This window comes from Staphylococcus sp. SM3655, from assembly GCF_016917315.1.
Taxonomy (GTDB): domain Bacteria; phylum Bacillota; class Bacilli; order Staphylococcales; family Staphylococcaceae; genus Staphylococcus; species Staphylococcus aureus.
The window spans coordinates 2710555-2825897 of the sequence record NZ_CP070305.1 but is presented as its reverse complement, the minus strand read 5'-3'; the positions used below and the strand labels follow the sequence as shown (position 1 = coordinate 2825897).

142 protein-coding genes and 4 pseudogenes (1 of these 146 running past the window's edge) are annotated in these 115343 nt (G+C 32.2%); 113 read left to right on the top strand and 33 right to left on the bottom strand.

The annotated features are described in order from the left end of the window. Positions 1-71 precede the first annotated feature (71 nt). Positions 72-896 (bottom strand): annotated as a pseudogene (gene sph / locus JQN76_RS14050) (sphingomyelin phosphodiesterase); the annotation flags it as partial. 56 nt (positions 897-952) lie between these two features. Further along, positions 953-1990, bottom strand: a complete 1038-nt coding sequence (locus JQN76_RS14045) for a tyrosine-type recombinase/integrase (protein ID WP_000857176.1) — start codon at positions 1988-1990, stop codon at positions 953-955. A 107-nt stretch (positions 1991-2097) separates the two neighbouring features. Between JQN76_RS14045 and JQN76_RS14040 the strand changes: the two genes are divergently transcribed. Continuing rightward, positions 2098-2712: a hypothetical protein gene (locus JQN76_RS14040; protein WP_000191459.1), complete on the top strand. Its 615-nt coding sequence runs from the start codon at positions 2098-2100 to the stop codon at positions 2710-2712. Here JQN76_RS14040 and JQN76_RS14035 read toward each other — a convergent pair. Genes JQN76_RS14035 through JQN76_RS14020 form a run of 4 tightly spaced genes read right to left on the bottom strand, consistent with a single transcriptional unit; the run spans position 2709 to position 4703 of the window. Further along, the gene (locus JQN76_RS14035; RefSeq protein WP_001013104.1) at positions 2709-2855 is read right to left on the bottom strand and encodes a hypothetical protein; all 147 of its coding nucleotides are present in this window, start codon (positions 2853-2855) and stop codon (positions 2709-2711) included. The genes JQN76_RS14040 and JQN76_RS14035 overlap by 4 nt on opposite strands. Before the next feature lie 35 nt (positions 2856-2890). Continuing rightward, the gene (locus tag JQN76_RS14030; protein ID WP_000705243.1) at positions 2891-3073 is read right to left on the bottom strand and encodes a hypothetical protein; all 183 of its coding nucleotides are present in this window, start codon (positions 3071-3073) and stop codon (positions 2891-2893) included. A 44-nt stretch (positions 3074-3117) separates the two neighbouring features. Further along, on the bottom strand, positions 3118-3975 hold the full coding sequence (locus JQN76_RS14025) for an HIRAN domain-containing protein (RefSeq protein ID WP_000804508.1): 858 nt from the start codon (positions 3973-3975) through the stop codon (positions 3118-3120). An 11-nt stretch (positions 3976-3986) separates the two neighbouring features. Next, on the bottom strand, positions 3987-4703 hold the full coding sequence (locus JQN76_RS14020) for a LexA family transcriptional regulator (protein ID WP_001083967.1): 717 nt from the start codon (positions 4701-4703) through the stop codon (positions 3987-3989). Between the two features lie 163 nt (positions 4704-4866). Between JQN76_RS14020 and JQN76_RS14015 the strand changes: the two genes are divergently transcribed. The 3 genes from JQN76_RS14015 to JQN76_RS14005 are packed head-to-tail and all read left to right on the top strand — an operon-like array spanning position 4867 to position 6123. Further along, positions 4867-5109: a DUF739 family protein gene (locus tag JQN76_RS14015; protein WP_000639922.1), complete on the top strand. Its 243-nt coding sequence runs from the start codon at positions 4867-4869 to the stop codon at positions 5107-5109. Between the two features lie 15 nt (positions 5110-5124). After that, positions 5125-5913, top strand: a complete 789-nt coding sequence (locus tag JQN76_RS14010; protein ID WP_001148565.1) for a phage antirepressor — start codon at positions 5125-5127, stop codon at positions 5911-5913. Between the two features lie 15 nt (positions 5914-5928). Beyond that, positions 5929-6123: a hypothetical protein gene (locus JQN76_RS14005; RefSeq protein WP_001148859.1), complete on the top strand. Its 195-nt coding sequence runs from the start codon at positions 5929-5931 to the stop codon at positions 6121-6123. On the opposite strand, the gene JQN76_RS14000 is transcribed toward JQN76_RS14005, so the two are convergent. Further along, positions 6118-6474 (bottom strand): DUF2513 domain-containing protein, encoded by a 357-nt coding sequence (locus tag JQN76_RS14000; protein WP_000768245.1) that lies wholly within the window; start codon positions 6472-6474, stop codon positions 6118-6120. The two genes, JQN76_RS14005 and JQN76_RS14000, sit on opposite strands and share 6 nt — an antisense overlap. A 49-nt stretch (positions 6475-6523) precedes the next feature. Here JQN76_RS14000 and JQN76_RS13995 point away from each other — a divergent pair, with 49 nt between their 5' ends. Then, the gene (locus JQN76_RS13995) at positions 6524-6715 is read left to right on the top strand and encodes a hypothetical protein (protein WP_000389906.1); all 192 of its coding nucleotides are present in this window, start codon (positions 6524-6526) and stop codon (positions 6713-6715) included. A 1-nt stretch (position 6716) separates the two neighbouring features. Here the strand turns inward: JQN76_RS13995 and JQN76_RS13990 are convergent, their stop codons facing one another. Beyond that, positions 6717-6944, bottom strand: a complete 228-nt coding sequence (locus JQN76_RS13990) for a hypothetical protein (RefSeq protein ID WP_000801108.1) — start codon at positions 6942-6944, stop codon at positions 6717-6719. A gap of 58 nt (positions 6945-7002) precedes the next feature. On the opposite strand from JQN76_RS13990, the gene JQN76_RS13985 reads away from it, so the two are divergent. The 47 genes from JQN76_RS13985 to pepG1 all read left to right on the top strand — a co-directional run bounded on the left by JQN76_RS13985 (position 7003) and on the right by pepG1 (position 39415). Further along, complete coding sequence (locus tag JQN76_RS13985; protein ID WP_001815221.1) at positions 7003-7323, top strand: DUF771 domain-containing protein; 321 nt, start codon at positions 7003-7005, stop codon at positions 7321-7323. After that, positions 7320-7481, top strand: a complete 162-nt coding sequence (locus tag JQN76_RS13980; RefSeq protein WP_000066020.1) for a DUF1270 domain-containing protein — start codon at positions 7320-7322, stop codon at positions 7479-7481. The genes JQN76_RS13985 and JQN76_RS13980 overlap by 4 nt, the downstream gene beginning before the upstream one ends. 92 nt (positions 7482-7573) lie before the next feature. Further along, positions 7574-7834, top strand: a complete 261-nt coding sequence (locus JQN76_RS13975) for a DUF1108 family protein (RefSeq protein ID WP_000291488.1) — start codon at positions 7574-7576, stop codon at positions 7832-7834. A gap of 8 nt (positions 7835-7842) precedes the next feature. Further along, positions 7843-8106, top strand: coding sequence for a hypothetical protein (locus JQN76_RS13970; RefSeq protein WP_001205732.1), 264 nt, complete (start codon positions 7843-7845; stop codon positions 8104-8106). After that, entirely contained in the window at positions 8103-10058 is a 1956-nt protein-coding gene (locus JQN76_RS13965) for an AAA family ATPase (protein ID WP_001813910.1), read from the top strand. Before JQN76_RS13970 ends, JQN76_RS13965 begins: the two co-directional genes overlap by 4 nt. A 1-nt stretch (position 10059) precedes the next feature. Further along, positions 10060-10980 carry a recombinase RecT gene (locus tag JQN76_RS13960; protein WP_000138481.1) on the top strand — a complete coding sequence of 307 codons (921 nt, stop codon included), beginning with the start codon at positions 10060-10062 and terminating at the stop codon, positions 10978-10980. 80 nt (positions 10981-11060) lie between these two features. Next, entirely contained in the window at positions 11061-11678 is a 618-nt protein-coding gene (locus JQN76_RS13955; RefSeq protein ID WP_071621397.1) for an MBL fold metallo-hydrolase, read from the top strand. Continuing rightward, the gene (ssb, locus tag JQN76_RS13950; RefSeq protein ID WP_000934769.1) at positions 11679-12149 is read left to right on the top strand and encodes a single-stranded DNA-binding protein; all 471 of its coding nucleotides are present in this window, start codon (positions 11679-11681) and stop codon (positions 12147-12149) included. A 29-nt stretch (positions 12150-12178) separates the two neighbouring features. Then, positions 12179-13072, top strand: coding sequence for a DnaD domain-containing protein (locus JQN76_RS13945; RefSeq protein ID WP_000148329.1), 894 nt, complete (start codon positions 12179-12181; stop codon positions 13070-13072). Between the two features lie 6 nt (positions 13073-13078). Further along, on the top strand, positions 13079-13297 hold the full coding sequence (locus JQN76_RS13940; RefSeq protein ID WP_000338528.1) for a DUF3269 family protein: 219 nt from the start codon (positions 13079-13081) through the stop codon (positions 13295-13297). Between the two features lie 8 nt (positions 13298-13305). After that, complete coding sequence (locus JQN76_RS13935) at positions 13306-13710, top strand: RusA family crossover junction endodeoxyribonuclease (RefSeq protein WP_000401964.1); 405 nt, start codon at positions 13306-13308, stop codon at positions 13708-13710. A 12-nt stretch (positions 13711-13722) separates the two neighbouring features. Then, positions 13723-14091 (top strand): SA1788 family PVL leukocidin-associated protein, encoded by a 369-nt coding sequence (locus tag JQN76_RS13930; protein WP_000101270.1) that lies wholly within the window; start codon positions 13723-13725, stop codon positions 14089-14091. 3 nt (positions 14092-14094) lie between these two features. Then, positions 14095-14337 carry a phi PVL orf 51-like protein gene (locus tag JQN76_RS13925; RefSeq protein ID WP_000131377.1) on the top strand — a complete coding sequence of 81 codons (243 nt, stop codon included), beginning with the start codon at positions 14095-14097 and terminating at the stop codon, positions 14335-14337. A gap of 13 nt (positions 14338-14350) precedes the next feature. Beyond that, positions 14351-14737, top strand: coding sequence for a hypothetical protein (locus JQN76_RS13920; protein ID WP_000693615.1), 387 nt, complete (start codon positions 14351-14353; stop codon positions 14735-14737). Then, entirely contained in the window at positions 14734-14928 is a 195-nt protein-coding gene (locus JQN76_RS14235; protein WP_000983954.1) for a hypothetical protein, read from the top strand. The genes JQN76_RS13920 and JQN76_RS14235 overlap by 4 nt, the downstream gene beginning before the upstream one ends. Continuing rightward, positions 14925-15374, top strand: coding sequence for a YopX family protein (locus JQN76_RS13915; protein ID WP_000982708.1), 450 nt, complete (start codon positions 14925-14927; stop codon positions 15372-15374). The genes JQN76_RS14235 and JQN76_RS13915 overlap by 4 nt, the downstream gene beginning before the upstream one ends. After that, on the top strand, positions 15371-15655 hold the full coding sequence (locus JQN76_RS13910) for a hypothetical protein (RefSeq protein WP_001105621.1): 285 nt from the start codon (positions 15371-15373) through the stop codon (positions 15653-15655). Before JQN76_RS13915 ends, JQN76_RS13910 begins: the two co-directional genes overlap by 4 nt. Then, on the top strand, positions 15648-15896 hold the full coding sequence (gene higB, locus JQN76_RS13905; protein WP_001065083.1) for a type II toxin-antitoxin system toxin HigB: 249 nt from the start codon (positions 15648-15650) through the stop codon (positions 15894-15896). Before JQN76_RS13910 ends, higB begins: the two co-directional genes overlap by 8 nt. Next, entirely contained in the window at positions 15889-16425 is a 537-nt protein-coding gene (locus JQN76_RS13900; RefSeq protein WP_000185669.1) for a dUTP diphosphatase, read from the top strand. The genes higB and JQN76_RS13900 overlap by 8 nt, the downstream gene beginning before the upstream one ends. Before the next feature lie 36 nt (positions 16426-16461). Next, entirely contained in the window at positions 16462-16668 is a 207-nt protein-coding gene (locus JQN76_RS13895) for a DUF1381 domain-containing protein (protein WP_000195810.1), read from the top strand. Beyond that, positions 16665-16814 (top strand): transcriptional activator RinB, encoded by a 150-nt coding sequence (gene rinB, locus JQN76_RS13890; RefSeq protein ID WP_000595267.1) that lies wholly within the window; start codon positions 16665-16667, stop codon positions 16812-16814. Before JQN76_RS13895 ends, rinB begins: the two co-directional genes overlap by 4 nt. 158 nt (positions 16815-16972) lie before the next feature. After that, entirely contained in the window at positions 16973-17623 is a 651-nt protein-coding gene (locus tag JQN76_RS13885) for a hypothetical protein (protein WP_001005262.1), read from the top strand. Beyond that, positions 17623-17823, top strand: coding sequence for a DUF1514 family protein (locus tag JQN76_RS13880; RefSeq protein ID WP_000265041.1), 201 nt, complete (start codon positions 17623-17625; stop codon positions 17821-17823). Before JQN76_RS13885 ends, JQN76_RS13880 begins: the two co-directional genes overlap by 1 nt. 22 nt (positions 17824-17845) lie before the next feature. Then, positions 17846-18334 (top strand): hypothetical protein, encoded by a 489-nt coding sequence (locus JQN76_RS13875; protein ID WP_205397776.1) that lies wholly within the window; start codon positions 17846-17848, stop codon positions 18332-18334. Positions 18335-18448: 114 nt separating this feature from the next. Next, positions 18449-18901, top strand: coding sequence for a nucleoside triphosphate pyrophosphohydrolase family protein (locus JQN76_RS13870; protein ID WP_000406187.1), 453 nt, complete (start codon positions 18449-18451; stop codon positions 18899-18901). A gap of 15 nt (positions 18902-18916) precedes the next feature. Further along, positions 18917-19261, top strand: a complete 345-nt coding sequence (locus tag JQN76_RS13865) for an HNH endonuclease (protein WP_000817289.1) — start codon at positions 18917-18919, stop codon at positions 19259-19261. 129 nt (positions 19262-19390) lie between these two features. Beyond that, positions 19391-19858 carry a phage terminase small subunit P27 family gene (locus JQN76_RS13860; RefSeq protein WP_000919026.1) on the top strand — a complete coding sequence of 156 codons (468 nt, stop codon included), beginning with the start codon at positions 19391-19393 and terminating at the stop codon, positions 19856-19858. Positions 19859-19860: 2 nt separating this feature from the next. Next, positions 19861-21555 (top strand): terminase large subunit, encoded by a 1695-nt coding sequence (locus tag JQN76_RS13855; RefSeq protein ID WP_000133306.1) that lies wholly within the window; start codon positions 19861-19863, stop codon positions 21553-21555. A 13-nt stretch (positions 21556-21568) separates the two neighbouring features. Next, entirely contained in the window at positions 21569-21769 is a 201-nt protein-coding gene (locus JQN76_RS13850) for a hypothetical protein (protein ID WP_001836552.1), read from the top strand. Between the two features lie 5 nt (positions 21770-21774). After that, a complete protein-coding gene (locus JQN76_RS13845; RefSeq protein ID WP_000511068.1) occupies positions 21775-23025 on the top strand; it encodes a phage portal protein in 1251 nt (416 codons plus the stop codon). Next, positions 23018-23602, top strand: coding sequence for an HK97 family phage prohead protease (locus tag JQN76_RS13840; RefSeq protein ID WP_000032525.1), 585 nt, complete (start codon positions 23018-23020; stop codon positions 23600-23602). The genes JQN76_RS13845 and JQN76_RS13840 overlap by 8 nt, the downstream gene beginning before the upstream one ends. An 87-nt stretch (positions 23603-23689) precedes the next feature. Next, the gene (locus JQN76_RS13835) at positions 23690-24937 is read left to right on the top strand and encodes a phage major capsid protein (protein WP_000849950.1); all 1248 of its coding nucleotides are present in this window, start codon (positions 23690-23692) and stop codon (positions 24935-24937) included. Positions 24938-24972: 35 nt separating this feature from the next. Continuing rightward, the gene (locus JQN76_RS13830) at positions 24973-25131 is read left to right on the top strand and encodes a hypothetical protein (RefSeq protein WP_001252099.1); all 159 of its coding nucleotides are present in this window, start codon (positions 24973-24975) and stop codon (positions 25129-25131) included. An 8-nt stretch (positions 25132-25139) separates the two neighbouring features. Continuing rightward, a complete protein-coding gene (locus JQN76_RS13825) occupies positions 25140-25472 on the top strand; it encodes a head-tail connector protein (RefSeq protein ID WP_001177483.1) in 333 nt (110 codons plus the stop codon). Further along, the gene (locus JQN76_RS13820) at positions 25459-25794 is read left to right on the top strand and encodes a phage head completion protein (protein WP_000975314.1); all 336 of its coding nucleotides are present in this window, start codon (positions 25459-25461) and stop codon (positions 25792-25794) included. Before JQN76_RS13825 ends, JQN76_RS13820 begins: the two co-directional genes overlap by 14 nt. Next, positions 25794-26171, top strand: a complete 378-nt coding sequence (locus JQN76_RS13815; RefSeq protein WP_000501244.1) for an HK97-gp10 family putative phage morphogenesis protein — start codon at positions 25794-25796, stop codon at positions 26169-26171. Before JQN76_RS13820 ends, JQN76_RS13815 begins: the two co-directional genes overlap by 1 nt. Beyond that, the gene (locus JQN76_RS13810; RefSeq protein ID WP_000611452.1) at positions 26168-26548 is read left to right on the top strand and encodes a hypothetical protein; all 381 of its coding nucleotides are present in this window, start codon (positions 26168-26170) and stop codon (positions 26546-26548) included. Before JQN76_RS13815 ends, JQN76_RS13810 begins: the two co-directional genes overlap by 4 nt. Then, entirely contained in the window at positions 26549-27502 is a 954-nt protein-coding gene (locus tag JQN76_RS13805) for a major tail protein (RefSeq protein ID WP_000570652.1), read from the top strand. 64 nt (positions 27503-27566) lie between these two features. Next, a complete protein-coding gene (gene gpG / locus JQN76_RS13800) occupies positions 27567-28013 on the top strand; it encodes a phage tail assembly chaperone G (protein ID WP_000442601.1) in 447 nt (148 codons plus the stop codon). Between the two features lie 59 nt (positions 28014-28072). Further along, positions 28073-28195 carry a phage tail assembly chaperone GT gene (gene gpGT / locus JQN76_RS13795; protein ID WP_000570353.1) on the top strand — a complete coding sequence of 41 codons (123 nt, stop codon included), beginning with the start codon at positions 28073-28075 and terminating at the stop codon, positions 28193-28195. Positions 28196-28250: 55 nt separating this feature from the next. Then, on the top strand, positions 28251-32900 hold the full coding sequence (locus JQN76_RS13790) for a phage tail tape measure protein (protein WP_001836551.1): 4650 nt from the start codon (positions 28251-28253) through the stop codon (positions 32898-32900). After that, complete coding sequence (locus JQN76_RS13785; RefSeq protein WP_001154317.1) at positions 32900-34390, top strand: phage distal tail protein; 1491 nt, start codon at positions 32900-32902, stop codon at positions 34388-34390. Before JQN76_RS13790 ends, JQN76_RS13785 begins: the two co-directional genes overlap by 1 nt. A 15-nt stretch (positions 34391-34405) precedes the next feature. Next, a complete protein-coding gene (locus JQN76_RS13780; RefSeq protein ID WP_001836550.1) occupies positions 34406-38188 on the top strand; it encodes a phage tail spike protein in 3783 nt (1260 codons plus the stop codon). Continuing rightward, the gene (locus tag JQN76_RS13775; RefSeq protein WP_001000058.1) at positions 38181-38333 is read left to right on the top strand and encodes a hypothetical protein; all 153 of its coding nucleotides are present in this window, start codon (positions 38181-38183) and stop codon (positions 38331-38333) included. The genes JQN76_RS13780 and JQN76_RS13775 overlap by 8 nt, the downstream gene beginning before the upstream one ends. Positions 38334-38378: 45 nt before the next feature. Next, the gene (locus JQN76_RS13770) at positions 38379-38666 is read left to right on the top strand and encodes a hypothetical protein (RefSeq protein ID WP_001262620.1); all 288 of its coding nucleotides are present in this window, start codon (positions 38379-38381) and stop codon (positions 38664-38666) included. Between the two features lie 55 nt (positions 38667-38721). Continuing rightward, the gene (locus tag JQN76_RS13765; protein WP_000340977.1) at positions 38722-39096 is read left to right on the top strand and encodes a hypothetical protein; all 375 of its coding nucleotides are present in this window, start codon (positions 38722-38724) and stop codon (positions 39094-39096) included. A 184-nt stretch (positions 39097-39280) separates the two neighbouring features. Beyond that, positions 39281-39415 (top strand): type I toxin-antitoxin system toxin PepG1, encoded by a 135-nt coding sequence (pepG1, locus tag JQN76_RS13760; protein WP_000880502.1) that lies wholly within the window; start codon positions 39281-39283, stop codon positions 39413-39415. 52 nt (positions 39416-39467) lie between these two features. Here pepG1 and JQN76_RS13755 read toward each other — a convergent pair whose 3' ends face one another. Continuing rightward, the gene (locus JQN76_RS13755) at positions 39468-39575 is read right to left on the bottom strand and encodes a hypothetical protein (protein WP_001791821.1); all 108 of its coding nucleotides are present in this window, start codon (positions 39573-39575) and stop codon (positions 39468-39470) included. A 51-nt stretch (positions 39576-39626) separates the two neighbouring features. Between JQN76_RS13755 and JQN76_RS13750 the strand changes: the two genes are divergently transcribed. The 5 genes and pseudogenes from JQN76_RS13750 (at position 39627) to scn (ending at position 43177) form a co-directional block, all read left to right on the top strand. After that, on the top strand, positions 39627-39881 hold the full coding sequence (locus JQN76_RS13750) for a phage holin (protein WP_000611512.1): 255 nt from the start codon (positions 39627-39629) through the stop codon (positions 39879-39881). A gap of 11 nt (positions 39882-39892) precedes the next feature. After that, positions 39893-40648 (top strand): CHAP domain-containing protein, encoded by a 756-nt coding sequence (locus JQN76_RS13745; protein ID WP_000861038.1) that lies wholly within the window; start codon positions 39893-39895, stop codon positions 40646-40648. A gap of 190 nt (positions 40649-40838) precedes the next feature. Beyond that, entirely contained in the window at positions 40839-41330 is a 492-nt protein-coding gene (gene sak / locus JQN76_RS13740) for a staphylokinase (protein ID WP_000920041.1), read from the top strand. 648 nt (positions 41331-41978) lie between these two features. Beyond that, positions 41979-42317, top strand: a pseudogene (locus JQN76_RS13735) (SH3 domain-containing protein); the annotation flags it as partial. A 509-nt stretch (positions 42318-42826) separates the two neighbouring features. Next, positions 42827-43177 (top strand): complement inhibitor SCIN-A, encoded by a 351-nt coding sequence (scn, locus tag JQN76_RS13730; protein ID WP_000702262.1) that lies wholly within the window; start codon positions 42827-42829, stop codon positions 43175-43177. Between the two features lie 52 nt (positions 43178-43229). On the opposite strand, the gene JQN76_RS13725 is transcribed toward scn, so the two are convergent. The 4 genes from JQN76_RS13725 to JQN76_RS13715 form a co-directional block, all read right to left on the bottom strand. Continuing rightward, positions 43230-43490 carry a hypothetical protein gene (locus JQN76_RS13725; protein ID WP_001791826.1) on the bottom strand — a complete coding sequence of 87 codons (261 nt, stop codon included), beginning with the start codon at positions 43488-43490 and terminating at the stop codon, positions 43230-43232. After that, positions 43469-43777, bottom strand: a complete 309-nt coding sequence (locus tag JQN76_RS14295) for a hypothetical protein (RefSeq protein ID WP_001792927.1) — start codon at positions 43775-43777, stop codon at positions 43469-43471. Before JQN76_RS14295 ends, JQN76_RS13725 begins: the two co-directional genes overlap by 22 nt. A 23-nt stretch (positions 43778-43800) precedes the next feature. After that, a complete protein-coding gene (locus JQN76_RS13720; protein ID WP_000669789.1) occupies positions 43801-43980 on the bottom strand; it encodes a hypothetical protein in 180 nt (59 codons plus the stop codon). A 371-nt stretch (positions 43981-44351) separates the two neighbouring features. Continuing rightward, positions 44352-44549 (bottom strand): phospholipase, encoded by a 198-nt coding sequence (locus JQN76_RS13715; RefSeq protein ID WP_000239610.1) that lies wholly within the window; start codon positions 44547-44549, stop codon positions 44352-44354. Between the two features lie 388 nt (positions 44550-44937). Here JQN76_RS13715 and eap point away from each other — a divergent pair, with 388 nt between their 5' ends. Both eap and JQN76_RS13705 read left to right on the top strand, forming a co-directional pair. After that, positions 44938-47001, top strand: coding sequence for an extracellular adherence protein Eap/Map (gene eap, locus JQN76_RS13710; protein ID WP_031864371.1), 2064 nt, complete (start codon positions 44938-44940; stop codon positions 46999-47001). Between the two features lie 10 nt (positions 47002-47011). Further along, positions 47012-47302 carry an MAP domain-containing protein gene (locus tag JQN76_RS13705; protein ID WP_001792929.1) on the top strand — a complete coding sequence of 97 codons (291 nt, stop codon included), beginning with the start codon at positions 47012-47014 and terminating at the stop codon, positions 47300-47302. Between the two features lie 278 nt (positions 47303-47580). Here the strand turns inward: JQN76_RS13705 and JQN76_RS13700 are convergent, their stop codons facing one another. Next, the gene (locus JQN76_RS13700; RefSeq protein WP_001068523.1) at positions 47581-48867 is read right to left on the bottom strand and encodes an aminotransferase class I/II-fold pyridoxal phosphate-dependent enzyme; all 1287 of its coding nucleotides are present in this window, start codon (positions 48865-48867) and stop codon (positions 47581-47583) included. 199 nt (positions 48868-49066) lie between these two features. On the opposite strand from JQN76_RS13700, the gene JQN76_RS13695 reads away from it, so the two are divergent. The 7 genes from JQN76_RS13695 (at position 49067) to pmtD (ending at position 53406) form a co-directional block, all read left to right on the top strand. Next, positions 49067-49165 carry a Trp-rich small protein gene (locus JQN76_RS13695; protein ID WP_000990056.1) on the top strand — a complete coding sequence of 33 codons (99 nt, stop codon included), beginning with the start codon at positions 49067-49069 and terminating at the stop codon, positions 49163-49165. A gap of 242 nt (positions 49166-49407) precedes the next feature. Next, complete coding sequence (locus tag JQN76_RS13690; protein WP_000681968.1) at positions 49408-49584, top strand: SE1626 family protein; 177 nt, start codon at positions 49408-49410, stop codon at positions 49582-49584. Between the two features lie 258 nt (positions 49585-49842). Continuing rightward, entirely contained in the window at positions 49843-50223 is a 381-nt protein-coding gene (gene pmtR / locus JQN76_RS13685; RefSeq protein WP_000691584.1) for a PSM export ABC transporter transcriptional regulator PmtR, read from the top strand. Next, positions 50220-51116, top strand: a complete 897-nt coding sequence (gene pmtA, locus JQN76_RS13680) for a phenol-soluble modulin export ABC transporter ATP-binding protein PmtA (protein ID WP_000991303.1) — start codon at positions 50220-50222, stop codon at positions 51114-51116. Before pmtR ends, pmtA begins: the two co-directional genes overlap by 4 nt. After that, complete coding sequence (gene pmtB, locus JQN76_RS13675; RefSeq protein WP_000645725.1) at positions 51117-51797, top strand: phenol-soluble modulin export ABC transporter permease subunit PmtB; 681 nt, start codon at positions 51117-51119, stop codon at positions 51795-51797. It begins immediately after the preceding gene. Further along, positions 51794-52666 carry a phenol-soluble modulin export ABC transporter ATP-binding protein PmtC gene (gene pmtC / locus JQN76_RS13670; protein ID WP_000763048.1) on the top strand — a complete coding sequence of 291 codons (873 nt, stop codon included), beginning with the start codon at positions 51794-51796 and terminating at the stop codon, positions 52664-52666. The genes pmtB and pmtC overlap by 4 nt, the downstream gene beginning before the upstream one ends. Then, on the top strand, positions 52666-53406 hold the full coding sequence (pmtD, locus tag JQN76_RS13665; protein WP_001221651.1) for a phenol-soluble modulin export ABC transporter permease subunit PmtD: 741 nt from the start codon (positions 52666-52668) through the stop codon (positions 53404-53406). The genes pmtC and pmtD overlap by 1 nt, the downstream gene beginning before the upstream one ends. Positions 53407-53471: 65 nt before the next feature. On the opposite strand, the gene JQN76_RS13660 is transcribed toward pmtD, so the two are convergent. Then, positions 53472-54035, bottom strand: coding sequence for a thioredoxin family protein (locus tag JQN76_RS13660; RefSeq protein WP_000182842.1), 564 nt, complete (start codon positions 54033-54035; stop codon positions 53472-53474). Between the two features lie 120 nt (positions 54036-54155). On the opposite strand from JQN76_RS13660, the gene JQN76_RS13655 reads away from it, so the two are divergent. From JQN76_RS13655 to JQN76_RS13645, 3 genes are read left to right on the top strand one after another with little or no spacing between them, the layout of a single operon-like run. Then, entirely contained in the window at positions 54156-54680 is a 525-nt protein-coding gene (locus tag JQN76_RS13655) for a membrane protein (protein ID WP_000966288.1), read from the top strand. A gap of 59 nt (positions 54681-54739) precedes the next feature. After that, positions 54740-55297, top strand: coding sequence for an HAAS signaling domain-containing protein (locus JQN76_RS13650; RefSeq protein WP_001033971.1), 558 nt, complete (start codon positions 54740-54742; stop codon positions 55295-55297). Next, positions 55294-56136 carry a DUF4097 family beta strand repeat-containing protein gene (locus JQN76_RS13645; protein ID WP_000713070.1) on the top strand — a complete coding sequence of 281 codons (843 nt, stop codon included), beginning with the start codon at positions 55294-55296 and terminating at the stop codon, positions 56134-56136. The genes JQN76_RS13650 and JQN76_RS13645 overlap by 4 nt, the downstream gene beginning before the upstream one ends. Before the next feature lie 56 nt (positions 56137-56192). Here JQN76_RS13645 and JQN76_RS13640 read toward each other — a convergent pair whose 3' ends face one another. Further along, positions 56193-57233 carry a C45 family autoproteolytic acyltransferase/hydrolase gene (locus JQN76_RS13640; protein ID WP_001836821.1) on the bottom strand — a complete coding sequence of 347 codons (1041 nt, stop codon included), beginning with the start codon at positions 57231-57233 and terminating at the stop codon, positions 56193-56195. A gap of 450 nt (positions 57234-57683) precedes the next feature. Here JQN76_RS13640 and JQN76_RS13635 point away from each other — a divergent pair, with 450 nt between their 5' ends. Both JQN76_RS13635 and JQN76_RS13630 read left to right on the top strand, forming a co-directional pair. Continuing rightward, positions 57684-57857 carry a hypothetical protein gene (locus JQN76_RS13635; RefSeq protein WP_000267034.1) on the top strand — a complete coding sequence of 58 codons (174 nt, stop codon included), beginning with the start codon at positions 57684-57686 and terminating at the stop codon, positions 57855-57857. Between the two features lie 346 nt (positions 57858-58203). Then, positions 58204-58412, top strand: a pseudogene (locus JQN76_RS13630) (transposase); the annotation flags it as partial. 17 nt (positions 58413-58429) lie between these two features. Here JQN76_RS13630 and JQN76_RS13625 read toward each other — a convergent pair. After that, the gene (locus JQN76_RS13625) at positions 58430-58831 is read right to left on the bottom strand and encodes a YolD-like family protein (RefSeq protein WP_000205106.1); all 402 of its coding nucleotides are present in this window, start codon (positions 58829-58831) and stop codon (positions 58430-58432) included. A 269-nt stretch (positions 58832-59100) separates the two neighbouring features. On the opposite strand from JQN76_RS13625, the gene pglS reads away from it, so the two are divergent. Further along, on the top strand, positions 59101-60129 hold the full coding sequence (gene pglS / locus JQN76_RS13620) for a 6-phosphogluconolactonase (protein WP_000181322.1): 1029 nt from the start codon (positions 59101-59103) through the stop codon (positions 60127-60129). Between the two features lie 119 nt (positions 60130-60248). Here the strand turns inward: pglS and JQN76_RS13615 are convergent, their stop codons facing one another. Next, positions 60249-61628 carry an aldehyde dehydrogenase gene (locus JQN76_RS13615; RefSeq protein ID WP_001021216.1) on the bottom strand — a complete coding sequence of 460 codons (1380 nt, stop codon included), beginning with the start codon at positions 61626-61628 and terminating at the stop codon, positions 60249-60251. A gap of 51 nt (positions 61629-61679) precedes the next feature. Between JQN76_RS13615 and JQN76_RS13610 the strand changes: the two genes are divergently transcribed. Continuing rightward, a complete protein-coding gene (locus tag JQN76_RS13610; RefSeq protein WP_001790680.1) occupies positions 61680-61853 on the top strand; it encodes a hypothetical protein in 174 nt (57 codons plus the stop codon). A 194-nt stretch (positions 61854-62047) separates the two neighbouring features. On the opposite strand, the gene JQN76_RS13605 is transcribed toward JQN76_RS13610, so the two are convergent. Both JQN76_RS13605 and JQN76_RS13600 read right to left on the bottom strand, forming a co-directional pair. Further along, positions 62048-62977: a manganese-dependent inorganic pyrophosphatase gene (locus JQN76_RS13605; protein ID WP_001836818.1), complete on the bottom strand. Its 930-nt coding sequence runs from the start codon at positions 62975-62977 to the stop codon at positions 62048-62050. 52 nt (positions 62978-63029) lie between these two features. Then, positions 63030-63590 (bottom strand): cysteine hydrolase family protein, encoded by a 561-nt coding sequence (locus tag JQN76_RS13600; protein WP_000149686.1) that lies wholly within the window; start codon positions 63588-63590, stop codon positions 63030-63032. Between the two features lie 371 nt (positions 63591-63961). Between JQN76_RS13600 and JQN76_RS13595 the strand changes: the two genes are divergently transcribed. Next, positions 63962-65059 carry a glycosyl hydrolase family 28-related protein gene (locus JQN76_RS13595; RefSeq protein ID WP_000275706.1) on the top strand — a complete coding sequence of 366 codons (1098 nt, stop codon included), beginning with the start codon at positions 63962-63964 and terminating at the stop codon, positions 65057-65059. A gap of 204 nt (positions 65060-65263) precedes the next feature. Continuing rightward, the gene (locus JQN76_RS13590) at positions 65264-66826 is read left to right on the top strand and encodes an SLC13 family permease (RefSeq protein WP_000323164.1); all 1563 of its coding nucleotides are present in this window, start codon (positions 65264-65266) and stop codon (positions 66824-66826) included. Positions 66827-66836: 10 nt separating this feature from the next. On the opposite strand, the gene JQN76_RS13585 is transcribed toward JQN76_RS13590, so the two are convergent. From JQN76_RS13585 to JQN76_RS13575, 3 genes are all read right to left on the bottom strand, one after another. Beyond that, on the bottom strand, positions 66837-66944 hold the full coding sequence (locus tag JQN76_RS13585) for a hypothetical protein (RefSeq protein WP_001802312.1): 108 nt from the start codon (positions 66942-66944) through the stop codon (positions 66837-66839). A 71-nt stretch (positions 66945-67015) separates the two neighbouring features. Then, positions 67016-67810: a prephenate dehydratase gene (locus tag JQN76_RS13580; protein WP_001177828.1), complete on the bottom strand. Its 795-nt coding sequence runs from the start codon at positions 67808-67810 to the stop codon at positions 67016-67018. Between the two features lie 19 nt (positions 67811-67829). After that, positions 67830-68906, bottom strand: coding sequence for a nitric oxide synthase oxygenase (locus JQN76_RS13575; protein WP_001836814.1), 1077 nt, complete (start codon positions 68904-68906; stop codon positions 67830-67832). A 183-nt stretch (positions 68907-69089) separates the two neighbouring features. Between JQN76_RS13575 and JQN76_RS13570 the strand changes: the two genes are divergently transcribed. From JQN76_RS13570 to JQN76_RS13555, 4 genes are all read left to right on the top strand, one after another. Beyond that, complete coding sequence (locus tag JQN76_RS13570; RefSeq protein ID WP_000284433.1) at positions 69090-70559, top strand: nicotinate phosphoribosyltransferase; 1470 nt, start codon at positions 69090-69092, stop codon at positions 70557-70559. Next, positions 70552-71373, top strand: a complete 822-nt coding sequence (gene nadE, locus JQN76_RS13565) for an NAD(+) synthase (RefSeq protein WP_001836816.1) — start codon at positions 70552-70554, stop codon at positions 71371-71373. The genes JQN76_RS13570 and nadE overlap by 8 nt, the downstream gene beginning before the upstream one ends. 270 nt (positions 71374-71643) lie before the next feature. Further along, positions 71644-72246: a DUF2179 domain-containing protein gene (locus JQN76_RS13560; RefSeq protein WP_000011542.1), complete on the top strand. Its 603-nt coding sequence runs from the start codon at positions 71644-71646 to the stop codon at positions 72244-72246. Continuing rightward, the gene (locus JQN76_RS13555) at positions 72227-72400 is read left to right on the top strand and encodes an NETI motif-containing protein (protein ID WP_000669861.1); all 174 of its coding nucleotides are present in this window, start codon (positions 72227-72229) and stop codon (positions 72398-72400) included. Before JQN76_RS13560 ends, JQN76_RS13555 begins: the two co-directional genes overlap by 20 nt. Before the next feature lie 291 nt (positions 72401-72691). Here the strand turns inward: JQN76_RS13555 and JQN76_RS13550 are convergent, their stop codons facing one another. Together JQN76_RS13550 and scpA are read right to left on the bottom strand one after the other, a co-directional pair. Beyond that, entirely contained in the window at positions 72692-73018 is a 327-nt protein-coding gene (locus JQN76_RS13550; protein ID WP_000434934.1) for a staphostatin A, read from the bottom strand. Between the two features lie 30 nt (positions 73019-73048). After that, complete coding sequence (scpA, locus tag JQN76_RS13545; protein WP_000827750.1) at positions 73049-74215, bottom strand: cysteine protease staphopain A; 1167 nt, start codon at positions 74213-74215, stop codon at positions 73049-73051. An 859-nt stretch (positions 74216-75074) separates the two neighbouring features. Here scpA and purB point away from each other — a divergent pair. The 6 genes and pseudogenes from purB to JQN76_RS13515 all read left to right on the top strand — a co-directional run bounded on the left by purB (position 75075) and on the right by JQN76_RS13515 (position 83052). Continuing rightward, a complete protein-coding gene (purB, locus tag JQN76_RS13540) occupies positions 75075-76370 on the top strand; it encodes an adenylosuccinate lyase (protein WP_000572878.1) in 1296 nt (431 codons plus the stop codon). A 108-nt stretch (positions 76371-76478) separates the two neighbouring features. Then, on the top strand, positions 76479-76781 hold the full coding sequence (locus tag JQN76_RS13535) for a YerC/YecD family TrpR-related protein (protein ID WP_001165363.1): 303 nt from the start codon (positions 76479-76481) through the stop codon (positions 76779-76781). Between the two features lie 172 nt (positions 76782-76953). Further along, positions 76954-77644: pseudogene (gene pcrB / locus JQN76_RS13530) on the top strand (heptaprenylglyceryl phosphate synthase). Continuing rightward, positions 77641-79833, top strand: a complete 2193-nt coding sequence (gene pcrA / locus JQN76_RS13525) for a DNA helicase PcrA (RefSeq protein WP_000992921.1) — start codon at positions 77641-77643, stop codon at positions 79831-79833. The pseudogene pcrB and the gene pcrA overlap by 4 nt, the downstream one beginning before the upstream one ends. A gap of 3 nt (positions 79834-79836) precedes the next feature. After that, positions 79837-81840 (top strand): NAD-dependent DNA ligase LigA, encoded by a 2004-nt coding sequence (ligA, locus tag JQN76_RS13520; protein WP_000774565.1) that lies wholly within the window; start codon positions 79837-79839, stop codon positions 81838-81840. 12 nt (positions 81841-81852) lie between these two features. Continuing rightward, a complete protein-coding gene (locus tag JQN76_RS13515; protein ID WP_000831695.1) occupies positions 81853-83052 on the top strand; it encodes a CamS family sex pheromone protein in 1200 nt (399 codons plus the stop codon). An 88-nt stretch (positions 83053-83140) separates the two neighbouring features. Here the strand turns inward: JQN76_RS13515 and putP are convergent, their stop codons facing one another. Next, positions 83141-84679, bottom strand: a complete 1539-nt coding sequence (putP, locus tag JQN76_RS13510) for a sodium/proline symporter PutP (protein WP_000957020.1) — start codon at positions 84677-84679, stop codon at positions 83141-83143. A gap of 366 nt (positions 84680-85045) precedes the next feature. On the opposite strand from putP, the gene gatC reads away from it, so the two are divergent. From gatC to dinB, 8 genes are all read left to right on the top strand, one after another. Continuing rightward, positions 85046-85348, top strand: coding sequence for an Asp-tRNA(Asn)/Glu-tRNA(Gln) amidotransferase subunit GatC (gatC, locus tag JQN76_RS13505; RefSeq protein WP_000170162.1), 303 nt, complete (start codon positions 85046-85048; stop codon positions 85346-85348). Position 85349: 1 nt separating this feature from the next. Continuing rightward, complete coding sequence (gene gatA / locus JQN76_RS13500) at positions 85350-86807, top strand: Asp-tRNA(Asn)/Glu-tRNA(Gln) amidotransferase subunit GatA (protein ID WP_000027917.1); 1458 nt, start codon at positions 85350-85352, stop codon at positions 86805-86807. Positions 86808-86819: 12 nt separating this feature from the next. Beyond that, on the top strand, positions 86820-88247 hold the full coding sequence (gene gatB, locus JQN76_RS13495) for an Asp-tRNA(Asn)/Glu-tRNA(Gln) amidotransferase subunit GatB (RefSeq protein ID WP_000545370.1): 1428 nt from the start codon (positions 86820-86822) through the stop codon (positions 88245-88247). Between the two features lie 39 nt (positions 88248-88286). Continuing rightward, positions 88287-88433, top strand: a complete 147-nt coding sequence (locus tag JQN76_RS13490) for a hypothetical protein (protein ID WP_001789566.1) — start codon at positions 88287-88289, stop codon at positions 88431-88433. Positions 88434-88958: 525 nt separating this feature from the next. Continuing rightward, positions 88959-89906, top strand: a complete 948-nt coding sequence (locus JQN76_RS13485) for a diacylglycerol kinase (protein ID WP_001231451.1) — start codon at positions 88959-88961, stop codon at positions 89904-89906. A gap of 80 nt (positions 89907-89986) precedes the next feature. Further along, positions 89987-91348: a 23S rRNA (uracil(1939)-C(5))-methyltransferase RlmD gene (gene rlmD / locus JQN76_RS13480; protein ID WP_001147864.1), complete on the top strand. Its 1362-nt coding sequence runs from the start codon at positions 89987-89989 to the stop codon at positions 91346-91348. 169 nt (positions 91349-91517) lie between these two features. Continuing rightward, positions 91518-92048 (top strand): DUF3267 domain-containing protein, encoded by a 531-nt coding sequence (locus JQN76_RS13475; protein ID WP_000548781.1) that lies wholly within the window; start codon positions 91518-91520, stop codon positions 92046-92048. 246 nt (positions 92049-92294) lie between these two features. Beyond that, complete coding sequence (dinB, locus tag JQN76_RS13470; RefSeq protein ID WP_000140176.1) at positions 92295-93365, top strand: DNA polymerase IV; 1071 nt, start codon at positions 92295-92297, stop codon at positions 93363-93365. Between the two features lie 66 nt (positions 93366-93431). On the opposite strand, the gene JQN76_RS13465 is transcribed toward dinB, so the two are convergent. Next, positions 93432-93986, bottom strand: a complete 555-nt coding sequence (locus JQN76_RS13465; RefSeq protein ID WP_000613865.1) for a 3'-5' exonuclease — start codon at positions 93984-93986, stop codon at positions 93432-93434. Between the two features lie 216 nt (positions 93987-94202). Here JQN76_RS13465 and JQN76_RS13460 point away from each other — a divergent pair, with 216 nt between their 5' ends. After that, on the top strand, positions 94203-94295 hold the full coding sequence (locus JQN76_RS13460; RefSeq protein WP_001790679.1) for a hypothetical protein: 93 nt from the start codon (positions 94203-94205) through the stop codon (positions 94293-94295). Between the two features lie 81 nt (positions 94296-94376). On the opposite strand, the gene ftnA is transcribed toward JQN76_RS13460, so the two are convergent. Further along, positions 94377-94877 (bottom strand): H-type ferritin FtnA, encoded by a 501-nt coding sequence (ftnA, locus tag JQN76_RS13455; protein ID WP_000949467.1) that lies wholly within the window; start codon positions 94875-94877, stop codon positions 94377-94379. Positions 94878-95168: 291 nt separating this feature from the next. Here ftnA and murT point away from each other — a divergent pair, with 291 nt between their 5' ends. The 4 genes from murT (at position 95169) to JQN76_RS13435 (ending at position 97853) form a co-directional block, all read left to right on the top strand. Further along, a complete protein-coding gene (gene murT / locus JQN76_RS13450; protein WP_001250335.1) occupies positions 95169-96482 on the top strand; it encodes a lipid II isoglutaminyl synthase subunit MurT in 1314 nt (437 codons plus the stop codon). 1 nt (position 96483) lies between these two features. Further along, positions 96484-97215, top strand: coding sequence for a lipid II isoglutaminyl synthase subunit GatD (gatD, locus tag JQN76_RS13445; RefSeq protein WP_000544969.1), 732 nt, complete (start codon positions 96484-96486; stop codon positions 97213-97215). A gap of 85 nt (positions 97216-97300) precedes the next feature. Further along, positions 97301-97411, top strand: coding sequence for a hypothetical protein (locus JQN76_RS13440; protein WP_001790257.1), 111 nt, complete (start codon positions 97301-97303; stop codon positions 97409-97411). Between the two features lie 28 nt (positions 97412-97439). Further along, positions 97440-97853 (top strand): hypothetical protein, encoded by a 414-nt coding sequence (locus JQN76_RS13435; RefSeq protein ID WP_001549145.1) that lies wholly within the window; start codon positions 97440-97442, stop codon positions 97851-97853. Positions 97854-98283: 430 nt separating this feature from the next. Here JQN76_RS13435 and JQN76_RS13430 read toward each other — a convergent pair whose 3' ends face one another. Further along, positions 98284-99270 (bottom strand): FUSC family protein, encoded by a 987-nt coding sequence (locus tag JQN76_RS13430; protein ID WP_000999713.1) that lies wholly within the window; start codon positions 99268-99270, stop codon positions 98284-98286. Positions 99271-99800: 530 nt separating this feature from the next. Here JQN76_RS13430 and map point away from each other — a divergent pair. The 5 genes from map (at position 99801) to vraR (ending at position 103537) form a co-directional block, all read left to right on the top strand. Continuing rightward, complete coding sequence (gene map, locus JQN76_RS13425; protein WP_000636144.1) at positions 99801-100559, top strand: type I methionyl aminopeptidase; 759 nt, start codon at positions 99801-99803, stop codon at positions 100557-100559. A 216-nt stretch (positions 100560-100775) separates the two neighbouring features. Next, positions 100776-101162 (top strand): hypothetical protein, encoded by a 387-nt coding sequence (locus JQN76_RS13420; protein ID WP_001110179.1) that lies wholly within the window; start codon positions 100776-100778, stop codon positions 101160-101162. Positions 101163-101176: 14 nt separating this feature from the next. Next, positions 101177-101878, top strand: a complete 702-nt coding sequence (gene vraT / locus JQN76_RS13415; RefSeq protein WP_000149064.1) for a cell wall-active antibiotics response protein VraT — start codon at positions 101177-101179, stop codon at positions 101876-101878. Further along, positions 101875-102918: a sensor histidine kinase VraS gene (vraS, locus tag JQN76_RS13410; protein ID WP_001017131.1), complete on the top strand. Its 1044-nt coding sequence runs from the start codon at positions 101875-101877 to the stop codon at positions 102916-102918. The genes vraT and vraS overlap by 4 nt, the downstream gene beginning before the upstream one ends. Then, the gene (gene vraR, locus JQN76_RS13405; RefSeq protein WP_000153535.1) at positions 102908-103537 is read left to right on the top strand and encodes a response regulator transcription factor VraR; all 630 of its coding nucleotides are present in this window, start codon (positions 102908-102910) and stop codon (positions 103535-103537) included. The genes vraS and vraR overlap by 11 nt, the downstream gene beginning before the upstream one ends. A gap of 111 nt (positions 103538-103648) precedes the next feature. Here vraR and JQN76_RS13400 read toward each other — a convergent pair whose 3' ends face one another. The 3 genes from JQN76_RS13400 to JQN76_RS13390 form a co-directional block, all read right to left on the bottom strand. Then, a complete protein-coding gene (locus JQN76_RS13400) occupies positions 103649-104866 on the bottom strand; it encodes a YihY/virulence factor BrkB family protein (RefSeq protein WP_000037079.1) in 1218 nt (405 codons plus the stop codon). Positions 104867-105143: 277 nt separating this feature from the next. Further along, entirely contained in the window at positions 105144-105419 is a 276-nt protein-coding gene (locus JQN76_RS13395) for a YtxH domain-containing protein (protein WP_000428172.1), read from the bottom strand. Positions 105420-105425: 6 nt separating this feature from the next. Next, on the bottom strand, positions 105426-105890 hold the full coding sequence (locus JQN76_RS13390; protein ID WP_000228666.1) for a low molecular weight protein-tyrosine-phosphatase: 465 nt from the start codon (positions 105888-105890) through the stop codon (positions 105426-105428). A 146-nt stretch (positions 105891-106036) separates the two neighbouring features. Here JQN76_RS13390 and JQN76_RS13385 point away from each other — a divergent pair, with 146 nt between their 5' ends. The 3 genes from JQN76_RS13385 (at position 106037) to JQN76_RS13375 (ending at position 108115) form a co-directional block, all read left to right on the top strand. Further along, complete coding sequence (locus tag JQN76_RS13385) at positions 106037-106237, top strand: DUF1128 family protein (protein ID WP_000180463.1); 201 nt, start codon at positions 106037-106039, stop codon at positions 106235-106237. Between the two features lie 2 nt (positions 106238-106239). Further along, positions 106240-107496, top strand: coding sequence for an aminopeptidase (locus tag JQN76_RS13380; protein ID WP_001793428.1), 1257 nt, complete (start codon positions 106240-106242; stop codon positions 107494-107496). An 88-nt stretch (positions 107497-107584) separates the two neighbouring features. Next, positions 107585-108115: an acyl-CoA thioesterase gene (locus JQN76_RS13375; protein WP_000184384.1), complete on the top strand. Its 531-nt coding sequence runs from the start codon at positions 107585-107587 to the stop codon at positions 108113-108115. Between the two features lie 259 nt (positions 108116-108374). Here the strand turns inward: JQN76_RS13375 and yfkAB are convergent, their stop codons facing one another. Continuing rightward, a complete protein-coding gene (gene yfkAB, locus JQN76_RS13370; RefSeq protein WP_001089622.1) occupies positions 108375-109526 on the bottom strand; it encodes a radical SAM/CxCxxxxC motif protein YfkAB in 1152 nt (383 codons plus the stop codon). 223 nt (positions 109527-109749) lie between these two features. On the opposite strand from yfkAB, the gene JQN76_RS13365 reads away from it, so the two are divergent. The 7 genes from JQN76_RS13365 to JQN76_RS13335 all read left to right on the top strand — a co-directional run. Further along, positions 109750-109911, top strand: a complete 162-nt coding sequence (locus JQN76_RS13365) for an SE1561 family protein (RefSeq protein WP_001005407.1) — start codon at positions 109750-109752, stop codon at positions 109909-109911. A gap of 130 nt (positions 109912-110041) precedes the next feature. Then, positions 110042-110557, top strand: coding sequence for a type 1 glutamine amidotransferase domain-containing protein (locus JQN76_RS13360; protein WP_000163283.1), 516 nt, complete (start codon positions 110042-110044; stop codon positions 110555-110557). Between the two features lie 340 nt (positions 110558-110897). Next, entirely contained in the window at positions 110898-111707 is an 810-nt protein-coding gene (sgtB, locus tag JQN76_RS13355; protein WP_000830380.1) for a monofunctional peptidoglycan glycosyltransferase SgtB, read from the top strand. 260 nt (positions 111708-111967) lie between these two features. After that, positions 111968-112786 carry a recombination regulator RecX gene (gene recX, locus JQN76_RS13350; protein ID WP_001124419.1) on the top strand — a complete coding sequence of 273 codons (819 nt, stop codon included), beginning with the start codon at positions 111968-111970 and terminating at the stop codon, positions 112784-112786. Next, positions 112764-113078: a YfhH family protein gene (locus tag JQN76_RS13345; protein WP_000435806.1), complete on the top strand. Its 315-nt coding sequence runs from the start codon at positions 112764-112766 to the stop codon at positions 113076-113078. The genes recX and JQN76_RS13345 overlap by 23 nt, the downstream gene beginning before the upstream one ends. Before the next feature lie 14 nt (positions 113079-113092). Next, the gene (locus JQN76_RS13340; RefSeq protein WP_000535834.1) at positions 113093-114610 is read left to right on the top strand and encodes an ABC transporter ATP-binding protein; all 1518 of its coding nucleotides are present in this window, start codon (positions 113093-113095) and stop codon (positions 114608-114610) included. A gap of 8 nt (positions 114611-114618) precedes the next feature. After that, positions 114619-115343 carry the 5' portion of a membrane protein gene (locus tag JQN76_RS13335; RefSeq protein ID WP_000886468.1) on the top strand. Its footprint extends 112 nt past the window's final position, so 725 of the gene's 837 nt are visible here — the first part of the coding sequence; the start codon lies at positions 114619-114621; the stop codon falls past the right edge of the window.

The window sequence follows — 115343 nt, the reverse complement described above, 5'->3', positions numbered from 1 at the left end:
TCAATTCAAATTTTAACAATATAACTCGCTTCGACCTTTTAGAACGAAGCGAGTTATTAGTTAGTTGAGCACTATTTACTATAGGCTTTGATTGGATAATGATCTGAAAAATCATTGTAAACGTAGTAATATGGGAACGCATATACATCCCATGGCTTAGGTTTTTCAGTCACAACTTCATTGACTAATTGTTTTGGTTGTTTATGATCTTTATCTGTAAATATATAGTCTAAATGTTCTGGTTTACCATTAGGGTAATTATATTTCGCAATTGAATTTGATTGAGGGTCCCATGTGCTATTATGACCTGCATATAGAACATCATTTACATTCAAGTTTTTAAGCATATCTTTGAACTCTGGAGTGCCTTTATTAACATTAAGGTCACCACCTATATATACCGTTTCATCTTTAGGGATATTTTTCTTTTTAACAAAGTCACTGATTTCTTTCATTTGTTCAGCTCTAATTTTTCGATCATGTCCAGCACCACAACGTGAATCTTCAGATTGTGTATGTGTACCGATAACGTGAACGTTCTTACCATTTTTCTCTATTTTTGTATAAACAAAGCCTTTGTTGCTATCATTATCGAATCCACAACCGCTTTTGAAAACATGCTGGATTTTTTCTTTAATAGGATATTTACTTACAATCGCTACGCCACCATCTTCTGCAACAGTTGATGAGTAGCTACCTTCAGTTTTGTCCCACCCTGATTGAGAACGGCCGAGTACAGGTGTTTGATAAGGATATTCTTTTTTCACATTACTTAATAATTTGTCTGATGCACCATTATCAAATGCTTCATTGAATATTACGACATCATTATTTTTAATATAAGAAGATTGTCCGATTAAATCAGCGCGTTTATATTGCCCCCAGTTTGGATACATAGAAACCTTGTAACAACAGTATTTATTGGGTTTGGAGTCCCTAATGGGTCCCTAAATTACATACTTTCTAAAATTTTAGTTGTTTTTTTGTCCTCTTCATTAAATTTTTCTTCTAACAAATGAGAATACACGGATGTAGTTATTGCTATATTTTTATGACCTAATCTTTTAGAAATGTAATGTATAGATACACCTTTTGCTAGTAAATAAGAACAATGAGTGTGTCTTAATGCGTGCGATGTAATAATTGGTATATTATTGACTCTACAGGCTGATTTCAAAGCATTATTGATAGCCTGAAGGTTAATTATAGATCCGGCTTCTTTGAAAATGTAACCATCATAGCTAATTGCAAATGTACTTATGACGTCCATAATGTGTTTCATATCAGATTTAGCGATACTGATATATCTAGGGGAAGTATCGGTTTTTCGCTCGTCAATAAATATAGTGTTTTTCACTTGGTTGATATGCTCAATCTTTATATTTCTTGCACCACTGACACGACAACCCGTACAAATCATTATGAATAGCGCTAATGATGAACGAGTTCTCTTCTTTCTGACGTGATCTTTTAGTATTTCATATTCAGTTACCGAGATGAATTTTTCTTGTTCTGACTTCGTAGGTTTTCCGGCTTTATAATTAACTTTATAAGCGGGGTTTTTAAAAATAAGTCCATCATATAATGCGTCATCTAAAGCTGACCGAATAGCACCGTTTGTTTTTCTTATAGTTTCTTTTGCGTGTTCTTTTGAATAGTCGTTTATGAATTTCTGATAAACTTGTCTATTTATCTTTGATAACTCCATTTTACCTATTTTATGTTTTTGTATATGTTGTAATGCATTTCTATAATGACGGTAGGTATTTTCTTTAACAACAGGTTGTTTATATGTTTTAATCCAATTTTCGAAGTATTCTGCAAGAGTTATATAGTTATCTATATTAAAACCACTTCTTAACTCATTTAACTTGTCTAGTCCAGCAGAATTAGCTTCACGCTTTGTTCTAAAACCTTTCTTACGGTATCTTTTTCCTTCATGCTTAAATTCATATTGCCATTTTTTACCATCGTAACAACGTGTTTTCATGCGTTCCCTCCTCAAAATTGGCAAAAAATAATAAGGGTAGGCGGGCTACCCAAAATTTAGTACTAGGTACTAAATATGTTATAATAAAATAAAAAGTAGGTGATAAGATGACTCAATTTCTAGGGGCGCTTCTTCTTACAGGAGTTTTAGGTTACATACCATATAAATATCTAACAATGATAGGTTTAGTTAGTGAAAAAAACAAGATTATCAATACTCCTGTATTATTGATTTTTTCTATTGAAACATGTTTGATATGGTTTTATACTTTTATAATTTTTAATAATGTTGATTTAAAAAATTTGAGTTTACTTCAGTTGCTTACAGGTCTAAAAGCAAATATTTGGTTTCTAATTATTTTTGTTTTAACAGTGCTTGTATTTAATCCTTTAATTGTTAAATTCATTATCTGGTTAATTAATGAAACAAGAAAGTTTATGAATTTGGATTGTATAAGCTTATTAGACAAAAGAGACAAGTTGTTTAATAACAACGGTAAACCAGTATTTATAGTTATTAAAGACTTTGAAAACAGAATCATTGAAGAGGGTGAACTTAAAACCTATAATTCAGCTGGTAGCGATTTCGATTTACTAGAGGTTGAGCGACAAGATTTCAAAGTATCTGATTTACCGTCAAACGATGAATTGTATATTAAACATACACTTGTAGACCTTAAACAACAAATTAAATTGGATTTATATTTAATGAATGAATATTAATCTTTTTTCTTAGCTTTTTCTGATAAAGTGCTTTTTAAGTTTTCGCTGGCACCCGGCTTTTCAAAACTTTTGTTTATTGGGTTACTACGAGTAGCTTCTTGTTTTTTGTTTTTATCCGCCATAAAATTCTCACCACCATTCAACGTCTACACTTGTAGGCGTTTTTTGTTTAGTAAAATCATAATGAATCTTCTTTGGTTAACTTATCGCCATCTAATTTTTGTGAAATAAATTCCAAGTATTTACGCGCATTATGTGACGATAAATCTTTAGGTAACTCATAAGTGAATGGTTGATTACCACTAGTTAAAACTTCATATACTATAGTTTCTTTTTTTATTTTGCAATTAGTTATTTTCATTATAAACTTCCTTTCAAACACTGCTGAAATAGACGTCTTTTTGATTAAACTTTATATTCTACATGTATTCGTAATCCATAGTCTGATTCTTTAGTAACAATTTTCTCTTCTAAATAATCTAAAGTTTTATACTTACCACCGTTAATATATGCGTTACAAGAAACGGTGTCTTCTATATAATTGACTAACCTTGAAGCATACTCTCTAGGCACATATCCAACGTGAAATTCAGAGTATTCATTTGAAATCATAACTTTTATCGCGTTTTCATCATAAGGATTATCCGGTTCTTTTTGTAAGAATACACCAGGAATAACCTCGTAATCAGGAATTTCATACACCTTGTCTTCATAAAGCAATTCTTCTTTAAGTTCATTCCCTTTCAAATCACTATACAAGAAAAAGAAAGCGTCGTTAGTTTTCATTTTTTTGATAAGTTTCTTTAATTCTTTTCTACGACCCTCATAATTTAATCCTACGACGTCGAAAATTTCAACTTTAGTTTGTTCATCGTCATCATTAATAAGTAGATTATCATCTGGAATAATTGTTTCCCTATTCCTAGATAATTGCATATAAGTTTTTAAAATTGAGATAAATCCTGTTAAAGGAGAATTTGTTACGAAATAAAACGTTATTTTTCTATTATCGTTTAATGTTAAAGAAGCTTGGTTTTTCCAAATAGTAACAACAGTATTGTAATCTACCACGTCTGATAACGAAATTTTAAATATATAATCTTCTTCTTTCCTTATAAAACAAATTTCCTCATGTGAAATGAATATAGAACCAATTCTCCTCTTGTCTCCGTCGAATTTTATGTCACAACTGTCGCTGATTATTGGTTCAAAGTAACTGTATTGATCTGATAATATTTTTTCATCTTGCTTTCTAGGTTTCATTTTACTATCTCCTATAAAATTACTTTCCCTACTAACCTCACACTTTCATTTCTATAAAAGTGAAGGTCGCGGTATTCTTTGTTCAGTGAGACTAGAGTCAATCTATCATCTTCAACAAAAACTTTCTTAACGTAAGCTTCTTCTTCAATAATGAATATACCAATTTGGCCATTTTTTATATTATGAGTTTTCTCTACGAATATAATTTCACCGTCTTTAAACATAGGTTCCATAGAATCACCGTTTACTTTTAATGCTAAATCATGTGGTGGGATAGGTGCTTTAACCATTTCGGTAAACAATGTTTCACCGTGTAGACGTTCTCCTACACCAGCAGAGACACAACCATTGACGTTAACTGCAATTCTATCCTGTTTATATGAATTAATATCGACAATATTATCGCCTTTAGTATTCTGTTCATCTAATTGCTCGTTTGCATAGTTAAGCACATTTTTTTGTCTTGGAGGCGTGAGTTTACTGTATATGGAAGCGATGTCGTTATTTTCAATTTTTCTATTCTTAGAAATATCAAAACCCATAAGCCACGCTTCGTTAACGTTTAAAGCCTTTGCTAGTTCAAAGACTTTGTCTTGTTTCGCTTCATATTTTCCATTTAAATAATCGCTAATTGAGTTTCTGCCAATACCAGTCCTTCTTGATAGCTCTGATTGAGATATCTTCCGTTCAGACATAATTTGCTTTAATCTATCCTTAAAACTGTTCATATTTCTGAACACCTCCTAAGAATATAATACTACGTACAATGACGATTATCAATAATTTTTAACAAATGTTGTACAGAAAAATGTATTTTATGTGTTGACTTATTTAAACAAAGGTGTTTTAATTGATTTGTACAGAAAACCGAACAAGAAGGGAGGTGAGTTTATGATATACAATTTCGATTATAGTTTGCTGTACGAAAGAATGGCAGAGTATAGATATAGCCAAAGTTCTTTAGCGAACGCAATCCCTATTTCAAGGACATCTATTAATCACAAGTTGCAAGGAAAAAATTTATTCACACAATGGGAAATAAAACGAATCTGTGAATTATTAGAAATCCCACCAACAAAAGTAGGTAGATATTTTTTTGAACAAAATGTACATAAAACTGTACAAACATCTTAAAAGGAGGAACGAACAATGCAAGCATTACAAACATTTAATTTTAAAGAGCTACCAGTAAGAACAGTAGAAATTGAAAACGAACCTTATTTTGTAGGAAAAGATATTGCTGAGATTTTAGGATATGCAAGAGCAGACAATGCCATTAGAAATCATGTTGATAGCGAGGACAAGCTGACGCACCAATTTAGTGCATCAGGTCAAAACAGAAATATGATCATTATCAACGAATCAGGATTATACAGTCTAATCTTCGATGCTTCTAAACAAAGCAAAAACGAAAAAATTAGAGAAACCGCTAGAAAATTCAAACGCTGGGTAACATCAGATGTCCTACCAGCTATTCGCAAACACGGTATCTACGCAACAGACAATGTAATTGAACAAACATTAAAAGATCCAGACTACATCATTACAGTGTTGACTGAGTATAAGAAAGAAAAAGAGCAAAACTTACTTTTACAACAAGAAATCGGAGAGCTAAAACCCAAAGCAGATTATGTTGATGAAATCTTAAAATCAACTGGCACATTAGCTACAACTCAAATCGCGGCAGACTACGGTATATCAGCACAAAAGTTAAACAAACTACTACACGAAGCTAGATTACAACGAAAAGTAAATAAACAGTGGGTGCTTTACTCAGAACACATGGGCAAGAGTTACACAGAATCAGACACTATAGCAATTGTACGCTCTGACGGTAGAGAAGACACAGTTTTACAAACTAGATGGACACAAAAAGGCAGATTGAAAATACATGAAATCATGACTGAATTCGGTTATGAAGCTAACGTAACTGCTTAACAGGAGGAACGAACAATGCAAGCTCAAAACAAAAAAGTCATCTATTACTACTATGACGAAGAAGGTAATAGACGACTATTATCAATTGGGAATTTGGAACATTATTTATTAGCAGATATCAAATCAAGGTTTGATTTATATAAAAAGAAAATACCTGACTTAGATAATCTGTTCGTTCAAATAGACGGTGTTGAATTTAAATTACTATAGCCCGAGCATCTTGTTAACGACTGACGATGCGATTTGTTGAATTATAGGGATTGAAACCGAAGAAACTTTTGACGCTTTAGCTTTAGTTTCTCTCCAAACTTCGACATCTCTAACATCATCCAAAAGGTTGTGACCTGAAAAATTCATATGTTTAACAAAATAACCTTCCATATAGAATTCAGCGTCTATATAACCTGCACCGGTCAATTGTTTAACAGTGTATTCGATGTCTTCACGTGAGAAATTTTTAATTGTATTTTCTAGGTCTTCATTATCTAGAACATTATTTAATTTTAAATCACTCTCTATAACTAAAAGAACTTCACGTATGCAATCGTGTTTTAACTTCATACGAATTCACCTCCTTAATAGGAGTATAGCAGAAAGGAGCATAAACAATATGGAAGATATGAAAGAACTTTATTCTTTAAAAATCCAAAAGAAGAATTTAAATAATAAACAAAAGAATTTAATGTCTGTAATTAATCAATGTATTGAACTAGAAAAATTTTCTTACACTGAAATTAAAAAAGTTCTCTACCTAATTGATAGAGAACAAAAGTATTTAGCTAATAACCGCAGAAAAACATAAGTTAAAAATAATCTAACTCGGACTGCTGGCAATCTTCTAAATATTTTTCATACTGATTTTTAGTTCCGCCCAGAACGTATTCAGTATTGTAGTACGCTTGTCCATTATCCAAAATTTTAACTAATTTTGTACCAACATGAACGATATCCCAACCTTCTTTTAACAGATCGTTGGCTGCATCATTAGCTAAATCGTCATCGAAAGACAAAAGGTGATAGTAGTTTTTCATAATATTCACCTCCTCTCTGTAGGAGATAACAACATTATACACGAAAGGAATGATAGAAATGCCACATGTATTAAACGTAACCGTTCCAATACCTGAAACACATGTACTTATCACAAAAGATGAATATGATGAGCTAATTGGTTATACATTAGACCCTGTATGGAACATGAGTGACTTAAAGAAGAAATTAAAAATTGCATCTGATGAGACTATCAAGGACAGATTACTATTTCATCCTAGATTTGAAAAAGAACTAAGAGCGCAAGGAATTGTGCATTACCCAGATGAGAATTTTAATCGCTGGAGATTTAACGCAAGAAAGATGAATAAATTCGTCGATGAGCATTTCAATGAAATATATAAGGAGAGAATAAAATGAGCAACATTTATAAAAGCTACCTAGTAGCAGTACTGTGCTTTACAGTCTTAGCAATTGTACTTATGCCGTTTCTATACTTCACTACTGCATGGTCGATTGCGGGATTCGCAAGTATCGCAACATTCATATTTTATAAGGAATACTTTTATGAAGAATAAAAAAACTGTTACTCACGGCAATGAGTAACAGTCTAAACAATTAGAAAATTAATGCATATTCAATATAAAACGAAATAAAGGAAGTGTCAACAATGTACTACAAAATTGGCGATGTATGTCAAAAAGTAATTAATGTAGACGGATTCGATTTTAAATTAGCAGTTAAGAAACAAGATTACAGCATTCTAGTGAATGTCTTAGATTTAGAAGATAGATTTATCGACGGTATAAATATAACAGATGAGAATGATCTATACACAGCATTAGACATATTAAATCAATCTATTTATGAATGGATTGAAGAGAACACAGACGAAAGAGACAGGCTAATTAACTTAGTCATGAGATGGTAGGTATAAGCATGAGAGATACAGAAAGAAATATATTGAATATTTTTAAGACGTTATTCGACGAATATACTTTGTCAAACCAACGAGCATTATTGGAAATTGAACGTAATCATCACGGATACTTATCGATTAATTTCTTGCACTATCACGACAGTTACAAAACGAACAATAAGCTTGTACAGATACATGAAATCAATCCGGACAGCCACGAACGAATAAAAAATTTAATTATCGAGGTGTTAAGAGGTCACCGAAAGATTAAAAAAGGAGCATGATGATGGATATAAAAATAAATAAGCTAACAATATCAAACTTTGCTGGAATCAAAGAAGAAAGCTTTAACTTTGACGGTAAAGACACAAAAATATACGGCAATAATGCGACTGGTAAGACTACGACTGCAACCGCATTACAATGGCTGCTTTTCGATAAAGGTTTGGACGGATCAACCAAATCATTTAACCCTGTACCTTTAAACGAAAAAAACGAAGAAAATTATGAGTTAATTCCGACTGTTTTCGCAGAATTTGAAATCGACGGAAAAATAACGACTTTCAAAAAAGAGTCACATCCTAAATACACAATAAATCAAAAGACGAATCGCAAGGAATACTCACGAAGTAGAACAAAGAAACAATATATCAATGATGAATCAATAAAAGTAAAGGATTATAAAGCTCGTATTGATGAACTAATTGATGAAGATGTATTCAAGTTGATTACAAATCCCCAAGCATTTAATTTACTCGATTGGAAGAAACGAAGAAGTTTGTTATTTGAAATTGCAAAACCAATTAATGATGAGGATGTCATTAAAACAAATAACGACTTTAAAAAATTAAATAATATTCTTGGTGATCATGAAATTGAAACAAAGAAAAAGATTCTTACTGACAAGATAAAGCAGATTAACAAAGACATCAAAGATATTCCGATACGTATTAATCAAACACAACAAAATAAGCAGGATGTACCAGAATTCGATAACGATAGATACGCAATTATCAAACAAGAAATTGAGCAACTTGAAAATGAGCGTATAGATATTCAAAACGGTAAGGAAGAAATTAATTTGCGTAATCAATTAGCTGATAAACAATCAGAATTGAAACGCATAGAAGACAATAACAGCGCAAGTAATGAGAACAAAATTTATGCTTTAACAAATGAGTTACACGTTGAAAATGGAACGGTTGCGAACCTTAAAACGAGATTAAAGCAAAACAAACAACAAATTACGCATGAAGAAAATAGACGTAATCAATTATTGGAAAATCACAAAGGACTAAAAAGTGATTTAGAAAAATCTAAAAATCAAAAATTTGAACATCTTGATGACAATGTATGTAGCTGTTGCGGTCAACAGTTACCAACTGAACAAGTGAATGAGGCAAGAGAAAAAGCTTTACAGAAATTCAATGTAAAAAAATCGAAAGAATTAGAAACAATACAAACATCTATCAATCACATTATTTCAGAAGGAAAGAAAATAAAGCCAATCATCGAGAAGTTAGAGGATGACAACAATAATCTACAAATTAAAATCAACGAAGCAGAAGAGCGTTCAGCAAGAATACAAAACAAAATTAATAAGTTGAAAACGACTCATGTTGACGTTACACAAACTGACGAATACAAAGCAGTAATGTTAGAGATAAACGAGATTAATCAAAAACGCTCGAACATTAGGAAAACTATTCAAGATAACGTTTCAGGAATAGATGACAAAATAAGCGAACTTACTCAAGAAAAATCAGAAATTGAAGTGTCAAGATCAATCGAAAAATCAAATAAACATCTAGATGATGTTATTTCTGAATTAAGAAATGAAGAAGATAGATTATTGGATGAAAAAGAAAAGTATTCACATGACCTTTATATCTTAAAAGAATTTACAACAACAAAAGTCAAAATGCTTACTGAAAATATCAATAATGAATTTGAGATTGCTGAATTTAAGTTATTCAATACCTTAGTTAACGGCGAATTAGAAGAAACATGTTCCACAACGGTTAACGGCGTCGAATACGACAGCGGTTTAAATAACGCCTCAAGAATTAATGTTGGCTTAGATATCATCAATACACTGTCAAAACATTTTAAAGTTACAGCGCCAATATTTATTGATAATGCTGAATCAGTAACAGAGCTTATCAAAACAGAATCACAACAAATTCAATTGATAGTAAATGAACAAGATAAAAAAATAAGAATGGAGACTATATAAAATGACTGAAAATAATAAATTACAAACTATTGAACAACAATTAGTACAAGAAAAGAACGTATCTGACAACGTATTAAACAAAGTGAGAGTTTTAGAGTCACAAGGCAATTTGGAATTGCCAAATGATTATTCACCAAGTAATGCCATGAAACAAGCATGGTTACAAATCAGCCAAGATAACAAATTAATGAGTTGTAACGATACAAGCAAAGCAAATGCCTTATTAGACATGGTAACGCAAGGTTTAAATCCAGCTAAAAATCAATGCTACTTTATTCCTTACGGCAACAAAATGCAGTTACAACGTAGCTATCACGGTAATGTAATGATGTTAAAACGTGATGCAGGTGCTCAAGATGTTGTTGCTCAAGTGATTTATAAAGGCGATACATTCAAGCAAGAAATGGGAGGAACAGGACGTATCAAAGCGATTAAACACGAACAAGACTTCTTTAACATCGACAAAGAAAACATTATCGGTGCGTACTGCACAATCGTATTTAATGATGGACGAGATAACTATATTGAAGTCATGACTATTGAACAAATTAAACAAGCATGGATGCAGTCATCAATGATTAAAGATGAAAAAGCATTACAAAATTCTAAAACACATAATAATTTCAAAGAAGAAATGGCTAAAAAAACAGTTATCAATAGAGCTGCTAAACGTTATATCAACACATCAACAGATAGCAATCTTTTCAAATACGCACAAGAATCCGAACAACGTCAACGCAAAGAAGTGTTGGACGCAGAAGTTGAAGAAAATGCAAATCAAGAACAATTGGACTTTGAACAACCAGTTCTCGAAGAAGCACAATACACAGAATTAGAAAATGATAAGCCTATTGATGTATCTGACTTTGAAGAAATAAAAGAACCTGCAACAGAAAAAGAAAGCGAAGAAGAGCCATTTTAATTGAAACAATAGCAACTGGTTCAAGTGGTAACTGCTACGTCTTAAATGATGGACGTACTACGTTACTACTTGAGTCAGGTATAAAATTTGAACGTGTTCAAAAGCATTTTAAATATAAAACAAGACATATAGCAGGGTGTCTTATCACACACGAACATGGTGATCATGCAAAGTACACAAAGCAGTTTGTCGACAATGGTGTAATCAGCTATATGACTGCTGGAACACAACAAGCTATGAATTTTGAAAGTCATCGCTTATGCACGATTAAGGCAAAGCAAGAGCTGCGAATAGGCACATGGTCAATTCTACCGTTTGACATCGAACATGATGCTAACGAGCCTGTGGCTTTCTTATTACAAAGTACATTAGGTTATAAGGTTCTGTATGTTACTGATACAAAGTATTTGAAATACAAATTTAACGGCATTACGCACATGATGTTAGAAGTTAATTATATCTATGAACAAATGCAGGAAAACATAAAAAACGGCAGTGTGCACAGCACATTAGCAAACAGAATTATGGAGTCTCATTTTAGCTTAGAACATGCTATCGGAATGTTAAAAGCAAATGATTTAACTAGACTCGAAGAAATACATTTAATTCATTTAAGTAGTCAAAATTCAAATGCAAAATACATTAAAAGTGAAATACAAAAAGTGACGGGCGCGCCCGTTTATGTTGGAGGTTTATAAATGCTAAACAGAACAATATTAGTTGGTCGTTTAACTAGAGACCCAGAATTAAGAACCACTCAAAGTGGTGTAAATGTAGCATCATTCACATTAGCAGTTAACCGCACATTTACGAATGCACAAGGAGAGCGCGAGGCAGACTTTATTAATATCATCGTATTTAAAAAACAAGCAGAGAACGTTAATAAATACCTATCTAAAGGATCGTTGACGGGCGTAGATGGTAGGTTACAAACGCGGAATTATGAAAATAAGGAAGGTCAACGTGTATATGTTACGGAAGTTATTGCTGATAGTATTCAATTTTTAGAACCGAAAAACTCAAATGACACTCAACAAGATTTATACCAACAACAAGTACAACAAACACGTGGACAATCGCAATATTCAAATAACAAACCAGTAAAAGATAATCCGTTTGCGAATGCAAATGGTCCGATTGAAATAGATGACAATGATTTACCATTCTAATTTAACCGGTTTGAAAGTGAGGTGTGTATATGACTGGTTGGATAAGTATTGATCGCTCAATTCAAAATCATTGGCTATTTAAAGAAAAGAGAACATTTTCAAAGTTTGAAGCATGGATATATTTACTCATGGAAGCGAATCATTCAAAGGCAAAAGTGCCTATTGGAAACCAAATTGTAACCGTAGAAAGAGGACAAAGATTAACATCGATTTTGACCTTGTCTGACCTTTTTAACTGGTCACGATTTAAAGTGAAAACCTTCCTTGACTTACTCGAGAGTGATGGAATGTTAGAAGTCAAAACAACATCAAAATATACCCTTATAACCATTGTCAATTATGACTTTTATCAAAGTGAGCAGGGAAGGAACCAACATCAAAACGACATCAAACCAACATCAAAACAACATCAGTCAAACATCAATCCAACATCAAAACAACATCAAACCAACACAAACAATAATGATAATAAAGATAATAATGAAAAGAATGTGAATAATGAGAAGAAGAAGGCAGCTGCCTTCGACTTCTTCCAAGATAACGGATTCGGTTTCATAACTCCTTACAATTTAGACGATTTAAATTACTATCTTGATTCATTTGAAAATGATTCAGATCAAATAGTTACCGCATCACTTAAAATCGCTAAAGACAGAAATAAAGTTACTTGGGGATATGCTAAAAGCATTTTGAATACATGGCTTAATGCAAACTTGAAATCTATTGAACAAGTACGTGCATTTGAAAAGCAACAACTGGAAAGCAAAAAGCAAACTAATAAACCTTATGTTAAACCATCGAAAGAAAAAACACCCAAATGGCTCACAGACAGCACGAGAGAAACGAAAACGCCGGAAGTAGATGAAAACCTTGAGAAAGACAGAGAAGCTTTTATTAAGCGTCTAAATAGCAAATGGGAGTGATTGAAAATGGATGCATTTGATAAATACTATCTATTTGATCATGACGGCAACAAAATGTTTTCAGTTACACCACATTTTAAAGATGGTCGGCATTTAGTTGTTGGAATAAAAGAAACAAAATTTAATGGTCGTCGTTGGTATTTAGACGATTATGAATTAAATACACTTATTGATAATGAACAAATGGAGTTAGGACACCAAACAAGCTTATTTGAATATATATGAGGGATTACATGGAGATAGAAATTAAATTTAATGAAGTGTTTAATGCGCCGATGGGGTCGCCCCGTCCACGCTTTCGTAAAACAGGTAGATTTGTTCAAACTTACATGCCAACGTCTTACACAAAGCATAAAGCGTATATACAAGGGCAAATGCCTAAGTTAAATCTAGAGCGCGCACTAAAAATCGAATTAGACTTTTACTTTCCATTGCTTAAATCGTGGTCGAAGAAAAAGAAAAGCGAAATGGTTGGGCAGTATAAAGTGACTAAGCCGGATATCGACAACTTAATTAAAACGGTATTAGATGCTTGTAATGGCCATGTATGGAAAGACGATAACCAAATTACAGAAATAACTAGCTCAAAGCGTTATGGAATTGAGCCCAAAATAATCATACGAATAGAAGAAATATAAGAGGTGGATAAAATGGCGAGAAAAGCAAGAATTGTAACAATAAACGATAAACCTTATAGGTTCAGTAAATTTGAAATGGAATTAATAGAAAGTCACGGTATAACCGCTGGAATGGTTTCTAAGAGAGTAAAAGACGGTTGGGAACTACATGAAGCAATGGACGCACCAGAAGGTACGCGTTTAAGCGAGTACAGAGAAAAGAAAACAATAGAAAGACTGGAACAAGCTAGACTCGAACGCAAATTGGAAAGAAAGCAAAAGAAAGAGGCTGAGCTAAGAAGAAAGAAGCCACATTTGTTTAATGTACCACAGAAACATCCAAGAGGACGTTATGCGTGCTACCTGATGGAAAACGACATATTCGTGAAAGTTAAGAAGTAGATCATGACAGATAACGCACGCAAAGAATACCTAAATCAATTCTTTGGATCTAAGAGATATCTGTATCAGGATAACGAACGAGTGGCACATATTCATGTAGTAAACGGCACTTATTACTTTCATGGGCATATCGTACCAGGTTGGCAAGGCGTTAAAAAGATGTTTGATACAGCAGAAGAGCTCGAAACATATATAAAGCAACATGGTTTGGAATACGAGGAACAGAAGCAACTAACTTTATTTTAGAGGAGATATAAAAATGAAAATCAAATTTAAAAAAGAAATGACATTAGATGAATTAATTAAGTGGGCATGGGAGAACCCTGAATTAGTAAGAGGAGAGAAATTTTATGCGCAAGGCAAGAGTAATGAAACATATGTGTATTTCCATCTTTACGACGGAAGAAAGTGCATCTTAAGAGAATATATATCAGCCGATGACACTTTTGAAGTCGAATATGAAGAGGAAATCACGGAAGAAACTGTAATACCGAAGTTAGTAAAAATGTACAAAGACGGAAAAATGTCCGTTTACAATGACTATTCGATTAAGCGTTCTTTGCTTTATTCCCCTAAAGCATACTATATCTTAAACGACGACCTAACTATGACGTTAATCTGGAAAGATGGGGAGTTGGTAGAATGATGCAAACCTATAAAGTAAGTCTTTGTATCAAGTTCTTAGCGTCTAAATGTAATTATAAATTAAAAAAGCATTATTTTGTGCAAAGTACGAATGAGGAAGAAGCCACGAATACGGTATTAAAACTGACTCGTAAAAAGCTCCCGTTCCAAACTGCAAGCATAGAGGTCGAAAAAGTGGAGGTAGTAGTATGATGCCGAAATATCGAGTGTGGGACGAATATACAGGAAGAATACACGATGTTGTAGGATTCGACTTCATTGAGACTGAAGTTCACTATGAAAACTACGCGGAAGCAGAAGCTTTAATACATGCAAGAGATTTTAAAGATGTAGAACTTATGCAAAGTACAGGACTTAAAGACAAAAACAACAACGAAATATATGCGGGAGATATAGTTGAGTTTGAAGATGAAATATTAGAGATGCCAGACGATGAATCTGTAATAGGAACAATTAATAGAGCAGTAATATCTATTGATGTTGTAAATGGTATTCAATTAAAAGATTTTATGTTTGAGGGCGCAGTCTCCGAAAATGATTACTTTGAGTATATAGACATAAAATCCTTCCTTAGATATGACTGTGAGGTTAAAGGCAACATATTTGAATCATCACATTTATTGGAGGTAACAGAATGAACTATGAAACAGGGGTCCAACTAGGTGTAATGGACGCTAGGTTGAAGAAGATGAGAAAACAACGTGATGAGTACAAGAAGCAACGTGATGAGCTTATTGGGGATATAGGTAAGTTAAGAGAACGCAACAAAGAGCTGGAGAAGAAAGCAAGTGCATGGGATAGGTATTGCAAGAGCGTTGAAAAAGATTTAATAAACGAATTTGGCAAAGATGGTGAAAGAGTTAAATTTGGAATGGAATTAAACAATAAAACTTTTATGGAGGAAGACACTAATGAATAACCGTGAACAAATAGAACAATCCGTTATAAGTGCTAGTGCGTATAACGGCAATGACACAGAGGGATTACTAAAAGAGATTGAGGACGTATATAAGAAAGCGCAAGCGTTTGATGAAATACTTGAGGGAATGACAAATGCTATTCAACATTCAGTTAAAGAAGGTATTGAACTTGATGAAGCAGTAGGGATTATGACGGGTCAAGTTGTCTATAAATATGAGGAGGCACAGGAAAATGACTAACACATTAACAATTGATCAGTTACAAGAGTTATTACAAATACAAAAGGAGTTCGACGATAGAATACCAACGCTGAACTTACGAGATAGCAAAATAGCATATGTAGTTGAATTCTTTGAATGGTTTAATACATTGGAAACGTTTAAGAACTGGAAGAAGAAACCAGGTAAGCCGTTAGACGTACAACTTGATGAATTAGCTGACATGTTGGCGTTTGGATTGAGTATTGCGAATCAAGTAGGAGTGTCATCAGAAGAGATAAAAGAAGCGATTGAATCAAGTTTTAAAGATACAGAATTTCACAAAATGTTTAATTTTAAAGATAAAGAATTTGCTCAAGACGCAGTTGTTAGTACACCACAGATAATATTCAAAGAATTTTATCCCGACCAACAAGCAATTGTTATAGTGATAGACATAGCTTACAACTTATATTCTATCGACCAACTCATTGACGCATACAAAAAGAAAATGAAAAGGAATCATGAAAGACAAGATGGAACAGCAGACGCAGGAAAAGGATACGTGTAAAGACATATTAGATCGAGTCAAGGAGGTTTTGGGGAAGTGACACAATACCTAGTCACAACATTCAAAGATTCAACAGGACGCAAGCATACACACATAACTAAAGCTAAGAGCAATCAAAGGTTTACAGTTGTTGAGGCAGAGAGTAAAGAAGAAGCGAAAGAGAGGTACGAGGCGCAAGTTAAAAGAGGTGCAGTTATTAAAGTGGGTCAGTTGTTTGAAAATATAAGGGAGTGTGGGAAATGATTAAGCAAATACTAAGATTATTATTCCTACTAGCAATGTACGAGTTAGGTAAGTATGTAACTGAGCAAGTATATATTATGATGACGGCTAATGATGATGTAGAGGCGTCGAGTGATTACGTCTTTCGAGCGGAGGTGAGTGAATAATGAGAATATTTATTTATGATTTGATCGTTTTGCTGTTTGCTTTCTTAATATCCATATATATTATTGATGATGGAGTGATAATAAATGCATTAGGAATTTTTGGTATGTATAAAATTATAGATTCCTTTTCAGAAAATATTATAAAGAGGTAGATAAAAATGAACGAGCAAATAATAGGAAGCATATATACTTTAGCAGGAGGTGTTGTGCTTTATTCAGTTAAAGAGATTTTTAGGTATTTTACAGATTCTAACTTACAACGTAAAAAAATCAATTTAGAACAAATATATCCGATATATTTAGATTGTTTTAAAAAGGCTAAAAAGATGATTGGAGCTTATATTATTCCAACAGAACAGCATGAATTTTTAGATTTTTTTGATATTGAAGTCTTTAATAATTTAGATAAGCAAAGTAAAAAAGCGTATGAAAATGTTATTGGATTTAGACAAATGATTAATTTATCAAATAGAGTTAAGGCAATGGAAGATTTTAAGATGAGTTTCAACAATGAATTTAGTACAAATCAGATTTTTTTTAATCCTTCTTTTGTTATGGAAACAATTGCTATTATAAATGAATATCAAAAAGATATATCTTATTTAAAAAATATAATTAATAAAATGAATGAAAATAGAGCTTATAATCATATTGATAGTTTTATCACTTCAGAGTACCGACGAAAAATAAACGATTATAATCTTTATCTTGATAAATTTGAAGAACAGTTTAGTCAAAAGTTTAAAATAAACAGAACTTCGATAAAAGAAAGAATTATTATTAATTTAAACAAGAGGAGATTTAAATGATGTGGATTACTATGACTATTGTATTTGCTATATTGCTATTAGTTTGTATCAGTATTAATAGTGATCGTGCAAGAGAGATACAAGCACTCAGATATATGAATGATTATCTACTTGATGAAGTAGTTAAAACTAAAGGATACAACGGGTTAGAAGAATACAGGATTGAATTGAAGCGAATGAATAACGATATTAAAAAGTAATTTATATTATCGGAGGTATTGCATGTATAACAGGAAAGAAATACGTGAAATGATAGATAACTACAAGTGGATGAAGAACATAATAGACAGTAAAGTCTACGATAACGAAAGTACATCAATTGCACAATATGGTTATCAATCTGCGATGCCAAAAGCTAAAGGCACGACTAGCAATAAAGTGTTAGTGAAAGTTATAAACAAAAACAAAGCGCTTAGAAAGTACGATTACTTGATTAAGAAGATAGCGTTCATTGATGAATATGAAGAATACATCACGAATGAAAAAGATTATCATATTTTACAAATGTTAAAACAACGAGAAAGCCATAATAGGATTATGAGTATTCTTGATATAGGCAGAGACAATTTTTATTCTAGAGTAAAAGATATAGTAAATATACTTTATAACTTGCAACAAGAAACCGACACATCGTACACATCGGACAGTTCGGACACATCGTACAAATCGTACACATCGGACACATCGTACAAATCGTACACATCGGACTAATTTTGATGCTACATATTGTTTTTTATTATAATTGCTATGTAGCAAAACATTTATATTTATTTTGAACTCTCACATTAAGTGAGGGTTTTTATTTTTATAAACAAGAGGTGGAGAATGGAGATATCAAAGTACCAAGAGATAGCTACACGTACACACAATGATGAATTGAATTTAAATGAATCTATTACTTGTTACGGCTTAGGTTTAACTCAATCTACAGACAATGTTACAGATCTAATTAAACAGCATATGTTTTGTAATGTACCGATAGATAAAGGAATTATGATAAATGAACTTAGCGAAGCATTGTGGAATATAGCTAATCTTACTAACGTGTTAGGTATTAACTTGGATGAGATAGCTGGTCATAGTGTTAACACTATCTTGATGAATAAACCTAATCAGACTATCAATTTAGACAATGGTATAAAACAAGGAGACAAAGTATTGTTTCAAGGTAGTAAGTATCTTGTTGATGGATCGATAGGAAACTTATTGTTAATTAGCAATGATAAAGATGATAGACAAGTAACTGTGCAAGATGTTAAGAAAGTCGACAAGGAGTGATGTGCATTGTCTATTATGAAGCGATGTGGTCATCCAACATGTAATGTATTGATTAATCATAATGAAAGTTATTGTGATAAACACAAGCAATATGCAAATGAAAATTACAATGATTTGAGACGTCGAAACGATCCAGAGTATTTAAGATTTTATAAATCGAAAACGTGGCAAAACATGCGTCGAATTGTATTGTTAGAACATGATTTTATTTGTGTTTCTTGTGGCAATCAAGCGACTATGGTTGACCATATTGTACCAACAAAAATTGATTGGGCAAGAAGATTAGACAAAAGTAATTTACAGCCTTTGTGTGATGCTTGCCATAACCAAAAGACAAAAGAAGATTTGAAGAAATATTAAAAAAGATAAAAATAGGAAGTCCCCCCAAAGATGAAACGGGCGTCAATGAAAGGTTCTGGAGAACGGAGCAGAGTTTTCTTCTCAAAAAATTCCCTTTATTTAAGTTTTTTTAGTAGGAGGTGCTAATTTATGGCGGGTAGACCTAAGAAGCTTTTGTCAAATTCGAACAAGAATTATACAAAAGAAGAAATTATTGAAAAAGAGCGTCAAGAAGCTCAATTAAATAAATTTTCTAAAATCGATACTGAACCACCGCACTTTTTAGATGAAATAGCGAAACAAGAATACTTAAGAATATTACCGCACATGCAAGAATTGCCAATTTCCAACTTAGATAAAGCACAATTAGCACAATATTGTAGTTTTTATAGTGACTTTGTTAAAGCAAGTTTGATTTTAGAGCGCGAAGACTTGATTTTAGAAGACGACAAAGGAAATCAAAAGGTTAATCCGGCGTTCAACATAAAGGAAAAAGCGGGTATTCGATTGCAACAAACAGCTAATACTTTAGGATTAACTATTGATAGCCGATTGCGTATTATGGTTCCTGATGAAAAAGAAGATGATGATCCATATATGGAATTTGTGAGTGATTAGTAATGACTGATTATGTTACTAAATACGCAAAAAAGGTAGTTTCAGGAGAAATTTTGGCAAGTTTGAAGAATATTCAAGTATGTAAACGTCACCTATCTTTTATGGAGAACCCGCCGAATGGTTGCCATTGGGATAATCATTTGTCTAACAAAGCAATTAAATTTGTGGAAATGCTTCCAGACCCTAAAACAAACCAGCCCATGCCTCTTATGGAGTTTCAGAAATTCATTGTTGGGAGCTTATACGGCTGGCGTAGAGGTCAATACAGAATGTTTACTAAAGCTTATATAAGTATGGCTAGAAAACAAGGTAAGTCTCTAATCGTATCGGGAATGTCCGTTAACGAACTGTTGTTTGGACAATACCCTAAATTTAATAGACAAATTTATGTAGCTTCATCTACTTATAAGCAAGCGCAAACAATATTCAAGATGGCAAGCCAACAAGTAAACCTAATGCGAAGTAAAAGCAAGTTTATCCGTGAAAAAACAGACGTAAGAAAGACAGACATTGAAGATGTATTAAGTAGTTCAGTGTTTGCACCTCTTTCCAATAACCCAGATGCGGTTGATGGTAAAGATCCTACAGTTGTTATTTTGGACGAATTGGCAAGTATGCCTGATGATGAGATGTACTCAAGGTTTAAAACAGGTATGACATTACAAAAAAATCCTTTAACCCTACTTGTTTCAACGGCCGGAGACAATTTAAATAGTCAAATGTACCAAGAGTATAAGTATATTAAACGTATTTTAAATGAAGAAGTAAGAGCTGATAATTACTTTGTATATTGTGCTGAAATGGATTCACAAGAAGAAGTTCAAGATGAAACAAAGTGGATTAAAGCAATGCCGCTTTTAGAATCAAAAGAACATAGAAAAACTATACTTCAAAATGTAAAAGCTGATATACAAGACGAATTAGAAAAAGGGACATCATATCATAAGATTTTGATTAAAAACTTCAATTTATGGCAAGCGCAAAGAGAAGATAGCTTGCTAGATATTTCAGATTGGGAACAAGTAATAACGCCTATGCCTAATATCAATGGTAAAGATGTGTATATAGGTGTCGACTTATCGAGATTGGATGACTTAACATCTGTAGGGTTTATTTTCCCTAACGACGATAAAAAAGTGTTTTTACATAGTCATTCTTTCATTGGATTAAGAACAAACTTAGAACAAAAATCTAAGAGAGACAAAATAAATTATGAATTAGCGATTGAACGTGGCGAAGCTGAGACTACACAATCAGATAGCGGCATGATTGATTATAAACAAGTTATCGATTTTATAGTGAAATTTATAACGACGCATGACCTGAATGTACAGGCTGTTTGCTATGACCCTTGGAATGCGCAAAGTTTTATAACAACAATCGAATCAATGGCTTTAGATTGGCCACTCATTGAAGTGGGACAAAGTTTTAAGGCGTTATCACAATCTATTAAAGAATTTAGAATGTGGGTTGCAGATGAAAGAATACAGCATAACGATAATATGTTACTTACAACATCAGTTAATAATGCCGTTTTGATTCGTGACGGAGAAGACAATGTGAAAATAAATAAAAAAATGAATCGTCAAAAAATAGATCCGATTATTTCGATTATCACAGCTTTCACTGAAGCTAGAATGCACGAATTCCAAGAAAATTGGACGGAGAAATATGAAAGCGAAGAATTCGGATTTTAAAGGTGGTGACAAAATGGACTTGAATAAAATAAATGTCTTTTTTAATTTCTTGGTTGCTAATTTGGTTAGCATCCTTTTTTTATTAGGTTTGTTTGTGGTTAATGTTTCTGTGTATAAAGCATTCGGTCAAAATATAGGACTTTTATGCATTGGTATAACACTGATTGTTGTTTCGTTGATTTTAAATCATGAAAGCAATCAAGAAAGGAGTTAGTAGTTGTGGGGATTTTTTATAAAAATGAAAAACGAGACTTGCAATACAACGAAGATGATTTGCAAATGATGGTTCAAACTTTGCCAGGTTTTCAAGGAACAAAATTACGACAATATAAAGATATAGAAGCAATTAGGCATAGCGACATCTTTACTGCAGTTATGATGATTGCTTCTGATTTGGCGCGCATGCCAATTAGGGTGACAGTGAACGGCCAAATTAATTATAGTGACAGGATTGTTAATTTGTTAAATACACGTCCTAACCCAATGTATAACGGCTATATATTCAAATTAGTAGTGTTTGTTAGTGCCTTACTAACATCGCACGGCTATATTGAAATTACACGTGATAAAACAGGAGAACCTATGAATTTAACGTTCAGAAAGACATCCGAAATAGAATTGAAATCAGACGCAAGAGGTCGACTGTATTATTTTCATCAAAGGATAGACAGTAACGGAAATAATATAGAACGTAATGTTAAGTTTGAGGATATGCTAGACATCAAATTTTATTCGTTGGATGGTATAAATGGTTTGTCACTGTTAGACACATTAAGTCGCACGATAGAATCAGATAACAATGGAAAAGATTTCCTTAATAATTTCTTGCGAAATGGCACACATGCTGGTGGTATTTTGAAAATGAAAGGTGTATTAGATAATAAAAAAGCAAGAGACCGTGCCAGAGAAGAATTTCACAAAAGTTTTAGTGGAACTAAACAAGCTGGGAAAGTTGTCGTACTCGATGAATCAATGACGTTTGATCAATTAGAAGTTGATACAGAAGTTTTAAAGCTTATCAGAGAAAACAAATCATCAACAAGAGAAATAGCAGGTGTATTTGGTATTCCATTGCATAAGTTCGGCATAGAAACAGCGAACATGAGTATCACGGATGCTAATTTAGATTACTTATCAACTTTAAAACCTTATATTACATGCGTTTGTGCAGAATTGAATTTTAAGTTTAATGATGAATATGTGAATCGTGAATTTAAATTTGATACCACTGAAATACGAGTTGTTGATGAAAAAACACAAGCTGAAATTGACAAAATTAACATTGATTCTGGAAAGATGAATATCGATGAAATTAGACAACGTGATGGATTAGCGCCAATATCAGGCGGTAATGGTAGCATTCACAGAGTCGATTTAAACCATGTAAATATTGAACTTGTAGATGAGTATCAGATGAATAAATCGAGAGCTACTGATAAAAAATTGAAAGGTGGTGAGGAAAATGAGTAAGGAAACGAGAGTTGGCAACATTATTGAGGTACGCTCAAATGATAACAACGAAATGGTCATAGAGGGGTATGCGTTAAAGTTTGACACTTGGTCTGAAAATCTTGGTGGATTCAAAGAAACGATTTCACGTCGCGCTTTAGAAAACACTGATTTATCTGATGTGCGTTGTTTAGTAGATCATATCCCATCGCAAATAATTGGTAGGACAAAATCGGGTACTTTGGAGCTCGAAACTGATGATGTTGGACTTAAATATCGTTGTAAGTTACCAAACACAACATTTGCACGTGATTTATATGAGAACATGCGTGTAGGCAACATCAATCAATGTTCGTTTGGTTTTATGCTTGACGATAAAGGCGATGAAGTGCGTTTTGATGAACAAGAAAACATTTACAAACGTACTTTAACAGCAATTCGTGAACTTACAGATGTTTCTGTAGTGACTTATCCGGCTTACAAAGACACTGATGTTAAACCAGCATTACGTAGTATTGAAACCGTTAAAAAAGAACAACGTAAAAAAGAATTAGAAATAAGACTAAAGAAACACTCTATATTAAATAATATTTGGTGAAGTTGAACACCATTATCAAATACAGCCATTGGACATGCTGAATATAGCGATGTCTATTTTTTTATGCCAATTTTAGGAGGAAATTAAATGAAAACAAAAGAAGAGTTACAATCTGAGATTTCAGACATTAAAAGACAAATTGATTTAAAGGTGAAGTATGCAACGAGAGCACTTAATAACGATGAGTTAGAAAAAGCAGAAAAATTAGAACAAGAAATTACTGATTTACGTTCTCAAATCCAAGAAAAACAAGAAGAATTAGATAAGCTAAAAGAAAAAGATGGAACTTCAGAAAACAATCAACAATCAGTGGAAGTAAACGAAGCACGTACTTATCGAAACCAAGCAAACATTAATGATTTAGGTATTTCGATTCAAAACACAAAGGTAACATCACAAGAAGTTAGAGATTTTACTGAATATCTTGAAACACGCAATGATATTCAAGGTGGTTCGTTAAAAACAGACTCAGGATTTGTAGTTATTCCAGAGGAAATTGTTACAGATATTTTAAAATTAAAAGAGGTTGAGTTTAATCTTGATAAGTATGTGACGGTCAAACGTGTTACAAATGGTTCTGGTAAATATCCGGTAGTACGACAATCAGAAGTTGCAGCCCTTGAAAAAGTTGAAGAATTAGAAGAAAACCCTGAATTAGCAGTTAAACCATTCTTCCAATTAGCATATGACATTAATACACACCGTGGTTACTTCCGAATTTCACGTGAAGCAATCGAAGATGCAAAAGTGAATGTTTTGCAAGAATTGAAACTATGGATGGCGCGAACTATTGCAGCAACACGAAACAAAGCAATTATTGATGTTATCACTAAAGGATCAACGGGTTCTACAAGTTCAGGTTTTGAAAAAGAAGGCAAGAAATTAGAAGTTAAAAAAGCAAAATCTTTAGATGATATTAAAGATGCTATTAACCTGAATGTTAAGCCAAATTACGAACATAATGTTGCGATTGTTTCGCAAACTATGTTTGCAAAATTAGACAAAATGAAAGATAAGCTAGGAAACTATTTAATCCAGCCAGATGTTAAAGAAAAAACGCAACAGCGTTTATTAGGAGCTAAAATCGAAATTTTACCTGATGAAGTACTAGGGCAAAAAGGTAATAACACTTTGATTATCGGTAACTTAAAAGATGCGATTGTTTTATTTGACCGCTCTCAATACCAAGCATCATGGACTGACTACATGCATTTCGGAGAATGTTTAATGATTGCTGTACGTCAAGACTGTAGAATTCTAGATTATAAATCAGCAATTGTGATTGAATATGATGATAGTGAACGCGGTGAAGGCGATCTTGGCTTAGAAGCATAATAAGCGCTCGATACTTTATAAAGAGGTGATAAACTATGGCAATGTATGAAGTGAAGAAATCTTATACTGACTTGGAAAAAGGCCAGTATTTAAAGTCAGGTAAACGTGTTGAAATGACAGTAAAACGTGCTGAATATGTTAACAAAAAGCTGAAAGAGCATGGAGTAATACTTGAAAGAGTAAAAGAAGAATAGGTGATTGAATGCAATTAACAGCTGAGGAACTTAAGTTATTAAAAAAGCATTGCAAAATAGATCACAATTCAGAGGACGACTTATTAGAAATATATTACTCTTGGGCATTCCATGAAATAGCTAGCGCTGTTACGGATGAACCAAGTAAATATATTGATTGGTTTAAAAGTCATCCTCTATTTGCTCGTGCTATATACCCTTTAGCAAGTTACTATTTTGAAAACCGTATTGCTTATTTGGATAGGGATTTATCGCTTGCGCCACATATGGTTTTAAGTACGGTGCATAAATTGAGAGGTTCATTTGAGCAATTTTTGGAGAGTGAAAATGATGAAATTTAATTCCAATAAATTAAATGAACGTATAGATTTTTGTGAAGATGTAAGCGAGAGAGTGAACGGAAATCCGATGAAACCGAAGACGAAAATATTATACTCTTGTTTCGCTTGCATTCAAGAATCTAAAGAATCCGACACTCAAACGAATCTCAATACAGGTAGCAAATTCATTAAAACTATTATTATCAGAGATACACGAGGTGATTATAAACCAACAAATAAGCATTACGTCTTGCATGAAGGGCAAAGATTTAACATCAAATATGTAAAGCCAGATTATCAAGATAAATCTTATTTGCGTATCTATGGCGAGGTGGTCATTTAATGGGGGCAAGAATTGAAAGTAATAACATCGAACAAGGTTTGAAAAATGCAGTTTTAAAAATGAATTTAAATAGTAATGTAATTGTCAAAGCTGGGGCTATGTCATTAGTCCCGCTTTTAAAAAGTAATACACCTTTTGCGAATACTAAAAAGCATGCTCGCGATCACATAGCTGTTTCTAATGTGAAAACAGACAGACACACAAGTGAGAAAATCGTTACAATTGGTTACGCTAAAGGCGTCTCACATCGTATTCATGCAACAGAATTTGGAACAATGTACCAAAAACCACAATTGTTTATAACAAAAACAGAAAAGCAAGGGAAAAACAAAGTTTTAAAAACAATGCTTGATACTGCTAAGAGGTTGCAAAAATGATTAATGTTACCAAATTAATTAGAAACGCTATTATTGCAAATAACATTACAGATGAAGTGAATGTGTTTAACTACACTATAGATGACCATTTTCACGAAAAAACTGACAAGCCTATTATTCGTATATATCCCTTACCGTTCAATCCTGACACATACGCTGATGATAACGAGATTTCAAGAGAATACCATTACCAAATTGATGTTTGGTGGTCTCAAGATGAACCGAACGAGCAAGCAGAAAAAATTGTTGAGTTACTCAAAGTGATAAATTTTCAATGTTATTACAGAGAACCGTTATACGAGAGTGACGTCATGTCATTCAGACATATTATAAGAGCAAAAGGCTCGATTTTATCAATGAAATTGGAGGAAAATTAAATGATTGAAAAATTGAAACAAGCACCAAGATTTTTAAAATTAAACTTACAACATTTTGCAGATACAGGAGTTTCGGGTATCGCAATTGGGGTATCAAACTTTTATTATGCACCTATTTTAAAAGATACAGAAAATGAATGGGAAACTGGAGCTGGCACACGTATTCGTTTCTTAAAAGAAATTGAAGTAGACCGTCCACAAGATACCGAGGAAGATTATGGGGATGATATGGTCGCAGCAACTGCTGTATCTAATGGTAAACTAAGTGTTAAGACAACATTTGTTACTGTTCCTGCTGACGATAAGGCGTTCTTGAATGGCGCTAAAAAAGGTGTAGGTGGTTATAAATATGGAGCTAAGGATATCCCGCCAGATGTAGCGATTGTATTTGAAAGACGTAATCATGATGAGTCTTCAGAATGGGTTGGCTTGTTCAAAGGTAAATTCACTCGTTCAAGCATCAAAGGGCAAACAAAACAAGATAAAGTTGAATTCCAGAATGACGACGTAGAAGGCAATTTTATTGATCGTTTGTTTGATGAGAGCTCGCATGTTACTGGCTATGATAAAAAAGGAAGCACTACAGGGCGCGATTATGTATTCATGGAAACATTTGGTAAAACTTATGATGAATTCATGTCTAGTCGAGGAGAACAAAATATGGAACCTGTAGAAAAAGAAATGAAAAAAACAGAAAAAGTTGAAGTCACTTCTGTAAACGTCACTGATGAACAAGTTACAGTTAAAGTTGATGCTACTAAACAACTATCAGCCACAACCGAACCATCTGGACAGAAAGTAACTTATGCAGTGACTGAGGGGCAAACGTATGCTAGCGTAACATCAACTGGCCTCGTTAAAGGTTTGGCGGAAGGTAATGCGACCGTTACAGCGACTGCAGGAAAGCAAACTGATACTGTGCAAATTACAGTACAATCTAATTTAGAAATGTAAGTTTTGAGGGCTTAACGCCCTCTTTTTATTTTGGCCAAATTAAAAAGAAAGTAGGAATTTAATAATGGAACGTACATCAATTGAATTAATTACAGGATTTACAAAAACAGGAAAGCCGCAATATCAAAAGTATTTAGCGAAGCCGATTATTACTTTGTTTGAAACAATTCAAGGTTCAAAATTAGGTTTGAAACTTAACAAAGCCTTTAAGGGGGCTGATTTTAAAGATCTAACAGAAGAAGAATTTAATAACTTAAGTGTGACAGAACAGGAAGAATACAAAAACAAGCAAGAAGAATACGAAAACAACATGGCTGTACAAATGGAAGTATTAGAAGAAGTTTTGGATTTCATCGTTGAAGCTTTTGATAATCAATTTACCAGTATAGAACTTCAAAAAGGATTACCAAATGGTCAAGAAGGTATTGAAAAGATTGGACAGTTAATTGGACGAATTACAGGTGGGGAACCTAGCGATACAAAAAAGTTCGTGACAGAGAATCAGAAATAAGAAAAGAAGATTTAACACCTGAAGCTGTCTACAACAATTACAGGAAAATAGCTAAAGATTTGATAGAAAAAGGCATGGATGCAGAAAAAGTGGCTAACATGCCGATACACTTCTTTTTAGACATTGTCGAATCGAAGATTGAAACAAAGCGAACTGCGAAAAGTTTTAAAGATATTTTTTAATCAGCCTTTAAAGGTTGATTTTTTATTTACATCTTGGAAGAAAGGAGGTTTTTAAATGCCTAATCCTATAGGTAATATGGTCATAAAGGTTGATTTAGATGGTTCTGGATTCAATAGAGGTGTGACAGGTTTAAATAGGCAAATGAAAATGGTTTCGCGTGAGCTTTCGGCTAATTTATCACAATTTTCTAGATATGATAATTCATTAGAAAAGTCGAAGATAAAAGTCGAAGGTTTGAGTAAAAAACAAAAAGTTCAAGCCCAGATTACTAAAGAGCTGAAAGATAGTTATGACAAACTTAGTAAAGAAACTGGTGAAAACAGTGCAAAGACACAAGCTGCGGCTGCTAAATACAATGAAGCTTACGCTAAATTAAACCAATATGAGCGAGAGTTAAACCAAGCCACACAAGAATTAAAAGACATGCAAAGAGAGCAGAAAGCATTAAATACTGCAATGGGAAAACTTGGTACCAACTTTAATAATTTTGGTCCTAAACTTCAAGAAATTGGTAACAGTATGAAAAATGTAGGCCGTAACATGACTATGTATGTAACTGCGCCGGTGGTTGCTGGGTTTGCTGTAGCAGCTAAAAAAGGTATTGAATTCGATGACAGTATGAGAAAAGTTAAAGCAACTTCAGGTGCTACTGGGGAAGAGTTTGAAGCTTTGAAGAAAAAGGCTCGCGAAATGGGTGCAACAACAAAATTTAGTGCATCAGATTCGGCTGAAGCATTAAATTACATGGCACTTGCTGGTTGGGATTCTAAGCAAATGATGGAAGGTTTAAGCGGAGTTATGGATTTAGCGGCAGCATCTGGCGAAGAACTGGGAGCAGTAAGTGACATTGTTACAGATGGACTAACGGCATTTGGTTTAAAAGCAAAGGATAGTGGTCATTTTGCGGACGTTTTAGCACAAACTAGCTCGAAGGCAAATACGGATGTTAGAGGGCTCGGAGAAGCTTTTAAATATGTCGCTCCTGTAGCAGGTGCGTTAGGTTACACGATTGAAGATACATCTATTGCGATAGGTTTAATGAGTAATGCTGGTATCAAAGGTGAAAAAGCAGGTACAGCGTTACGAACAATGTTCACCAATCTTTCAAGTCCAACTAGAGCTATGGGGAATGAAATGGAACGCTTAGGAATATCTATTACAGATAGTAATGGGAAAATGATTCCTATGCGAAAGCTTTTAGACCAACTGAGGGAAAAATTTAAACATCTTTCAAAAGACCAACAAGCTAGTTCTGCAGCTACAATATTTGGTAAAGAAGCGATGTCAGGAGCATTAGCGATTATAAATGCTTCTGATGAAGACTATCAAAAGTTAACCAAATCTATAGATTCATCTACCGGCGCATCTAAAAGAATGGCCGATACAATGGAATCTGGTTTAGGTGGGAAATTAAGAACTTTAAGGTCGCAATTAGAAGAACTAGCCCTAACGATTTATGACAGAATAGAACTAGCACTAAAGATTATAGTAAGTGCTTTTAGCAAAGTAGTGACATGGGTTACTAAATTACCAACGTCAATTCAATTAGCGGTTGTTGGGTTTGGATTATTTGTAGCAGTTTTAGGTCCTTTAGTTTTTATGTTCGGTTTATTTATCAGCGTGATGGGGAATGCAATGACAGTTTTAGGACCCTTGTTAATAAACGTTAATAAAGCTAGTGGTTTATTCGCGTTTTTAAGAACTAAAATCGCATCACTTGTTAAACTATTTCCGATTTTAGGTGTGTCGATATCAAGTTTAACGTTGCCTATAACATTAATTGTAGGTGCATTAGTTGGTATTGGCATAGCTTTCTATCAAGCTTATAAACGTTCAGAAACTTTTAGAAATATTGTAAATCAGGCAATCTCTGGTGTAGCAAACGCATTTAAAGCAGCTAAACTAGCGTTACAAGGTTTCTTTGATTTATTCAAAGGTGATAGTAAAGGCGCGGTTACCCTAGAGAAGATATTTCCACCCGAAACTGTAGCAGGAATACAAAATGTAGTTAATACGATTAGAACAACTTTCTTTAAAGTAGTTGATGCAATCGTTGGTTTCGCCAAAGAGATAGGCGCTCAATTAGCCTCTTTCTGGAAAGAGAACGGCTCAGAAATAACACAAGCTTTGCAAAATATAGCTGGTTTCATTAAAGCAACCTTTGAATTTATTTTTAACTTTATTATTAAACCAATCATGTTTGCGATTTGGCAAGTGATGCAATTTATTTGGCCGGCGGTTAAAGCTTTGATTGTCAGCACTTGGGAAAATATCAAAGGTGTAATACAAGGGGCTATTAATATTATTTTGGGTATTATCAAAGTGTTCTCTAGTCTTTTCACAGGAAACTGGCGAGGCGTTTGGGACGGCATTGTAATGATACTGAAAGGTACTGTGCAGTTAATTTGGAATTTAATACAACTGTGGTTTATAGGTAAAATTCTAGGTGTAGTGAGATACTTTGGTGGATTACTTAAAGGTTTAATAACTATTATATGGGTTGCTATAATAGGCGTTTTCAAGAAATCATTATCGGCAATTTGGAATGCAACAAAAAGTATTTTTGGTTTCTTATTCAATAGTGTTAAATCTATTTTCACTAATATGAAAAACTGGTTATCTAGTACGTGGAATAATATCAAAAGCAATACCGTCGGCAAGGCTCATTCGTTATTTACGGGTGTAAGGTCTAAATTCACAAGTTTATGGAATGCGACGAAAGATATATTTACTAAATTAAGAAATTGGATGTCAAACATCTGGAACTCTATTAAAGATAACACTGTAGGTATAGCTGGTCGCTTATGGGATAGAGTGCGTAACATCTTTGGAAGCATGCGTGACGGTTTAAAATCTATCATTGGTAAAATTAAAGATCATATCGGTGGTATGGTAGACGCTGTTAAAAGAGGTCTTAATAAATTAATTGAAGGTTTAAACTGGGTCGGTGGTAAGTTGGGTATGGACAAAATACCGAAGTTACACACTGGTACTGAACATACGCATACTACTACAAGATTAGTTAAGAACGGTAAGATTGCGCGGGATACGTTCGCTACGGTTGGGGATAAAGGACGTGGAAATGGTCCGAATGGTTTCAGAAATGAAATGATTGAATTCCCTAATGGCAAACGGGTACTTACGCCTAATACAGATACGACAGCGTACTTACCTAAAGGTTCAAAAGTATATAACGGCGCACAAACTTATTCAATGTTAAATGGAACGCTTCCAAGATTTAGCATAGGTACTATGTGGAAAGATATTAAATCCGGTGCATCATCGGCATTTAACTGGACAAAAGATCAAATAGGTAAAGGTACAAAGTGGCTTGGCGATAAAGTTGGTGATGTCATGGACTTTATCGATAATCCAGGCAAACTTTTAAATTATGTACTTCAAGCGTTTGGAGTTGATTTCAGTTCTCTAACTAAAGGTATGGGTATTGCTGGCGATATAACAAAAGCTGCATGGTCTAAGATTAAGAAAAGTGCAATCAAGTGGCTTGAGGATGCTTTCGCAGAGTCGGGTGATGGCGGTGTATTAGATATGAATAAATTACGTTACTTATACGGTCACACTGCTGCTTATACACGAGAAACCGGACGCCCATTCCATGAAGGTCTGGATTTTGATTACATTTACGAACCTGTTCCATCAACCATTAATGGTAGAGCACAAGTTATGCCTTTTCATAATGGTGGTTATGGAAAATGGGTGAAAATTGTAAAGGGCGCCTTAGAAGTTATTTATGCACATTTATCTAAATATAAAGTTAAAACTGGTCAACAAGTTAGGGTCGGCCAGACTGTTGGTATATCGGGGAATACGGGGTTTAGTACAGGACCTCACTTACATTATGAGATGCGTTGGAATGGAAGACATAGAGACCCGTTACCGTGGTTAAGAAAGAATAATGGGGGCGGCAAAAGTACACCCGGTGGTAATGGTGCAGCTAATGCTAGACGAGCTATTAAGGCTGCTCAAAATATTTTAGGAGGAAGGTATAAGGCGAGTTGGATTACTAACGAGATGATGCGTGTTGCGAGTCGTGAATCCAATTATACAGCTAATGCAGTCAATAATTGGGATAGCAACGCAAGAGCTGGTATACCTTCAAGAGGTATGTTCCAAATGATAGATCCTTCATTTAGAGCGTACGCAAAGTCGGGTTACAATAATCCTCTCAACCCAACTCATCAAGCTATATCGGCTATGAGATATATTGTGGGTAAATGGGTACCAAGAACAGGCTCATGGAGAGCTGCGTTCAAACGCGCTGGTGATTACGCATATGCTACTGGTGGCAAAGTCTATAACGGATTGTACCACTTAGGGGAAGAAGGATATCCAGAGTGGATAATACCTACTGATCCAAGTAGAGCGAACGAAGCACACAAATTATTAGCTTTAGCTGCTAACGATATTGATAACCGCTCTAAAAATAAGCGACCAAACAACTTACCAAATCCAAGTATAAGTAATAGTGATACAAACTATATTCATACATTGGAGAATAAACTGGATGCGGTTATTAATTGTTTGGTTAGTTTGGTTGAGTCTAATCAAGTTATTGCAGATAAGGATTACGAACCAGTTATTAATAAGTATGTGTTTGAAGATGAGGTAAATAATTCTATCGATAAACGAGAGCGTCACGAATCTACAAGAGTTAGATTTAGAAGAGGAGGCACGATAATCTAATGCAAGATACAATTCAAATAGACAATAAAACCATTGAATGGTTAGTTGTACAAAGAGGGTTTGAGATACCCTCTTTTAATTTTGTTACTGAAAAAGAAAGTGTGAAAGGTAGAACAGGTTCTATTGCTAAAGCTCGTTATCTAAATGATATCGAATTTGAATTACCTCTAATAATTAGAAATGAAGTCTTGGCGCCAGGTGGACAAAAAACGCATGACGATATATTGGAAGAGTTAGTTGAATTTTTTGATATTGACAATTTAAAGCCGAAAAAACTTAAATTCAAATCTCAAAACTGGTATTGGTTTGCATACTTTGATGGACCATTAAAATTACCGAAAAACCCAAGAGGTTCAGTGAAGTTCACTATCAAAGTAGTACTAACAGACCCTTACAAATATTCAGTAACAGGAAATAAAAATACTGCGATTTCAGACCAAGTTTCAGTTGTAAATAGTGGGACTGCTGACACTCCTTTAATTGTTGAAGCCCGAGCAATTAAACCATCTAGTTACTTTATGATCACTAAAAATGATGAAGATTATTTTATGGTTGGTGATGATGAGGTAACCAAAGAAGTTAAGGATTACATGCCTCCTGTTTATCATAGTGAGTTTCGTGATTTCAAAGGTTGGACTAAGATGATTACTGAAGATATTCCAAGTAATGATTTAGGTGGTAAGGTCGGCGGTGACTTTGTGATATCCAATCTTGGCGAAGGATATAAAGCAACTAATTTTCCTGATGCAAAAGGTTGGGTTGGTGCTGGCACGAAACGAGGGCTCCCTAAAGCGATGACAGATTTTCAAATTACCTATAAATGTATTGTTGAACAAAAAGGTAAAGGTGCCGGAAGAACAGCACAACATATTTATGATAGTGATGGTAAGTTACTTGCTTCTATTGGTTATGAAAATAAATATCATGATAGAAAAATAGGACATATTGTTGTTACGTTGTATAACCAAAAAGGAGACCCCAAAAAGATATACGACTATCAGAATAAACCGATAATGTATAACTTGGACAGAATCGTTGTTTATATGCGGCTCAGAAGAGTAGGTAATAAATTTTCTATTAAAACTTGGAAATTTGATCACATTAAAGACCCAGATAGACGTAAACCTATTGATATGGATGAGAAAGAGTGGATAGATGGCGGTAAGTTTTATCAGCGTCCAGCTTCTATCATAGCTATCTATAGTGCGAAGTATAACGGTTATAAGTGGATGGAGATGAATGGATTAGGTTCATTCAATACGGAGATTCTACCGAAACCGAAAGGCGCAAGGGATGTCATTATACAAAAAGGTGATTTAGTGAAAATAGATATGCAAGCAAAAAGTGTTGTCATCAATGAGGAACCAATGTTGAGCGAGAAATCGTTTGGAAGTAATTATTTCAATGTTGATTCTGGGTACAGTGAATTAATCATACAACCTGAAAACGTCTTTGATACGACGGTTAAATGGCAAGATAGATATTTATAGAAAGGAGATGAGAGTGTGATACATGTTTTAGATTTTAACGACAAGATTATAGATTTCCTTTCTACTGATGACCCTTCCTTAGTTAGAGCGATTCATAAACGTAATGTTAATGACAATTCAGAAATGCTTGAACTGCTCATATCATCAGAAAGAGCTGAAAAGTTCCGTGAACGACATCGTGTTATTATAAGGGATTCAAACAAACAATGGCGTGAATTTATTATTAACTGGGTTCAAGATACGATGGACGGCTACACAGAGATAGAATGTATAGCGTCTTATCTTGCTGATATAACAACAGCTAAACCGTATGCACCAGGCAAATTTGAGAAAAAGATAACTTCAGAAGCATTGAAAGATGTGTTGAGTGATACAGGTTGGGAAGTTTCTGAACAAACCGAATACGATGGCTTACGTACTACGTCATGGACTTCTTATCAAACTAGATATGAAGTTTTAAAGCAATTATGTACAACCTATAAAATGGTATTGGATTTTTATATAGAGCTTAGTTCTAATACCGTCAAAGGTAGATATGTGGTACTCAAAAAGAAAAACAGCTTATTCAAAGGTAAAGAAATTGAGTATGGTAAAGATTTGGTTGGGTTAACTAGGAAGATTGATATGTCAGAAATCAAAACAGCATTAATTGCTGTGGGACCCGAAAACGACAAAGGAAAGCGTTTAGAGTTAGTTGTGACAGATGACGAAGCACAAAGTCAATTCAACTTACCTACCCGTTATATTTGGGGAATATACGAACCTCAATCAGATGATCAAAATATGAATGAAACACGGTTGCGTTCTTTAGCCAAAACAGAGTTAAATAAACGTAAGTCGGCAGTTATGTCATATGAGATTACTTCTACTGATTTGGAAGTTACGTATCCGCACGAGATTATATCAATTGGTGATACAGTCAGAGTAAAACATAGAGATTTTAACCCGCCATTGTATGTAGAGGCAGAAGTTATTGCCGAAGAATATAACATAATTTCAGAAAATAGCACATATACATTCGGTCAACCTAAAGAGTTCAAAGAATCAGAATTACGAGAAGAGTTTAACAAGCGATTGAACATAATACATCAAAAGTTAAACGATAATATTAGCAATATCAACACTATAGTAAAAGATGTTGTAGATAGTGAATTAGAATACTTTGAACGCAAAATACACAAAAGTGATACACCGCCAGAAAATCCAGTCAATGATATGCTTTGGTATGATACAAGTAACCCTGATGTTGCTGTCTTGCGTAGATATTGGAATGGTCGATGGATTGAAGAAACACCAAATGATGTTGAAAAATTAGGTGGTATAACAAGAGAGAAAGCGCTATTCAGTGAATTAAACAATATATTTATTAATTTATCTATACAACACGCTAGTCTTTTGTCAGAAGCTACAGAATTACTGAATAGCGAGTACTTAGTAGATAATGATTTGAAAGCGGACTTACAAGCAAGTTTAGACGCTGTGATTGATGTTTATAATCAAATTAAAAATAATTTAGAATCTATGACACCCGAAACTGCAACGATTGGTCGGTTGGTAGATACAAAAACTTTATTTCTTGAGTATAGAAAGAAATTACAAGATGTTTATACAGATGTAGAAGATGTCAAAATCGCCATTTCAGATAGATTTAAATTATTACAGTCACAATACACTGATGAAAAATATAAAGAAGCGTTGGAAATAATAGCAACAAAATTTGGTTTAACGGTGAATGAAGATTTGCAGTTAGTCGGAGAACCTAATGTTGTTAAATCAGCTATTGAAGCAGCTAGAGAATCCACAAAAGAACAATTACGTGACTATGTAAAAACATCGGACTATAAAACAGACAAAGACGGTATTGTTGAACGTTTAGATACTGCTGAAGCTGAGAGAACGACTTTAAAAGGTGAAATCAAAGATAAAGTTACGTTAAACGAATATCGAAACGGATTGGAAGAACAAAAACAATATACTGATGACCAGTTAAGTGATTTGTCCAATAATCCTGAGATTAAAGCAAGTATTGAACAAGCAAATCAAGAAGCGCAAGAAGCTTTAAAATCATACATTGATGCTCAAGATGATCTTAAAGAGAAGGAATCGCAAGCGTATGCTGATGGTAAAATTTCGGAAGAAGAGCAACGCGCTATACAAGATGCTCAAGCTAAACTTGAAGAGGCAAAACAAAACGCAGAACTAAAGGCTAGAAACGCTGAAAAGAAAGCTAATGCTTATACAGACAACAAGGTCAAAGAAAGCACAGATGCACAGAGGAAAACATTGACTCGCTATGGTTCTCAAATTATACAAAATGGTAAGGAAATCAAATTAAGAACTACAAAAGAAGAGTTTAATGCTTCTAAAAGAACACTATCAAGAGTGTTAGCAGACATCACTGTAAATGCTATGAAAGGCATCTATTTAAGGTATGACGAAAATGGGGCGATTACTTCACATACTATTGATAAAGATGGCGTGAAAATTAGTGGCGATAAAGTTGATATAACAGCGAATAGAGAATTTAATGTAGTCGCAAATAATATTAATAACAAAGTTGGTAAAAATGACATTGTTAATAGCCTAAACTTATCAAATGAAGGTCTTGACATCAATGTGAATAGAATTGGTATTAAAGGCGGAAATGCTAACCGTTATGTACAAGTTCAAAATGATTTTATTGAACTTGGCGGAATCGTACAACGAACTTGGAAAGGCAAACGATCAACCGATGATATATTCACACGTCTTAAAGATGGACATCTAAGGTTTAGAAATAATACCGCAGGCGGTTCACTTTATATGTCACATTTTGGTATTTCAACATATATTGATGGAGAAGGCGAAGACGGAGGTTCATCCGGTACTATTCAATGGTGGGATAAAACTTACAGTGATAGCGGTATGAATGGCATAACAATCAATTCTTATGGCGGTGTAGTCGCTTTAACATCTGACTACAACCGAATTATTATCGATTCATATGCTTCAGCTAATATTGAAAGTAGAGAAGCACCGATATATTTATCTCCGAACACCAAAAATAAACCTGGTTTAAACCGATTCGCATTCACATTATCAAACGCTGATAGTGCATACGAAACTGACGGTTATATCATGTTTGGTTCAGATGAAAACTATAAGTACGGTGCTGGATTAAGATTTTCTAAACGTAGCAATAAAGGATTGGTTCAAGTCGTTAATGGTGACTATGCTACAGGCGGAGACACTACAATTGAGTCAGGTATGGGCAAATTCAACTTAGTTAAACGAAGAGATGGAAATAGTTACGTTAGCATTCAAAGTTATGATTTATTGGCGGTAGGTTCTGATAATGCTGGCGATAGAGTCGCTTCTAATTCTATTTATAAGCGTACTTATTCAGCACCTGCTAACTTACACATTACTTCTGCTGGAACAATTGGGCGTGCTACTTCTGCCAAAAAGTATAAAATTTCAATCGAAAATCAATATATCAATGAAGACGATCAGTTCAGTCATTCAAAAGAGATTTTAAAGCTTCCAATTCGTACATGGTTTGACAAATATGAATCGGAAATAATGGCTAAAGAATTGGAAAGTGGTAAAAAGTTATCTGATGATACTTTTAAACTTAGTCGACATACTGGCTTAATAGCGGAAGAGGTTGAAGAATTAGGATTTAATGAATTTGTTATTTATGATGACAACGGAGAAATCGAAGGTATCGCATACGATAGACTTTGGGTTCATTTAATACCTATTATTAAAAACCAGCAATCAAAAATCGAAAAACTGGAGGAATTAATAAATGAATGATAGCAATCAAGGTTTACAAGCCAATCCACAATATACAATTCACTATTTATCGCAAGAAATCACAAGACTAACACAAGAAAATGCAATGTTAAAAGCATATATACAAGAACAAAATGAAAAAAGCAAAAGTGCTGAGGAAGAGTAATCCTTGGCACTATTTTTATACAAAAATTTAAGGAGGTCATTTAATATGGCAAATGAAATTATCAAAAAAACAGAGAGATTTATTTTAGTACAAATTGACAAAGAGGGAACAGAGCGCGTTTTGTATCAAGATTTTGTAGGCAGTTTTACAACGTCCGATTCAGCAAGTTATGCACAAGATTTTAAATCTGAGGAAAACGCTAAAAAGATTGCTGAAACTTTAAATCTTTTATATCAATTAACAGGCAATCAAAACGGTGTGAAAGTTGTGAAAGAAGTTGTGGATAGAACTGACTTGTCATCTGATAAATCAGTTGATAGCGAAATAATGTAACTATACTAAGTTATGAGCATTACGCTCATAGCTTTCTTAGAAAGTAGGTGTAGTTTTGGATGATATTCAGAAAATAAAAAAAGAGCTTTCTGAATTAGTTGAACGTGTTGATGATGTTGAAATACTAGCAAACGAAACAGCTGATCATGTGCTTGAACTTAGAGAGGAACATAAGCAACATCATAATGAACTAAGAGAATCTCATAAAGAACTTAAAGATAAGCAAGATAAAGTTGTAGATGAGAATTTAGAGCAAACAAAGATATTAAACAGAATTGAAGAAAGATATCAAACGCAAGTAGATGTTGCGCAAAAAAATGAAGAAAAGACACTCGCCCAAAATAAATGGCTCGTAGGTGCCATATGGGCGCTTGTAACAATTGTTATGATTGCAGTCATTACTGCATCAATTACTGCGTTATTACCTTAAGGGAGGTGGACATAATGAGTTGGGCAAGATGGTTGTCATGTTATTTGTATGGTCGTAAATGTAAATAATGTTTTTGGTCAGTGCATCGGCACTGGCTTTTTATTTATTGTTGTAATTATGGTAATATGCAGAAGTGAGCAAGTTGGATAGATGGTGGCTATCTGAGTATAAGGAGGTGGTGCCTATGTTGGCATTACTGAAATCTTTAGAAAGGAGATGCCTAATGATTACAATTAGTACCATGTTGCAGTTTGGTTTATTCCTTATTGCATTGATAGGTCTAGTAATCAAGCTTATTGAATTAAGCAATAAAAAATAACCATCGCTAACTTTGGCTGGTTTCGATGGTTAAATGGTTATTAATTTAATCTTTAATCTAAAATAGCCACCGTCTTTTTAACGGGCTCATTAGGGTAACATGTTTGCGCATGTTGCCCTTTTTCTATATATAAATTAACACACCATAATATAAATATCAAATAGACGGCTTATTAGTCGTCTTTTTATTTTGGGTAAAAGGAGATAAGAATATGATTAATTGGAAAATTAGAATGAAACAAAAATCATTTTGGGTAGCGATATTGTCAGCTATCTTTTTATTTGCTCAAAACATCGCAAAAGCTATTGGGTATGATATCCAAGTTTATACAGAGCAATTAACAGACGGTTTAAACGCTATATTAGGATTTTTAGTATTAACTGGTGTGATTCAAGACCCGACTACTAAAGGTATAGGTGATAGCCACCAAGCTTTAGAATATGAAGAACCAAGAAGAAAATACTAGGAGGTAAAATAATGAAAACATACAGTGAAGCAAGAGCAAGGTTACGTTGGTATCAAGGTAGATATATTGATTTTGACGGTTGGTATGGTTACCAATGTGCAGATTTAGCAGTTGATTACATTTATTGGTTGTTAGAAATTAGAATGTGGGGAAATGCAAAAGATGCAATCAATAACGATTTTAAAAACATGGCAACAGTATATGAAAACACACCATCGTTTGTTCCACAAATAGGTGATGTGGCTGTATTTACCAAAGGAATATATAAACAATACGGTCATATTGGTTTAGTGTTTAATGGTGGTAATACAAACCAATTTTTAATTTTGGAACAGAACTATGACGGTAACGCAAATACGCCTGCAAAGTTACGTTGGGATAATTATTACGGCTGTACTCACTTTATTAGACCTAAGTATAAAAGTGAGGGCTTAATGAATAAGATCACAAATAAAGTTAAACCACCTGCTCAAAAAGCAGTCGGTAAATCTGCAAGTAAAATAACAGTTGGAAGTAAAGCGCCTTATAACCTTAAATGGTCAAAAGGTGCTTATTTTAATGCGAAAATCGACGGCTTAGGTGCTACTTCAGCCACTAGATACGGTGATAATCGTACTAACTATAGATTCGATGTTGGACAGGCTGTATACGCGCCTGGAACATTAATATATGTGTTTGAAATTATAGATGGTTGGTGTCGCATTTATTGGAACAATCATAATGAGTGGATATGGCATGAGAGATTGATTGTGAAAGAAGTGTTTTAATTCTTAGGTTAAAATGTTAAATATTTGTTAATTATTTTTTAATGTAAGTTTAGTTTCTTTTAATATTTTATTGATTTTTAATATTTTCTCAATATAAAATGAAGTTGTTGATATTTATCATCTTAAATAAGGGTGTTAGCTATAAAAAGAGATAAATAAAAACAAATATATTATATTTGGAGGAAGCGCCATGCTCAAAAGAAGTTTATTATTTTTAACTGTTTTATTGTTATTATTCTCATTTTCTTCAATTACTAATGAGGTAAGTGCATCAAGTTCATTCGACAAAGGAAAATATAAAAAAGGCGATGACGCGAGTTATTTTGAACCAACAGGCCCGTATTTGATGGTAAATGTGACTGGAGTTGATGGTAAAGGAAATGAATTGCTATCCCCTCGTTATGTCGAGTTTCCTATTAAACCTGGGACTACACTTACAAAAGAAAAAATTGAATACTATGTCGAATGGGCATTAGATGCGACAGCATATAAAGAGTTTAGAGTAGTTGAATTAGATCCAAGCGCAAAGATCGAAGTCACTTATTATGATAAGAATAAGAAAAAAGAAGAAACGAAGTCTTTCCCTATAACAGAAAAAGGTTTTGTTGTCCCAGATTTATCAGAGCATATTAAAAACCCTGGATTCAACTTAATTACAAAGGTTGTTATAGAAAAGAAATAAAACAAAATAGTTGTTTATTATAGAAAGCAATGTCTTGCTTGAATATGTGTAGTGAAAATTATCTTTCATCAAATTCTCATTCATGCACGAATGGCTCTTCCCCACCTAATCAGATATTAGGTGACTTATGGGGAGAAATCAGTTAGGATGAAAAAGTGGATAATCCTTTTTTTAGGCAGGTACTTCGGTACTTGCCTATTTTTTTATGTTATAATCTTTCTAGACGTATTCAAAGGACGTCTTTTTAGAACGTATGTTATAGCTAGCTTTCGGGCTAGTTTTTTGCTATGATGTGTTACACATGCATCAACTATTTACATCTATCCTTGTTCACCCAAGCATGTCACTGGGTGTTTTTTTCTTATGATAGAGAGCATAGTTTTCATACTACTCCCCCGTAGTATATATGACTTTAGCATTCCCGTATAATAGTTTACGGGGTGCTTTTTATGTTATAATTAACTGTATATAGTAGGAGTGAACTATATAGCCTGTTAAGTGGCCTAGTAACCTAACACTTATCCTGCAATTGATATCCTTTTTGCCCTTCACTCGATACATATATCTCAACAACATAGAAATATTACAGTCGCTACACCGCATCTTAAATGGTGTGGTTATTTTTATTGGAAGTGTGTATCAGGTATCAGTAATGTTAAAACACCAGCTAAAAATGAAAAGAATTCACCAGTGCCAGCAGGTTATACACTCGATAAAAACAATGTACCGTATAAAAAAGAGACTGGTTATTACACAGTTGCCAATGTTAAAGATAATAACGTGAGGGATGGCTATTCAACTAATTCAAGAATTACAGGTGTATTACCCAATAACGCAACGATCAAATATGACGGCGCATATTGCATCAATGGCTATAGATGGATTACTTATATTGCTAATAGTGGACAACGTCGTTATATAGCGACAGGAGAGGTAGACAAGGCAGGTAATAGAATAAGCAGTTTTGGTAATTTTAGCGCAGTTTGAAAAAAAGTGTGTAAAGTTTTATATGAAGTTAATTAATTTATTATAGAATAGTTTAAAATTATGCTATAATCATTTTAGACACAGCAATGTGTTCAAATTTTCATCTATTCATAAGCTAGCCTTCGGGCTAGTTTTTTGTGTTATATATTTGTTTTAATTAAATAAAATTAGATAATGCAATAGTAGCCATTTTATGTTAATATTACCTTGGGCGTTTTCAAGGAGCGCCTTTCATTTTTTATGTATTGCTCCCCTTCGGGCTAGTATATTAAATTTATTTTTGCGCTTTCCAAATCAATGTATATGTGTTATATTGTTTATGGGAAGTAGGTAAGCATTTCGGTGCTTACCTTTTTTTGTTTTTCTATAAATACAATAAGGTATGTCAATTTGATAATTTATTGATTTTCATTTAATAAGAAGATCTATATAGTTAATGAATAATTAATGTACTTTTTTTTAGTTAGTCATTAAAATAAATTAGTACTAATTACTAAGGAGAATAAAAAATGAAAATTAGAAAATCTATACTTGCGGGAACTTTAGCAATCGTTTTAGCATCACCACTAGTAACTAATCTAGATAAAAATGAGGCACAAGCTAGCACAAGCTTGCCAACATCGAATGAATATCAAAACGAAAAGTTAGCTAATGAATTAAAATCGTTATTAGATGAACTAAATGTTAATGAATTAGCTACTGGAAGTTTAAACACTTATTATAAGCGAACTATAAAAATTTCAGGTCTAAAAGCAATGTATGCTCTTAAGTCAAAAGACTTTAAGAAAATGTCAGAAGCAAAATATCAACTTCAAAAGATTTATAACGAAATTGACGAAGCACTAAAAAGTAAATATTAAAAAAACCACCCTTTTACGGGTGGTTTTAATTTTCTAGATAATATAAAAGTGTTCATAAATAAAACAGTATAGGCAAACAATAAAGTATTGAAAAAAGTAAGTTTAATATGAAAATTGTTAAATGAACGACATCTTTTGTTTTTATAAATATCAAGAAAATAATCAAACTCAAAATAAATAACGTAACTGTAGTCATAGGCGTCCATACATAATCAGCATTAGTCATTAAGAATGGTGCAGCCATTATGAAAAAATTTATAATGCAGATGAAATAGACAATTAGACTATAAATTAGGTAAATAACAATACACACCCTTCATAAATAAATAATTTAAATCCTATATATTTTAACAAAAGTAAAACACAGAAGTGTAGAAAATAAAAAATATTGGTAAATAAAATCAATAAGTTTAACCAATATGTTGCTCGCTTCATACCGTATATTGCAACAAAAATTCCGATCAAGAAAAATATAGCCCCTATGATAAAACAGAAATCCGATGCTGAACTATTAAAAAATGAGGTGTTTAGAGTTAGAAAATGAGTTAATGAGTTGACTATAACTAATAAGATATTAATTATATTTGTATGGTTCTTCACATGATACCTCCAAGTAAAAAAATCTAATTAATAAAGTGAATGCTTGATGAACAAGCAGTTATTCCAAACAGAATCAATAAGAAAAGTAGAATCAACATGCTAATGCCCCATAAACAACCCTTTTCACTTTCTCTATTATTAATTTCTTGACTTCTTTTAAAGATATTATTACTTTTACATTCTTTAGTTGTTTTAAATTTCACGTTTTTATTACTTCCTTTTGTCTAAAAGTTTACAATGAATTTTTGATTATAATAATATATTCAAAATAGTACTATCTAGTTTGATATGTCAAGCAATATTATTATAAAATTGGAATTCTGAGTTGTCTACTCTAATTTATTATATTTACCTATAAAAATACACCTCAAAAAATAGATTTTTCAGTCTAGCTTTTGGGGTGTACATTCCACACAAACATGTGATTATTTTGATGTTTCTATTAAACTTGTAATTTTAAATTTAAAGTCCCTAAAAAGTCCCTAAAATTTTATTTTATATGAGGTATTATTGATAATGATAAAGTTATAAACCTTGATATTATGCTGTTTTACTTTTTGAATGATAAGTAATTTTATGTTAAAAGTCTCCAGTTTGGATACAAAACGGTCGATAACATATAAACGTTATGACTAACTAACTTCAAATCAGTATCATCTTTCTTAGATTCGGCTTTGGCACTATTGTCAGTAAGTGCACCAACTAATAATAAATTTGCTAATGCAAGTGTTGCAACTTTTTTTAGTGAATTGGATTTTGTTTTTTTCACCATCATTATCACTCCTTTTATATAGCTTACAACAAAATAGATGCAAAATTGATTAACTAAATTTAAATTAATTATTAAATCGAATTTATATTTTTAAGTAAATGTTTTTTGAGTATAAAGATGCTGTAAATATAATTGACAAATGTAATCGGAATTAAGAAATGAAGATTGTTATGACATTTAAGTTTGAAACTTGGTATAAACAAAATCAAACAACATTTTAGGTATTGTAAATTAGTTAGTTAATCAAAATTAAAAGAACTTTTAACAGTGTTAAAAAATTATTGTTAAAGATAATTTATTATTAATATTCAGTTAATTCAAAAAATAGAGAAAGTCTGGCTATAATAAAGTTGCAATCACGAATTACATAAAAAAGGAGAGATAATTTATGAAATTTAAGTCATTGATTACAACAACATTAGCATTAGGCGTTATAGCATCAACAGGAGCAAACTTTAATACTAACGAAGCATCTGCCGCAGCTAAGCCATTAGATAAATCATCAAGTACATTACACCATGGACATTCTAACATCCAGATTCCATATACAATTACTGTGAACGGCACAAGCCAAAACATTTTATCAAGCTTAACATTTAATAAGAATCAAAATATTAGTTATAAAGATATAGAGAATAAAGTTAAATCAGTTTTATACTTTAATAGAGGTATTAGTGATATCGATTTAAGACTTTCAAAGCAAGCGGAATATACGGTTCATTTTAAAAATGGAACAAAAAGAGTTATCGATTTGAAATCAGGTATCTACACAGCTGACTTAATCAATACAAGTGACATTAAAGCTATCAGTGTTAACGTAGATACTAAAAAGCAACCTAAAGATAAAGCTAAAGCAAATGTTCAAGTGCCATATACAATCACAGTGAACGGCACAAGCCAAAACATTTTATCAAACTTAACATTTAATAAGAATCAAAATATTAGTTACAAAGATTTAGAGGATAAAGTTAAATCAGTTTTAGAATCAAATAGAGGTATTACCGATGTTGATTTAAGACTTTCGAAGCAAGCGAAATATACAGTTAATTTTAAAAATGGAACGAAGAAAGTTATCGATTTGAAAGCAGGTATTTACACAGCGAATTTAATCAATTCAAGTGATATTAAAAGTATCAATATTAACGTAGATACAAAAAAACATATCGAAAATAAAGCTAAAAGAAACTATCAAGTTCCATATTCAATTAATTTAAATGGTACATCTACAAACATTTTATCGAATCTTTCATTTTCAAATAAACCTTGGACAAATTACAAAAATTTAACTAGTCAAATAAAATCAGTACTGAAGCATGATAGAGGTATTAGTGAACAAGATTTAAAATATGCTAAGAAAGCTTATTATACTGTTTATTTTAAAAATGGTGGTAAAAGAATCTTACAGTTAAATTCAAAAAATTACACAGCAAACTTAGTTCATGTGAAAGATGTTAAGAGAATTGAAATTACTGTTAAAACAGGAACTAAAGCGAAAGCAGACAGATATGTACCATACACAATTGCAGTAAATGGCACATCAACACCAATTTTATCAGATTTAAAATTTACAGGTGACCCACGTGTAGGCTACAAAGATATCACTAAAAAAGTTAAATCAGTATTGAAGCATGATAGAGGTATCGGGGAACGTGAATTAAAATATGCAAAAAAAGCAACTTACACAGTACATTTTAAAAATGGAAAGAAAAAAGTGATTAATTTAAACTCAAAAATTAGCCAACTGAATCTGCTTTATGTTCAAGATATTAAAAAGATAGATATCGATGTTAAAACAGGGTCAAAAGCGAAAGCGGATAGCTATGTACCATATACAATTGCAGTAAATGGCACATCAACACCAATTTTATCAAAGCTTAAAATTTCGAATAAACAATTAATTAGTTACAAATATTTAAATGACAAAGTGAAATCTGTATTAAAAAATGAAAGAGGTATCAGTGATCTTGACTTAAAATTTGCGAAACAAGCAAAATATACAGTATATTTCAAAAATGGAAAGAAACAAGTAGTGAATTTAAAATCAGACATCTTTACACCTAATTTATTTAGTGCCAAAGATATTAAAAAGATAGATATTGATGTTAAAACAGGGTCAAAAGCGAAAGCGGATAGCTATGTACCATATACAATTGCAGTAAATGGCACATCAACACCAATTTTATCAAAACTAAAAATTTCGAATAAACAATTAATTAGTTACAAATATTTAAATGACAAAGTGAAATCTGTATTAAAAAGTGAAAGAGGCATCAGTGATCTTGACTTAAAATTTGCGAAACAAGCAAAATATACAGTATATTTCAAAAATGGAAAGAAACAAGTAGTGAATTTAAAATCAGACATCTTTACACCTAATTTATTTAGTGCCAAAGATATTAAAAAGATTGATATTGATGTAAAACAATACACTAAATCAAAAAAAAATAAATAAATCTAATAATGTGAAATTCCCAGTAACAATAAATAAATTTGAAAACATAGTTTCAAATGAATTTGTGTTCTATAATGCAAGCAAAATTACAATTAATGATTTAAGTATAAAACTTAAATCAGCAATTGCAAATGATCAAGGGATAACTAAACATGACATAGAACTTGCTGAACGCGCAGTGTATAAAGTGTATTTTAAAAATGGTTCGTCAAAATATGTAGACTTAAAAACTGAGTATAAAGATGAAAGAGTATTTAAAGCAACTGACATTAAAAAGGTAGATATTGAACTTAAATTCTAATCTTTAATTTTATAATAAGGCATCTCACAATCGTGGGGTGCCTTTTACATTTGTAGAGATGTGATGCTTGAATGTTTGAAGTGATTTGCCAAAAGTTATATAAATTTGTACCAAATAAATTAAATTTTGTTAGGAGAGATGTATAAAACTAATTAGGTATAGTGTTTGACAAGTTGCTGAATAAAATATATCTTATGATACTTTGAAAGAAGGAATAATTTTAAAAATAAAAAACCAATAATCCGAGTCATACTCATCAGATTATTGGTTGAAATTAATTATCTTAAGTCATCAATCGCTTTAGCAATTGAATCAAATACATGTGGGATATCTTCTTTTTCTACACAGCTAAACGCAATACGAATATCTGTTGCATTAAGTGCAATAACACCAATTGAATATTTTTCAATTAAATGTTTACGAAGTTCTTCAGGGTCAACATCATGAACTTTTATTGCCATAAAGTATCCAGAGTTAAAGTCATAGGCTTGCCAATGTGAATGATATTGATCAGCATAGACAACTTCCTTAGTGACTTCATAGCGCTCTTTTAATGTTTGAATATTTTGTTCGATTTCTTTATCGAATTGTTTATTATTTTTTAATACATGCTTAACAGCGCTTTGTGTTGGAAGAGGTCCACTAGAAATGTTACTTCGTATAAGACCTTTTACTTTGGCTTCTAATACTTCTTTAGTTGTTTGATCAGACGTTCCAAATGTCATAAACCCAACACGGAATCCCCATGCGAAAAATTCTTTTGTTGCACCATCTAAACGAACAGGTAATATTGCATTTGAATTTAAATTAGATAATGCAGTAAATAATGATTGAGTATACACATCTTCATAGAATAAACCATAGTATGCGTCATCCACAACAGCTATAACTTTTGTACCTTTATCAGCTAATGCTTTAATTGCATCGACGATGGTAGTCACTTCTTTATGCGTAGGTGTGTAACCTGTCGGATTATTAGGATAATTTAAAATCATAATGACTTTATCTTTATTGTATGATTGTAAAGCTTCTACAAGTGAATCAGTAGTATAATGCCCGTCTTTATCAAAGATAGGATATGTTTGAAGGTTTGCACCATTTCTCGTATTGAAAACAAGTTTGTAATTACCCCAATTATGATCTGGTAACAAGATAGTGTCACCTTGATTTACAAATAAATCGCCAACTAAAGATAAACCATGTGTTAATGCATTCGTAACAATTGGTAGTGACATGTTGTCGATTGATAGCTCTGGATTGTCACGCAACATTTTTTGTTGCCATAAATCACGTAATTCTTCGATGCCTTGTGGTGGCGCATAAGGGAATATTTCATCTGGAGTTAAATCATTAAACATTGCATCTAAAGATGATGCAAACATTTTTCCGTCTTTGTTTGTCGCCATACCTATAGTTGCATTATATGTTGTACTCTTTGCTTCAGCAGATTGAGATAAAATGCCTTTTGGATAAAACATATTTTGACCTAAGTCAGATAACATTGCAAAGGCAGTTGCATTTGACTGTTGAAGTTGTTCATTTAAGCTTTGGGCTAAAGGATTCATTATTGCTTAACCTCTCTTTAAAAAAATTGTATGCCTATATATTATCTTCAATTATACCAAAGATAAAGTGTTGTTGGTGAATTAACGAATAATATGTAAAATCTGCTGCCAAAATACGAACATATGTTCTGTTTTTATGTTAGAATAGGTGTAGGTCATCCTTCAGTATGATACTTTAGTCGAACGGAGGTGTAGTGTAATGATGTGGTGGCAAGAAGGGATGATGACACTTATTACAGGTGGCTTACTAATTATTTTTCGACTTTGGTTAGAACTGAAATGGAAAAATAAAAAATGATCCTACACACATAAATAACCCCAAGTCTGCTGGTACCAGACTTGGGGTTGTGTAGTATAATTCTGTGGATACACTTAAATAATATCATTGAACACAATATATCGCAATCAATAATCATTTTGATTGAATGGTTTTGTTGCGCTATTTTAGTTGAAAGTGATTAGTACCTTGAACTTTTGAAATTCAATAACTTATTAAAAAAATTTATATTTGTTATAATGTCGATGTTGAGGTGAAATAAATTGAAACATCTAACAAAAATATTTGTAGTACTTGCAATTATTTTATTTATTATTGGTTATTATTTACAAGCAACTAATCATGAAAGCCAAGGTATAAAATTATTATTAGCAGCGATTATGTTTATGATTTGTGCTTTTATAAGTAGAAGTAATGATCGACGTAAAAATAGTAAATAGAATTGACTGTTTAAAACGATTGTTTATGTTGACGCTACGGTTGTCACGTAGAGATTAAAGACATTCGTTTTAGCAGTCTTTTTTATTGAAGTAGACAATGCAAGATTAAATGGTAGTGTCATTTCATTTTATTCAACTGCTAGTAATACAATACTCAGTGTTATTTCTGAAGACTGGTTGATAATGAGACATGCATATTTACAAAACTGTGTATATTGTGTATATTGTATATATACAGAAAGTGATAGGGGGACGTTGATGAAAATAATTTTAAAAAACAATAGTGATTTTCCGATTTATGAACAGATTAAGCAACAAGTAAAACAAAATATTTTAAAGGGACATGTTGCTCCTGGAGAGCATTTGCCGTCAATGAGAGAACTTGCCAAAGATCTTCAAGTAAGTTTGATTACTACCAAACGTGCTTATGAAGATTTAGAGAAAGACGGTTTTGTTACAACAATTAGAGGAAAAGGGACCTTTGTTAAGGAGCAAGATAGTTCTATTTTAAAAGAGAAACAATTTTTTACCATTGAAAATTTGGTTAAAGAATTGGTTAATGAAGCGCAAGCCATCGAAATGTCACTTGAGGAACTTCAAGATATTTTAACGTTCATTTATGAGGAGGAATCATCATGAATGCCATAGAATTAAGTAATGTTAATTATTCAAGTGATCAGTTTAATTTAAAGAATATCTCTTTCAAAGTTCCTCAAGGATTCGTCACTGGTTTTATTGGTAGAAATGGCGCTGGTAAAACCACAATAATAAGGTTAATTATGGATTTGTATCAACCACAAACTGGTGTTATTAGAGTATTAGAAGAGGATATGGCTCTCAATCCGATAGAGTTAAAGAATAGAATTGGGTTTGTTTACTCTGAAAATTATTTTAATGAGAGATGGACTACGAAGCAACTTGAAAAAATGATTGCCCCTTTTTATCGTAAATGGGACCATCAAGTATTTGAATTTTATCTTGAAAAGTTCGATTTACCAATCAATAAATCAATAAAAACATTTTCGACTGGGATGAAAATGAAATTATCACTAGCAGTTGCATTTTCACATCATGCTGAATTGTATATTTTTGATGAGCCTACTTCAGGTCTTGATCCCTTAGCTAGAAATGAGCTATTGGAGATAATTCAGCAAGAATTAATTGATGAAAATAAAACAATATTCATGTCGACACACATTATCTCAGATTTAGAAAAAATAGCTGATTATATCATTCACTTAAGTGACGGTGAAGTTATCTTAAATGGTTCAAAAGAACAACTGTTACAAAGATATCAAGTTGTGAGTGGTGCTATTGAGGACCTTGATGATGAATTAGCATCTCTACTTATTTATGAAGAACATAAGCGTACGGGATTTATAGGATTAACAGAACATGCGCAAGTATTTAAAGAAATTTTAGGTCATAAAGTGAATATCACTACACCTTCTATTGAGAACTTAATGGTTTATCTTGAAAAGAGAAAACCTAAATATCATGAAAGCATCAAATTGATGGAAGAAGGTTTTTAAATGAAGGCATTGTTAATTAGGAATTTTAAATTACGACGATATACACTTATCATCTATGTTCTATTATTAACCTTATATCCTTTTTATATAATGCTTGACTCAACAAAGTTCTTTTACCTATTGCAATCTTTTATAAGTCCAACAATATTGATTATTTGGATTTTAGATGCTGGTCACTTATTTAGACTCAATCGTAGATTAGGTGGTAATGATTCATATTATTTTTATATGAGTTTACCAGTGTCAAAAAAACAATTGCTTAATGCCAACTATATTACATGCATTGTTTTAACATTAATTGGAACGCTTGTTATTAGTTTATATGCTTATGAAGCAGATGTGATTGAACCAAATTCAATCTATTTTTCAACTGCATATGCATTTGTCATATCTAACTTCTTGTCTATACCAATTGCATTTAGTCAATTTACAGAATTGCGTAGAGTCAAAGTGCCATATGGTATATACGTGTTTACTATTATCATTTTAGTTCCATTTTTATTTTCAATTGCAATAGTGTTGATGAATTATTTTGTTCTAAGTCAATCATCATTCCCAGATCTATATTCATATATTTTAAATATTGGTTTTCTAATTATCAGCATTGTTATACTTATTGTTAATTATTTTAAACAGCTCAATAAAATAAATACTAGAAAATTTAAAGGAGGCAGTCGATGAAATTAGAACATATTACAAAAAAATACGGCTCAAATGTCGTTTTAAATGATATTGATTTTGACTTTGGCGATAGTAGAATTGTCGGATTAATAGGAAAAAACGGTGTTGGTAAAACAACCGTTATGAAAGTAATGAATGGTAATATTATTAAATTTGATGGAAAAGTAGACATTGATAATGCAGATAATATCGGTTTTTTAATTGAGCATCCTAAATTATATGATAATAAATCAGGATTGTATAACTTGAAATTATTTGCACAAGTATTAGGTAAGGGTTTTGATAAAGCATACACAGACAAAATTATAGATGCATTTGGTATGAGACCTTATATTAAAAAGAAAGTTAAGAAATATTCAATGGGGATGAAGCAAAAGTTAGCAATTGCAGTATCTTTAATGAATAAACCTAAATTTTTAATCTTGGATGAGCCTACAAATGGTATGGATCCAGATGGCTCAATTGATGTGCTGACTACAATTAAGTCTTTAGTAAATGAACTTGATATGAGAATTCTAATATCAAGTCATAAGTTAGAAGATATTGAATTAATTTGTGATAGAGCTGTATTTTTAAGAGACGGACATTTTGTTCAAGATGTAAACATGGAGGAAGGTGTTGCATCTGACACAACGATAGTTACTGTTGATCATAAAGACTTTGATAGAACTGAAAAATATCTTGCAGAGCATTTCCAATTACAAAATGTCGACAAAGCAGACGGACATTTAATGATCAATGCACAAAAAAATTATCAAGTTATACTAAAAGCATTATCTGAATTAGATATTTATCCGAAATATATTGAAACACGTAAAAGTTCATTGCGTGATACGTACTTCAATATAAATCAAAGAGGTGATAAATAATGAGAATTTTAAATTTAGTTAAGTATGATTTTTATAGTATTTTTAAAAGTCCTTTAACATATTTAGCGATACTAGTCGTATCTAGTTTGATTGCAACTCAAAGTATACTTATGGCAAATTCGATGGATAACCCGAAACATATTATTGTCTATGGATCTGTATTTGCTGCAGCAAAATGGTTATTGTTAATAATTGGTTTAATGTTTGTTGTTAAGACAATTACGCGTGATTTTTCACAAGGTACAATTCAACTATATATGAGTAAAGTTAAAACACGCGTTGGATACATTATTTCGAAAACAATTTCAATTATTTTAATTTCAATATTATTTGCATTAATTCATTATGTGATTTTGATTGTTGTGCAGGCATCTAGTAATGGAAAAAATTTGGCGTTTTCTAAATATGTAGATAATTTATGGTTCTTCCTAATCTTTTTACTATTCTTTGGCTTGTTTTTATTCTTAATCACACTTGCATCACAAAAAACAGCAATGATATTTTCATTAGGTGTATTTTTAGTACTCATTGTACCGTTTATTAAACCTTTTATTACATTTATCCCAAGATACGGTGAAAAAGTTTTAGATGCTTTTGATTATATCCCTTTTGCTTACTTAACTGATAAAATGATTAGCTCTAACTTTGATTTTAGCAATTGGCAATGGGTAATTTCATTAGGTTCTATAGTGATATTCTTCATTTTGAATATCTTATATGTCGCTAAAAAAGACATTTAATAAAAATAATTTTGAGGTTGGGAATTTTAAATTTTCCCAACCTCAAAGTTTGTCTTATTGTAAATTTATTTATTTTCTAATTTATTTAGGATGGAATTATAAACTGCTTTCCAAAATGAAGCGTCAGTTTTATAGCGGTTTGATATAACTAAGTGTGTTTCTTTTTCTAAATCTGCATAGTCTGGATGATCTTTGCTCGGTAATTTATCAGCACGAACATCAGTTACAAATTTTTGGACTTCATTTGCTCTTGGTCCCCAAACTGTTTCTTGTTCGAATTGATCATTCAAGAATACGAAGATAGGAATTGCACGTGATTTACCATTTGTTAAATATTGATCGATCAGTTTTGTATCATCATCTCTATGGAACACGCGTACTTCTAAATTTAATGCTTCACTGATGTGTTTTAGAATTGGGAGATTCATCATTGCATCTCCACACCAGTCTTCAGTAATTACTAATACTTTAGAATAATTCATCTCTTTTATTTTTTTGATGCGTGAATCATCTTCTGGTAACTCAAATGATTGATAGATACTGAGAACGGTATCTTGATTTGTCTTCATTCCATCAATGTATTCATTTAAGGGTTGGCTATTTTTGAAATAAGTTTCTAAATTTGTCATTGTAAAAACCTCCTTTAGCATTTACAACATTATACCAATTTATAGTAATAAAAGGTAATGAAATAAATTAATTGCAAATTCTTTGTTAATTTTTGTTAAGGATGAAACGGGAAGCACCTTATGCTATATTTAAATAAGTACAAAGAAAGGGTGACATCAGTGCGTATTCAAAATCGCTGGGTTGTGTTTATATTATTTTTAATCTGTTCTTTTGGTGTATTAATTGGTTTATATCAATATCGTCATACGAAAACTGTGGATTTGTCTAATCTTGAAATAAACGATATTAAATTAAATGAGAAGTTTGATAAAAAAGGCTATGAAGTAAATAAAAAAATTAAGTTTGATCGTTTTAAATTTTATAACAGTAAAGCTCACCCTGATCTTACCGTTAAAGTGAGAGAAAAGGATAACATCGTTAAGGGGATAATATTAGTAAGAGATGAAAAGATACATACTAATTTTGATGGGGGAATTGGTTCGCCGATAAATAACGCGATTGAAAATCTTGGATTCGGATATAAAAGAACAAAAGTTGGCAATGATTTCTCATCGGTAAAGTATATTGATAGAGATAACCATTTAAAATTAAACTTACTTTATCAAGATTTAGAAATTAAACGTATTGAATTTTTTAGTAAATAGCTTTAGGTCTTAAAGTTATAAAAAACGAATGAATAATTTTATTGGGATGAGTGACCTATATGAACAAGATTACTTATTTAAATGAATTAGAAACAGCACTTGATGCGCTACCTAGGCATTTAAGAGATCAAAAAATGTATGAATATGAACGTTATTTTTATGAGCAAGAACTTAATGGCGTTGATGAAGGGGAAATTTTAAAGAAGTTAAAAGACCCACAAGATGTTGCAGCTGAAACAAAAGCTAGAAGTGTTATTGATTATGCTGAATCTAAACCAACATTTGAAAATATTTCAAGAGCTGTTGCTGCTTCATTAAGTTTAGGCATTCTATCTATTTTTGTCATCCTTATACCAGTATCTATAGTTGGATTATTTGTATTAGCATTATTTTTAATATCACTTTTGCTGTTGTTTTGTCCAATTATTTTATTAGCATCAGCAATATCCAGAGGAATTGTGGACTCAATTAGTAATGTATTTTTTGCCATATCATATTCAGGATTAGGATTAGTATTTATCATTGTCATATTTAAGATTTTAGAATACATTTATCGTTTAATCTTAAAATATTTACTTTGGTATATTAAAACTGTCAAAGGAAGCGTTAGAAAATGAAGAAATTCTTTTTTATTGGGCTTTTAGTGTTTGTTGTCTTTTTTACAGCAGCAACCATTATTTGGTTCAGCTATGATAAAAACAAATATGGTACTAAACAATATGATAAAACATTCAAAGACGATGCTTTTGACAATGTATCTATAAATTTGGATAGTACAGAACTTCGTATAAAACGGGGGAATCAATTTAGAGTTAAATATGATGGTGACAATGATATATTAATTAATATAGTAGATAAGACGTTGAAGATTAGTGATAAAAGGTCTAAGACAAGAGGATATGCAATTGATATGAATCCTTTTCATGAGAATAAGAAAACGTTAACGATTGAAATGCCTGATAAAATGATTAAACGTTTAAATCTATCATCTGGAGCAGGAAGTGTTAGAATCAGTGATGTTGATTTAGAGAACACAAGTATTCAAAGCATTAACGGTGAAGTAGTTATTAAAAACTCAAATCTTGACGCACTAGATTCAAAGACAAATAATAGTTCTACTTATATTAGTAAAAGTAACATTGAAAATAGCAATATTAAAGTTGTTATTGGTACGCTACAAATCGACAAGAGTCAAATTAAACAATCCATATTTTTAAATGATCATGGTGACATTGAATTTAAAAACATGCCATCAAAAGTAGATGCAAAAGCTTCTACTAAACAAGGAGATATTCGTTTTAAGTATGATAGTAAACCTGAAGACACTATACTAAAGCTAAATCCGGGAACGGGTGATAGCGTAGTTAAAAATAAAACATTTACTAATGGTAAAGTTGGGAAAAGCGACAATGTTTTAGAATTTTATACGATTGATGGTAATATCAAAGTTGAATAAATAAAGGATGTAAGCACCGATATTAGGAAGCATAATTTCTCTAATATCGGTGTTATTTATTTGTTGGCAAAAGTTAAGTCGGTATCTATATTGCCAGTAAAGTGAGTGATATTAAGGTCTTGACCATCTAACCTTGATTTGAAATCTATTATTTCTGGTGGCGCATTTTCTCCCAATGTAAAATATGCAGTTAATGTTTCAGGGTGATACATTGATGTATGGATGGTGCCAGACCAGCTTTTGAATAGTTTACTGTAAATTTCATACTGAGGATTATTGAATAACTTAAATGCTGTAGTCATATCTAAATTATCATTAGTTTGTGAAATGGTACGCGCCAGTCTTTCTTTAGATTCTTTTGTATAATTGCGATTTTCATGTGTTAATATTTCAAAATGATTTGTACATATATTATCATAACGAACATCTATTGATCTCGGCGTCACTTCAACAATTGCATGGTTCAATGATTTGTCCATCAGTATGTAGCTAAATGAGCTTCTGTGTGGTATTTCTTTCAATAATTGGATTGCTTCTGTTACATTTCGGCAATTTTCAAGAATTAGACGACCAATCATATAACATACAAAACCATTTGCTGGTTTCTTCCGGTGCATAAAGTTATAGCCCATAGTTAATCCTGACTCATTCATACCATCCATTCTTCCAGTTACCCTTGATACAGGACCAATTTGAGCTAAACCGCTATCTGTAGGTTGATAAAGTAAGTAGCGACCATCATAAGTTGCAGGGTGGTAATCATAATTTCTAACCATGAAGTCTTTGCCTTGAAAGACCGTGCAACCACTTTCTTTTAAATCGGTAAAACGATAATGTCCAAAGTTTAAAATAATTTGGCGTGTTGGCATTTTGAGTATACTTTGTAGTCCCATTAATTCTTCCCATATTTGAGGTGCGTATGTTTGGAATATTTGATAAGTTTCATTTACATCTATATCGAAACGTGGGACACGTTTTTTCCATTCTTTTTCTCGATTTTTTAGAAGAGGTGTTTGTTGAAGCCATTTACCAGTTTTAACACCTAACTCGAAATGTGAACCTCTAAAAGTCATAATATCTGATGTCACTTGTTGCATATCATCGGCCCCTTTCTTTTTAGTTGTAATATATTGTAAATAAATAGTAATCGTATGTATATTGAATGTCATGTTAAATAAAGTTATATTTTACTAAATGAAATATAAAATTGTTTGAGGTGATTTCTCGGTGTATAAGACTTATCAATCAGTTAAAACATATTTTTATAGATGGTGGGGATATTGAGTTAAAAACTTAAAATCATCTTATCATAAATATCAATCTTAAGTTAGCATTCACGATAATAGTCATTGTTAACATTAGCATATAAGGTCATGTCACGTTGAAACAGAGGTTCCTCGGCATTTTTGAAAATAATCATTAGCTTGCTCGCTATATAATTTGATGAATATATTTCGTAAAAGTGGGTATTTATTTAATGATTATTCTATATATGATAGTATAATGAAATGTAGATAGGTATTTAATTTAACAGAGGTGAAATTGAGATGTGGAATTTTATTAAATGTGTGTTTAAATTCGTATTTAGCTTAGTTGCTATTACAACATTAGTTGCTGGTGTTGGTGTAGTAGCATTTGCTTATATCTTTAAAAAAGATTTTGAAGATATTGAAAGAAAAACTAAAGAAATTATTTCTGATATTGAAAGTAAAAATAACTAATAACATTTAGAGGCTGGGACATAAATCCCTAAAAAACAGCAGTAAGATAATTTTCAATTAGAAAATATCTTACTGCTGTTCTCTATTTATACAATACTTCGTATTGAATGGCTTCGCTTTCCTAGGGTGCCGTCTCAGCCTTGGTCTTCGACTGGCACTGCTCCCTCAGGAGTCTCGCCATTAATACTACGTATTAACATGTAATTTTACTTTGAAATACTTTTAAAAAATAAGACACTTTGCCCAACTTGCACATAAATGTAAAATTCAATAAAATGAATTTTCTGTGTTGGGTCCCTTCTTATAATTTAATAAATACCACTAAACTAAATTAACGAGGTGCCTTATGTATAAAAATTATAACATGACCCAACTACACTACCAATAGAAACTTCTGTTAGAATCCCTCAAAATGATATTTCACGATATGTTAATGAAATTGTTGAAACAATACCTGATAGCGAATTCGATGAATTCAGACATCATCGTGGCGCAACATCCTATCATCCAAAAATGATGTTAAAAATCATCTTATATGCATATACTCAATCTGTTTAATTATGTTCAAAGCATTAAGGTAACAAGACAATATCTAAGATATCAAAGATAGAAATTTTTTGACGTTGTTGCTGATTGTAAACATAACCATCAATTTCATAATTAATAGCATCAATACGATAAATGGTTAAGCGTACTGAATCTACAAAGCCATTATTATAAAATTTAACTTCTACAGGTTGGGCATATTGTAGCGCCTCGTGTAGCCGAATGTTTAGCTCAGCCAATTGATCATCTGATAATACAGGACGTGTAATTTTGTTTTGGTCGATAATGTATTGTTGAATCGTTTCGAATTGTTCGGGTAATGTTGCAAAAGGAGCCCATTTAATCATGCCTCTTCCCATAGGTATATTGTTATCTAGTAATTCTCTTGGAACGTTACGATAATCAGTTTCTTCTTCATAACTTGTCATCCTTAATTCACCCCAATCTGATAATTACATTATACGAACATGTGTTCTATTTTGCAACAAAAATTTTGTGGAAGCATAAACGCGTTAATAATTAATGCTCGTGTAAGTAAAAAAGAGGGATTAATTAAAATCGAATAATGACATATCACAGCAAATAGTTCTTTTAAAGTAGTTAAATAGTTTTAGCTTTAAGGAAATGATAAATGATTGTTAATTCTAGCTAAAATTTAATAAAATGAAAATAAGACTAACATGGAGGGGTAAAAGTAATGACAAATGGATATATTGGTTCTTACACTAAAAAGAATGGTAAAGGGATTTATCGTTTTGAATTAAACGAAAATCAGTCACGTATTGATTTATTAGAAACAGGATTTGAATTAGAAGCGTCTACATATTTGGTGCGTAATAATGAAGTTTTATATGGAATCAACAAAGAAGGAGAACAATGCGGTGTTGCAAGTTTGAAAATTGATGACAATGGTGAATTGCATTTATTAAATAAATGTTTGTCTTCAAAAGCTGGTACAGGTTGTTATGTATCGATTTCAGAAGATAAACGATATTTATTTGAAGCGGTATATGGTGCTGGCATCATACGTATGTATGAATTAAATACGCACACAGGTGAAATTATACGTCTAATTCAAGAACTTGCACATGATTTTCCAACAGGTACACATGAAAGACAAGATCATCCACACGCACATTATATTAATCAAACTCCAGATGGTAAGTACGTTGCAGTAACAGATTTAGGTGCTGATCGTATCGTTACTTATAAATTTGATGACAACGGGTTTGAATTTTATAAAGAATCTTTATTTAAAGATAGTGATGGGACAAGACATATTGAATTTCATGATAATGGAAAATTTGCTTATGTCGTACACGAATTATCAAATACTGTGAGTGTTGCAGAATATAATGACGGTAAATTTGAAGAGCTCGAGCGTCATTTAACAATTCCTGAAAACTTTGATGGAGATACTAAACTTGCAGCAGTGCGTTTATCTCATGATCAACAATTCTTATATGTATCTAATAGAGGGCATGATAGCATTGCAATTTTTAAAGTTCTTGATAATGGTCAACACTTAGAACTAGTAACAATTACTGAAAGTGGTGGTCAATTCCCAAGAGATTTTAATATTGCCTCATCAGATGACCTTTTAGTTTGTGCTCATGAGCAAGGAGATTCAGTTGTAACTGTTTTCGAAAGAAATAAAGAAACAGGTAAAATTACGCTATGTGATAACACTCGTGTAGCATCTGAAGGTGTATGTGTCATATTTTAATCTTTAATTAATCATGATAAAAAGAAAACCATGTTTCCAAAAAATTTATGTATACCTTGAAATTTATTGTGTTCAAGAACATCAAATTATGGAAGCATGGTTTATTTTTGTCTCAAAAATTAATTTTTAAAGAAAGCTTTGATGTATTTAAATTTACCTTTATATGGTGGTAAATGGACACCTGATTCTAATCGTGTAGATTTGAAAATGTAGCTTTTTTCATGTGTAAAAGTGTCGAATGAATATTTACCATGATAGCGTCCCATACCTGAGGCGCCAACACCACCAAATGGTAATTTAGGATTCGCTAGGTGCATCAATGTATCATTAATAGCGCCGCCGCCAAATGATAGCTCGTTTATTACACGTTGTGTAGCATTTTCATCTTCGCTAAATAAATATAAACTCAAAGGTTTTGGTCTTTGGTGAATAAAGGCTATTGCTTCATCCAATGACTGATACGTTAAAATCGGTAAGATAGGACCAAAAATTTCTTCTTGCATAATTGCTGAATCACTTGTAACGTGATCTAACAATGTTGGTTCTATATAACGTTCATCCTCATCACTATGACCACCAAATACAATATTCATTTGTTCACTGTTAAGTAATGAAGTCAGACGATGATAATGTTTAAGGTTTACAATGCGGCCATAATCTGGACTTTGTTGTATATTTTGACCATAAAATTCACGCAACGTTTTTGATAGGGCTGTGATTAAATCATCTTTTACAGATTCGTGTACTAAAATGTAATCTGGTGCAACACATGTTTGGCCGGCATTAGTGAATTTCCCAAAACAAATGCGCTCACTAGCAACTTTAATATTCGCTGTTTCATCAACGATGACTGGAGATTTACCGCCCATTTCTAATGTCACAGGAACTAAATTTTCGCTGGCAGCTTGATAAACGATTTTGCCTACATTTTCACTTCCTGTAAAGAAGACATAGTCAAAAGGTAAGTGAATTAACGTTTGCGTTTCTTCAATTCCTCCCTCAATAACTTCAATGTAATTTGCATCAAATGTTTCATTGATTAATCGTTTAATCACTCGTGCAACATTTGGTGTCAACTCAGATGGTTTAATAATTGCTGTATTACCTGCTGCAATAGCACCGATTAAAGGTTCGAACACTAGTTGAAAAGGATAGTTAAATGGTGCAATGATCAAAACTGTTCCATAAGGTTCTTTTTTGATATAGCTTTTTGTTGGAAATAAATATAAAGGTGTGTCTACATTTTTTGTTTTAGTCCAGTTTTTAAGTTCCTTACGGGCAATTTTGATACTTTTCAAAGTTATGCCAATTTCAGTAGCATAAGCTTCGACTTTATTTTTTCCTAAATCTGTATATAGTGCTTCTAAAATATCGCTCTCGTATGATTTAATAGCTTTGCTTAACTTCTTTAACTGCTCTTTTCTAAAACTAATATCTTTAGTTTGTTGTGTATTGAAAAAAGCTTTACTGTCATAAAATTTTTGCTCAATGATATTCATAATGAAAAGAACCTCCTTATATGATTATTTTGGAAAAAGCGATTAATTGATTTGAATGTTGTGGCCGTTAATTTTAAATGGTCTTTCGAATTATATATGTTGAAAGTTGAAAATAGAGCGATGAATCGTGTACATAATAATATTTATAACTTTAATCATAACGAAAAAGGTAGGAAGAAAACAAAAATTTATACTCAACATCGCAAATATTTTAAGAAAATGTAAAGACAAAAGGGGAATTGTATAGAAATCACTAATCTGTGGGTTAGGGTAGCTAAGGGAATAAAAACTACTATTGAAAAGGGGTTGTAAATTAGTCAAACGTAAATAAAAAACAGTTCATTGAAAGTGAAATAAATTCTACTTTAATGAACTGTTAGTTAAATACAACATGTCTATGATTAGACAGTAATATAGTATTATTTTGTTAATGCTTCAGTGATTTGAGGTACGATTTGTTTTTTTCGAGAAACAACACCAGATAAGAAGGCCATGTCATCTTCTAATTGAACATTGAATGCTTCGCCGACTTTATCTTTTTCAGCACCTACAACTAAAATTTTAGAATCACTATTAATGATGTCAGTAACAACAAGTACAAATAAGTCATATTTTTCTTGTGCACTTACAGCTAACATTTCTTTTTCTAAATCTTCTTTACGATTTAACACTTCGTCAAGGTCAACAGCATTAACTTGTGCAATACGAGTCACATAGTCACCCATAGTAAATGATTTAGCATCCATGTTTAATAAGAATTCAACTGATTTATCAGTTGTTGAAGCACCTGCTTTTAACATATCTAAGCCGTACTTTTGAATATCAACTTTAGCAATATCTTTTAATTCTTCAGCTGCTTTAACATCTTGTTGTGTACATGTTGGTGATTTGAAAAGTAAGCTATCTGAGATAATTGCTGATAACATTAAACCGGCAATTTCAGGTTTAATTTCAAAGCCACGTTCTCTAAACATTTTGTATAAAATTGTAGCTGTACAACCAACTGGTTCAGCACGATAACATAAAGGACCAGCAGTTTCGAAATTTGCAATTCTGTGATGATCAATTACATGCTTAATTGTAGCAGAGGCAATCGTATCAGAACTTTGTTGGAATTCGTTATGATCAACTAAGATAACATCTTGACCATCTAAATCATCCGTTAATAATTCCGGAGCAGGTACATTAAATGTATCTAACGCGAATTGAGTTTCTGCACTCATATCACCTAAACGGTATGCTTTGGCTCCTGAATTACCTCTAAGTTGTTCAAATTCTGCCATAATAATCGCAGATGAAATTGCATCAGTGTCTGGATTCTTATGTCCGAAAATATATGTTTTAGCCATTGTCAAATATCTCCCTTGTAAATTGTATTCTTTATAATTATTTTAGCACGATTTAAACGTGTTGTTCTACCTCTGCACCTAATGAGTTTTTGAAATGTGCAAGTGCCCATTCATGCCCTTTTTGATTAAATGAAGCCACTCCCTCAGCAGGTACTGAAATTTTATAACCTAAGTTGTATGCAGAAATTGCTGTATGTAACACGCAAATATCGGTACATACACCAACGATTTCGACTTGATTAATACTTCTTTCTCTCAATAAACTATCAAGCGGGGTACCAAAGAACGAATCATAGCGCGTTTTATCAATGAAATGTACATTAGGTTGCGCTTTAATTGTTTCGTATAATTTACCTACTTTACCGTATAATTCTCTACCACTTGTATCTACGATATTGTGTGGTGGGAATAATTTACTTTCAGGATGATGAATGTCATGTAAATAATGTAAATCCATTAAAAAGAATATATGGTCTTGATAATAATTAAAGTCATTGATACGAGAAACAATAAAATCTTCAATATTTTGTCCAGGTTTACCGCATGTTAGTAAGCCGTCGTCTGCGATAAAGTCATATGAATAGTCAACAACTAATAGTGCGCGATGTGTCATTCAACATCTCTCCTATATAATAATAAAATAAACTCCCATCTATTCATAAATGCTAGAGTAATTTTTAACCCTAATGGTTAATATATAAATATAGATTAAGTATATAGATTAATCAACTTTTTTGGAAGAGCAAATCACGCAATCAACAAATAATATAAGAAGTTTTTGCGATAGTTTTAAAATAGCTGTAATAGAATACTAAATGTGACAAACTTAGAACTAATATCAAGTGTTGATGTTTTGAATATAAAAATGCTAATAGATGGCATCACGAGATTTATGACTATCTGTTAAATCAACCTAACACGATTATAATTTGAATAATTGGTTAATATATGAGTAATTAGAAAATAGACAAAGGATGACGATTTATGTATATCAATATGAAAGATTATGGGTTAACAGGCATAAACAAAACTAAAGATACTCGAGCAATACAACATGCGTTAAATCGTGGAAGATGTAAACCAACGACAGTTTATATACCGAAAGGGACGTATGATATTTGCAAACCATTAACGATATATGGCAATACAACACTTTTGTTGGATAATGAAACTATTTTACGCCGATGTCATTCTGGTCCTTTATTAAAAAATGGTCATCGCTTTGGTTTTTATCGTGGTTATAATGGACACAGTCATATTCATATTAAAGGCGGCAAGTTTGATATGAATGGCGTATCGTATCCTTATAACAATACAGCTATGTGCATTGGGCATGCTGAAGATATTCAATTAATAGGTGTGACTATTAAGAATGTAGTGAGTGGTCATGCAATTGATGCTTGCGGGATTAATGGACTCTATATTAAAAGCTGTTCATTTGAAGGATTTATAGACTATAGTGGCGAACGCTTTTATTCTGAAGCAATACAATTAGACATTCAAGTACCTGGTGCTTTTCCAAAATTCGGAACGACAGATGGTACGATAACGAAAAATGTCGTTATCGAAGATTGTTATTTTGGACCTTCAGAATTGCCCGAAATGGGAAGTTGGAATCGTGCTATTGGCTCACATGCAAGTAGACATAATCGTTACTATGAGAATATTCATATTAGAAATAATATATTTGAAGATATACAAGGTTATGCATTAACTCCCTTGAAGTATAAAGATGCTTTCATTATTAATAATAAGTTTATTAACTGTGAGGGTGGTATTAGATATTTAGGAGTTAGAGATGGTAAAAATGCAGCAGATGTGATGACAGGAAAAGACTTAGGTTCCCAAGCAGGCATAAATATGAATATAATTGGAAATGAATTTAAAGGATCAATGTCTAAAGATGCGATACATGTACGTAATTATAATAATGTTAAACATAAAGATGTATTAATCGTTGGGAATTCATTCAATAATTCGACTCAATCAATTCATTTAGAAGATATTGATACAGTGTTTTTAAGTCCTGTTGAAGCGGGTATTCAAGTTACTACAATCAATGTAGATGAAATAAAAAAGTAAAAAGTTTCGCATGACATTAGGATTAAGAATAGCAGATAATTTTTGAAAGCGCATTCATAAAACGGTATAAATATGCTATAATAAACCCAATTATCTGATAAAAGGGGTATTTTGACGGTAATGATAATACAAGATAGACAACTTTCTATACTCTAATATAGTGAGTTGAAGTAGCTTGTCATAATCATCATGAGGGGGAAATTTATGGCTTATTTCAATCAACATCAATCAATGATATCGAAAAGGTATTTAACATTCTTTTCAAAATCAAAGAAAAAGAAACCGTTTAGTGCGGGACAACTTATTGGACTAATATTAGGTCCATTACTTTTCCTATTAACATTATTATTCTTTCATCCACAAGACTTACCTTGGAAAGGCGTCTATGTTTTAGCGATTACTTTATGGATTGCGACTTGGTGGATTACTGAAGCAATTCCTATTGCAGCAACGAGCTTATTACCAATTGTGTTATTACCATTAGGTCATATACTTACACCAGAACAAGTATCATCCGAATATGGCAATGATATTATCTTTTTGTTTTTAGGTGGATTTATTTTGGCAATTGCAATGGAAAGATGGAATTTACATACGAGGGTAGCGTTGACAATTATTAATTTGATTGGTGCAAGCACTTCAAAAATATTACTTGGATTCATGGTGGCAACAGGATTCTTATCTATGTTTGTATCGAACACTGCAGCTGTAATGATTATGATTCCGATTGGTTTAGCAATTATTAAGGAAGCACATGATTTACAAGAAGCCAATACGAATCAAACAAGTATTCAAAAGTTTGAAAAATCTCTAGTTTTAGCAATTGGCTATGCAGGTACGATTGGTGGCTTGGGTACATTAATCGGAACCCCGCCATTAATTATTTTAAAAGGACAATATATGCAACATTTTGGACATGAAATTAGTTTTGCTAAATGGATGATTGTAGGGATTCCAACGGTCATTGTTTTGTTAGGTATTACTTGGCTCTATTTAAGATATGTTGCGTTTAGACATGATTTGAAATATTTACCTGGTGGTCAGACGTTAATTAAACAAAAGTTAGACGAGCTTGGCAAAATGAAGTATGAAGAAAAGGTAGTACAAACTATCTTTGTACTTGCCAGCTTATTATGGATTACAAGAGAGTTTCTTCTGAAAAAATGGGAAGTTACGTCATCCGTTGCAGATGGTACGATTGCTATTTTTATATCAATATTATTATTTGTTATTCCAGCTAAAAATACTGAAAAACATCGCCGTATCATTGACTGGGAAGTTGCAAAAGAGCTCCCTTGGGGTGTATTAATTTTATTTGGTGGCGGTTTAGCATTAGCGAAAGGTATTTCTGAAAGTGGTTTAGCAAAATGGTTAGGCGAACAGTTGAAATCATTAAATGGTGTTAGTCCGATTCTTATTGTAATTGTCATAACAATCTTTGTCTTATTTTTAACTGAAGTGACATCTAATACTGCAACTGCAACGATGATTTTACCGATTTTAGCAACGTTGTCTGTTGCTGTTGGAGTGCATCCATTACTACTTATGGCACCTGCAGCTATGGCGGCTAACTGTGCATACATGTTACCAGTAGGGACACCACCGAATGCAATTATCTTTGGTTCAGGTAAAATATCTATCAAACAAATGGCATCAGTAGGATTCTGGGTAAACTTAATCAGTGCAATAATTATTATTTTAGTCGTGTATTATGTAATGCCTATAGTTTTAGGTATTGATATAAATCAACCACTGCCATTGAAATAGTAATTGCAGATTAGAACGAAAAATAAAAGGTTACATTAGCAATTGCTTGAACGAGTGGTAACGAAACGTATACCGCAGCATCGTGTAAAAACAATACAAACAAAAGAAAGTCAACCAAGGATGGATTCCTATTTTAATCCTTGGTTGACTCTTTATTTTATTTAAATTGTAGAACCTAGAAAATAAAGTTTAATTAAAAGCACCAATCATTTCTACTTTGAAATCTAAGGTTTCTAAAATAGCAATGACTTTCTTTATATCGGTTGTAATTGCAGAATCAGCCTGAACGAAAAATCGATACATACCTAATTGTGTTTTTAAAGGACGAGACTCAATCCAGGATAAATTAATATTAAACAAAGCAAATGTATTAAGCACACTTGCTAACAGCCCAGGTTTATCATGCATTGGTGTAATTAAAAACATCAATGATGTCGCATTTTGATCAAATTGCTGCTGATTTTTTATAACTAAAAAACGTGTCACGTTATGTGGATAGTCTTCAATATGTGTATCAATAGGTGTAAAACCATAAGCTTCGCCACTACCTAAAGGTGCAATTGCTGCAACGCCATTTTCAATTTTAGTCAAACTTTGAATTGTACTGTCGACATAATCATAGTCAAATTGATGTTGATGTATGTAATTTGTTGTTTGACTGATTGCTGGTGCAATAGAATACACTTTTTTAATATCAGAAATGGAATCTGTTCCATTACCATATAATGCAAAGTTAATATCTAAACGTATTTCACCGTGTGCAAAGACATCTTGCTGTGCAAGTGCATCTGCCACAATGTTGATTGTTCCTTCTATAGAATTTTCAATAGGGACAACACCAATCGATGTGTCATCATCTGCAACTGCCTTGATGACTTCAAATAAATTTGACTTTGGTTGAAAAGTTGCTTCATTTTCAGAAAAATACTGACGACAAGCCAAATATGAAAATGTACCTTTAGGGCCTAAATAATATAATTGCATATGCTACACCTCTACTAACTTAATGATGGAAAGGGCACTGGTTAGCATTTGATTCTTTCTTTTTATAGAAAAAGTTTGGATCTTTTACTGTATTGTCATATCCGTGATGATAATTTGACGTCAATGTTGGAGATAATGGCGGTGCTAGCCAAGACCATTTTCCGGTAACTTGACGACCTTGTTGTGCTTCGTTACGTTCGAATAGTTCGAATTGCTTTGCAGCGGTCAAATGATCGACAATTGATACGCCTTCTTTTTTAAAGGAATGATACACAGCATAGTTCAATTCAACAAGTGCTCGATCTTTATTAAATGAATTATTTTTAAGTGTATCAAATTCAAACGCATCTGCAATTTTTTCTAGTAAATTGTAACGGTAATCATCAATAAAGTTACGTACGCCAATTTCAGTTACCATATACCAACCGTTAAAGGGTGCAGTTGGATATACAATGCCACCGATTTTTAAGTCCATATTGGAAATGATAGGGACTGCATACCATTTTAAGTTCAATTTTCTTAATTTTGGATAATGATTATGTTCAATAGGTACTTCTTTAATTAATGAAGTAGGATATTCGTAAAATTTAACTGACTCATTAGGTAATTGGTAAATCAGTGGTAACACGTCAAAATTAGTACCTTTTCCTTTCCAACCTAAGTGATTTGCTAAGCGTGTAACTTCTTTTTCAGCAGGATCACCACAATTGTCATAGCCAGCATAGCGAATTAATTGATTGTTGAAAATTTTAGGTCCATCCTTTGGAGCATATATAGTAATATACGGCTTTAATTTACCTTCATTTGTAGCCTGTGTAATATGATAAGTAATTGATGATAAGAACGATGCTTCGTCAGTAACATCTCTTGCATCAATGACATTTAACGAATCCCAAAATAAACGACCAATGCAACGATTTGAATTACGCCAAGCCATTTTAGCACCATAAATAAGTTCTTCTTCTGTATGTGTATATGTCCCAGTTTCTTTTATTTCTAGTTCAATGTCATGTAAACGTTTATTGATAATTTGCGTTTCATAATGACACTCTTTATACATGTTTTCTATGAAAGCTTGAGCCTCTTTAAATAACATTAACAACACCTCGCTTTATATTATAGTCTACATTATTAAAATACTCTTAAAAATTATGTATATGTCATTAAATTGTTGGTTGATTTTAATTAAAAGTATGGAAATTAAGGGGCTCTTATGTATATAAAAAAATGAATTATGATAAAATGTAAGAAAATATTTAGGTCGATTGGAGAGATACAAGTGTACCAATTAGAAGACGACAGTTTAATGTTACATAATGACTTATATCAAATAAATATGGCTGAAAGTTATTGGAATGATAATATTCATGAAAAAATGGCTGTATTTGATTTGTATTTTAGAAAAATGCCATTTAATAGTGGCTATGCTGTTTTTAATGGTTTAAAACGCGTCATTGATTTTATAGAACATTTTGGATTTTCAGAATCTGATTTGGAATATTTAAAGTCTATTGGCTACAAGGATGATTTCTTATCATATTTAAAAGATTTAAAATTCACAGGAAGCATCCGTTCGATGCAAGAAGGCGAGTTATGCTTTGGTAACGAACCATTGTTACGCGTAGAAGCACCATTGATTCAAGCGCAATTAATAGAAACAATTTTATTAAACATTGTAAATTTCCATACACTAATTACAACAAAGGCTAGCAGAATTCGTCAAATTGCATCAAATGATAAATTAATGGAGTTTGGTACACGTCGTGCGCAAGAAATTGATGCAGCATTGTGGGGCGCTAGAGCTGCTTACATCGGGGGCTTTGATTCTACAAGTAATGTTAGGGCAGGGAAATTATTTGGTATACCTGTGTCTGGTACACATGCACATGCATTTGTCCAAACTTATGGAGACGAATATGTTGCCTTCAAAAAATATGCTGAAAGACATAAAAATTGTGTGTTCCTAGTAGATACATTCCATACTTTAAAATCTGGCGTGCCAAATGCAATAAAAGTTGCAAAAGAATTAGGTGACAAAATTAACTTTGTAGGTATTCGATTAGATTCTGGAGATATCGCTTATTTATCTAAAGAGGCAAGACGTATGCTTGATGAAGCAGGATTTACTGAAACTAAAATTATCGCGTCTAATGATTTGGATGAAGAAACGATTACGAGTTTGAAAGCACAAGGTGCAAAAGTAGATTCTTGGGGCGTTGGTACAAAGCTGATTACAGGATACGATCAACCAGCATTAGGTGCAGTATATAAACTTGTAGCTATTGAAAATGAAGATGGTTCATATAGTGATCGTATTAAATTATCAAATAACGCTGAAAAGGTTACGACGCCAGGTAAGAAAAATGTATATCGCATTATAAACAAGAAAACAGGTAAAGCAGAAGGCGATTATATTACTTTGGAAAATGAAAATCCATACGATGAACAACCTTTAAAATTATTCCATCCAGTGCATACTTATAAAATGAAATTTATAAAATCTTTCGAAGCCATTGATTTGCATCATAATATTTATGAAAATGGTAAATTAGTATATCAAATGCCAACAGAAGATGAATCACGTGAATATTTAGCACAAGGATTACAATCTATTTGGGATGAAAATAAGCGTTTCCTTAATCCACAAGAATATCCAGTCGATTTAAGCAAGGCATGTTGGGATAATAAACATAAACGTATTTTTGAAGTTGCGGAACACGTTAAGGAGATGGAAGAAGATAATGAGTAAATTACAAGACGTTATTGTACAAAAAATGAAAGTGAAAAAGCGTATCGATAGTGCTGAAGAAATTATGGAATTAAAGCAATTTATAAAAAATTATGTACAATCACATTCATTTATAAAATCTTTAGTGTTAGGTATTTCAGGAGGACAAGATTCTACATTAGTTGGAAAATTAGTACAAATGTCTGTTAACGAATTACGTGAAGAAGGCATTGATTGTACGTTTATTGCAGTTAAATTACCTTATGGAGTTCAAAAAGATGCTGATGAAGTTGACCAAGCTTTGCGATTCATTGAACCAGATGAAATAGTAACAGTCAATATTAAGCCTGCAGTTGATCAAAGTGTGCAATCATTAAAAGAAGCCGGTATTGTTCTTACAGATTTCCAAAAAGGAAATGAAAAAGCGCGTGAACGTATGAAAGTACAATTTTCAATTGCTTCAAACCGACAAGGTATTGTAGTAGGAACAGATCATTCAGCTGAAAATATAACTGGTTTTTATACGAAGTACGGTGATGGTGCTGCAGATATCGCACCTATATTTGGTTTGAATAAACGACAAGGTCGTCAATTATTAGCGTATCTTGGTGCGCCAAAGGAATTATATGAAAAAACGCCAACTGCTGATTTAGAAGATGATAAACCACAGCTTCCAGATGAAGATGCATTAGGTGTAACTTATGAGGCGATTGATAATTATTTAGAAGGTAAGCCAGTTACGCCAGAAGAACAAAAAGTAATTGAAAATCATTATATACGAAATGCACACAAACGTGAACTTGCATATACAAGATACACGTGGCCAAAATCCTAATTTAATTTTTTCTTCTAACGTGTGACATAAATTAAATATGAGTTAGAATTAATAACATTAAACCACATTCAGCTAGACTACTTCAGTGTATAAATTGAAAGTGTATGAACTAAAGTAAGTATGTTCATTTGAGAATAAATTTTTATTTATGACAAATTCGCTATTTATTTATGAGAGTTTTCGTACTATATTATATTAATATGCATTCATTAAGGTTAGTTTGAAGCAGTTTGGTATTTAAAGTGTAATTGAAAGAGAGTGGGGCGCCTTATGTCATTCGTAACAGAAAATCCATGGTTAATGGTACTAACTATATTTATCATTAACGTTTGTTATGTAACGTTTTTAACGATGCGAACAATTTTAACGTTGAAAGGTTATCGTTATATTGCTGCATCAGTTAGTTTTTTAGAAGTATTAGTTTATATCGTTGGTTTAGGTTTGGTTATGTCTAATTTAGACCATATTCAAAATATTATTGCCTACGCATTTGGTTTTTCAATAGGTATCATTGTTGGTATGAAAATAGAAGAAAAACTGGCATTAGGTTATACAGTTGTAAATGTAACTTCAGCAGAATATGAGTTAGATTTACCGAATGAACTTCGAAATTTAGGATATGGCGTTACGCACTATGCTGCGTTTGGTAGAGATGGTAGTCGTATGGTGATGCAAATTTTAACACCAAGAAAATATGAACGTAAATTGATGGATACGATAAAAAATTTAGATCCGAAAGCATTTATCATTGCGTATGAACCTCGAAACATACATGGTGGATTCTGGACTAAAGGCATTCGTCGTAGAAAGCTTAAAGATTATGAACCAGAAGAACTGGAAAGTGTAGTAGAACATGAAATTCAAAGTAAATGAGAACGAAACAATTGCTGATTGTTTGTCACGAATGAAAATGCAAGGGTATATGCCGGTAAAACGTATTGAAAAACCCGTGTTTCAAGAGCAAAAAGATGGCACGGTTGAAGTATCACATCAAGAAATCATTTTTGTAGGTAAGAAAATCCAATAACATAATCCAATTTAAATAAAGACTATTTGAAGAGGAAAGGCTATTCAAAGTTTGAGTAATTTTACTTTGAATAGCCTATTTGTTTATACATGCAAGATGCTCGATCCATATTGTATGAGAAATCCCCAGCAAGCTATATAAAGCATATGCTGGGGGTTCTTAATATTTTAAAAATTATTGTTAGATTATATATATCGTCGCTTTTTCTAAAACAATCTCATCGCATGAAATTTTTTCTTCCTAGAGACCTTTAATAAGATTAATAGTTTACTTAATCATATCTAGATAGTCTTATGACTTTTGCTTAATGAAAGTCATTCTAGGAGAAGTTCCCAAAGCTTCTGTGTTCATAATTGTTAGTAGTATTTTATTATCATTTGGTATAAATATTTCAATAACAATTGAGCTATTATTTTTATTATATAATGTGAGTTGTTTGTGTTCTGTATTTATATATTTGCAAATGTAATCAGAATCGTCTGAGGTACTGAGAATAAATTTTAAAGGACTATCATTTAAATCTTGAGGATGCCATTCTCCCTCAATAATATTAAGATAATACTTAGCCTCTGAATTACATTTGAATTTATCAATACTAAATAATTCAATTTGTTCCATAATATTATTTACCTTTCTAAAATACAAATTTTAATAACCATAAATAGATGAATACCATCGATAATGGTCGCCATTGGATACTGGAATAACATTGTTTTTAGCATCTTGAGTCATAAAACCATTATCCCATGGATTCCATATAATTATAACCTCTTGTCCATTATCTAATTTAGCGTTCCCAACAACTGCCATGGCATGCCCTGCGTGCATACCATTTCTTGATTCTACTCTACTACCTAAAACAGCAATTCCTTTATTATTTTTAGTAAGATTGTCAACTTCATTATATGTAGTCATTCTATTAAGAAGTTGTGGGCTTCTTCCCTGAGTTTGTCCAAAATAAATCATCTCTCTTGGCGTTAAACCAGTAAATTGGAATCGTTGTCCTTGTAAGTTTGGGTGTAAAAATCTCATCACAGCTTCTGCATGATATTTGTTAGTATTATAAGTCGCATTTAGTAATGCAGACATTGTATAGCCTGCACACCAACCATTGTTACCTTGAGTTTCTCTTATCTTGAAATTCTCAAGTTTATTTACATATTGCTCGTTGTAAGTATAATTATTACTTTTAAATTGACTAGTTGGCATAGTGACAGAAGCTTTTTGCTTTAGTTGCGTTACATTATTGCCAGTAGGTATACTCTCAGTCTTTTTTAACTTTTTATCTTCTAGACGTGGTGTTTTTAGTACTAGTTTAGCTTTATGATTTTGAGTAACCACATAGTAACCTTTTGAGTTTGTCAAAATAGTAATTTGTTGATCTTTATATTGATTTAAGACTTTAGATAAAAATGGAGAAACATTGATTGTGTATTTAGAAGATGAACTAGAATACTTAGTGATTTTTGGTGAAATTGTAACTATATAATCGATATTACCTTCAGTGTTCAAAACTGGAAAATAATAATTACCATCACTCTTTTTGTTGAATTTATAAATTTTAAAAGGTTCACCAAGTGTATACGAGGCTTTCTCTTTATTATAGATTTTATCAAGTGAAGTAACATAAGAAAGATAGTCTTTTTGCGCTAAATTACGTACGTCAGTAGGAACACTCTTGTCCTCGACATTAACTTGCACATGCTTCTTATCTTTTGCTTTGATATTTGAATTGCTCTCAGCGTTTGCAATAGGGGTAACACTTAAAGAAAATATTAAACTTAAAGCTATTAATTTTGGAAAGTTTCTTTTCATATAAAAACTCCTTTATTTTATTATAAAATAATTATATTAAATTTAGTTAAGAGTTTCAATATAAATTTTTAATCTATGTTTAAAAAATATTTAATTTTTACACATTATCAGTTTATGTAATAATTTAGTAGCTTATTTACTAAATTGCAAACATCACATTCAATAATTAATATGATCGAAAGTTTCATGAAAATATATTAGTCGATTTTGAGAGAAGCGTAGTCAATTTATGTCTTTCTATAAAAATTTACTATTAAAAAAATCTCTGCGTATTTTTCTATAATCAGTTTCGTATTTATACGATTCTGGAGTTCAATATTAATGTCTTATATTTAAAATGCCACACCTATGCAATAGAATATATATTCTTTTTGTGAGTAGAAAATTTGTTATATTAGAAGCGAATAATTTTAAAACATATTATGAAATGTAAGAAGAAATATTATGAAACTAGGAAAAGTAGATTGTTGAAAATTCCATACAATAGGAGAAGTAAAGTGAATAAATTCTGGTATTACTAAAGCTATTGATTGTCCTAATTGTAATAAAAAGTTGGATAGTGTAGTTGAGGGGAGAAAAACTAAAATGCAAAAATATATTCTTAATGGATCATTATAAATACCAATTAGATTAAAGTATTGCGAACATTTACAATTAGAAATCAGTATTAATCTGCCATAGATAATTGTATTAATGTAAAAAATAAAATAGAATGAGAATATACGGAAATTTTTTATACATTTATAACCAATTCTGTTAAACTGTGAAGAGTAGAGTTAAAAACGAACTTTTTGTTTATTATTATTAAAAATGTTCTGTTTTTGAAAATTCGAGTATACATACGATAGGAGTTAAAAAAATGATTGAACGCTATTCTAGAGAAGAAATGTCTAATATTTGGACTGATCAAAATCGCTATGAAGCATGGTTAGAAGTGGAAATTTTAGCATGTGAAGCATGGAGTGAATTAGGACATATACCGAAAGCTGACGTACAAAAAATTCGTCAAAACGCAAAGGTAAATGTCGAACGTGCACAAGAAATTGAACAAGAAACGCGCCATGATGTTGTAGCCTTTACTAGACAAGTTTCTGAAACGCTAGGTGAAGAACGTAAGTGGGTACATTATGGTTTAACTTCTACTGATGTTGTAGATACAGCTTTAAGTTTCGTTATTAAACAAGCAAATGACATTATTGAAAAAGATTTAGAAAGATTTATCGACGTTTTAGCTGAAAAAGCAAAAAATTATAAATATACATTGATGATGGGACGTACACATGGAGTGCATGCAGAACCAACTACATTTGGTGTCAAAATGGCATTGTGGTACACGGAAATGCAACGTAACTTACAACGTTTCAAACAAGTAAGAGAAGAAATTGAAGTAGGGAAAATGAGTGGTGCAGTAGGTACTTTTGCTAACATTCCTCCTGAAATAGAAAGTTATGTGTGTAAACATTTAGGTATTGGCACAGCGCCTGTATCAACGCAAACATTGCAACGCGATCGACATGCATACTATATTGCGACATTAGCATTAATCGCGACGTCACTAGAAAAATTTGCCGTTGAAATTCGTAACCTTCAAAAAACCGAAACAAGAGAAGTTGAAGAAGCATTTGCAAAAGGCCAAAAAGGTTCATCTGCAATGCCTCATAAACGAAATCCAATTGGTTCTGAAAATATCACAGGTATTTCAAGAGTCATTCGTGGTTATATTACTACAGCTTATGAGAATGTGCCATTATGGCATGAAAGAGATATTTCTCATTCTTCTGCTGAGCGTATTATGTTACCAGATGTTACAATAGCACTAGATTATGCATTGAATCGTTTCACAAATATTGTGGACCGTTTAACTGTATTTGAAGATAATATGCGTAATAACATAGATAAAACATTTGGTCTGATTTTCTCACAACGTGTCTTATTAGCATTAATTAATAAAGGTATGGTTCGTGAAGAAGCATACGACAAAGTACAACCAAAAGCGATGATATCTTGGGAAACGAAAACACCGTTCCGTGAATTAATCGAACAAGATGAGTCTATTACAAGTGTTTTAACAAAAGAAGAATTGGATGAATGTTTCGATCCTAAACATCATTTGAATCAAGTTGACACTATTTTCGAACGCGCTGGATTAGCATAAAATTAAATAAAGTAACGATTCAGATTTAATAAAATATAAATCGCTACACTTTAATAGGTTAATGCGTTAAAATGACATAAAGAATAAAATTATAGGGGTTGTTTCGATATGCAAATTGAAAAATTACGAGGTGCAGCGTTAGATGAATTGTTTGATGCAATACTAACGTTAGAAAATAGAGAAGAATGTTACCAATTTTTCGATGATTTGTGTACTGTAAATGAAATTCAATCACTGTCTCAAAGATTACAAGTTGCTAAAATGATTAAGCAAGGTTATACCTATGCAACGATTGAACAAGAATCTGGAGCATCGACTGCAACAATTTCTAGAGTGAAGCGTTCATTACAATGGGGTAATGATGCTTATACAATGATTTTAGATCGTATGAATATTGAAACAAATGAATAATAAATGAACGATAAACAATGGTTATCTATCTGCACTAATAAGGTAGATAATCATTGTTTTTTCACGAAAAAAATTTACAGAGTAAAAGAACTTAAATTTCATATTAAGTCTTTAGAACTCGACACTTAAAAATGCTATAATCATATGTATGTTAAAAAAGGAGTTTCGGAAAATGTATGACATTAAAAAATGGCGCCATATTTTTAAATTAGACCCAGCTAAACATATTTCAGATGATGATTTAGATGCGATTTGTATGTCTCAAACAGATGCAATTATGATTGGTGGAACTGATGACGTTACTGAAGATAATGTCATTCATTTAATGAGCAGGGTAAGAAGATACCCATTGCCTTTAGTACTTGAAATATCAAACATCGAAAGTGTAATGCCTGGTTTTGATTTTTATTTTGTACCTACAGTACTGAACAGTACAGATGTTGTATTTCACAATGGTACATTATTAGAAGCGCTTAAAACATATGGACATAGTATAGATTTTGAAGAAGTAATATTTGAAGGGTATGTCGTGTGCAATGCTGATAGCAAAGTGGCAAAACATACCAAAGCAAATACAGATTTAACAACAGAAGATTTAGAAGCATATGCCCAAATGGTCAATCATATGTATCGATTACCGGTTATGTATAGAGTATAGTGGCATTTATGGCGACGTATCAAAGGTTCAAGCTGTCTCAGAACATCTAACAGAAACGCAACTTTTTTATGGTGGCGGTATTTCCTCAGAACAACAAGCGACAGAGATGGCAGCTATTGCAGATACAATTATCGTCGGTGATATTATTTATAAAGATATTAAAAAAGCTTTAAAAACAGTAAAAATAAAGGAGTCTAGTAAATGAATGCGTTATTAAATCATATGAATACAGAGCAAAGTGAAGCTGTAAAGACAACAGAAGGACCATTGTTAATTATGGCAGGTGCTGGTTCAGGGAAGACACGTGTTTTAACACATAGAATTGCTTATTTATTAGACGAAAAAGATGTCTCACCATACAATGTTTTGGCTATTACTTTTACAAATAAAGCTGCAAGAGAAATGAAAGAACGTGTTCAAAAATTAGTAGGTGATCAAGCAGAAGTTATTTGGATGTCAACATTCCACTCAATGTGTGTTCGTATTTTACGTCGTGATGCAGATCGAATAGGTATAGAACGCAATTTTACGATAATTGATCCTACAGACCAAAAATCTGTTATTAAAGACGTCTTAAAAAATGAAAATATTGATAGTAAAAAGTTTGAACCTCGTATGTTTATCGGTGCGATCAGTAATTTGAAAAATGAACTTAAAACACCTGCAGATGCTCAAAAAGAAGCCACAGATTATCACTCGCAAATGGTAGCAACGGTTTATAGTGGATATCAACGCCAATTGTCGCGTAATGAAGCGTTAGATTTTGATGACCTTATTATGACAACGATTAACTTATTTGAGCGTGTACCAGAAGTTCTAGAATATTATCAGAACAAATTCCAATATATTCATGTAGATGAGTATCAAGATACTAATAAAGCACAATATACATTAGTTAAATTATTAGCAAGTAAGTTTAAAAACTTATGTGTTGTAGGTGACTCAGATCAGTCAATTTATGGTTGGCGTGGTGCTGATATTCAAAATATCTTATCATTTGAAAAAGACTATCCAGAAGCGAATACAATCTTTTTAGAGCAAAATTATCGTTCGACGAAAACGATTTTAAATGCGGCTAACGAAGTGATTAAAAATAATTCTGAACGTAAGCCAAAAGGACTGTGGACTGCAAATACGAATGGTGAGAAAATTCATTACTATGAAGCAATGACGGAACGTGATGAAGCGGAATTTGTAATACGAGAAATTATGAAGCATCAACGTAATGGTAAGAAATATCAAGATATGGCAATTTTATATAGAACGAATGCACAATCACGTGTACTTGAGGAAACATTCATGAAATCTAATATGCCATACACAATGGTTGGTGGCCAAAAGTTCTATGACCGTAAAGAAATCAAAGATTTATTAAGTTATTTGCGTATAATTGCCAATAGTAATGATGACATTAGTTTGCAACGTATTATTAATGTTCCAAAAAGAGGTGTAGGTCCTTCATCTGTTGAAAAAGTTCAAAACTATGCACTTCAAAACAATATCAGTATGTTTGATGCACTTGGAGAAGCTGATTTTATCGGATTGTCAAAAAAGGTGACACAAGAGTGTCTTAATTTTTACGAGTTAATCCAAAGCTTGATAAAAGAACAAGAATTTTTAGAAATTCATGAAATAGTTGATGAAGTATTACAAAAGTCTGGCTATCGAGAAATGCTTGAACGTGAAAATACATTAGAATCTCGAAGTAGATTAGAAAACATCGATGAATTTATGTCAGTACCAAAAGACTATGAGGAAAATACCCCATTAGAAGAACAGTCATTAATTAACTTTTTAACGGATTTATCGTTAGTAGCTGATATTGATGAGGCAGATACTGAAAATGGCGTAACACTAATGACGATGCACTCGGCTAAGGGCCTTGAATTTCCAATTGTCTTTATAATGGGGATGGAAGAATCTTTATTCCCACATATTAGAGCGATTAAGAGTGAAGATGATCATGAAATGCAAGAAGAACGTCGTATTTGTTATGTAGCAATTACAAGGGCTGAAGAGGTGTTATATATCACTCATGCGACATCAAGAATGTTATTTGGTCGCCCTCAGTCAAATATGCCATCCAGATTTTTAAAGGAAATTCCAGAATCACTATTAGAAAATCATTCAAGTGGCAAACGACAAACGATACAACCTAAGGCAAAACCTTTTGCTAAACGCGGATTTAGTCAACGAACAACGTCAACGAAAAAACAAGTATTGTCATCTGATTGGAATGTAGGTGACAAAGTGATGCATAAAGCCTGGGGAGAAGGCATGGTGAGTAATGTAAACGAGAAAAATGGCTCAATCGAACTAGATATTATCTTTAAATCACAAGGGCCAAAACGTTTGTTAGCGCAATTTGCACCAATTGAAAAAAAGGAGGATTAAGGGATGGCTGATTTATCGTCTCGTGTGAACGAGTTACATGATTTATTAAATCAATACAGTTATGAATACTATGTAGAGGATAATCCATCTGTACCAGATAGTGAATATGACAAATTACTTCATGAACTGATTAAAATAGAAGAGGAGCATCCTGAGTATAAGACTGTAGATTCTCCAACAGTTAGAGTTGGCGGTGAAGCCCAAGCCTCTTTCAATAAAGTCAACCATGACACGCCAATGTTAAGTTTAGGGAATGCATTTAATGAGGATGATTTGAGAAAATTCGACCAACGCATACGTGAACAAATTGGCAACGTTGAATATATGTGCGAATTAAAAATTGATGGCTTAGCAGTATCATTGAAATATGTTGATGGATACTTCGTTCAAGGTTTAACACGTGGTGATGGAACAACAGGTGAAGATATTACCGAAAATTTAAAAACAATTCATGCGATACCTTTGAAAATGAAAGAACCATTAAATGTAGAAGTTCGTGGTGAAGCATATATGCCGAGACGTTCATTTTTACGATTAAATGAAGAAAAAGAAAAAAATGATGAGCAGTTATTTGCAAATCCAAGAAACGCTGCTGCGGGATCATTAAGACAGTTAGATTCTAAATTAACGGCAAAACGAAAGTTAAGCGTATTTATATATAGTGTCAATGATTTCACTGATTTCAATGCGCGTTCGCAAAGTGAAGCATTAGATGAGTTAGATAAATTAGGTTTTACAACGAATAAAAATAGAGCGCGTGTAAATAATATCGATGGTGTTTTAGAGTATATTGAAAAATGGACAAGCCAAAGAGAGTCATTACCTTATGATATTGATGGGATTGTTATTAAGGTTAATGATTTAGATCAACAGGATGAGATGGGATTCACACAAAAATCTCCTAGATGGGCCATTGCTTATAAATTTCCAGCTGAGGAAGTAGTAACTAAATTATTAGATATTGAATTAAGTATTGGACGAACAGGTGTAGTCACACCTACTGCTATTTTAGAACCAGTAAAAGTAGCTGGTACAACTGTATCAAGAGCATCTTTGCACAATGAGGATTTAATTCATGACAGAGATATTCGAATTGGTGATAGTGTTGTAGTGAAAAAAGCAGGTGACATCATACCTGAAGTTGTACGTAGTATTCCAGAACGTAGACCTGAGGATGCTGTCACATATCATATGCCAACCCATTGTCCAAGTTGTGGACATGAATTAGTACGTATTGAAGGCGAAGTAGCACTTCGTTGCATTAATCCAAAATGCCAAGCACAACTTGTTGAAGGATTGATTCACTTTGTATCAAGACAAGCCATGAATATTGATGGTTTAGGCACTAAAATTATTCAACAGCTTTATCAAAGCGAATTAATTAAAGATGTTGCTGATATTTTCTATTTAACAGAAGAAGATTTATTACCTTTAGACAGAATGGGGCAGAAAAAAGTTGATAATTTATTAGCTGCCATTCAACAAGCTAAGGACAACTCTTTAGAAAATTTATTATTTGGTCTAGGTATTAGGCATTTAGGTGTTAAAGCGAGCCAAGTGTTAGCAGAAAAATATGAAACGATAGATCGATTACTAACGGTAACTGAAGCGGAATTAGTAGAAATTCATGATATAGGTGATAAAGTAGCACAATCTGTAGTTACTTATTTAGAAAATGAAGATATTCGTGCTTTAATTCAAAAATTAAAAGATAAACATGTTAATATGATTTATAAAGGTATCAAAACATCAGATATTGAAGGACATCCTGAATTTAGTGGTAAAACGATAGTACTGACTGGTAAGCTACATCAAATGACACGCAATGAAGCATCTAAATGGCTTGCATCACAAGGTGCTAAAGTTACAAGTAGCGTTACTAAAAATACAGATGTCGTTATTGCTGGTGAAGATGCAGGTTCAAAATTAACAAAAGCACAAAGTTTAGGTATTGAAATTTGGACAGAGCAACAATTTGTAGATAAGCAAAATGAATTAAATAGTTAGAGGGGTATGTCGATGAAGCGTACATTAGTATTATTGATTACAGCTATCTTTATACTCGCTGCTTGTGGTAACCATAAGGATGACCAGGCTGGAAAAGATAATCAAAAACATAACAATAGTTCAAATCAAGTAAAAGAAATTGCTACGGATAAAAATGTACAAGGTGATAACTATCGTACATTGTTACCATTTAAAGAAAGCCAGGCAAGAGGACTTTTACAAGATAACATGGCAAATAGTTATAATGGCGGCGACTTTGAAGATGGTTTATTGAACTTAAGTAAAGAAGTATTTCCAACAGATAAATATTTGTATCAAGATGGTCAATTTTTGGACAAGAAAACAATTAATGCCTATTTAAATCCTAAGTATACAAAACGTGAAATCGATAAGATGTCTGAAAAAGATAAAAAAGACAAGAAAGCGAATGAAAATTTAGGACTTAATCCATCACACGAAGGTGAAACAGATCCTGAAAAGATTGCAGAAAAATCACCAGCCTATTTATCTAACATTTTAGAGCAAGATTTTTATGGTGGTGGAGATACAAAAGGTAAGAATATTAAAGGTATGACGATTGGTTTAGCTATGAATAGTGTTTATTACTATAAAAAAGAAAAAGATGGACCGACTTTTAGTAAAAAACTAGATGATAGCGAAGTTAAAAAGCAAGGTAAACAAATGGCTAGTGAGATATTATCAAGGTTACGTGAAAATGATGATTTAAAAGATATACCAATTCATTTTGCAATTTATAAGCAATCAAGTGAAGATTCAATCACACCAGGTGAGTTTATCACTCAAGCGACTGCAGAAAAGAGTCAAACAAAGCTTAATGAATGGCATAATATCAATGAAAAATCAGCTTTATTACCTTCTTCAACAGCAGCAGATTATGATGAAAATTTAAATAATAATTTCAAGCAATTTAATGATAATTTGCAATCATATTTTTCTAATTTCACACAAGCAGTAGGGAAAGTTAAATTTGTTGATAAAAAGCCACAACGATTAGTAGTAGATTTACCAATCGATTACTATGGACAAGCTGAAACAATTGGTATTACACAGTACGTTACTGAACAAGCGAATAAATATTTCGATAAAATCGATAACTATGAAATTCGTATTAAAGATGGTAACCAACCACGTGCTTTAATTAGTAAGACAAAAGATGACAAAGAACCGCAAGTTCATATTTACAGTAATTAATTGTAAATTAAAGATAATAAAAAGGTACCAATGTTAGTCATAATTTTGATTAACATTAGTACCTTTTTAATTTGTTAAGACTTATGAATTATTTTTCTCTAACGATGTCACGAACTTTGTTTAAGTCAGTTTCAACAAATGCACCAGGTTTTTTAGTAAGTTTACTTACAACATATGTAACGATTACACTTACAATAAATCCAGGAATAATTTCATATAAGCCGAATATTTCGTTGATATGTGCCAATGGTTTAATCCACGCAATCCAAACGATAACGACTAAGGCACCTGAAACCATTCCACTTACAGCACCGGCACGTGTCAAACCTTTCCAGTAAAGTGCAAATAGCACAAGTGGACTGAACGATGCACCAAATCCGGCCCAAGCGTTACCTACTAAGTTTAGAATTGTGTCGTTTGGATTCCATGCAATCGCGATGGCAACAATTGCTACAACTAATACAGATAATCTTCCAATCATAACAAATTCTTTTTGGTGCGTTTTAGCTTTTTCTTCACCACGAATTAATTTATAAAAGTCTTCCGTTAGTGAACTAGATGTTACAAGTAATTGTGAAGAAATCGTGCTCATAATTGCAGCTAGAATCGCAGCAAGTAAGAAACCACCTACAAGAGGATGGAAGAGTACTTGACTCATCACGATGAATAATGTCTCAGGATCTTCTAGTTTAATATGATAAGCAGGTACGAATGCAATACCTGTTAAACCAACAGCCACAGCGCCTAATAAACCAACAGCCATCCAGCTAATACCTAAACGTCTAGCTTTAGGTAGCATCTTGTGTGATTTAATAGACATAAACCTTACAATGATATGAGGTTGACCGAAATAACCTAATCCCCATGAAAATAGAGAGATAATTCCTATAAATGATAACCCTTTAAATAAATTTAAATTTGTAGGTTTCATAGCTGCTACATCATGAAACGTTCCCCAGCCGTTTAAATTCATCATAGCAACAATAGGGACCATAACCATCGCAATTAACATAATGACACCTTGGAAGAAATCTGTAATTGATACAGCTAAATATCCACCAAAGAAAGTATAGAAAATGACAATGAAAGCAACTAATATTAAACCGAAATGATAATCTAATCCAAAAGCACTTTCAAATAGTTTACCACCAGATACGAAACCAGAATGTGTATATAATGTAAAGAATACTACGATAATCAATCCAGAAATAATCTTTAACACATTATTTTTATCGTTTAAACGATTTTTAAAGAAATCTGGTAATGTAATTGCATCTCCAGCTAATTCGGTATAAACACGAAGTCTAGGAGCAACAACAAAGTAATTTATATAAGCACCTAATGTTAAACCGATTGTAATCCACATAGCTGATAGACCAGTGCTATAGACAGAACCAGGTAGCCCCATAATCATCCATCCACTCATATCTGAAGCTCCAGCTGATAATGCAGTAATATACGGTCCAATACTACGTCCACCTAACATGTACTCGCTTAGGTTACCAGTTGCTTGCTTGTAACCGTAAAAGCCAATAACGATTAGTATCAAGAAGTAGACGGCAATCATAATATAAGTTTGCCAATTGGCATCTACTTGTTGACTTAATGCTGTCCCCATTGTAAGCATGATAAACACTCCCTTTATTTAATTTATAATTTAGTTACTTGAAAACATTATACATAAAGATAAATGTTTAGAAAAGTAGGAAAATTAAATTTATTCTTTTTGAAATACTTGCATACCAATATAGAAAGCGCTTTCGTATTTTTTGGATATGAGCAAATTTTTATAATTAAAATTGCATAATCATAATATTGAATTGGGTTGTCTAATATTAAAAGAGTGTTGTTTTCATAAAAAATGATTTGATAAACGAATGATAATGTTTATACAGTTTATATGAAATTAAAGTAGCACCTCATAAATACTTAGATTTTTAATTGGAAATTTGATACAATTTAGTGATGAATGACTTAAAGGAGGCTTTTATTAATGACAAAAGTAACACGTGAAGAAGTTGAGCATATCGCGAATCTTGCAAGACTTCAAATTTCTCCTGAAGAAACGGAAGAAATGGCCAACACATTAGAAAGCATTTTAGATTTTGCAAAACAAAATGATAGCGCTGATACAGAAGGCGTTGAACCTACATATCACGTTTTAGATTTACAAAACGTTTTACGTGAAGATAAAGCAATTAAAGGTATTCCGCAAGAATTAGCTTTGAAAAATGCCAAAGAAACAGAAGATGGACAATTTAAAGTGCCTACAATCATGAATGAGGAGGACGCGTAAGATGAGCATTCGCTACGAATCGGTTGAGAATTTATTAACTTTAATAAAAGACAAAAAAATCAAACCATCTGATGTTGTTAAAGATATATATGATGCAATTGAAGAGACTGATCCAACAATTAAGTCTTTTCTAGCGCTGGATAAAGAAAATGCAATCAAAAAAGCGCAAGAATTGGATGAATTACAAGCAAAAGATCAAATGGATGGCAAATTATTTGGTATTCCAATGGGTATAAAAGATAACATTATTACAAACGGATTAGAAACAACATGTGCAAGTAAAATGTTAGAAGGTTTTGTGCCAATTTACGAATCTACTGTAATGGAAAAACTACATAAAGAGAATGCCGTTTTAATCGGTAAATTAAACATGGATGAGTTTGCAATGGGTGGTTCAACAGAAACATCTTATTTCAAAAAAACAGTTAACCCATTTGACCATAAAGCAGTACCAGGTGGTTCATCAGGTGGATCTGCAGCAGCAGTTGCAGCTGGCTTAGTACCATTTAGCTTAGGTTCAGACACAGGTGGTTCAATTAGACAACCGGCTGCATATTGTGGCGTTGTCGGTATGAAACCAACATACGGTCGTGTATCTCGATTTGGATTAGTTGCTTTTGCATCTTCATTAGACCAAATTGGTCCATTGACTCGAAATGTAAAAGATAATGCAATCGTATTAGAAGCTATTTCTGGTGCAGATGTTAATGACTCTACAAGTGCACCAGTTGATGATGTAGACTTTACATCTGAAATTGGTAAAGATATTAAAGGATTAAAAGTTGCATTACCTAAAGAATACTTAGGTGAAGGTGTAGCTGATGACGTAAAAGAAGCAGTTCAAAACGCTGTAGAAACTTTAAAATCTTTAGGTGCTGTCGTTGAGGAAGTATCATTGCCAAATACTAAATTTGGTATTCCATCATATTACGTGATTGCATCATCAGAAGCTTCGTCAAACCTTTCTCGTTTTGACGGAATTCGTTATGGTTATCATTCTAAAGAAGCTCATTCATTAGAAGAATTATATAAAATGTCAAGATCTGAAGGTTTCGGTAAAGAAGTAAAACGTCGTATTTTCTTAGGTACATTTGCATTAAGTTCAGGTTACTATGATGCTTACTATAAAAAATCTCAAAAAGTTAGAACATTGATTAAAAATGACTTTGATAAAGTATTCGAAAATTATGATGTAGTAGTTGGTCCAACAGCGCCTACAACTGCGTTTAATTTAGGTGAAGAAATTGATGATCCATTAACAATGTATGCCAATGATTTATTAACAACACCAGTAAACTTAGCTGGATTACCTGGTATTTCTGTTCCTTGTGGACAATCAAATGGCCGACCAATCGGTTTACAGTTCATTGGTAAACCATTCGATGAAAAAACGTTATATCGTGTCGCTTATCAATATGAAACACAATACAATTTACATGACGTTTATGAAAAATTATAAGGAGTGGAAATCATGCATTTTGAAACAGTTATAGGACTTGAAGTTCACGTAGAGTTAAAAACGGACTCAAAAATGTTTTCTCCATCACCAGCGCATTTTGGAGCAGAACCTAACTCAAATACAAATGTTATCGACTTAGCATATCCAGGTGTCTTACCAGTTGTTAATAAGCGTGCAGTAGACTGGGCAATGCGTGCTGCAATGGCACTAAATATGGAAATCGCAACAGAATCTAAGTTTGACCGTAAGAACTATTTCTATCCAGATAATCCAAAAGCATATCAAATTTCTCAATTTGATCAACCAATTGGTGAAAATGGATATATCGATATCGAAGTCGACGGTGAAACAAAACGAATCGGTATTACTCGTCTTCACATGGAAGAAGATGCTGGTAAGTCAACACATAAAGGTGAGTATTCATTAGTTGACTTGAACCGTCAAGGTACACCGCTAATTGAAATCGTATCTGAACCAGATATTCGTTCACCTAAAGAAGCATATGCATATTTAGAAAAATTGCGTTCAATTATTCAATACACTGGTGTATCAGACGTTAAGATGGAAGAAGGATCTTTACGTTGTGATGCTAACATCTCTTTACGTCCATATGGTCAAGAAAAATTTGGTACTAAAGCCGAATTGAAAAACTTAAACTCATTTAACTATGTACGTAAAGGTTTAGAATATGAAGAAAAACGCCAAGAAGAAGAATTGTTAAATGGTGGAGAAATCGGACAAGAAACACGTCGATTTGATGAATCTACAGGTAAAACAATTTTAATGCGTGTTAAAGAAGGTTCTGATGATTACCGTTACTTCCCAGAGCCTGACATTGTACCTTTATATATTGATGATGCTTGGAAAGAGCGTGTTCGTCAGACAATTCCTGAATTACCAGATGAACGTAAAGCTAAGTATGTAAATGAATTAGGTTTACCTGCATACGATGCACACGTATTAACATTGACTAAAGAAATGTCAGATTTCTTTGAATCAACAATTGAACACGGTGCAGATGTTAAATTAACATCTAACTGGTTAATGGGTGGCGTAAACGAATATTTAAATAAAAATCAAGTAGAATTATTAGATACTAAATTAACACCAGAAAATTTAGCAGGTATGATTAAACTTATCGAAGACGGAACAATGAGCAGTAAAATTGCGAAGAAAGTCTTCCCAGAGTTAGCAGCTAAAGGTGGTAATGCTAAACAGATTATGGAAGATAATGGCTTAGTTCAAATTTCTGATGAAGCAACACTTCTAAAATTTGTAAATGAAGCATTAGACAATAACGAACAATCAGTTGAAGATTACAAAAATGGTAAAGGCAAAGCTATGGGCTTCTTAGTTGGTCAAATTATGAAAGCGTCTAAAGGTCAAGCTAATCCACAATTAGTAAATCAACTATTAAAACAAGAATTAGATAAAAGATAATTTAAATCATCAAACTATGAAGATTTAAAAAATAAACCCTTGATTGCTGACTTAGATGCAATCGAGGGTTTATTTATATCTATAGAAGTCATATTACTTTTAACTTTATTCATTGTACATGTTAATGGTAAAAATATTAATTTTATTAATGCGTTAGCTTTAATTATATTAAGGCAAACTGTATAATAAAAAGGTATAAAACATTTTTGTATAAAGACAACATTATATTTACAACATCATTTTAAAGGTAAAATAGCATAACTGACGAAGTCTATATAATGAAGAACGGCAAAAAATGCTGAATAAATAACAAGCTTTGTACATATTGAGATAGTATTTGTTTAAGATACAAGTTGGTCTTTAACGATATTAAGAATGATGAAATAAGACTGAGCCTGGGTCATAAATTCAATGTCCTAGGCACTACAATGTTATATTGGCAGTAGTTGACTGAAAGAAAATACGCTTGTAACAAGCTTTTTTCAATTCTAGTGGGGCCCCAACATAGAAGCTGACTTTCTGTCAGCATACAATAATGTGCAAGTTGGGGTGGGGCCCCAAACAAAGAGAATTTCGAAAGGAAATTCTACAGACAATGCAAGTTGGGGTAGAACGAAATAAATTTTGTTAAATATTATTTCTGTCCCACTCCCTATTAGACGAAACAAAGATGAAGTTAAAATATATGAATTTTAAGTAGAGGGATAAGATATGAGGAAACGTGCTAGAATCATTTATAACCCGACATCAGGTAAAGAGCTATTTAAAAGAGAATTACCTGATGCCTTAATAAAATTAGAAAAAGCGGGATATGAAACGAGTGCATATGCAACCGAGAAAATAGGTGATGCCACACTTGAAGCAGAAAGAGCTATGCATGAAAATTATGATGTATTAATCGCTGCAGGTGGTGATGGAACATTAAATGAAGTAGTTAATGGTATCGCAGAAAAGCCTAATCGTCCTAAGCTAGGTGTCATTCCTATGGGTACTGTTAATGACTTTGGACGTGCATTGCATATACCTAATGACATCATGGGGGCACTTGATGTCATCATTGAAGGTCATTCTACTAAAGTAGATATTGGTAAAATGAATAATCGATACTTTATTAATTTAGCTGCAGGCGGACAATTGACGCAAGTCTCTTATGAAACACCGAGTAAATTGAAATCTATTGTTGGTCCATTTGCTTATTACATCAAAGGTTTCGAAATGTTACCTCAAATGAAAGCTGTAGATTTAAGAATTGAATATGATGGTAATGTTTTCCAAGGAGAAGCATTATTATTCTTTTTAGGTTTAACAAATTCAATGGCAGGATTTGAAAAATTAGTGCCGGACGCTAAGTTAGATGACGGCTATTTTACGTTAATTATAGTTGAAAAATCAAACCTTGCAGAACTTGGTCATATTATGACTTTAGCTTCAAGAGGAGAACATACTAAGCATCCTAAAGTTATTTATGAAAAAGCAAAGGCAATTAATATTTCATCATTCACAGACTTACAACTAAATGTAGATGGAGAATATGGTGGTAAATTACCAGCGAATTTCTTAAATCTAGAACGTCATATAGATGTCTTTGCACCTAATGATATTGTAAATGAAGAGTTAATAAATAATGATCATGTTGATGACAATTTAATCGAAGAATAAACAGAAATAGTGAAATATATAATGGCAGGTTAGGAAGCGCATAATTTTGTTCCTAACCTGTTCATTTTGGAGGTAAAATTTTGCAAGCAATAGCTAAAAATGACATAAAAACGGGAACAGTTGTTGATTTAACGCATGAAGGCCATGGTGTCGTAAAAATAGATCGCTTTCCTATTTTCATACCACAAGCTTTAATTAATGAACAAATTGAATATAAAATTATCAAAGTAAAAAAGAACTTTGCGATAGGTAAGTTGCTTAATATAAATACGAGAAGTGAGAATCGTGTTGCACCGCCATGTATATATTATGAACGTTGTGGTGGGTGCCAACTTCAACACTTATCATACGAAGCACAACTTGAAATGAAAAAGGAACAAGTGATTAATTTGTTTCAGCGAAAAGCGCATTTTGATAATTCTAAGATTAACGATACAGTTGGCATGACAGATCCTTGGAGATATCGAAACAAGTCCCAGATTCCAGTTGGTAAGAATGAACAGAATGAAGTTATTATGGGCTTTTATCGTCAAAGAAGCCATGACATTATTGACATGGAAAGTTGTTTAATACAAGATTCACAACATCAAGAAGTGATGAATGAAGTTAAATCTATTTTAAAAGATTTAAATGTAAGTATTTATCAAGAACAATTGAAAAAAGGTTTAATGAGACATTTGGTTGTAAGAACAGGATATCATACAGACGAAATGATGATTATTTTTGTAACTAATGGTAAAAAGTGGCCACAAAAAAATGCTGTTGTTGAGAAGATATTAGATGCATTTCCTAATGTGACAAGTATTAAACAAAACATTAATGATAGCCACTCTAATGTTATTATGGGACGTCAATCTATAACGCTATATGGTAAAGATACAATTATTGATCAATTAACAGATAGTACATTTAAAATAAGTGATCAGTCATTCTACCAAATTAATTCTGAACAAACAGAGAAATTATATAATAAAGCAATTGAGTATGCGCAATTGACAGGTAATGAAGTTGTATTAGATACCTATTGTGGTATTGGAACAATAGGGCTATATATGGCACCACATGCAAAACATGTATACGGTGTTGAAGTAGTACCTTCTGCAATTGAAGACGCACAACAAAATGCGACTATAAACCAATGCAATAATACAACTTTTGTCTGTGGGAAAGCTGAAGAAGTTATTTTACAATGGAAAGCACAAGGGATTAAACCAGATGTTGTAATGGTTGATCCGCCAAGAAAGGGCTGTGACGAAACGTTTATTCAGACTTTGCTTACATTAGAACCTAAGCGTATTGTCTATATTTCATGTAATCCCGCAACACAGCAACGTGATGCATTATTATTAGCTGAAAAATATCAACTTGAAGAGGTAACACCGGTAGATATGTTTCCACAAACAACACATGTTGAGACAGTGGCATTATTCAATTTGAAATAGCGCACATGATTTGAGATAAAATTTCGCCTTAATAAGTGAAGAAAGAAGTCGTATATTAAAATTTTATTACAGCCAATTTACTTTCTTGATATGAACTTTTTAAATTAAATGTGACATTGTATACTATATTTAAAGAAGAATAAGAATGTCATGATCGGGAGGGTTGGTAATGCATAAAATTGATTTAACGACAAATAATTTTCAAATGCGAAGGTTTATTATCTTGCAACTTGTTATTGCGTTATTCGTGATTTTATTTACGTATAAGTGGGCGTTAGGTGTCACAGCGGTTGTCGATCAAAATATCATCATCAATCTTGTATATGGGTTTGCTGGATTCATTATTTTATTGATTTTACATGAACTTATCCATAGAGCATTATTTCTTTTATTTAAAAAAGATAGCAAACCTATGTTTAATATAAAAAAAGACAGAATCTTATTCCAAACAGCAGATGCTTGCTTCAACAAATGGCAATTCTCAATTATTATGCTGTCACCACTAATCCTATTAAGTACTGGCTTGCTTATTTTAATTAAGGTATTTGGTTATTCATCACTTATTTTTATGTTTAGTATGCATACTGCTTATTGCTTTATAGATATTCTGCTTGTTGCATTAACAATATCTAGTAGTTTTAAATATGTTCAACAAGATGAAGATAGTATTTATTTGTATCATCAAAAGCCGACTCAATAATAAATTTTAATATGATGATACCAACAAAATGAATTTGCTTGAATTATTTCAGATTACCTATGTTTTCTTACTCAATCGTCTTCATCATCATGCTTAAATAGCAATTGATTTTATAACAACTTGTAGTTATCTCAATATAGTTATCGCTAAGTGCAAGATTTATGTAAAAAAATCGTACACAGCGTATAATTATGTTGAGATATTTTTGTGCGTTATAAAAGTAAAAATTAGTAGGGAGGTGAGCACTTGACTGAGAGACGAATTATTCATATAGATATGGACTATTTTTTTGCACAAGTCGAAATGAGAGATAACCCCAAATTGAAAGGGAAACCAGTCATTGTTGGTGGTAAAGCAAGCAGTAGGGGTGTTGTCTCTACGGCATCCTATGAAGCACGAAAATACGGCGTCCATTCAGCAATGCCTATGTCACAAGCGCATAAATTATGTCCAAATGGATACTTTGTCACAAGTAATTTTGGTGCTTACCGAGAAACATCTGCGCAGATTATGTCTATTTTCCGAAGTTATACAGATAAGGTAGAACCGATGTCATTGGATGAAGCGTATTTAGATATTACAGAATTAGTGAGACCAGACCTTCCTGCTTCGAAAATTGCTCAGTATATTAGAAAAGATATTCTAGAGCAGACACATTTAACAGCATCTGCAGGTGTTTCTTATAACAAATTTTTAGCTAAATTAGCGAGTGGTATGAATAAACCTGATGGTATGACTGTGATTGATTATCAAAATGTCCATGATATTTTGATGACATTGGATATTGGAGATTTTCCAGGCGTAGGTAAAGCTTCCAAAAAAGTAATGCATGATAATGGTATTTTTAACGGTAGAGATTTATATGAGAAAACGGAATTTGAATTAATACGTTTGTTTGGAAAAAGAGGTCGGGGTTTATATAACAAGGCACGCGGTATTGACCATAGTGAAGTGAAATCATCAAGAGTAAGAAAATCAGTAGGGACTGAACGCACATTTGCAACAGACGTGAATGATGATGAAGAGATTTTAAGAAAAGTATGGGAATTGTCAGGTAAAACAGCTGAACGTCTAAATAAATTACAGAAGTCAGCTAAAACTGTAACGGTTAAAATTAAAACTTATCAATTTGAAACGCTATCTAAACAGATGAGTTTAAGAGATTCGGTTAGTTCTGAAGAAGATATTTATAATATTGCATATTTACTTTATAACGATTTAAAAGACCCTGATGTACCAATTCGACTTATTGGTGTCACTGTAGGTAATTTAGAACAATCAACTTATAAAAATATGACGATATATGACTTTATATAAAATAAAGCTCCCTGCAAAGTTTACATTTTTACAATGCTTACTTTGAAGGGAGTATTTTATTTAGTCCTAGCCTTTATCTTTTAGATTTTTACCATAAATATTAGTTACATATGTTAAATTTTCATAATTTTTCAGTAGCCTAAAAGTAATCATTGCGCATGCTTTGGCATCATTCAATGCATCATGATGACCATGAAAATCTAATTGATAAAACTCCATCATATGTTTTAAACCGTATCGATACGAATCAACGGTTCTTTTAGCAAGTTGATAACTACAAAAGTAAGTTAAATTTGGAGTTGGTAAACCAATATTTTGAATGCTTTGATGTAAGACGTTCATATCAAATGCCGCGTTATGTGCGACAACAGGTAAATCTGCAATAAATTGCATCATATATGGAAATACGTAGTCAAACGTAGGTGCATTTTCAACATCTTCTGGTTGTATGCCATGAACTTTAATATTTTGTTGTGAAAAATAGTCTTGCGGATTCACAAGAGTATGAAATGTTTCTGTTATTTGACTATCAATGACTTTAACCATTCCGACAGAACAAATACTTGTACGTTTACCATTTGCTGTTTCAAAATCAAGTGCAACAAACGCCTCTTGTATCATGTAGTCAATCCTTTCAATTAATTAAATGTATATATTAATAGACTTTTTAGTCATTTGCTTACAAACGATACATAATATTATACGTGAAGGTATAACGTGAAATCTATCATTTGGATGTAACTCTGATTAAAAAGTAAATGATGATATGCTTTAAAATCGGTCAAATTAATTCAACATCAAATTTAGAGTTATTAACATTAGTAGTTTAAAAAATAAATGACTAAAAATACAATAATTAGCCTTGAAAATGAAAAAACGCAGATCAATGATTCAGAAAATGAATCTAGTGATCTCCGTAAAGCAAAATAATATAGACATTGGGTTATTGTAAGTGACCCAAATGCCTATCATGTCGTATGATATTTATCTGTCTATTGTAGTGATGTTTAATTATTCTTCGTCGAATGTACGAGCGCCAAGTTCTTTTTCGTAAAGATATAATGCATTGCTGTCATCGCCGATACGAGTTAAATAATTGATGTGCGTTTCAAACATTGATTCTTCTTCGACTTGTTCATCTAAGAACCAGTTTAAGAATGAGATAGTTGCATAATCTTTATCTTGACGAGCGATTTCAGATAAGTTATAGAAACGTCTTGTTACTTCTTGTTCTTGAGATAAGCTGTCTTTGAAAGTTTCTAGTATGCTTGAAAAGTCAATTTTTGGTGCTGAAACTGCTCTGAATTCTGCATGTGCACCTCTGTCGTTAATATAGTTATAAATCTTTTGTCCATGGAAACGTTCTTCTTTAGCTTGTTGAATGAAGAAGTTTGCAAATCCTTCGTACGATTCTTTATCACAGTATGCTGCCATTGCCATATATGCGTGTGCTGCAAAGTACTCATGGTTCATTTGATCATTTAATGCTTCTAATAAATTTTTACTTAACATTTTGATACACCTCTTATTTGTAAATTAAAATTACTATGAATTAAACTTAGTATAACAAACTCATTCTCAATTGTAAATAATAATAATTATAATTTAATGCCTTATTTTAGCGCTCTAATTGAGAAAATGTATCATTTAGCGATATTTAATTGATAATAAATATCATTTTTAATTATCTAAATGAGAATGATTATAATTTAGAAACACTGTATCAATTTGTGATTGAGAAACTTTTTTGAAGTTGCCTTGTCATGTTATAATGATGCGAGTGGAAATTTGAGGAGGAAACACATGAGACAGTGGACGGCAATCCATCTAGCGAAATTGGCGCGTAAAGCAAGTAGAGCAGTAGGTAAAAGAGGAACAGATTTACCTGGACAAATCGCTAGAAAAGTGGATACAGATATATTAAGAAAATTAGCAGAGCAAGTTGATGATATTGTATTTATCAGTGGAACAAATGGTAAAACAACGACTTCAAACTTAATTGGACATACTTTAAAAGCAAATAATATTCAAATTATACACAATAATGAAGGTGCTAATATGGCTGCAGGTATAACTTCTGCATTCATCATGCAATCAACACCTAAGACTAAAATTGCGGTAATCGAAATTGATGAAGGTTCGATTCCACGTGTGTTAAAAGAAGTTACACCTTCAATGATGGTATTTACTAATTTCTTTAGAGATCAAATGGATCGCTTCGGTGAAATTGATATTATGGTTAATAACATTGCAGAGACAATTAGTAATAAAGGCATCAAATTATTGCTAAATGCTGATGATCCATTTGTGAGTCGTTTGAAAATCGCAAGTGATACGATTGTGTACTATGGTATGAAAGCACATGCCCATGAATTTGAACAAAGTACGATGAATGAAAGTAGATATTGTCCAAACTGTGGTCGCTTATTGCAATACGATTATATTCATTATAATCAAATTGGTCATTATCACTGTCAGTGTGGTTTCAAACGAGAGCAAGCAAAATATGAAATATCAAGTTTTGATGTGGCACCGTTTTTATATTTAAATATCAATGATGAAAAATATGATATGAAAATTGCAGGTGACTTTAACGCTTATAACGCGTTAGCAGCATATACTGTTTTAAGAGAGCTAGGGTTAAATGAACAAACAATTAAAAATGGCTTTGAAACGTATACATCAGACAATGGTCGTATGCAGTACTTTAAAAAAGAACGAAAAGAAGCGATGATCAATTTAGCTAAAAATCCTGCAGGAATGAATGCAAGTTTATCAGTTGGTGAACAATTAGAAGGCGAAAAAGTGTATGTTATTTCGCTAAATGATAACGCTGCAGATGGTCGAGATACTTCATGGATTTATGATGCAGATTTTGAAAAATTATCTAAGCAACAAATTGAAGCTATCATCGTGACAGGTACACGAGCAGAAGAACTTCAATTGCGATTGAAGTTAGCAGAGGTTGAAGTACCAATTATAGTTGAGCATGATATTTATAAAGCAACGGCAAAGACTATGGATTATAAAGGTTTCACAGTTGCAATACCAAACTATACATCATTAGCGCCTATGCTTGAACAATTAAACCGTTCGTTTGAAGGAGGTCAATCATAATATGCATGAATTGACTATTTATCATTTTATGTCAGATAAATTGAATTTATACAGTGATATAGGAAATATTATTGCTTTAAGACAACGTGCTAAAAAACGAAATATTAAAGTTAATGTCGTAGAAATCAATGAAACAGAAGGTATTACCTTTGATGAATGTGATATTTTCTTTATCGGTGGTGGAAGTGATAGAGAACAAGCATTAGCAACAAAAGAATTAAGTAAAATTAAGACACCACTTAAAGAAGCGATTGAAGATGGTATGCCGGGATTAACGATTTGTGGAGGCTATCAATTTTTAGGGAAAAAATATATCACGCCTGATGGTACAGAATTAGAAGGGTTAGGTATTTTAGATTTTTATACTGAATCAAAGACAAACCGATTAACAGGAGATATTGTTATCGAAAGTGATACTTTTGGAACTATTGTAGGTTTTGAAAATCACGGTGGTAGAACATATCATGATTTCGGTACACTTGGTCATGTTACTTTTGGTTATGGTAATAATGATGAAGATAAAAAAGAAGGCATTCATTATAAAAATTTATTAGGTACTTATTTACACGGACCAATTTTACCTAAAAATTACGAAATCACTGATTATCTGTTAGAAAAAGCTTGTGAACGTAAGGGTATTCCGTTTGAGCCTAAAGAAATAGATAATGAAGCGGAAATACAAGCGAAACAAGTATTAATAGACAGAGCAAATAGACAGAAGAAATCTCGTTAACTCTGAACATCGCATCAATGGATTTAATATTGATAAACGATGAAGTTTAGTAATTAATCATATATGTATAAACACACACATTATTTTGGATGGAAACAACCAAATTGATGTGTGTTTTTTTGTTCTAGTGAATAATTATTATACAATGAGTATCTATCCTAGAATTATCAATAGTAATGGTGATTATGCAACATGAAAAAATGAATGATGAAAGGAATTTGACGATGAAGCCTACTAAAGTGATATTAAAAGATGCATCTTATTTACATAGCAAAACATCGATAACATTTATTTTAAAAGATGTAGTTATCGAAGAAGATAATAAAATTTATTATTTCGACACTAGTGCAACTTTCGAAGATCAAGAAGTTAAATTTGAATTTGCACTCTTTGATAGTGACATGGACAATTTGAAACATATGGATTGTGACAATCCTGTTACTGAAATATATTTTATAGAACCTGATTTACATTTTACAATTATTGATTTTAATCAAGAACTGCTTTGTATTTATATTGATTTTGATTCTGGTTTAAGGCATTCAAACATGGCAACAGAATCTGGTATTTCATTAAGGATAAATGTTGCTAAATCAGATTTTACTAAATTTATTAATGAATTAGCCTCTTTACATTAATGATTTAAATCTGATATGTAATTACAATCAAAAAAGACAGCCACATCCCTCCGTAGTTTAGGCGTGTGGCTATATTTGAGTCTGAATATTTATGCTTGTAATTTTAAAAAGGGACATGCTATATACGATAAAAAGAGGCGGGGACATAAATCAATGTTCTATGCTCTACGAAGTTATATTGGCAGTAGTTGACTGAACGAAAATGCGCTTGTAACAAGCTTTTTTCAATTCTAGTCAGGGGCCCCAACAAAGAGAAATTGGATTCCCAATTTCTACAGACAATGCAAGTTGGGGTGTGGGCCCCAACACAGAGAATTTCGAAAAGAAATTCTACAGGCAAAGCGAGTTGGGGTGGGACGACGAAATAAATTTTACGAAAATATCATTTCTGTCCCACTCCCATGGTGCCAATTAGCATAAGGTACTTAAATTAAGCATATCTGCTGTCTAGCAGTCGGTAAATCATTAGAACTTCGTATAGTATATGACTTTTAATTTGATTTTCACCACTAATTTCAAGTGCTTTTATAGTCGAACGTAAAGTTTCTACAGAATCATCTTCTCTCTTAAAAGAACCATCATAAAATATATCTTTGATGCTACTACTAATTTTTAGCAATGCCATTTTTTCGTCACCTGAAAAGTTAACACGAGTATTTTTAGGCAAGTAAATGATATTTGATAAATGAGTGATAAACAAACGATTCGTATATGCACGTTTAGTTAATTGATTGAGTAATTTCCAATCACATTCTTTTTTCTTATGATAGCTTAATTCATCACGTTGATAACTTATTAACGTTTCAACTTGGTTGTTTAAATTGAAAATATTTTTATATGCTTTTTCGCTTTTATCAGATTGCAGTCTTGATAAGATAAGTTCTTGGCAGCGATTGTAAAATAATTTATACATCAAGGCATCTGTCTTACTTAATTTTTCTTCGACCTGACCATAATACTTAGGTGGAAACACCATGAAGTTAATTAAACCTGATGTCACGAGTCCGATAATTGCTGTCAATGTTCGAGACAAAAAGTTGAATATGTAGGCATCATGAATACCTGGAATCATAGCTAATGATGTTAGTACAGCGACATTCGTACCAACTTGCAATTTGAGTTTTGTACAGAATAAAATCGTGAACGTTGCACTCAATGCATATGTAAAAGGTGATTGATCGCCGAATAAATATGTAAATAATACTGCAAAGCCTGCACCAATTACCGTAGCAGGTAATCTACGATAACCTTTAATAAGTGATGCCTTGGCAGTTGGTTCAATTGTGACTACAGCTGTTAAAATGGCATAGATGGGTGTTAAATCTAGTGCCATACAAAAGACAGCTGTTAAAAAAATGGCAATACCAGTTTTAATTGTTCTGGCACCAATTAAATGTTTATACCATTGATCGTTCATTTTTTAACCTCTAATCATCGTAAAATCTTAGCGAGCGCTTTATAATAATAGTATCGTACATTGGAAAAGTTCATGTATGTAAAATATTTGAAATAATCATACTTAAGCATTACTTTGATTTTCATATACATTAATCAAAGTTCTGGGCTCCACAATGTTATATTGTTAGTAGTTGACTGAAATAAAATGCACTTGTAACAAGCATTTTTCAATTATAGTCCGGGGCCCCAACACAGAAGCTGACGAAAAGTCAGCTTACAATAATGTGCAAGTTGGGGTGTGGGCCCCAACATAGAGAATTTCAAAAAAGAAATTCTACAGGCAATGCAGGTTGGCGGGGCCCCAACATAGAGAAATTGGATCTACAATTTCTACAGGCAATGCAAGTTGGGGTACAACGATAAAGAAATATTTTTTCTTTATCACACTATGTCCCACTCACTTTCCAAAATACGAAAGTAACATCTTTAGTATATCAAAGAATTTTTGCTATAATAAGTTATAATTATATAAAAAAGGAACGGGATAAAATGATTGTAAAAACAGAAGAAGAATTACAAGCGTTAAAAGAAATTGGATACATATGCGCTAAAGTGCGCAATACAATGCAAGCTGCAACCAAACCAGGTATCACTACGAAAGAGCTTGATAATATTGCGAAAGAGTTATTTGAAGAATACGGTGCTATTTCTGCGCCAATTCATGATGAAAATTTTCCTGGTCAAACGTGTATTAGTGTCAATGAAGAGGTGGCACATGGGATTCCAAGTAAGCGTGTCATTCGTGAAGGAGATTTAGTAAATATTGATGTATCGGCTTTGAAGAATGGCTATTATGCAGATACAGGCATTTCATTTGTCGTTGGAGAATCAGATAATCCAATGAAACAAAAAGTATGTGACGTAGCAACGATGGCATTTGAGAATGCAATTGCAAAAGTAAAACCAGGTACTAAGTTAAGTAACATTGGTAAAGCGGTGCATAATACAGCTAGACAAAATGATTTGAAAGTCATTAAAAACTTAACAGGTCATGGTGTTGGTTTATCATTACATGAAGCACCAGCACATGTACTTAATTACTTTGATCCAAAAGACAAAACATTATTAACTGAAGGTATGGTATTAGCTATTGAACCGTTTATCTCATCAAATGCATCATTTGTTACAGAAGGTAAAAATGAATGGGCTTTTGAAACGAGCGATAAAAGTTTTGTTGCTCAAATTGAGCATACGGTTATCGTGACTAAGGATGGTCCGATTTTAACGACAAAAATTGAAGAAGAATAGTTCAACATATACTAAGACTAAAGTATGAACATCATTTAGTTCCGGAGCCTATTCATATTGGTTTCGGAACTGTTTTATAATAATTAAGAACACAATCAATGCGTCATTTCAAAAATATGTTGTACTAAAGTAGTTTTTAAGCAAACATATCATCGACATCAACGAAGATACATAGCGCATTTGGTATTTTAAAACTTATTATAAAAGGTGATAGTTATGAACTATGTTGAACGTTATATTGAACAGTTTTTGAGAGCAACAGTAAGAAATAATATCAAGCACTACCTTTTAATGCTAGATGAAAAAATGAAAAATTTAGATGATTATATGCGTTATTTAATTACTAAAAAAGAACAACTTAGCAAGTTAATTGACAGTCTAATGCTAACATTAGAAAATAAATATATTGATATTGCTGAAGCATTTCAAATTCAATGTGCAAGAGAAATCAATAATCAAGAAATTGAAAATATTAAATCAGAGTTGAATAAAGTTGAAGCATATTATGCACAAATTGAAACTCAAATTCAACAAACTTCAACTGAAAAAATAGCAACAGAAAAAACATCGTATCTAATAAATTATATGAACGCTGTGGCATAGAAAGGCGGCGAAACATGACACACAAATATATATCAACGCAAATGTTGATCATTTTTACTGCATTAATGATTATTGCCAATTTTTACTACATATTTTTTGAAAAAATTGGCTTTTTACTCGTTCTATTATTGGGATGTGTATTAGTTTATGTAGGATATCTTTATTTTCATAAAATACGTGGCCTTTTGGCGTTTTGGATAGGCGCGCTATTAATTGCATTCACATTATTGTCTAATAAGTATACAATCATCATCTTGTTCGTCTTTTTATTACTACTTATTGTGCGTTATTTAATACACAAATTTAAACCAAAAAAAGTAGTTGCGACGGATGAGGTTATGACTTCACCATCTTTTATTAAACAAAAGTGGTTTGGTGAGCAACGTACACCAGTTTATGTATATAAATGGGAAGATGTCCAAATTCAACATGGAATTGGCGACCTACATATTGACTTAACAAAAGCTGCAAATATTAAGGAAAATAATACCATTGTTGTTAGACACATTTTAGGTAAAGTGCAGGTTATATTGCCGGTTAATTACAATATTAATTTACATGTAGCTGCTTTTTATGGAAGTACTTACGTGAATGAAAAATCATATAAAGTTGAAAATAACAATATTCATATTGAAGAAATGATGAAACCGGATAACTATACAGTTAATATCTACGTATCAACGTTTATCGGAGACGTAGAGGTGATTTATCGATGAACCACTACATTAGAACAATTGGTTCAATGCTCATCTTAGTATATAGCATGCTAGCTGCATTTCTATTCATCGATAAAGTTTTTGTAAATATCATCTATTTTCAAGGTATGTTTTATACACAAATATTCGGAATACCAGTCTTTTTATTTTTAAATCTCATCATCATATTATTGTGTATTATTGTTGGTTCGGTACTCGCATACAAAATCAATCAGCAAAATGATTGGATTAAGACGCAAATTGAGCGTTCAATGGAAGGCGAAACAGTTGGCATTAATGATCAAAATATAGAAATATATAGTGAAACGTTAGATTTATACCATACACTCGTACCTTTAAATCAAGAATTGCATAAGTTGCGACTTAAAACTCAAAATTTAACCAATGAAAATTATAATATTAATGATGTGAAAGTTAAAAAGATTATTGAAGATGAACGTCAAAGACTAGCTCGAGAACTTCACGATTCTGTTAGTCAGCAACTTTTTGCGGCAAGTATGATGCTTTCTGCTATCAAAGAAACGAAGTTAGAACCACCATTAGACCAACAAATTCCGATTTTAGAGAAAATGGTTCAAGATTCGCAGTTAGAAATGCGTGCTTTGCTGTTACATTTAAGACCGCTTGGTTTAAAAGACAAATCTTTAGGTGAGGGTATTAAAGATTTAGTTATTGATTTACAAAAAAAAGTGCCGATGAAAGTTGTGCATGAAATACAAGATTTTAAAGTGCCTAAAGGTATTGAAGATCATTTGTTCAGAATTACACAGGAAGCAATTTCGAATACATTGCGTCATTCAAACGGTACAAAAGTGACAGTAGAATTGTTTAATAAAGACGATTATTTATTGTTGAGAATTCAAGACAATGGTAAAGGTTTTAATGTTGATGAAAAATTAGAACAAAGTTATGGACTTAAAAATATGCGTGAAAGAGCTTTGGAAATTGGTGCAACGTTCCATATTGTATCATTGCCAGATTCAGGTACACGTATCGAGGTGAAAGCACCTTTAAATAAGGAGGATTCGTATGACGATTAAAGTATTGTTTGTGGATGATCATGAAATGGTACGTATAGGAATTTCAAGTTATCTATCAACGCAAAGTGATATTGAAGTAGTTGGTGAAGGCGCTTCTGGTAAGGAAGCAATTGCCAAAGCCCATGAGTTGAAGCCAGATTTAATTTTAATGGATTTACTTATGGAAGACATGGATGGTGTAGAAGCGACGACTCAGATTAAAAAAGATTTACCGCAAATTAAAGTATTAATGTTAACTAGTTTTATTGAAGATAAAGAGGTATATCGTGCATTAGATGCAGGTGTCGATAGTTACATTTTAAAAACAACAAGTGCAAAAGATATCGCCGATGCAGTTCGTAAAACTTCTAGAGGAGAATCTGTTTTTGAACCGGAAGTTTTAGTGAAAATGCGTAACCGTATGAAAAAGCGCGCAGAGTTATATGAAATGCTTACAGAACGAGAAATGGAAATATTATTATTGATTGCGAAAGGTTACTCAAATCAAGAAATTGCTAGTGCATCGCATATTACTATTAAAACGGTTAAGACACATGTGAGTAACATTTTAAGTAAGTTAGAAGTGCAAGATAGAACACAAGCTGTCATCTATGCATTCCAACATAATTTAATTCAATAGTTCGTATTGAATTAAGAAAAGTTACTTACGCCAATCACAATATAACATCAAATAGACACCAAAAACAGAGGTCTTCGCAATCATTAGCGAAAACCTCTGTTTTGTTGGTGTTTAGTCTTTTTTAAGCTTATCAACGATTTTGTCTTTTATATTTTTATCATCTTCTGGATAGGTATCACTAGGATGTTCATCAACATGGTACGTACGTTGATGTGTTGCATTACTATCTTCATCATATTCGTATCTAGTGTTCTCATTATAATGATTTTTATTATTGTCATCATGTTCTAATGCTGCTTCTTCAGGTGTTTTACCTTTAATTACACTACGCTGATGAATGATTGCATTGATTTCAGCACCGACAATTATAATAAAACTTGTGATATATAACCATAGTAACAAAATGATGATACCCGCGATACTGCCATATGTTTTAGAATAGTTACCAAAATTTGAAATATACCAACCAAAACCAAATGAACCAGCTAACCAAATAATTGAAGTAAATACTGCACCTGGTAATACTGACTTAAGCTTCGTTTTAACGTTAGGTGCAACCGAATATAACACGATAAATACGATAAATATAATAATGATTGGTAACACAATTCTAATAAGGTTAAAAATCCATTTCACTTGTTCGTCAAATCCAAGTGGACCGAATAGGAAATGACTAATTACAGAACCAAGCGTTGGTAATGCTAGAGCAACTACAAACACAACGCCCATAACTACAGTGAAGACAACACTTAGTAGTTTTAATACGATTCCATTACGGCTATCTTCTACATCGTAAGCAACATTGAAAGAATTCATAATTGCAGTCATTCCATTTGAAGCTGACCAAATTGCTAAAATCAAACCGATAGATAATAAGCCACCACTGGAGTTTTGAGTTATATCACCAATTACACTCTTAATTAGAGTAGATGTTTCAGCGGGTGCATTGCTTAACATATTAGTAATTTGACTCTGCTTAATATTGAAAAATGGTAATAATGTTAATAGGAAAAGCAACATAGGGAACATAGCAAGTACGAAATGGTAAGTCATTTGTGCTGCTAGTCCTGAGGCATCATCTTTTCCTATGCGATAGATGAGATATGATAAGAAATTAGAGTCTTTCTTATATTTTGCAGGTTTATTTAATCTTGATAAGAAGAAAACCTGATCATCTTTTTTAGGTTTCTTAGATTGGAATTGTTGAGGTTCAATATATGTACGATCAACATCAATTTTGGGATTACTTTTATTTTTCTTTTTTGACTCCTCTTGTGCTTCCTTAACAGAATTAAGATATTTTGAAGAAGAGTGATCCTTTTTCGACATGTGCACTCCTTAACCTTTCTCTATGTAATGTTTTATAAAGTAACTATTAGTATTTATCCAATTATAAAAAAACTAAACAATGATATGCTTTAAAAATGATAATATTATAGAAATTAATTGATTTAAATCTTTCATAGGCTATTTTGATTTAAAATTAAAACAAAGGCAATACTGAAACAATGCAGTTTGGCCAATCATTGTATTATCATTTAATAATGATAACTATGAAAGGCGTACACCAAATTGTTAAGTATTGCCTTATAAAAACAAAATCATCTTAGCGTTGATTTTTTCTATTAACAAATGTTTCTTTCGCATCTTTTAATGAACGTTCTAATTCAGGATTATTACGACGAATTTCTTCAACAACATCTTTCCAGTATAAAACTTCGTCTTTAATCTTGCTGACTTTAGAAGGCTTACGAGTGCGGTTACCATTTTTTGCATCTTTAACTGATTGAACTAAAGCTTGACGTGTAGATTTATCAGCTAAACTAATTGCACCACCAATTACGGCACCAATTAAAATACCAGGAACAAATTTATTTTCCATAAAAAACTACCCCTCTTTCAAATTTGCATCTTTTACGATGTAGTCTATTAAATTATCACAAGATGATAATACCATGTCGTATACACCTTCAAAATTATTCGTGTAGTATGGATCTGGTACATCACTCTCTTCCATATTACTAAATTCTAACAGTTTGAACAATTGTCCCTTAAGATTAGGATTGATAGATTTAATATTATCAACGTTACTTTGATCCATAGCCACAATGTAATCAAAATCATCTGTCGCTTCGAATAATTCACTAATCATGCCATCAAATGGAATATTGTGTTTGTTGAGAATTTTTTGTGTACCTTCATGAGGCGGCTCTCCTAAATTCCAGCTACCAGTACCTCTTGAATGTACTTTAATATCATGAATATTTCTGTCTTTAAGTCTTTGTCGCATGATTGCTTCTGCCATTGGAGAACGACATATATTGCCAAGACAGACAAATGCTACATCTACCATTTTGATTCCTCCAAACTATGTAGTTATATCCCCATTTTATAGCGACTTTAAACAATAAGAAAGCAGATTATATAAAATTCTATTAAAGTTTATTAAATTGTGATACTTTGATAACATAACTATTATTAGAGGTGAACATTGTGGCTATGACAAATGAAGAGAAAGTATTATCTATTAGAGAGAAGTTAAATATTGTTAATCAAGGATTATTAGATCCTGAAAAATATAAAAATGCAAATGAAGAAGAATTAACAGATATATATGATTTTGTTCAATCAAGAGAAAGATTGTCGCCAAGTGAAGTGACAGCTATTGCTGACGCTTTAGGACAATTGCGACACGACTAGGAGTGGGAATTTTGACTAATTACAAAGAAAAGTTACAACAATACGCTGAACTATTAGTTAAGGTTGGTATGAATGTTCAACCAAAACAGCCAGTATTTATTAGATCATCAGTAGAAACATTAGAATTAACGCATTTAATTGTAGAAGAAGCATATCATTGTGGCGCTTCAGATGTACGTGTTGTATATAGCGATCCAACCTTAAAACGCTTAAAATTTGAAAATGAATCTGTGGAACATTTTGCTAATCATGAGATAAAATCATATGATGTTGAAGCGAGAATGGATTACGTTAAACGTGGCGCTGCTAATTTAGCACTTATTAGTGAAGATCCTGATTTAATGGATGGTATCGATAGCCAAAAATTACAAGCATTTCAACAACAAAACGCACGCGCATTTAAAGGATATATGGAAAGTGTACAAAAAAATCAATTTCCATGGGTCGTAGCTGCTTTTCCATCTAAAGCTTGGGCGAAGAGAGTGTATCCTGAACTATCTGTGGAAGAAGCATATATTAAGTTTATTGACGAGGTATTCGATATTGTGCGAATTGATGGTAACGATCCAGTTGAAAATTGGCGTCAACACATCGCTAATTTAAGTGTTTACGCTCAAAAGTTACAACAAAAAAATTACCATGCGTTGCATTATGTATCTGAAGGTACTGATTTAACAGTAGGTTTAGCGAAAAATCATATCTGGGAAGATGCTACAAGTTATGTTAACGGCAAGGAACAAGCTTTTATTGCTAATATACCAACTGAAGAAGTATTTACAGCACCAGATCGAAATAGAGTAGATGGATATGTTACTAATAAATTGCCTTTAAGTTATAATGGCACAATTATCGATCAATTTAAATTGATGTTTAAAGATGGAGAGATTATTGATTTTTCAGCTGAAAAAGGTGAAGCGGTATTGAAAGATTTAATCAATACTGATGAAGGTTCAAGAAGATTAGGTGAAGTAGCATTAGTACCTGATGATTCACCGATATCAAATCGTAATACCATTTTTTACAATACTTTATTTGATGAAAATGCAGCATGTCATTTAGCGATTGGATCTGCTTACGCCTTTAATATTCAAGGTGGAACGGAAATGACTGTTGAGGAAAAGATTGCAAGCGGATTAAATGATTCAAACGTACATGTCGATTTCATGATTGGTAGTAGTGATTTGACTATTTATGGCATATTCGAAGATGGTTCAAAAGAACTAGTATTTGAAAATGGAAATTGGGCATCAACATTTTAATAAATGTATTTTGAGGTGCTGAGTAGGAAATGAAACATGTATTTAAAGGTCAAATACGTGATTAAAGTATAGATTGGGAGATAAAATAATGACAAATCAGGACAGACCAATGAAATCTATGTCAGAATCAAAATGTTATAAAAATAGACAAGTTTTCCCTCAAGATACGAATCACCATCATACAATGTTTGGTGGTACATTGATGGCTAATATTGATGAAATTGCAGCAATCACAGCTATGAAACATGCTGGTGCGCAAGTAGTTACCGCATCTACAGACTCAGTAGATTTCTTAAAGCCGATTAAAACAGGGGACATATTACAATACGTAGCGATGGTTTCATACGCTGGGACTAGTTCAATGGAAGTGGTCGTTCAAATTAGAATTGACGATGTATTTAATAACAAGCATGATTTAGCTGCATTAAGTTACCTAACATTTGTTGCGTTAGATGATGAAGGCAAACCTAAACATGTACCTGGTGTATATCCAGAAGATGATGTTGAAAAATGGTTTTATGATACAGTACCACAACGTGTTGAACGAAGAAAAGCACGTCGCATTGAAAGTAAACAAACAATTGAATATTTAGCTCAAGTGCAACATATTAGAGACTAAAAATATAAAGACAGATTGTTAAGGATGAATTGAACTGTTATGTTCGAATATTCCACCTACAATCTGTCTTTTTGATTATGCACGTTTATGCTTTTAGTTAAAATTTAACCCTTTTATTATAGACTATTAGTCCTATTAAATGACCTTTATTATTAAAGTAGAGTACTGCCAGCAATTAATTGTTTTTTATTTTATAATAGCATTAAAATATGCGGAGACTACTTATCGATAAAGTGCTTCTCCGCATAATTAAGAGTTTTTAAAATTGTATAATTTGTGGTTGTTTGTGCATATGACGCTCATTATCTTTAAAATCCATATTCGGATAGTACATATTTTTAACAAGAACATTTGGTCCTAAACAACTAAACTCGGAACAATGACAATTTAATGATTTAGCAAGATCAGAGGATAACCATTTATCAAATACATCTGTTAATTTATCTTTTTGTATATTCGAAATTGTACCTGTTTCATCTCCGAAATCAGTTACGATTACATTACCTGTAAATACATTGACATTTAAACGACTACGGCCATCCGGGTCATTTCTAGTCGTTACATTTTTAGCAGTTCTTAAACGTGATAGTAACTTTTGATCTTCATCATCTTTTAAGCATGGAAACACAGGCAAAGTACCAAATAACATCCAAATATCTTCATCTCTGAAATCCAATATATCATGAATTGTCTTTTTCATTTCCGCTAGAGTTAACACATTTAATTGACTTGCAAAGTCAGCTGGATACATAGGGTGAATCTCGTGTCTGCTACATTTCATATCATGAACGACTTCTTGATGTATTTTTCGTAAATGTGGTAGCGTACTTTGATTGAGCATTGTTTCCGCAGATACAAACATTCCTTGTTCTGATAATGTACGTGCATTCGAAATCATTTGTTCATATAATTTTAACTTAGCTTTTAACGGTGGTTGCTTCTTCATTGCGCCAAAGCCAACATTTGCGAATTCATCAGTTGTTCCCCAGTTATGTGAGATATGCATAACATCGATATATTCAGCAATATCTAAATAACGATCTTGAGGCAATGTTAGGTTTGAATTCATTTGTGTATATATACCTCGATGATGTGCATACTTTAATAGAGGTTTAACAACATTTCTAATAGACTTTTTAGAAAACATTGGTTCGCCACCTGTAATTGACATCGTTCGCAGATTTGGAATTTCATCAAGTCTACGATAAATTAAGTCCATATCTAAAGGCTCGGGATCGACAGTTTGTAAAGTATAACCAACTGCACAGTGGCTACAACGCATATTACAAAGATTTGTAGTTGTAAATTCGATGTTACTTAAAGTTAATTGGCCATGTTCTTTAACATCGTTATATGATTCCCATGGATCATTGTAAATGCTAACAGGTTGCTTCAATTTGACGCTATTCATCGTCTTAAACTTCCTTCTTTCTATTTGGTTCATATCGGTATGATACCACTTCGTATTATCACTCGTAACAAATTATCTCTTAATTTTAGTTAATTGAAAAGGGGATTTTTAAAAGTCAAAATAATTTGAATGTCATAAATATAGCTAAGATTATATCGCTTTAACGCAATTTCTGTTAGGATAATAATGAAAAAGAAAACAAAATAAAAGGAGTTAACTTTTTATGAATGAACAGCAAACAATCGAACAGATAAAAGCGCGTTTAAATAAGTTTATTGAGGATATCGATCATGTAAATCCTGATGAAGTACGTGTTGAAGATATAGATGAATGGATTGGATTGTTAGATCAGCTTGAAGAAAAGGTTAAATTAGTATCTAAGTAAATGCCACATAAGATGTGTTAGGGTTAGATATCGCGACAGTCGCTTAATAATTTTTATATCTTGTATGTTTAATCACTGATTTACTTGTCTATAGTAATTATATCAATGATATATAGAAAGGTGATTTTCAATGACTAAAAAAGTAGCAATTATTCTAGCAAACGAATTTGAAGATATAGAATATTCAAGCCCTAAAGAGGCATTAGAGAATGCAGGCTTTAATACTGTAGTGATTGGAGATACTGCAAATAGTGAAGTTGTTGGTAAACACGGTGAAAAAGTTACTGTCGATGTAGGCATTGCAGAAGCTAAACCAGAAGATTATGATGCATTATTAATTCCTGGAGGATTTTCACCAGATCATTTACGTGGAGATACAGAAGGTCGATATGGCACATTTGCTAAATACTTTACTAAAAATGATGTACCAACATTTGCCATTTGTCATGGGCCACAAATACTAATAGATACAGACGATTTAAAAGGTCGTACGTTAACAGCAGTATTAAATGTACGCAAAGATTTATCAAATGCAGGCGCACATGTAGTTGATGAGTCAGTAGTTGTAGACAACAATATTGTAACAAGTCGAGTACCAGACGATTTAGATGATTTTAATCGAGAAATCGTTAAACAATTACAATAGAAGTATTGTGGTTATCGATTGTTAAAATTTATATATTTTCGTTTGAAATGAAATATGGATTTTAGTTTTAATAAATGAATAACAAATAAAAGGTCGTCTCTATTGGCATTTAATAGGGATGGTCTTTTATTTTTACAAAATATAACAATATTTGACATGATTAATATTTAAAATTGCAATGATTTATCTATAATTTTTTCAAAAAACAAAAAAGTAAGTATGATGGCGTATACGATTGTAAGCCCTTGGACTGATTTTCCCAAAAAGTGTAGCCTATTTGTGATAGTACTGGTAAACTCAAGGTATATACTAAGTGAGTTTTAAAAGAAGGAGCAAACGCATGAAAAGAAGCGATAGGTACTCAAACTCAAATGAACATTTTGAGCATATGAAACACGAACCTCACTATAATACGTATTATCAACCAGTTGGCAAACCGCCGAAAAAGAAAAAAAGTAAACGAATACTATTGAAAATATTATTAACCATTCTAATCATTATCGCATTGTTTATTGGTATCATGTATTTTTTATCTACACGCGATAATGTGGATGAACTAAGAAAAATTGAAAATAAAAGTAGTTTTGTGTCAGCTGATAACATGCCAGAGTATGTTAAAGGTGCCTTTATTTCAATGGAAGATGAACGATTCTACAATCATCATGGATTCGATTTGAAAGGTACAACTAGAGCTTTATTTTCAACGATTAGCGACAGAGATGTGCAAGGTGGTAGTACCATTACACAACAAGTTGTCAAAAATTATTTTTATGATAATGATCGTTCATTTACTAGAAAAGTAAAAGAATTATTTGTAGCTCATCGAGTTGAAAAACAATATAATAAGAACGAAATTTTAAGCTTTTATTTAAATAATATTTACTTTGGGGATAATCAATATACGCTTGAGGGCGCAGCAAACCATTACTTTGGAACAACCGTGAATAAAAATAGTACAACAATGTCTCACATAACAGTTTTACAAAGCGCTATTTTAGCTAGTAAAGTCAATGCACCTAGCGTATATAATATCAATAATATGTCAGAGAATTTTACGCAACGTGTAAGCACGAACTTAGAAAAAATGAAGCAACAAAATTATATCAATGAAACACAATATCAACAGGCTATGTCACAATTAAATCGTTAAATACTTGCATTCATGTGTAAGATGCTTGGAACTATAATGTAGAAGGTTTAATTGAAATGTCATAATGATAAAGTTGAATTGTTTCTGCTTTATAAATTTTACAGATTTGCTTGTAATCACACTTTCATTTTAAAAGATGATAGTGTGATTTTTTGTTAGCATCGAAAAATATTTAAAGTTAAACATTTGCTATAGGAAGTGGCTTATTGAATAATAAAAGAGTATTGTATTAAAACTTAAGAAAGTAACGGGGTGATCCAGTGCCGAAGATTACTAAAATAGAAGTTCAAAAGAAAAACAAAGAACGGTTTAATCTTTTTTTAGACGAACAATTTGAAATGGGTATAGATATTGATACATTAGTCAAATTTAATTTAAAAAAAGGGCAACAACTTGAAGCTGCTGACATGGCAGAGATTCAAAAGTATGATCATTATCGCATAGGTTTAAATAAAGCAATCCAATATTTATCATATAAAAAGAGAACTGAAAAAGAAGTTATACAATATTTACAAAAAGAAGAGATATCAGAGCAAGCGATTTCTGAAGTGATTGAATATTGTTATCGCGAAAAGTTAATCGACCATCAAGATTATGCGGAAAGTTTAAAAAATACAATGATTCGCACGACAGATAAAGGACCTAAAATTTATCAACAAAAACTATATCAACTTGGTATAGAACCAAATATCATTGAAATATTTACAGAACTTTATAGAGAACAACAGGAACTTGATGATATTATCCAAATTGCTGAAAAAATATCTAAAACAAAAAAAGGGCCACAAAATAAAGTTAAAGAAAAAGTAATGCAATCTTTAATTCAAAAAGGGTTTGAAATGGAAACCATTCATGCTGTATTGAATGAAATGGATTTTACACAAGATGAAGCGGTTTTAGACGATTTATTACAACGAGATTTAGAAAAAATTTATAATAAAAATCGAAAGAAGTACACGCAACAGAAATTAATTTCAAAAACTATCGAAGGCCTTATGAGAAAAGGATATAAATATGATAAAATTAAAGCTAAATTAGAAGAAAGTGGTATTGCCGATGGAACAGAAGAAATTGAGTGAGATGTCTGAGCCAGAATTAAGACACGAAATACAACTTTATAAAGAGAAAATGAGAAAAGCTGAGATGAATGGTATTTTAAATGAATATGACGTTTATCAAAGTAAAGTAATTGTTGCCGAAAGTTACTTAGTAGACAGAAAAAAGATAGAAATTGGTAAAATTTATAAACTGACTGATGGCAGTAATCAATATTTTAAAGTAGAAAGATTAAAAGGTATTTTTGCGTGGGGGTTTAGATTTAATAGCGATGAACCCGAAGAAGGCTTACCTATAGCGTTATTACAATTATAGAAGGATGAAAATAGATGGGAAGTTCAATTGTTTTAAAGTTACTAAAAGTAACACACTACTATAGGAATAAACAGAATAAGAAATGGTATTTACCTTTTGGATATGATGCTGAAGATATCGATTTAAACAATATTAGTTTACATATTTATCAAGGAGAAGCATTAGGTATAATTGGTGAACCTGAATCTTCCAAAGCGTTGGTAGGTCAATTGTTGGCAGGTGCAATTAAACCTGATAAAGGTAAAGTAGTTTGTACTGAAGATTTGTTCTACGGATATATTGAAGATCAATCGTTAATTCATCAAACTGTTGAAGCTTATACAGCGCAGTTAGTTCAACTATTTCCATATGAAATTAATGATCATAAAGCTGAACAGATTATTCAATATGCACATTTAGGTGATTATAAAACGAAGCCGGTTAACCATATTTCGAAAGCGGCATACGCTCAATTACTATTAAGTATTGCACGCTCATCAAAATCAAATATTATTATTTTAAATCATGTTATTGACTATTTAACACCACAATTTATGGAACGTGCGATTGAATTAACAAATGATTATATTGAAAATAATTTAACGATTGTGTCAATTGGTGATGATATTGATAAAATTTCACAAGTGAGTAACTACATAGCTTGGTTTTCACATGGTCAATTAAGAATGGAAGGGTCACTTAAACAAGTTATTCCATCTTTTAAAGAACATGAACGTGATCGATTAAGTCTAAACTCAAAAGAAGAAATTGAAAACTTTGATTTAGATTGGAAAAAGAATCGTACAAGAATACCAGAGATGACCTATAATTTCAAACGTGTTGAGCGCTATAATCATGCAAAACCGCCTAAGTTTTTAGTGCGTTTTTGGACTTTAGCCTCAGGTACTATTTTAGGCTTAGCATTGATGATGTTGCTCATTTTCAATAATATAGGAATTATTTCGATAACAGATTTTACGAATCGTGCTACGATGCAAAATGAAAATAAAGATCCATATGGCGAAAAGTTAGCTTATGGAATTGCTTTTAATGGCAGTGTGGATATGCAAGGGGATAAACAAGTCACAATTCCAAAATATAGTGTAGTTACAATTACTGGCGAAAATAGTAAAAATTATCGTGTTACCGCCGATAATAAGACTTACTATGTTAGTAAAGATAAATTAGAATATTTTAACCCGGCAGGTTTATATCAAACGCATAGTTTTAAAAAATTAGCACCATATATGAAATCAAATTATAGTAATTACTATGCATACTTTAATAGTCAATTACATAAAAAGCATAGTTCAGTTATAAAAACTTTAGTTCCTGATGATGATAACCGTTTCGTTGCATCCGTTACACAACAACCGATACAATTACTTTTCAATGATAATAATCAGTTATACGGTTTTGTTTATCCAATTGTAGATAAAAAAGAATTAAAAGATAAGTTTAATATTAACAATAACATTTGGATTACTAAAGTTGGGAATGGATATTGTATTGCCAATTTGAAAGAAGACAAATGGATTTATATTGAATTGTAGGTGTAAAGATGCTAGATAATATTATTTTATATTTTAAAAACTTACCGCATACTAAAAGGTATGTAACAGAACGTTTAAAACAAAGTTGGAAAAGTTTTCTAATCGTATTAGCTGCATGTTTAATACTTATTATTGCAAGTGAAACGCTATTTTCCTTTAGTCATTTGACCGATGTTAAAGAGGTGAGATGGTTATTTAGAATCATTGTATTGATTGTTTTTGCGGTAGTGATGTTCACAATTTATATCTCTTATCATCATTATATGAATGACTTTTTAGTTACTAAGTTATTTAATATTTCCGCAGCGACGCCAGTAGTTATTATGTCTATTTTAAGTTTTATTATGCTAGTCATTTTGACGATGATTAGTGCATTGGTTAAACCAGTAAACTTCGAAACATCATATATAGCGCTATTCTATTTTATTGTGATGGCAACTATTTTTGTAGGATTAATATCCGTTACTTTTGGTCTTATTCGACTGTTAACTGAAAAAATAAATATCATATTTTATGGGGTTTGTGTATTGTGTTTCTTATTGTTACCAATTATTTTCATACCAAATCCAAATCATGTATTTATCAATCACATCCTAATGCTAAATCCAATGTATTACATTGTTAATGGTATAGCACAATCTATCATATTTGGTATATCAAGTATGGAAAACATTCCATATCATTTTTACTTTATTTTATTCTTATGTTTAATAGCTGCAGTAAATTTCGTATT

Bases quoted from the DNA above. Each gene is read 5' to 3' on its own strand.
- JQN76_RS14045 (WP_000857176.1), bottom strand. From the start codon at position 1,990: ATGAAAACACGTTGTTACGATGGTAAAAAATGGCAATATGAATTTAAG.
- JQN76_RS14040 (WP_000191459.1), top strand. From the start codon at position 2,098: ATGACTCAATTTCTAGGGGCGCTTCTTCTTACAGGAGTTTTAGGTTAC.
- JQN76_RS14030 (WP_000705243.1), bottom strand. From the start codon at position 3,073: ATGAAAATAACTAATTGCAAAATAAAAAAAGAAACTATAGTATATGAA.
- JQN76_RS14025 (WP_000804508.1), bottom strand. From the start codon at position 3,975: ATGAAACCTAGAAAGCAAGATGAAAAAATATTATCAGATCAATACAGT.
- JQN76_RS14020 (WP_001083967.1), bottom strand. From the start codon at position 4,703: ATGAACAGTTTTAAGGATAGATTAAAGCAAATTATGTCTGAACGGAAG.
- JQN76_RS14015 (WP_000639922.1), top strand. From the start codon at position 4,867: ATGATATACAATTTCGATTATAGTTTGCTGTACGAAAGAATGGCAGAG.
- JQN76_RS14010 (WP_001148565.1), top strand. From the start codon at position 5,125: ATGCAAGCATTACAAACATTTAATTTTAAAGAGCTACCAGTAAGAACA.
- JQN76_RS14005 (WP_001148859.1), top strand. From the start codon at position 5,929: ATGCAAGCTCAAAACAAAAAAGTCATCTATTACTACTATGACGAAGAA.
- JQN76_RS14000 (WP_000768245.1), bottom strand. From the start codon at position 6,474: ATGAAGTTAAAACACGATTGCATACGTGAAGTTCTTTTAGTTATAGAG.
- JQN76_RS13995 (WP_000389906.1), top strand. From the start codon at position 6,524: ATGGAAGATATGAAAGAACTTTATTCTTTAAAAATCCAAAAGAAGAAT.
- JQN76_RS13990 (WP_000801108.1), bottom strand. From the start codon at position 6,944: ATGAAAAACTACTATCACCTTTTGTCTTTCGATGACGATTTAGCTAAT.
- JQN76_RS13985 (WP_001815221.1), top strand. From the start codon at position 7,003: ATGCCACATGTATTAAACGTAACCGTTCCAATACCTGAAACACATGTA.
- JQN76_RS13980 (WP_000066020.1), top strand. From the start codon at position 7,320: ATGAGCAACATTTATAAAAGCTACCTAGTAGCAGTACTGTGCTTTACA.
- JQN76_RS13975 (WP_000291488.1), top strand. From the start codon at position 7,574: ATGTACTACAAAATTGGCGATGTATGTCAAAAAGTAATTAATGTAGAC.
- JQN76_RS13970 (WP_001205732.1), top strand. From the start codon at position 7,843: ATGAGAGATACAGAAAGAAATATATTGAATATTTTTAAGACGTTATTC.
- JQN76_RS13965 (WP_001813910.1), top strand. From the start codon at position 8,103: ATGATGATGGATATAAAAATAAATAAGCTAACAATATCAAACTTTGCT.
- JQN76_RS13960 (WP_000138481.1), top strand. From the start codon at position 10,060: ATGACTGAAAATAATAAATTACAAACTATTGAACAACAATTAGTACAA.
- ssb (WP_000934769.1), top strand. From the start codon at position 11,679: ATGCTAAACAGAACAATATTAGTTGGTCGTTTAACTAGAGACCCAGAA.
- JQN76_RS13945 (WP_000148329.1), top strand. From the start codon at position 12,179: ATGACTGGTTGGATAAGTATTGATCGCTCAATTCAAAATCATTGGCTA.
- JQN76_RS13940 (WP_000338528.1), top strand. From the start codon at position 13,079: ATGGATGCATTTGATAAATACTATCTATTTGATCATGACGGCAACAAA.
- JQN76_RS13935 (WP_000401964.1), top strand. From the start codon at position 13,306: ATGGAGATAGAAATTAAATTTAATGAAGTGTTTAATGCGCCGATGGGG.
- JQN76_RS13930 (WP_000101270.1), top strand. From the start codon at position 13,723: ATGGCGAGAAAAGCAAGAATTGTAACAATAAACGATAAACCTTATAGG.
- JQN76_RS13925 (WP_000131377.1), top strand. From the start codon at position 14,095: ATGACAGATAACGCACGCAAAGAATACCTAAATCAATTCTTTGGATCT.
- JQN76_RS13920 (WP_000693615.1), top strand. From the start codon at position 14,351: ATGAAAATCAAATTTAAAAAAGAAATGACATTAGATGAATTAATTAAG.
- JQN76_RS14235 (WP_000983954.1), top strand. From the start codon at position 14,734: ATGATGCAAACCTATAAAGTAAGTCTTTGTATCAAGTTCTTAGCGTCT.
- JQN76_RS13915 (WP_000982708.1), top strand. From the start codon at position 14,925: ATGATGCCGAAATATCGAGTGTGGGACGAATATACAGGAAGAATACAC.
- JQN76_RS13910 (WP_001105621.1), top strand. From the start codon at position 15,371: ATGAACTATGAAACAGGGGTCCAACTAGGTGTAATGGACGCTAGGTTG.
- higB (WP_001065083.1), top strand. From the start codon at position 15,648: ATGAATAACCGTGAACAAATAGAACAATCCGTTATAAGTGCTAGTGCG.
- JQN76_RS13900 (WP_000185669.1), top strand. From the start codon at position 15,889: ATGACTAACACATTAACAATTGATCAGTTACAAGAGTTATTACAAATA.
- rinB (WP_000595267.1), top strand. From the start codon at position 16,665: ATGATTAAGCAAATACTAAGATTATTATTCCTACTAGCAATGTACGAG.
- JQN76_RS13885 (WP_001005262.1), top strand. From the start codon at position 16,973: ATGAACGAGCAAATAATAGGAAGCATATATACTTTAGCAGGAGGTGTT.
- JQN76_RS13880 (WP_000265041.1), top strand. From the start codon at position 17,623: ATGTGGATTACTATGACTATTGTATTTGCTATATTGCTATTAGTTTGT.
- JQN76_RS13875 (WP_205397776.1), top strand. From the start codon at position 17,846: ATGTATAACAGGAAAGAAATACGTGAAATGATAGATAACTACAAGTGG.
- JQN76_RS13870 (WP_000406187.1), top strand. From the start codon at position 18,449: ATGGAGATATCAAAGTACCAAGAGATAGCTACACGTACACACAATGAT.
- JQN76_RS13865 (WP_000817289.1), top strand. From the start codon at position 18,917: ATGAAGCGATGTGGTCATCCAACATGTAATGTATTGATTAATCATAAT.
- JQN76_RS13860 (WP_000919026.1), top strand. From the start codon at position 19,391: ATGGCGGGTAGACCTAAGAAGCTTTTGTCAAATTCGAACAAGAATTAT.
- JQN76_RS13855 (WP_000133306.1), top strand. From the start codon at position 19,861: ATGACTGATTATGTTACTAAATACGCAAAAAAGGTAGTTTCAGGAGAA.
- JQN76_RS13850 (WP_001836552.1), top strand. From the start codon at position 21,569: ATGGACTTGAATAAAATAAATGTCTTTTTTAATTTCTTGGTTGCTAAT.
- JQN76_RS13840 (WP_000032525.1), top strand. From the start codon at position 23,018: ATGAGTAAGGAAACGAGAGTTGGCAACATTATTGAGGTACGCTCAAAT.
- JQN76_RS13835 (WP_000849950.1), top strand. From the start codon at position 23,690: ATGAAAACAAAAGAAGAGTTACAATCTGAGATTTCAGACATTAAAAGA.
- JQN76_RS13830 (WP_001252099.1), top strand. From the start codon at position 24,973: ATGGCAATGTATGAAGTGAAGAAATCTTATACTGACTTGGAAAAAGGC.
- JQN76_RS13825 (WP_001177483.1), top strand. From the start codon at position 25,140: ATGCAATTAACAGCTGAGGAACTTAAGTTATTAAAAAAGCATTGCAAA.
- JQN76_RS13820 (WP_000975314.1), top strand. From the start codon at position 25,459: ATGATGAAATTTAATTCCAATAAATTAAATGAACGTATAGATTTTTGT.
- JQN76_RS13815 (WP_000501244.1), top strand. From the start codon at position 25,794: ATGGGGGCAAGAATTGAAAGTAATAACATCGAACAAGGTTTGAAAAAT.
- JQN76_RS13810 (WP_000611452.1), top strand. From the start codon at position 26,168: ATGATTAATGTTACCAAATTAATTAGAAACGCTATTATTGCAAATAAC.
- JQN76_RS13805 (WP_000570652.1), top strand. From the start codon at position 26,549: ATGATTGAAAAATTGAAACAAGCACCAAGATTTTTAAAATTAAACTTA.
- gpG (WP_000442601.1), top strand. From the start codon at position 27,567: ATGGAACGTACATCAATTGAATTAATTACAGGATTTACAAAAACAGGA.
- JQN76_RS13790 (WP_001836551.1), top strand. From the start codon at position 28,251: ATGCCTAATCCTATAGGTAATATGGTCATAAAGGTTGATTTAGATGGT.
- JQN76_RS13785 (WP_001154317.1), top strand. From the start codon at position 32,900: ATGCAAGATACAATTCAAATAGACAATAAAACCATTGAATGGTTAGTT.
- JQN76_RS13775 (WP_001000058.1), top strand. From the start codon at position 38,181: ATGAATGATAGCAATCAAGGTTTACAAGCCAATCCACAATATACAATT.
- JQN76_RS13770 (WP_001262620.1), top strand. From the start codon at position 38,379: ATGGCAAATGAAATTATCAAAAAAACAGAGAGATTTATTTTAGTACAA.
- pepG1 (WP_000880502.1), top strand. From the start codon at position 39,281: ATGTTGGCATTACTGAAATCTTTAGAAAGGAGATGCCTAATGATTACA.
- JQN76_RS13750 (WP_000611512.1), top strand. From the start codon at position 39,627: ATGATTAATTGGAAAATTAGAATGAAACAAAAATCATTTTGGGTAGCG.
- JQN76_RS13745 (WP_000861038.1), top strand. From the start codon at position 39,893: ATGAAAACATACAGTGAAGCAAGAGCAAGGTTACGTTGGTATCAAGGT.
- sak (WP_000920041.1), top strand. From the start codon at position 40,839: ATGCTCAAAAGAAGTTTATTATTTTTAACTGTTTTATTGTTATTATTC.
- scn (WP_000702262.1), top strand. From the start codon at position 42,827: ATGAAAATTAGAAAATCTATACTTGCGGGAACTTTAGCAATCGTTTTA.
- JQN76_RS13715 (WP_000239610.1), bottom strand. From the start codon at position 44,549: ATGGTGAAAAAAACAAAATCCAATTCACTAAAAAAAGTTGCAACACTT.
- eap (WP_031864371.1), top strand. From the start codon at position 44,938: ATGAAATTTAAGTCATTGATTACAACAACATTAGCATTAGGCGTTATA.
- JQN76_RS13700 (WP_001068523.1), bottom strand. From the start codon at position 48,867: ATGAATCCTTTAGCCCAAAGCTTAAATGAACAACTTCAACAGTCAAAT.
- JQN76_RS13695 (WP_000990056.1), top strand. From the start codon at position 49,067: ATGATGTGGTGGCAAGAAGGGATGATGACACTTATTACAGGTGGCTTA.
- pmtR (WP_000691584.1), top strand. From the start codon at position 49,843: ATGAAAATAATTTTAAAAAACAATAGTGATTTTCCGATTTATGAACAG.
- pmtA (WP_000991303.1), top strand. From the start codon at position 50,220: ATGAATGCCATAGAATTAAGTAATGTTAATTATTCAAGTGATCAGTTT.
- pmtB (WP_000645725.1), top strand. From the start codon at position 51,117: ATGAAGGCATTGTTAATTAGGAATTTTAAATTACGACGATATACACTT.
- pmtC (WP_000763048.1), top strand. From the start codon at position 51,794: ATGAAATTAGAACATATTACAAAAAAATACGGCTCAAATGTCGTTTTA.
- pmtD (WP_001221651.1), top strand. From the start codon at position 52,666: ATGAGAATTTTAAATTTAGTTAAGTATGATTTTTATAGTATTTTTAAA.
- JQN76_RS13660 (WP_000182842.1), bottom strand. From the start codon at position 54,035: ATGACAAATTTAGAAACTTATTTCAAAAATAGCCAACCCTTAAATGAA.
- JQN76_RS13655 (WP_000966288.1), top strand. From the start codon at position 54,156: ATGCTATATTTAAATAAGTACAAAGAAAGGGTGACATCAGTGCGTATT.
- JQN76_RS13650 (WP_001033971.1), top strand. From the start codon at position 54,740: ATGAACAAGATTACTTATTTAAATGAATTAGAAACAGCACTTGATGCG.
- JQN76_RS13645 (WP_000713070.1), top strand. From the start codon at position 55,294: ATGAAGAAATTCTTTTTTATTGGGCTTTTAGTGTTTGTTGTCTTTTTT.
- JQN76_RS13640 (WP_001836821.1), bottom strand. From the start codon at position 57,233: ATGCAACAAGTGACATCAGATATTATGACTTTTAGAGGTTCACATTTC.
- JQN76_RS13635 (WP_000267034.1), top strand. From the start codon at position 57,684: ATGTGGAATTTTATTAAATGTGTGTTTAAATTCGTATTTAGCTTAGTT.
- JQN76_RS13625 (WP_000205106.1), bottom strand. From the start codon at position 58,831: ATGACAAGTTATGAAGAAGAAACTGATTATCGTAACGTTCCAAGAGAA.
- pglS (WP_000181322.1), top strand. From the start codon at position 59,101: ATGACAAATGGATATATTGGTTCTTACACTAAAAAGAATGGTAAAGGG.
- JQN76_RS13615 (WP_001021216.1), bottom strand. From the start codon at position 61,628: ATGAATATCATTGAGCAAAAATTTTATGACAGTAAAGCTTTTTTCAAT.
- JQN76_RS13605 (WP_001836818.1), bottom strand. From the start codon at position 62,977: ATGGCTAAAACATATATTTTCGGACATAAGAATCCAGACACTGATGCA.
- JQN76_RS13600 (WP_000149686.1), bottom strand. From the start codon at position 63,590: ATGACACATCGCGCACTATTAGTTGTTGACTATTCATATGACTTTATC.
- JQN76_RS13595 (WP_000275706.1), top strand. From the start codon at position 63,962: ATGTATATCAATATGAAAGATTATGGGTTAACAGGCATAAACAAAACT.
- JQN76_RS13590 (WP_000323164.1), top strand. From the start codon at position 65,264: ATGGCTTATTTCAATCAACATCAATCAATGATATCGAAAAGGTATTTA.
- JQN76_RS13580 (WP_001177828.1), bottom strand. From the start codon at position 67,810: ATGCAATTATATTATTTAGGCCCTAAAGGTACATTTTCATATTTGGCT.
- JQN76_RS13575 (WP_001836814.1), bottom strand. From the start codon at position 68,906: ATGTTATTTAAAGAGGCTCAAGCTTTCATAGAAAACATGTATAAAGAG.
- nadE (WP_001836816.1), top strand. From the start codon at position 70,552: ATGAGTAAATTACAAGACGTTATTGTACAAAAAATGAAAGTGAAAAAG.
- JQN76_RS13560 (WP_000011542.1), top strand. From the start codon at position 71,644: ATGTCATTCGTAACAGAAAATCCATGGTTAATGGTACTAACTATATTT.
- JQN76_RS13555 (WP_000669861.1), top strand. From the start codon at position 72,227: ATGAAATTCAAAGTAAATGAGAACGAAACAATTGCTGATTGTTTGTCA.
- JQN76_RS13550 (WP_000434934.1), bottom strand. From the start codon at position 73,018: ATGGAACAAATTGAATTATTTAGTATTGATAAATTCAAATGTAATTCA.
- scpA (WP_000827750.1), bottom strand. From the start codon at position 74,215: ATGAAAAGAAACTTTCCAAAATTAATAGCTTTAAGTTTAATATTTTCT.
- purB (WP_000572878.1), top strand. From the start codon at position 75,075: ATGATTGAACGCTATTCTAGAGAAGAAATGTCTAATATTTGGACTGAT.
- JQN76_RS13535 (WP_001165363.1), top strand. From the start codon at position 76,479: ATGCAAATTGAAAAATTACGAGGTGCAGCGTTAGATGAATTGTTTGAT.
- pcrA (WP_000992921.1), top strand. From the start codon at position 77,641: ATGAATGCGTTATTAAATCATATGAATACAGAGCAAAGTGAAGCTGTA.
- ligA (WP_000774565.1), top strand. From the start codon at position 79,837: ATGGCTGATTTATCGTCTCGTGTGAACGAGTTACATGATTTATTAAAT.
- JQN76_RS13515 (WP_000831695.1), top strand. From the start codon at position 81,853: ATGAAGCGTACATTAGTATTATTGATTACAGCTATCTTTATACTCGCT.
- putP (WP_000957020.1), bottom strand. From the start codon at position 84,679: ATGCTTACAATGGGGACAGCATTAAGTCAACAAGTAGATGCCAATTGG.
- gatC (WP_000170162.1), top strand. From the start codon at position 85,046: ATGACAAAAGTAACACGTGAAGAAGTTGAGCATATCGCGAATCTTGCA.
- gatA (WP_000027917.1), top strand. From the start codon at position 85,350: ATGAGCATTCGCTACGAATCGGTTGAGAATTTATTAACTTTAATAAAA.
- gatB (WP_000545370.1), top strand. From the start codon at position 86,820: ATGCATTTTGAAACAGTTATAGGACTTGAAGTTCACGTAGAGTTAAAA.
- JQN76_RS13485 (WP_001231451.1), top strand. From the start codon at position 88,959: ATGAGGAAACGTGCTAGAATCATTTATAACCCGACATCAGGTAAAGAG.
- JQN76_RS13475 (WP_000548781.1), top strand. From the start codon at position 91,518: ATGCATAAAATTGATTTAACGACAAATAATTTTCAAATGCGAAGGTTT.
- JQN76_RS13465 (WP_000613865.1), bottom strand. From the start codon at position 93,986: ATGATACAAGAGGCGTTTGTTGCACTTGATTTTGAAACAGCAAATGGT.
- JQN76_RS13460 (WP_001790679.1), top strand. From the start codon at position 94,203: ATGACTAAAAATACAATAATTAGCCTTGAAAATGAAAAAACGCAGATC.
- ftnA (WP_000949467.1), bottom strand. From the start codon at position 94,877: ATGTTAAGTAAAAATTTATTAGAAGCATTAAATGATCAAATGAACCAT.
- murT (WP_001250335.1), top strand. From the start codon at position 95,169: ATGAGACAGTGGACGGCAATCCATCTAGCGAAATTGGCGCGTAAAGCA.
- gatD (WP_000544969.1), top strand. From the start codon at position 96,484: ATGCATGAATTGACTATTTATCATTTTATGTCAGATAAATTGAATTTA.
- JQN76_RS13435 (WP_001549145.1), top strand. From the start codon at position 97,440: ATGAAGCCTACTAAAGTGATATTAAAAGATGCATCTTATTTACATAGC.
- JQN76_RS13430 (WP_000999713.1), bottom strand. From the start codon at position 99,270: ATGAACGATCAATGGTATAAACATTTAATTGGTGCCAGAACAATTAAA.
- map (WP_000636144.1), top strand. From the start codon at position 99,801: ATGATTGTAAAAACAGAAGAAGAATTACAAGCGTTAAAAGAAATTGGA.
- JQN76_RS13420 (WP_001110179.1), top strand. From the start codon at position 100,776: ATGAACTATGTTGAACGTTATATTGAACAGTTTTTGAGAGCAACAGTA.
- vraT (WP_000149064.1), top strand. From the start codon at position 101,177: ATGACACACAAATATATATCAACGCAAATGTTGATCATTTTTACTGCA.
- vraS (WP_001017131.1), top strand. From the start codon at position 101,875: ATGAACCACTACATTAGAACAATTGGTTCAATGCTCATCTTAGTATAT.
- vraR (WP_000153535.1), top strand. From the start codon at position 102,908: ATGACGATTAAAGTATTGTTTGTGGATGATCATGAAATGGTACGTATA.
- JQN76_RS13400 (WP_000037079.1), bottom strand. From the start codon at position 104,866: ATGTCGAAAAAGGATCACTCTTCTTCAAAATATCTTAATTCTGTTAAG.
- JQN76_RS13395 (WP_000428172.1), bottom strand. From the start codon at position 105,419: ATGGAAAATAAATTTGTTCCTGGTATTTTAATTGGTGCCGTAATTGGT.
- JQN76_RS13390 (WP_000228666.1), bottom strand. From the start codon at position 105,890: ATGGTAGATGTAGCATTTGTCTGTCTTGGCAATATATGTCGTTCTCCA.
- JQN76_RS13385 (WP_000180463.1), top strand. From the start codon at position 106,037: ATGACAAATGAAGAGAAAGTATTATCTATTAGAGAGAAGTTAAATATT.
- JQN76_RS13375 (WP_000184384.1), top strand. From the start codon at position 107,585: ATGACAAATCAGGACAGACCAATGAAATCTATGTCAGAATCAAAATGT.
- yfkAB (WP_001089622.1), bottom strand. From the start codon at position 109,526: ATGAATAGCGTCAAATTGAAGCAACCTGTTAGCATTTACAATGATCCA.
- JQN76_RS13365 (WP_001005407.1), top strand. From the start codon at position 109,750: ATGAATGAACAGCAAACAATCGAACAGATAAAAGCGCGTTTAAATAAG.
- JQN76_RS13360 (WP_000163283.1), top strand. From the start codon at position 110,042: ATGACTAAAAAAGTAGCAATTATTCTAGCAAACGAATTTGAAGATATA.
- sgtB (WP_000830380.1), top strand. From the start codon at position 110,898: ATGAAAAGAAGCGATAGGTACTCAAACTCAAATGAACATTTTGAGCAT.
- JQN76_RS13345 (WP_000435806.1), top strand. From the start codon at position 112,764: ATGGAACAGAAGAAATTGAGTGAGATGTCTGAGCCAGAATTAAGACAC.
- JQN76_RS13340 (WP_000535834.1), top strand. From the start codon at position 113,093: ATGGGAAGTTCAATTGTTTTAAAGTTACTAAAAGTAACACACTACTAT.